Origin of the sequence: Dickeya sp. Secpp 1600 (genome assembly GCF_003049805.1) — a bacterium.
Lineage (GTDB): Bacteria > Pseudomonadota > Gammaproteobacteria > Enterobacterales > Enterobacteriaceae > Dickeya > Dickeya fangzhongdai.
This window is the reverse complement of record NZ_CP023484.1, coordinates 57672-173014: the sequence shown is the minus strand read 5'-3', so window position 1 is coordinate 173014 and position 115343 is coordinate 57672. Positions and strand designations below refer to the sequence as shown.

The window sequence follows — 115343 nt, the reverse complement described above, 5'->3', positions numbered from 1 at the left end:
CATCGCCAACCGCGTGGCGGTGATGTACCTCGGTCAGATCGTGGAAATCGGCCCACGCCAGTCGGTATTCAACAATCCGCAGCATCCGTATACCCGACGCCTGCTGGCTTCGGTGCCGATCGCCGACCCCGGCCGCCGCTATGCGCGCGAGCTGGACGACAGCGAAATTCCCTCGCCGCTGCGCAAGGCGAACGAGGTGGTGGAAAAAGCCCGTTACCGCGAAGTCGCCCCGCACCATTGGGTGAGCGAAGCCGGGCTCGGACCGTCCGCCAGTAGTAAATCGTAGTTAGTTATAAACCGTAGTTAGTTATAAACCGTAGTTAGTTATAAACCGTAGTTAGTTATAAACCGTAGTTAGTTGTAAATCGTAGTGCCGTCCAACACCAGGGACACCTCACGCCACCGTGAGCGATAACAAACCGTCATACACGAACGGTTGATTACATCATAAAAAACAAAAAGTTAATAAAAGCAGCAATCACAACCAGCAACACACACCATTTACAGGAGACACCATGAAACCGTTACTATCCACAGTAACTTCACGCCGTTCCGCTGTCGCTCTTGGGCTGTCATTGTGTCTGGCCGCTGCGGCTCAGGCACAGGATCTGCGCATTTCCATGTATGCCGATATTACCGGGCTGGACCCGCACGATACCTCGGACACCCTGAGCTACTCCATCCAGAGCGGGATCTTCGAGCGTCTGTTCCAGTTCGACAACCAAATGAAACTGGTACCGCGGCTGGCCACCGGTTACACCGGCAACGCCGACGCCACCGAATTCACCATCACCCTGCGCGAAGGCGTCACCTTCCAGGACGGCACGCCGTTCAACGCCGATGCGGTGAAAGCCAACCTCGACCGTCTGGCCGACCAGACCAAAGGGCTCAAGCGCAACAGCCTGTTCAACATGATCAAAAACGTGACGGTACTGTCGCCGACGCAGGTGAAAATCGAGCTGAACAAATCCTTCGGCGCCTTCGTCAACACGCTGGCCCACCCGTCGGCGGTGATGCACAGCCCGGCGGCGCTGAAACAGTATCCGGACGAAACCCAGCTGCGCGTGCATCCGGTCGGCACCGGCCCGTTCAAGTTCTCCGAATGGCAGCAGGGTAAAGACGTCAAGCTGGTGAAATACGACAACTACTGGCAGAAAGGCTGGCCGAAAGTCGACAGCGTGACCTTCTACCCGTCGCCGGAAGACGCCACCCGCGTCGCGGCGCTGAAATCCGGTCAGTCCGACGCCATCTACCCGCTGCCGTCCGACCTGGTAAGCACGGTGGAAGGCGACGCCAAGCTGGCTATCCAGCGTGACCCCAGCATCTATCTGTACTACATGGCGATCAACACCCAGCACGCGCCGCTGAACGACGTGCGTGTGCGTCAGGCGCTGAACTACGCCATCAACCGTACCATCTGGCTGAAAGTCGGCTTTGCCGGCATGGGCTTGCCCGCCGCCTCCGCCATGGCGCCGCGCGTACAGTTCTTCACCAGCCAGAGCGAACCGAACTACACCTACAGCCCGGCCAAGGCCAAAGAACTGCTGAAGGAAGCCGGCTACGAAAAAGGGCTGGAGCTGAAACTGTGGACCACCAACACCACCGCCGCGGTGCGTAGCGCCCAGTTCTTCAAACAGCAGCTGGAACAAGTCGGCATCAAGGCGACCGTCACCCCGATGGACTCCGGCGCGCGCAACGAAAAACTGTGGGGCGTGAAAGACCCGAAACAGGCCGAGTTTGACCTGTACTACGGCGGCTGGTCGCCGTCCACCGGCGATGCCGACTGGGCGCTGCGTCCGCTGTTCGCTACCGAGTCCTGGGTGCCGAAAGCCTACAACGTCTCTTACTACAGCAACCCGGACGTGGACAAAGCCATCATGGCCGGTCTGGCGACTCCGGATAACGACAAACGCGCCGCCGCTTACGCCGATGCTCAGAAGCTGATCTGGAAAGACGCGCCGGTGGTGTTCCTGGGCGTGCCGGACAACCTGGTGGGCAAAGTGAAAAATCTGTCCGGCGTTTACATGCTGGCTGACGGTTCGCTGATCTTCGATCAGGCTGAGTTCAAGTAATCGCACAGGGGATCGCCATGTTTGCTTATATCGTCCGACGTTTGCTGGAAATGATCCCGGTCTTGCTGGTGATCTCCCTGTTGGTGTTCGGTTTTATCAAGCTGTTACCGGGTGACCCGGCGCGGATCTACGCCGGTCCCGACGCCCCCATCGAGGCGGTGGAAGCCGCCCGTGAGCGTCTGGGGTTGAACGATCCGCTGCCGCAGCAGTACCTCAACTGGCTGGATGGGCTGGTGCACGGCGATCTCGGCATCACCTACCGCACCCAACAGCCGGTGCTGACGGTCATCCAGAAAAGTTTTATGCCGACGCTGTGGCTGGCGTTGGCCGGTTTCGCCTGGTCGGTGATCCTCGGACTGCTGATCGGCGTGTTTGCCGCGCTTAAACGCGGCAAATGGCAGGACTGGTCGCTGATGAGTCTGGCGGTGGGTGGTATTTCGATGCCGCCGTTCTGGCTCGGCCTGCTGCTGATCCAGTTCGTCGCCATGCCGTTCGGCGTGTTCTCGGTCAGCGGCTACAACAAACCGGCCGACATCATCCTGCCCGCGCTGACGCTGGGCGCCTCGGTGGCCGCCGTGATGGCGCGTTTTACCCGTTCCGCCTTCCTGGAAGTGATGCAGGAAGATTATGTACGCACCGCCCGCGCCAAAGGGCTGCGCCAGCGGCTGATCGTCTGGAAACACGTGATGCGCAACGCGCTGATTCCGGTTATCACCATGCTCGGGTTGCAGTTCGGTTTTCTGCTGGGCGGCTCCATCGTGGTGGAAAGCGTGTTCAACTGGCCGGGGCTCGGCTGGCTGCTGATCGAATCCATCAAGACGCAGGATCAGCCGGTGATTCAGGCGCTGGTGATGCTGTTCGTGTTTGAATTTATTCTGATTAATCTGCTGGTCGACCTGCTGTACGCGGTGGTGAACCCGGCCATTCGTCTGCGTTAGGAGCTGCGATGAACACTTCTCAAGAGCCGACCGTGGCGACCTCATCCGCCCTGAACGACAGCGCGATTCGTTCACCGTGGCGTGATTTTCTGCATGCGTTCATCCGCAACCCGATGGCGCTGGCTTCCGGCGGTTTTGTCCTGCTGCTGGTGCTGGTGGCGGTGTTCGCCCCCTGGCTGGCGCCCTGGAATCCGATGGATCCGGACTGGATGGCGCTCGGTGAGGCGCCGACCACCAGCCACTGGATGGGCACCGACGATCTGGGCCGCGACGTAATGAGCCGCATTATTTACGGCGCGCGCATCTCGCTCTACATCGGCATCGTCTCGGTTACGCTCGGCATGCTGGCGGGCATCGCCCTCGGTTTGCTGGCGGGCTATTATGGCCGCAGCATCGACATGCTGATCATGCGCGGTTGCGACGTACTGTTCGCCTTTCCCGGCATGCTGCTGGCGATCGCAGTGGTGGCGATCCTCGGCCCCGGCCTCAATAACGTGATTATCGCGGTGGCGGTGTTCAGCGTGCCGGTGTTCGCCCGTATCGTGCGCGCCTCCACGCTGTCGCTCAAACAGGCCGCCTATGTCGAAGCGGTACGCTGCGCCGGCGCGCCGGACCGGGTGATTCTGCTGCGTCATATTCTGCCCGGCACGCTGTCGAACGTGATTGTTTATTTCACCATGCGCATCGGCACCAGTATCCTGACCGCGGCCGGTCTGAGTTTCATCGGCCTGGGGCCAGAGCCGGACGTGCCCGAGTGGGGCAACATTCTGGCGATGAGCCGCAGCATGATGATGGCGGGACAATGGCACGTCAGCGTGTTCCCCGGTCTGGCTATCTTCTGCACCGTGCTGGCGTTCAACCTGCTGGGCGACGCGCTGCGCGATACGCTGGACCCGAAACTGAAAAGCTGAGCAAACACACCATGACATGTTACCAACAGGCACGACTGACGCCGCTGCTGCAACGCTGGCGCTCGGAACGACAGCTCGGCACGCCGCGTACGCCGCTCGGCCCGCACAATCGCCTGAGCGACGTGCCCGGCGTACGGGTCGGCCACCATACGCTGGCGCAGGGCGAGATTCAGACCGGCATCACCGCCATCGTGCCGCCCGGCGATAACCTGTTTACACAACCGTTGCCCTGCGGCGCCGCGGTGCTCAACGGCTTCGCCAAACCGGTGGGGCTGGTGCAGATTGAAGAGCTGGGACGATTGCAGACACCTATCCTGCTCAGCAACACCCTGTCTGTCGGCACGCTGTTTACCACGCTGGTGCGCGACGCCATTGGCCGCAACCCGGAACTGGGCCGTAACCTGCCGACCGTTAACCCGCTGGCGCTGGAGTGCAACGACGGCTGGCTCAACGATATTCAGGCGCTGGCGGTCAGCGAAGAGATGGCGCGCGCGGCGCTGGATAACGCCACGGCCGATTTCGCCCGCGGCAGCGTCGGCGCCGGGCGCGGCATGAGCTGCTTTGCGCTCAAAGGCGGCATCGGCACCGCCTCCCGGCTGATTCCGGAACTGAACGCCACCCTCGGTGTGCTGGTGCTGGCCAATTTCGGCACCCTCTCCGCCCTGACGCTGGACGGCGTACAGGTCGGCGAGGCGATCGCGCCGCTGCTGCCGGAACTGGCGCCCCAGCGCGACGCCGGTTCCATCATCATTATTATGGCCACCGACGCCGCGCTGGATGCCCGTCAGTTGACCCGCATCGCCCGTCGCGCCGGCGCCGGTCTTGGGCGGCTCGGCAGCTACTGGGGGCACGGCTCCGGCGATATCGCGGTGGCCTTTTCCACCCAGCCGACGCCCCAACCGCCGGAAGACGCACAGCTGGAAGCGCTGCTCAATGCGGCGGCCGACGCCACCGAACACGCGGTGCTGGATGCCCTGCTGCAGGCAGAGGCCGTCACCGGTTTTCGCGGCCACCATCGCCCGGCCCTGACGCAGGTGCTGGACCGTCTGGCACAGGATTTCCCCGCATAACCGCCTGATGAAACAGGCGCTAAGGACGCTGACATGAAAGTATTTATTTCTGCGGATATCGAAGGCATCGCGGGCGTGATGCGCCCGGAACAGTGCAGCCCCGGCACACCGGAATACCAGTTAGCCCGCGGGCTGATGGAGCAGGAGGTGAACGCCGCCATTGAAGGCGCCTTCGCCGGCGGCGCCAGCGAAGTGGTCGTCGCCGACAGCCACGCCGCCATGACCAACCTACGCGCCGAGAATATCGACCCGCGCGCCCGGCTGGTGCAGGGCAAACCGCGCGGTTTGTCGATGGTGGAAGGCTTACAACAGCAACAGTTCGATGGCCTGATGTTCATCGGCTACCACAGCGCCGCCGGAGAACACGGCGTGCTGGCGCACACCATCAACGGCCGGGCGTTTTATCGGGTGCGCATCAACGGCGAAGTGATGGGCGAAAGCGATATCTACGCCGCCGCCGGCGCGGAACTGAACACCCCGCTGTGGCTGGTGAGCGGCGACGATACGCTGCAAACATGGATCAATCGTTACTACCCGGCGGCGGACTACGCCTGCGTCAAGCGCGCCATTTCCCAGACCGCAGCGGAGTCGCTGAGTCCGGAAGCGGCGCGCAACGCCATCCGGCTGGCGGCGACCCAAGCGGTGCAAAAGGCGCATAAAGAGACAACCACCCGCCTGCAGCCGCCGTATGCACTGGAGCTGATGGTCGCCAAACCGGTGCTGGCGGACCTGTTCTGCCTGATTCCAGGCGTCGTCCGCAAAGACGCGATCACCGTCGGCTATCAATCCCCGACCATCGCGCCGATCGTCAGCCTGCTGGGAGCATTTTCCTATCTGGCGACCACGCAAAACTAAGCAATATTCAGACTGCTGACAAACCTCTAAGTATAGGAATGTGGGTTTTTCCGGCGTCAAAACTGTGCTGAGGCGAGCGACTTCGTCGGGTGAGCAGCAAGGAAGCTGCGAAAGCCCGTGCCGCGTCTGGAACGCGTCACGGGCGGCCCGAATAGCGAAGGCGAACGCCGAAGGTATCGCGCCAGCGGCACAGTTTAGCCACCAGCCAGTGGTCAAGGAGAGGCGGCGTTTGAGCCTCTCCTTGTCGGGCGTACGATGATTCCGCAAAGGAACCCGAGGTCATTACGCACGAAACGCTCCACGGTTCTGACATGGCTTCGCCTGTAATAAAACAACATGGCGGTTTGTTAACCGCCTCAGTCTTGTGAATAACGGAGAGACGATGAAACCGGTCATTGTGATTCATGGCGGCGCAGGCGCGTTAAGCCGCACGGCGATGGACAGCGAGAAAGAACAGCGCTATCGCGCCGCGTTGCAGGCGATTGTGAACCGTGGGCAGGAAATTCTGGCCGCCAACGGCAGCGCGTTGGATGCGGTCACCGAAGCGGTGCGTATGCTGGAAGAGTGCCCGCTGTTCAATGCGGGTAAAGGGGCGGTGTTTACCCACCTCGGCACCCACGAACTGGACGCCAGCATCATGGACGGCCGTTCGCTGGAAGCAGGCGCCATCGCCGGTGTTAACCATATCCGCAACCCGATTCTGGCGGCCCGCGCGGTGCTGGAGCGCAGTCCGCATGTGATGTTCACCGCCGACGGCGCCGAAGCCTTTGCCCGCGAGCAGGGGCTGGAAATGGTCGAACCGAGCTTTTTCTCCACCGACGAACGTTATCAGCAGTTGCTGAAAGCGCAGGCGGGCGACGGCAAGATCCTGCTGGATCACGACGGCGAACGTCAGGCGCAGGGCGCCGATCCGCTCGATCCGGATCGCAAATTCGGCACCGTTGGCGCGGTAGCGCTGGACGCAGCCGGTAACCTGGCGGCGGCGACCTCCACCGGCGGCATGACCAACAAACGCGCCGGGCGTGTCGGCGACTCGCCGATCGTCGGCGCAGGCTGTTACGCCAACAACCGCACCGTCGCCGTCTCCTGCACCGGCACTGGCGAAGTATTCATGCGCACCGTCGCCGCGTACGACGTCTCGGCGTTGATGGAATACGGCAACCTGCCGCTGTCGCAGGCCGCCGACAAAGTCGTTATGGAAAAAGTGCTGGCGCTGGGCGGCAGCGGCGGGCTGATCGCCGTCGACCATCAGGGCAACATCGCGCTGCCGTTCAACAGCGAAGGCATGTACCGCGGTTACGGTTACGTCGGCGAAGACGCGGTAGTGGGGATTTATCGGTAACAACAATCCCCGCCGTGTCGGCATGTTAGTCAGGCTATATCCCACACCATTTATTCACTGGCGGATATCTGCCAAAGTGGCGAATCTGGACCTTGTACCAGACTCGCCATTTTTATCCGTCAGTACCTCAGTTTTATTTCAGTCATCAGCCACTCACGTTTTGTAATAACGATAACCAACTGGGCAATGGATGATCGCGGATATCCAGCTCGCCACCAGTGGTTAAAGCCACAATAAGTAACATGTTATCACTATAATGATACAAATAATTATCATAAAATTTATTTTATATAACGTTAATTACGGGAAGTAAGGATAGGGCATGCCTCGTATTGTTTTTCATCATATTGATAAGTGTGCAGGCACATCGTTACTCAAGTATTTGCAAAACTTTTTTCCGTCCGATGAGTGTATTTATTTAGAAGAACACACCGATTGGATAAACGCCTGTGACATTGAGCTGGACCCGAACCGGTTGGCGCGCGCGCGTTTTATTCATGATCCGTTCGGCGGCAGGATTTGGCCGGATCACATATCGAATGCGGCAACGCTGTGCTTTTTACGAGACCCGCTGGACAGGCTGGTATCTAACTGGTGGATGGTGCATCGTTGGACTGACGAAGAAGCAGCGGCTTTCCCTGATGGTGAACTGATCCGTGATTTGGCCCGCAATAATCCGGCATTATTCTTTTCCTCCAACCATCCACAGTGCCAATACCTTAACTGGAACCGAATCAGTCGCCATCTGGCATGCGCGCCCCATGAGTACCGGGAAGTCTGGCGAGCGGGTTCTCTCGATAGTAAGGATTTTCGGGCGTTCGTCCGGCAGCGGGCAGAGAAAACGCTGCGCTCGCTTTCCTTTATTGGCTTCAAAGAGGACTTTGGGCGCTCGCTCTCCGCGCTGCAATTATGGCTGGCGCTCCCTCTCGATCGGCCGCAGCCGCTCAATATACACGCCAGTGACCAGCAAAAGCCGAACTTAAGCGAAGTGGCGATAGCAGCTGCCAATCGGATGATTGATATTGATCAGGAAATCGTTGCTATTGCCCGCGAACTTTACGACGAGCAAATGGCGCGTTTCCAGGCGACCTATGGCGTGGATTTTGCGAGCGCCGTTGAGGATAACTACCGCAAAGCCTTGATTCGCCCGGCTGGCTGGACTGTGGTGGACATGTCGCAACCATTGAATGGCACAGGGTGGCATTGCCGTGAGCAGAATGACCGCAAATTCAGCCGCTGGATTGGCCCGACGCCGGCTGCGACAATCGATATTCCATTCCGCAAGGACCGGGATATTCTGGTGCGATTTAGGGTCACGAACATACTGTCTACACGCCAGGTCGACGAACTTACATTGAAGGTCGATGACTATGCCGCGCCCCTGCATCTGTGGTCAGAAAGTACGTTCGTTGTGGTTTTTGATGCGCTTATACCGCAGCAAGAACTAAACCAAGCTAACGACATTCTGCGGCTGACGATTGACTGCGCCGAAACAATTACCATGGACACGTCAAACGATGGTCGTCAGCTCGGCCTTGAGATCTGTGAGATTGAAGTCGGTCCATCGGATGCCTTCATACTCCAGTCACCGGGTACGCCTGCTAACGCGCGCGGTCTGCGGGGAATATCAACCAGCAGAAACGATTGATGCAATAACGCCTTCACACCAACGTAAACCCCAACATCCATGCTGTCGGCCCTTCCACCCTATGGAAGGCCACAGCATGGCTGCCGCTTCAACAAGCGGATTGCCTGCCGTTATTTGACCCATTCTTTTTGAATAGCCTGAATATGCTAATTAAAAGCAGGCAATCAGTCGTTTGATTATCAAGTTAGAAACTGCCGATCGTTCGCCTCTCATTTTTTCGAGGCTAATATATGTAATGAGAATCAATATTTATTGTTGGCGGCGATTATTGTTAGTAGCTGTGACCATCGTTGTCACCTTAATTTCTGCGGGAACATATCGATTTATTGAGGTGCCGGGAAATATGCTCGGAAAAAAAATTACTCAGAACCGATACTTTAACTAGTTCGGGTTGCAGAAAAGGGAAAGCGACAGCCGGGTAAATCGGCCTGAAACAGATTTGAACGCGGCTTTTGCAATCAGCTGATATCGTTTTTGATGAAGTGATCATCATCATGGCGGAGGGGAGAGCTCTCCCCCTCCGCCATTGGGCATAGGTTAATCATCGTCTTTGCTGATTAGGGCTGGTCGAAGCAAAAAGACCAGATCACGGCTAAATAGTAATCAAAAAACCGCGTCACCCGCGCTGATACCGCACCACCCGGCTGCGATTAAGCAATAAAGTCAGATAGCCGTCTTGTACCAGCAGCGAGAAGCGTTTTTCCCACGGGCCGTCCTGTACCGTGGCGAGCGCGCGGCCGTTGCCGAGCGATTGCAGAGAGCCGGCGATCGCCGCCGGGCCGAGTCCCATCACGATACTATCGCCGTCAATCACCAGTTCGCTGCGCGTGTCCGGCCAGTACCAGCGGCCTTGCAGTTGCGCCACGCTGTTGTCGGCCTCCACCGGCAGAAAACGGCACGGAGCGTGACCGATTTCCCCTTCGATCGCCATGCCGTGCTGCCGCAGTTTCATCGGCAGATGGCTGGACAGCGACACCGTCACACCCGGCGTCTCACTGCGATACAGCGTTTCGATCGCGCCCAGCCAGCAGGCGCCCGGCCCTTTCACCTCCAGCCAGTGGCCGCCCTGCTCCGCCGCGTACAGCCCCGGCGTCAGGTCATGCCCGCGCGCCGGCAGCGGCTGGTCCAGCAAGGCGGACATCACCCGCAGCACGCTGTCGTAGGTGGCGACATCTTCCCGGTTGGCGACCAGCGCCACCCCGACCTGCAATACCGGGTCAAGCAGGAAGTAACTCTTATAACCCGCGTGAGAGCCGCCATGCCCCACCAGCAACGCATCGCCGATGCGGCTGTGCGCCACGCCCAGCCCGTAACCGGTGACGCGGCCGTCGCTCAGGCAACGCGGCTGAGACAGGCGCGCCAGCACGCCTTCGCCCGGCCCCTGATTCATCAGCAACGACTGCAGCCAGACCGTCAGATCGCGCACGCTGCCGGCAACGCAACCGGACGTGGACAGGTGCAGCCCGGCGCAGGACAACTGCCAGCCCTGCGGCGATGGCCAGTAGCCCGGCACCAGTCCGGGCACGATATCAAACCAGGTTTCCGGCGCGCTGAGCGCAATCCCCAGCGGCTGGTTAATGTGCTGGCGCAGCAGGTCGGCGAAATAGATGCCTTTGGCTTTCAGCGCTTCCTCCACCAGCCGGTAGCCGGTGTTGGTATAGGAGATCTCGCTGCCTGCCGGGTAATTCAGACAGCCATTGTCCGCCAGAAACGCCAGCAGACTGTCGGCCGAGGTGGCGTTGTACACCGACAACCCCAGCAGCGACAGGCTTTCACGCACATCCGGCAGGCCGGAGGTCATGTCCAGCGCCTGCCCGACCGTCACCTTGCCGTTCTCGCCGGTCAGTTGCGGCAGATGCCGGCTGAGCGGGTCGGTCAGCGCAAGCTGCGAGCTGGCGGCCCCTGTCACCAGCGAGGCGAACAGATGCTTGGTGACCGAGGCGAAACGTACCACGCTCTGGGTGGTGAACGGCGTTTGCTGCGCCAGATCCGCCAGCCCGCCGCAGCAGGCGGCGCGAATCTGCTCGCTGTCGAACAGCGTGATGGCGCCGCCCGGCTGGCCGGGCTGATTCCAGGACTGGGTGATTGCGCGCGCCTCATCGACGGCACGCTGCCAGTGTAATCTCATGCCGGTTCCTCCAGCGTCATGCTTAAATCATACAGCTCCGCCGTGTGCGGATGATGCAGGTTGCGCGAGCGCAAATGCTCCACGCTGAGCTGTTCCACCATCTCGCCATGCTGCATCACGCCGACGCGCTGACACAGATGGGACACCACCGCCAGATTATGGCTGACCATGATGTAGGTGAGCCTACGCTCCTGACGCAGGTCTGTCAGCAGATTGAGGATTTCCGCCTGCACCGACACATCCAGCGCCGAGGTCGGTTCATCCAGCAGCAGCACTTCCGGCTCGGCGATCAGCGCGCGGGCAATCGCCACCCGCTGTCGCTGGCCGCCGGAGAGCTGGTGGGGAAAGCGAAAGCGCGCCGCGGCGGGCAGGCCCACCTCTTCCAGCGCCCGGGTAATACGCTGCTCGGCGCGATCGAAGCGGTGCACCAGCAGCGGCTCATGCAAAATGCGATCGATGGTCTGGCGCGGATGCAACGATCCGTACGGATCCTGAAACACCATCTGCACCTGACGGAAAAAGCTGCGATCCCGCCGTGCCGACTGCGCCATGCCGCCAAACTCGATGCGCCCGCGCCACTGGGTATTTAACCCGGCCAGCGCGCGCAAAATGGTGGACTTGCCGGAGCCGCTTTCGCCGACCATACCGAAGCTGTCGCCGCTTTCCAGCGCGAAGGACACCCCTTTCACTACCTCGACGCCGCCGAAGGCGATGCGCAGGTTTTCTACTTTAATCATTCGTTACACCCATCATGCAGTTCTCCAGGCCGGGTCACGCTGCAACACCGGCAGTCGATCGCGCGGATGTTTCAGCGACGGCAGGCAGGCCAGCAGCCCTTGGGTATACGGATGCTGCGCCTGCAACAGTTCGCTGGCCTGCAGCATCTCGACGATCCGCCCGGCGTACATCACCGCCACCCGATCGCAGAAATGCGACACCAGCGGCAGGTCGTGACTGATCAGGATCAATCCCATGCCGCGCTGCGATACCAGATCGTCGATCAGACACAGGATCTCCGCCTGCACCGTGGCGTCAAGCGCCGAGGTCGGTTCATCGGCGATCAGCAGTTCCGGGTCGGGCGCCAGCATCATGGCGATCATCACCCTCTGCCCCATGCCGCCCGACACTTCGTGCGGGTAACACGTCGCCACCCGCTGCGGATCGCGAATGCGCACTTGATTCAGCAGGTCAATGGCGGCGTCCATCGCCGCGCGGCGGCTGCCGCCTTTGTGCTCACGCCAGGCTTCCGCCACCTGCTGGCCGATGGTCATCACCGGATTCAGCGAGTACTTCGGGTCTTGCAGGATAAAGCCGACCCGCTTGCCGCGAATCTGGCGTAACGTTTTCTCGCTGGCGCCGCGCAGGTCGATGCCGTCAAAACTCAGTTTGTCGGCCTGAATGCGGGCGCTGCCCGGCAGCAACTGCATCAGGCTACGGGCGGTCAGCGACTTGCCGGAGCCGCTTTCGCCGACGATGGCGAACTTCTCCTTGCCGACGCTGAAGCTGACGCCGCGCACCGCCTCAAAAGTTTCCGTCCGATTGGCGAACGCGATACGGAGGTTCTCAATTTCCACCAGCATTTAGCGCTCCTTCGGGTCCAGCAGATCGCGCAGGCCGTCGCCGAGAAAGTTGAAGGCCAGCGAGGTGAGGAAAATGGCGATACAGGGCACCAGCGGCACCCACCAGGCGTTGAACAGGAAACGGCGCGCGGTGGCGATCATGGTGCCCCATTCCGGCGACGGCGGCTGCGCGCCCATGCCGAGGAAACCCAGGCTGGCGGCGGTGATGATGATGGAGCTCATGTCCAGCGTCACCCGCACAATCAGGCTCGGCACGCACAGCGGCATGATGTGGCGCAGAATAATACGCAGCGGCGCGGCGCCGGTCAGGCGGCAGGCGGCGATAAAATCGGTGTGGCGAAACTGCAGCGTCTCCGCCCGCGCCAGCCGCGCATACGGCGGCCAGGCGGTGAGCGCAATCGCCAGAATGGCGCTTTCCACCCCCGGTTTCAGCGCCGCCACAAACGCCAGCGCCAGCACCAGCCGCGGAAACGCCAGAAAGATATCGGTCAGCCGCATCAGGATTTTATCAAGCAACCCACCGGCGTAACCGGCGATACAGCCGACCAGCAGACCGATCGGCGCGGTCAGCGCCACCACCGCAATCACCATGCCCAGCGTGGTGCGACCGCCATATAAAATACGGCTGAATACATCGCGCCCCAGTTCATCAGTACCCAGCCAATGCGCAGCGGACGGCGCCGCCAGCCGGTTGGACAAGTTCTGAAAACCGGGGTCGTACGGCGTCAGCCAGGGCGCGGCCAGCGACAACAGCATGACTGCGGCGATGATGATCAACCCCAGCATCGCCATCGGATTGGTGCGAAACCCCAGCCACAGGCGGTAACGCTGCCCCCACACCGCCTGACGGCGTGTGCTGGGCGTTTCGTCGAGCAACCAGGCTCGTGAGACAAGAAAACTCATGTTACGCGGGGATCCAAAAGTCGATAGAGAATGTCAGCCAGCAGGTTCAGCAGCACGTAGGTCGCGCCCACCAGCAATGTGGCGCCCACCACCGGGTTCATGTCCGCATTGAGCAGCGCGGTAGTGAGGTACTGGCCCAGTCCCGGCCAGGAGAATACGTTTTCCGTCACCACCGCGCCTTCCAGCAGCCCGGCGTAGGTCAGCGCCAGCACCGTCACCAGTTGCACCGCCACCGTGGGGAAAGCATGCCGCCAGACGACCCGACGGGACGACAGCCCTTTGGCGCGGGCGGTGATCACGAACTCGCCGCCGAGCGCATTGAGCATGAAAGTACGGGTCATGCGGGTGATGTAGGCCATACTGAAATACGCCAGAATCAGCACCGGCTGCACCATGTGCGCCAGCGCATCGCACAACGCGTCATAGTCGCCCGCCAGCAGCGAGTCCACCGTCAGCAGCCCGGTGACGTGCGGCACCATGTCCTGAAAGATGATGTCCTGCCGCCCCGGCCCCGGCGCAATGCCCAGCACCGCGTAGAAAATCAGCAGGCTCAGCAGCGCCAGCACAAACACCGGCAGCGAATGCCCGGCCAGACAGACGACGCGGATGGTTTGATCCACCCAGCGTCCTTGTCGCACCGCCGCCCACACCCCGAGCGGAATGCCGACCAACGCCGCGACGATGATCGCGGCGGTCGCCAGTTCCAGCGTGGCGGGGAAGTAGCGGGCGATATCGGTGGTCACCGGATTAGAGGTCAGCACCGAGCGACCCAGATCGCCGTGCAGCAGTTGGTTCAGGTAGTGGCCGTACTGCATCCACAGGGGCTGATCCAGCCCCATTTCCTGACGTACCCGCTCCACCACCGCCTGGGGCGCATTGTCCCCGACGGCGGCGAGCACCGGGTCGGTCGGCATGATACGACCGATGAAGAAGGTCAGCACCGATAACCCCAGCAGGGTCAGCAACAGGCTGCCGAGCGTACTGCAAAAACGGATCAGTATCTGCATCAGGCTTTCTTCACCTGCTGGTAAGGCACTTTGCTCAATACCGTCATGGTGACGCCGCTGAGGTTCTTACGGCAGGCCAGCGTTTTCTCATCCTGCATCATCAGCGTGAACGGGCTCAGTTCGCGGTGGTTGCGTTGCAGGGTTTCGTACAGCGCGATGCGTTTGGCCGGGTCCTGCTCATGCAGCGCCTGTTCGGTCAACTGGTTGAACTTTTCATCCGACCAGCCGCAACGCCAGGCCAGCGTGCGATTGCGGGCGCCGTCGCTGTTGTCGGTATTGACGCAGAAGGCTTCGGCGTTGGAGTTCGGGTCGAAATAGTCCGCTCCCCACACCGTCAGCGCCAGTTGCTGCTGGCGGGCGCGCATTTTAGTGAGTACCTGACGGTTTTCCGCCGCAATCAGCTTCACCTTGATGCCGATAGCGCCAAGCTGGGTCTGGATCGCCTGCGCAATATCCGGGTGCGGCTGGGCGGAGTAGTGATCCATCGTAATCTCAAAGCCGTCCGGATAACCGGCGTCTTTCAGCAACGCTTTGGCTTTGGCGACATCCAGATGGAACGGGGTGTCGTCCAGCGCCGCCGGAAAACCGCCCGGCAGGAAGCTCTGATGCACCTTGTGCGTCAGCGGCAGAATGTTTTTCTGGATGCTGTCGTAGTCCAGCGCCCACTTGATGGCCTGCCACACCTGCGGTTTTTTCAGGAATTCGTTGGCGGTGTTACAGGACAGCAGCATCACGCTGGCGATGCTCTGACGCACCAGATGGTAGTTACTGTCGTTCACCAGCGGGCGAATCTGCTCGGTGGTCAGGTTGCGGGCGATATCCACGTCCCCTTTCTGCAGCATCAGCAACTGGGCGGACGGGTCGACGATGTGCTTGAGCAGGACGCGCTTAAAGGCGTTGTCAGTCGGGAAGTGATCGTTCTTCTGCAGGATGATGCTTTCGCTGGCTTTCCAGCTCACCAGCGAGAACGGGCCGGAGCCGGCGCTGTTCTGTTTCAGCCACTGGTTGCCCAGATCGTTGTTCTGCTGATTAGCCAGCGCCGCCTTTTTCTGCACGATGCTGCCCACCGGCGCGGACAGGCAGTACAGCAGGAAGGTTTCCGCTGCCGGCTTATCCAGGCTTATCACCAGCGTTTTTTCATCCGGCGCGGTGATGTGCTGCTCCACGTTGTCTTTGGTAAAACCGAACTGGTTGATGATGAACGCCGGGCTCTTGTCCAACTTGACCGCGCGCTGCAACGAGAAGGCGGCATCGTCGGCGGTAACCGGCGAACCGTCGGCGAATTTGGCTTTCGGATTGAGGTGGAAGGTGAAGGTTTTGCTGTCGTTGCCAACCTCCCAACTGACGGCCAGATCGCCAATCACCTCTTGCGGGTTGGCCGGGTTTGGCATCACCAGACGCTGGTACAGGTTGCCGATGATTTCGGTCCCTACCGCCTCAAACCCTTCCTGCGGGTCGAGACTGGTCATGTTATCGAGCTGCATCGCCATCACCAGCATGGACGGCGGCGTATCGGCAAACGCGGTGTTCAGATTGAGCCAGGACAGGAAAGGCACGGTAGCGCAACCGGCAAGAAAACGTCTTCTGGTGACCATTAATCCCCCAAGTGTCTGATTTTAAAATAAAATAAAATATATTTTTTCTGTCTGCGGCTTGACAGATATCACAGGCGCTGGCTTAAATGGTGCTGCGGCGAACAAAATTTCTCCGCCTGAATGAACCGCACCAGCATGGTGCAGAGCAGGTTCCATTTCAGAAAATCATTTTTCTTTCAATCCAGTATCGGTACTTTCTTCCATGTCAGATTCGCCCATGTCAGACAAGCCGCTTGTACATAATCTCCCTGTCTTCGATGGCCACAACGACGTGCTGTCACGCCTGTGGCGACTTCATCGCGATAATCCGACCGATGCCTTTCTGAACGGGCCGTCGCAGGGTCATATTGACCTGCCCCGGATCCGGCAGGGCGGATTCGCCGGCGGCCTGTTCGCCACCTACGTTCCCTCGAACCAGAGTGAAGCAACATCCATACCAGATGGCAACGTTTTATTAACCACCCCGTCCATGGCGCAGGCGCGCGACGTCAGCTTCTGGATGCTCGCCACCCTGCTGCGCCTTGAAGCGGCATCCGCCGGGCAACTGCGGGTGTGCCGCAGTGCGGCCGATATCCGTCGCTGCATGGCGGACGGCGTAGTGGCGGCGGTGATGCACATCGAAGGCGCCGAGATGCTGGATGCCGACCTGGAGCTGCTGGATATTCTCTACGCCGCCGGGCTTCGCAGCCTGGGGCCGCTGTGGAGCCGGCCGAATATCTTCGGACAAGGCGTGCCGTTCCGTTTCCCTTCCTCGCCCGACACCGGCGATGGCCTGACCGACGCCGGGCTGCGGCTGGTGCGCGCCTGCAACGCCAAACGCATTCTGGTGGACCTCTCCCACATGGATGAAAAAGGCTTCTGGCAGACGGCGGCGGTTTCCGACGCGCCGCTGGTAGCCAGCCACTCCAACGCCCACGCGCTGTGCGCCCAGTCGCGCAACCTCACCGACCGCCAGCTGGCGGCTATCCGCGAGCGCGACGGCTTTGTCGGCGTCAATTTCGGTACCTCCTTCCTGCGTGCCGACGGCCAGAAAGACCCGTCCGCCACGGTGCAGGAGATCGTGCGTCATGTGGAGTATCTGCTGGAAAAACTGGGCGAAAATGGCGTCGGCTTCGGTTCCGATCTGGACGGCACCACCATCCCGGGCGACCTGAAGGATGTGGCGGGTTTCCCCATTTTGGTGCAGGCGCTGGCCGATCGCGGCTACTCACGCACTCTGTTGGAGAAAATCTGTTACGACAACTGGCTGCGGGTGCTGGAAGCCACCTGGGGCGAATAGCCGGCGGACGCGGCCTGCCGCCATCCGGCCGCGTTTTTCAATAACATGGCGTGAATCTTGCTTGTTTCTGTGTTGGATCGTGCTCCATCGGGCCGGTCGGGCACACATCACACAACAGGACTCAGGTTATGCGTTTACGCCACATCGAAGTCTTTCAGGCGATCGTTCAGGCCGGCACCATCAGCGGCGCGGCGCGGTTACTCAACGTTTCCCAGCCCAACGTCAGCCGGGTGCTGAATCACGCCGAACAGCAACTGGGTTTCGCGCTGTTCGAACGCCGTTCGCAGGGATTGGTGCCTACGGTGGAAGGGCAACGGCTGATGCCGGAAATCGAACAGCTTTACAGCCAATTACAGAGTATTTCCCGCCTGACCGAACAGATCCGCAAAGGCCAGCGCGAGGCGGTGCGGCTCGGTGCGGCGCACGCCTTTGGCCAGATGATTGTCGCCCCGGCGATGGTGGAGTTTCAGCAACAGGCGCCACTGGTGAATATGGAGCTGGTCACCGAGCATTTCAGCACCCTGTGTCAGAATATTCAGCAGCATCAGCTCGACCTGGCGCTGGTGTTCGGCCAACAGGTGCCGCCGGATTTGCTGGCCGAGCCGCTGTGCCAGTCGCGGATGGTGGCGATTCTGCCGAAAGACAGCCCGCAACAGGGGCCGGTGTCGCTGGAATGGCTGTGCCACAACAACCTGCTGATGATGCAGCAGCAGGACCCGCTGGGCCAGGTGGTGCACCGCGCGCTGCGCGATCGTCGCCTCAAACCGGCGGCTTCGCTGTACATCAAGACCTACTCGGTGATCGCCGATATGGTGCTGGCGGGCGGCGGCACCGGCATCGTCGACCTGTTCACCGCGCGCCGTTATGCCGATCAGCTCAAAATCGTGCCCATCAGCCAGCCGCTGCCGTTTGAGGTGATGCTGATCAGCCGCCGCGACATCCCGCAATCCCGCGAGATCTTGCAGCTCAAACAGGTGCTGAAAAGCAAGTGCCGCGAACTCGCCAGCCAGTGTCTGCCGCTGCTGGAAGCGGCATAACCGCCGCCGTACGCTTTCGGCCATCGCGTGGTTTGGCCGGAAGCCGTGATTTGTCAGTCCGTTACCGCTGTCGCTTTTGGCAAACCGCCCGTTATAATTACCCCATCACTTCTTAACAGGTATGCACCGATGATTCGTAGCATGACCGCTTACGCCCGGCGAGAAATCAAGGGTGACTGGGGTAGCGCCGCCTGGGAGCTTCGCTCCGTAAACCAGCGTTATCTGGAAACCTACATCCGTTTACCCGAGCAGTTCCGCAGCTTAGAGCCGGTAATCCGCGAACGCATCCGCAACCGCCTGACCCGCGGCAAAATCGAGTGCGGCTTGCGTTTTGAGCTGGACCCGCGCGCACAAGGGCAACTCATCCTCAACGAGCAACTGGCCAAACAGCTGGTGACGGCGGCGAACTGGGTAAAAATGCAGAGCGACGAAGGCGAGGTCAACCCGCTCGACATCCTGCGCTGGCCGGGGGTGATGTCGGCGCAGGAGCAGGATCTGGACGCCATCAGCGCCGAACTGATGCAGGCGCTGGAAGCCGCGCTGGACGACTTCATCCTCGCCCGCGAAAGCGAAGGCAACGCGCTCAAGGCGCTGATTGAACAGCGGCTGGTGGGCGTCAGCGCCGAAGTCGCCAAGGTTCGCGCCCACATGCCGAACATTCTGCAATGGCAGCGGGAAAAACTGCAAAGCAAGCTGGATGAAGCGCAGGTGCAACTCGACGGCAACCGGCTGGAGCAGGAGCTGGTGCTGCTGGCGCAGCGCATCGACGTAGCCGAAGAACTCGACCGGCTGGAAGCCCACGTGCGGGAAACCTACAAAATCCTCAACAAGCAGGAAGCCGTCGGCCGCCGTCTGGACTTTATGATGCAGGAATTCAACCGCGAATCGAACACGCTGGGTTCCAAATCCATCAACGCCGACGTCACCGCCTCCGCCATCGAACTGAAAGTGCTGATTGAGCAGATGCGGGAGCAGATTCAGAATATCGAGTGATTTCTGTACTGCGCTACCGACTATTACAACGCCCTGTTTTCAGGGCGTTTTTGCTGCCATCACATCTACCCATACCGACCAGGAATCCACCAACCCCACGGCAGAAAAGGTGCCTACCGTCAACCATTCAGGAGCCCCAGCCCATACCGCAATCATCTGGCATGATGTGCGGATAAAGCGTATGTTACCGTCTGCATTCAGGAAGAAACCGTTTACGATCAGGCCGATCGCACTGACGGTGCAAGGGAGAACAGGATGGACACGCGTTATCCGATACGGAAAGCGGATGGCAAGGATTACGACAGTCTGGATACGTTACTGAACGTCTTGCGGAATGAACCGGACGGCTGGTGGCTGGCGAGTAGTAACCGACAGTGGCATGGCGGCATCCATATCAGCCGTCGTAGCGCCCCGGAATCAGTGCTGACCTCAACGAACGCCGACAGAGCGGTTCCACTTCAGTGTATCGCCAGCGGGGAAGTGGCGGCATGGCGCATCAATAAAAACTACTGCACCGCGCCGTATGACAAATATCAGCTGCGCTATTCCAGCACGTTTCTGCTGGTGCGCTCGGAACATCAACCGAATCCGGACGACCAAAGCACCTGGCTGACGTTTTACACGCTGTATATGCACCTCGCCCCAGTTTCTGCTTACCCAACGCTGATGAATTGTTATCGTGTCAAACCCAATATAAATAACTTATCGACAAGCGAATACAACGGCCGGGAAATCAGCGGGCAAAAATTGCCGAAAGCGGGAAATATCACACTCAAAGAAAATGATTTACTGGTGGTTTCAAAACAGGAAACATTCAAAATAGGGCACGAAACTACTAACGGTGTTTTCGGGTTGGCCCAACTCCTGAAAGATGGGAGTGTGAGTGAAAAAAAATTCTGGGTTTCCCTGGAGGATCGATTTGTCGAGCCGGTTACCCCTCGCTATCACCGTATGCCGGAATGGATGACTAAAGCTGTTGAGCATGGGGAATATAATGCGGTGGTCATCCCCGGAGAGAAACTGACGATCAACGCCGGAGACGCGATCGGCTTTTTAGCAGAAGATAACTCCCCCGCCAAATCCGGTTCTGGTGGTGTGGATATAGACTTTTATTCGCACATTGAAGTCATCAGTGTCGATACCAATATGCCCGGTTTTCTCTCTAATCCCAAACAGATTAAAACCGGCCGAGCCTTTGTGAAGATAAAAGCAGGAAAGCCGTTATATCAGAAATCCGGTGAAGGTGACGAAACAACATTTACGCCAACAAATACGGTGACCAAAGGTACGGATGACGGAAGAATTCTGCCTCGTGATAAAGCCAGCCCGATAGATGCTCAGGGAACAACGTGGTTTCAAATTGCGCCGGATAACTGGGTGAAAGGCCAGGATGTGGACGTGTTGAGCCAACATGATTTATCTGAACTAGGCTTTATTACGCTGGAAGAAGCCTCGACGGAGGATTTCGGTTCTCTGCTAAAAGAGAATTTTCTCAAAGGCATTTTTGACTGGGTATCAAAATCCCTGCGGGGAGATACCGAGTTCGAAGGCCAACAGGGATCCGAGACGTATAAGAAGCTGGTGAAAGTCATAGACCAGAACAATGACGGGAATTTATCACAGTACGAACTGGCTGCGTTTGAAAAACGTATCTTCGAAAATTTACATTCCGGAGAAAATAACGTACCAGACCTGGTGCGTCGGCTGATAGTCAAACATGATAGCGAATGGTTTGGCGACAGCAAACATAAACACTGGCAATCTTTCCTTAACAACGACAGTTACCCTGAGATGATGCCGTATCTGAAAAAGTGGCGGGATGATATGGCGTGGATGAGTGAGGTTCCCGAGTTTAAATCGGGCAAACCTGTTTGGCATTTTCATCCTTTATTATTTCCATACTACTTAAATAAATCATCTGATTACGAAATAACAGTTGAGCTGATTGAATTTCTATTAGGTCACACCAGACCTTGGTTTACAGGAAAAAGTGGAAATAAAATCTTTGAAGCAAACTTTAAGATGAAATATTCAAACGTATATCATTATGACAAGCAAGCTTTCGTTAAGTCTCTTAATGCTATCATGAGCGAGTATGGAATTAACAAACCATATTACAAAGCTCATTTTTTATCACAATGTCTTCATGAGTCATCGCATCTTGACACAACACTAGAGTTTGGTTCTGGCAGAAATTACGATCCTGACAGGCACAAAGATGCTGTAAAATATGAGAATATAACTATCGGAGATGGTCCAAAATATAAAGGAAGAGGACTAATACAATTAACCTGGAAGAAAAACTATCGCCTTTTTTCAGAATACTCAGGGATTGATTTTATTTCCAATCCTGAATCAATAGCATCAGACATGGAAAATGCAATTAGGGCATCATGCTGGTTTTGGCGACACAATGGTGGCATCCACGTCAAATATGCTGCGATGGGTGATATAAATGTCCTTATAGACAATGAAAAAGATAATGTAAGACTAATAACACTCGCTGTTAATGGTGGTTACAATGGTCTTGATGAAAGAATAAGCCATTTCGAGAAGATTAAGAAAAAATGGGAGTTAGTGTAAATGAAATATTATCTCAACATTTTCGCATTAAGTTTTTTACTATTTTTTTCAAATTCAACACTTGCAGAAAATGAGCTATGCGATAATAGCTATTGTGAGGGTTTCCCGGTCCCTGACTCTATAAAAAAAATAGCAAAAGATGGCTATGAAAAAATAAAATCAGATATCATATTAGGAAAAAAATACCTAATGATAACGACGGGAAACGACATTAACAAATGTTCTACTCTCTTTCAGATAACAGCAACCGGAATAAAGGAAAAACCTGTTCTTCCAGAAAAGAATCCAATATGTAATTACTCTATCAATAAAAACAATGTGATTAGCTCATGGAAGGATGAAGGAAAATGGAATGAAGACATTTATCAGGTCTCAGATGAAAAATGGACGCTGATGTTTCGTGATGCATGCGTAGGCTGCGGCATAGTTAAACGCACCTATTTTAAAGAAGGTGTAGCTACCGAAACGGCACTCCTAAAAGATGAAAGTATCTATACGGAAAGAGCGCCAATTTTTGGCACCGTATCGGTAGAGAAAACCGTATTGTTAAACTCACCAATAATGACAGACCGGAAAAATTCATACCTGATTGCTGGCGATCATTTTAAGCTGCTAGATATGAGCGATAACGGCGAATTTTATAAAATAAGCTATCAAATGAAATCAGGTAAGAGCTTAACAGCATGGATTAACTCTGATGATTTCTCATTAGATGAGAAGTAACCTGATATTATCCATCGACTCAAGCCTGTCTACGATTAAATGTCACTATTTTCTATATAGATGACAATATGATAGTCCCTGATACCACCTGTATCAGGGATTTTATTTAATCAACTATCGACTCCATCGGGGTGGAGGGGTTATATTTTTCATGATATCCGAAAAAGAGATCAACGGATCGCGTCTTTTTACCGCCGCTTCCACACAATGTTGTACCGGAGATTGATAGGGCGTATCACCAATAATCACATTGCCGCTGCCTGAAACAATCAGACCGCCGCAGTCAATATCATCACCAATCCGCGCGGCGGATTTCCCATTAACCAATACCGTAGCGGATCCTGACGATATTTTTCTACCATGCACGCCATGAGGCGCCTGGGGACAAGGGCATCCGTGCATCTGAACCGTATCGCCAACCCGCGCCGCCGGCAGACCATTAATCAATACGTCGGAACTGCCTTCTATTATCGGAGTATCTGGAAAGCACTCATGTCCGCTTCCAATATCATTTAAGCGAGCCGCTCCTGGCATACCACTCTCCTTATTTCATTTGATTGAATAATATCCAATCTAAAATGCGGTCCAACACATCGGTTCGGTCATAGTATTCCCTTTGGCAGCACGAGCAAATATTTCCCGTCGGATTAACTGACTTTGTATAGTCCAGTGAATAAAGCAATGATATATTAGTCAGCGCATTATTTTTTCAAACGATAAATACTGCTGAAGCTGACATTTGCTCCACCACATTCGCCATTATCTTCAACGATCAAATTACCGTTAATTAGCTGCATCACACCGCTACATTCAAACTCTTCACGCGTATCCCCCCATTGAAGCGTATTACCGTTCGGTGTCGCCGAGGCAGAAATGCTACCGATATGAACAATCGATTCACCATAACCGGATACCCCACCATTCCAGGTGGCATTACCTTTTATATGAAGCGTGCTATTTTTCCCGCGGGTAATATTTATCTTACTGTAACCATCACTCCACGAACCGATCCAGGCATTGACTCCAACCGTTTCGATAGCCTGTTTTTCAAGATAAGTCGATTGCAACCAGCCGACAAACTCGGACTTCCGGCCAAAATACCACACACAAGACCAGCCGCTTTTTTCCTGCGCCACTATCACGCCGTCACCATTAATCAGATAGGCTTTCTGCTGGCAAAGCGCCTGATTCTCCGGGCATCCTTTGTCACTGTCATCATCGTAAAAATGCACTTTATCGCCATTAGGCGCGTTGATTCTGGCGACAGAATATTGGCCGGGATAACCGGGAAACGCGCCATTGCGGCACATCGTCATGTCATAATCACTTCTCGCAAAACATGAAAATGAGACACATGAAAACAAAATAATCGCCATTCCTTTCATTACCCGGTTCTCCTTGTTAAAAATATCACCAGTACAACACGAACTTATCGCTCTTTGAATCAATAATATCACAGGAGAAGCTTGTGCTGATTTATAACGTATTTGGCAGAATTATCGGCGTAAAACGACACCAACAACAGTGGCAGGTATTCCGCATCGATCTAAATGAACGAAAGCACTCTCCGCTTCACGGCGTTGTTATACCAGACGATGCGACGGAAGAGGAAATCCCTGTCTGGCTGGACGATATATTTCACGAAGCCGCCAGCGATAAATATCCCCAGGTATTCCGGATTGAATAGTATCCGTCAGTCATGCACACGGCATAAAAAAACCGGGCGCAAGGCCCGGTTAAAAGAGGTATCAAGACAGACACAAAGGGAGGGTTATCAATGATGTCAGGGATGGGAGAGGGGTACGCTCCCCTGCCTCATTGATTGATTTTATTTGAACAGAACAGCGTTGCCGTGCAGCGTGTCGTCACCCTGAACGGACGTGATCTGGAACGTTTTTGCACCGGCGGCATCCGCTTTGGCGGCCAGTTTAGCCTGCAGGCTATCAAGCGTGTTGGCACTGGCGGAGATGCTGCCGATTTCCTGACCCTGCGGGTACTGGATTTCCGTTGCAGCAAAAGCGCCGACAGACAGTGTGCTCAGTGCGATGGCGGTAAAGACAGTTTTCATATTCATGATTGCTTCCTTTTTTACGTTTTCGTTGTTGATGATGCTCGTAAATGACAAGTCAATTATCACTATAGTAACTATACCCCACTTCACAAAAAGTGCGATCCATATCACACTCTTATGTCATGAATATGAAAAAACAAGGCATTCAACGGATTACCAACTTTCACTATCACGAACTTTTTTAGGTGGGTCGGCAGGCGCATTCTGCGCGGTATCACGAAGAAGTCTGCGCAGGAAAACCATCCAGCAAAATCATCCAGCTTATGAAATACGCCGGGAAGTGAAGGAAATCAGCGGGATACGCATGAGCATGCAGGATGAGCCGGCGAAAAAAGTAAAACGCCACACGCGCCAGCCGTCAGACCAGACACGTGTGGCGAGGAGTTCAAACCCCGTCAGGCAACCGGCGCCGTCCTATCAGGGATGGCTCCACATGGACGGGTAACTTTCGCCATTGCCGTTCACGGCGACGACCCGGTAGTAGTAGCCGCCGGTCGGTGCTTTTGAGCTGTCGCTGTAGGCGTTGGCGGTAACGGTGGCGACCGTCTGGTAATCACCGTTTTCACTGGCGGCACGCAGTATTTTGTAGCGCTCGGCGCCGGATGCCGCCGTCCAGGATAGCCCGGTTACATCATTGCTGCGCTGCGCTTTCAGGTACAGCGGCGTGCCGGGTACCGGTTTGGCATCACGGGTTCCATCCAGATACAGCACCACGCTGGCACGCGGCCCCACGGTCACACCGCCCGATTGCGTTCGCTGTGACACCAGGTCTTCCGCCGCGTTGAAGCCAACCGGCGTTTTCAGCACGTAATTGTTGCTGACGCTGGCGTTAATCCCCATCAGATAGCGGCCGAAGCGTAAGGCGTAAAAATCGGCCTTACCCCGGAACGGATCGTCGCTGGACGCATCGGCCGGCACCGGCCCCAGCGGCAGCAGCTCTCCGGCATAGGCGTTGCCCGGCGGATTAGGCGGCGTGTAAGGAGTCTTCTCCGGCATATCGATCAGGTTGGGGCGAGCATACACCGCGGTGGATCGGAAGATCGGCGTGGTTTCCAGTATGCCGTATTGGTCATAGCCGGAAGTACTGAAGTGGAAACGCGCCAGACCGTTGATGCCCGTCCCCGCCTTGGCCTGCCAGTAAGCGCTCAGCCACAGGCGTTCGTCCCCTTTTTTGATCGCCGCGATGGCGTTCTCTTCATCCACCCAGGCAAAGTCAGGCTGTCCATCGGTCATCGGCAGGCGCACACCGTTGTCGCTCGCCGTTTTGACTGTCCGATAATCGGCGAACACGTCCAACGCCTCAAATGCGGACTCCGAACCGGCCAGGTTGGCGAAGAACTGATTGTCTTCCAGCATTTGTCTGGCGTAACCAATAAGCGCCGCGTCCTTGCTGGCGGCGGCGACACGTAACGCTTTGGCGCGTTCATTGGTATTCACCGCGTCGGCATAAGCGATGTAGCCGGCGAAGTTGCCGTCGCTTTCATGCGCACCGCGCCAGGCCAGCAGGCCAATCGCTTCCATCGAACGGTAGTTGGCGCCATTGCTGATTTCAATCGCCGGGCGGCGGAACGGCGCACGCGCTTTGGTCATTTTCACCATCTGCGTGCGGAAATCCTCATTACCGGTAACCCGGTAGAATTCGGCAAGGTATGACTGCACTTCGCCGTAACCTGCGCCAACATAGCCCCACTCACGGGTCTGGCCTTTATCGGTGACCTGATAATAGCTGCCGCCAAATGGTTTCCAACCGCCATCATCCGGCAGACCATTACCATTACTGTCCGCCTTATCATCGCCGCTCCAGGGTAAGAGTCCGACGGCTTCCTTAATATAGCGCTGCGCGGTTTCCTCCGGGAAAGCGCGCGAATCTTTCAACACCGACATACCTTTGTTGGCGAAATAGATACTGGTATTGGCAATCAGGTTCTGGTTGCTCAATCTAAGACGATTTTGCAATCGGCCGTATTCACGGCTGGCAAACAGCATATCGGCCCAGGCGGCGCGGCGCGTTTTCTTGCCGGCAGCGCCATAGCTGACAGAGGCATTGAGAATATCGCCAGTCAGCTGATCTCGCAGGTAATAGATCGCCTGTCCCTGCGAGCCAAAACTCCCGCCCCAGTTTTTCACTGTATTGTTGTCGTCATAGTACTGCGCGGCGTAAGCATCCAGCGCGGCGACAACCTGGCTCACTACCGCCGGGTTCTGATAACTGCTCAGTTCCGCAACGGAATAGGCGCGGGCAAGATAGCGCAAATCGCCGCCGGAGAGATTCGCCGTTGTCGGCGCCTTGCCAAGCAGGCTGGCGATTCGGTTATTGATGGCGACGCGGAACGAGCCATTCGCGCCCAGAATCTCATCGCCCGGAGCAGGACGGGTGGTGACCGCCGGCGCACTGCCCTGCCTTTCGCCCGAAACGTCGAGGAACGGATCGACATGGGTATAAGCCCGGTAAATTCCGCGACTCGGCACGTTCATCGCATATTGATACGGATTGCTGGCATCCGGACCGCCGCTGCCGAACGGATAGAGACGGCCGGTGGAAACGATTTTCAGGGTAACGGTGCTGCTGCCTTTGGTCATCGCATAAGGCAGCAAGGTGGTCGAATAGAAGAAACGCCCAGGCAACGGTTTACTCCAGTGGGTCACGCTGAGTGGCATATAGTCGCCCTCATGACGGTAGCCGACCTGATATTCCACACCATCTTTGACGATGTACAGATAAAGGCGGCCGGTATCATAGTTGCCGTCATCCTCTCCCCACAGTTTGACGGAAACGTAGTTACGGCGCAGCGGATCCACCCGCAGGGTAACCGTCAGACTACCGCCATAAACGCCTGCCGGGCTGAGCGGCAGTAATCTGCGGGCAGATTCGCCCAGCCCGCCGGAGAGTGTCTGGCTGTTGTTTTCTACCAGGCTATGACTTTTCTCCGACGCGCTGTCGCCAAACGAAACCTGATCAATCGTCCCCACTGCAATCGCCGCGGCCGATGACGAAGCGGCCCCTGAACCCGAACTTTCCGCGGCAACGGCCGCATGGCTTATCGTTGTGGCCGCCAGCGCCAGCGCAACCAGCCACGCCTGTCTGAACGTTGTGTTTTTCTGCATATGTCAGTCCCTTTTTTTCAGTTTGCTATCATCCGTGCAGCCATATCAGATGGCAGTGACGGAACCCACATCATTACCACGCTATTATTTCCATTAATTAATCACAACTTCTCGTCGCTATTGATACTTTTTCTGTATCGTCCTCTCGCCGATCGTCTAAATACCCCAAGCCGCCTTCCATTCAGATGGAAACAGCAGGCCGGAAAACCGGGATTACGGCACATCATTTCCCACGGCCGAACTCGCATCGGTATTGATGACAGCCCTGCCCGCCAATTAATCTTATCGCCGCTCTATGCCTGAAAAACACCGACCAGATGGCACGTGACCGTTAACCACATCGGACCACCGCTAAGTCCAGGCGACTTTATCACGGCAACAAGGAGGGAGATTGTCCGGCTGGCAGATGCCACAATGAGGATAGAAAAGGAAATAATATGTCAACTAATGAAAATAAACTTTCCTTAAATGGACGCAAATAATCACGCTGGAAAAGCAAGCGGTAAAAACGTTAACATATATCCCCACCAGGTGAGTTTTTGCGTAAAAAGACATAAAAGTGATGACAGGGGGAAATATGTTAGAAATATTTGATGTGAGTTTTAGCTTAATGTCAAATAACAAGCTGGACGAGGTGTTTACACTACGCAAAGAGACATTTAAGGACCGTCTGGACTGGACCGTCAACTGTATTAACGGGATGGAATTTGACGAGTACGATAATGAACACACGACCTACTTGTTAGGCGTCAAGGAAGGAAAAATCATTTGCAGTGTCAGATTTATAGAAATGAAATATCCCAACATGATTACTGGCACGTTTTTCTCTTATTTCGACGGTCTCAACATCCCCGAAGGAAATTACATTGAGTCCAGCCGGTTTTTCGTCGACCGTGACCGAGTGAGAAATTTGATTGGCACCCGTAACCCAGCTTGCCTGACGTTATTTCTTGCCATGATCAATTACGCCAGAAAATGCCATTATGACGGGATACTCACGATTGTCAGCCACCCGATGCTGACCTTGTTAAAACGTTCAGGCTGGCGCATTTCCATCATTCAGCAGGGGTTGTCGGAAAAGCAGGAGAAAATTTATCTGCTGCACCTGCCCACAGACGATGAGAGCCGATACGCGCTGATCGAACGCATTACACAGATAACAACGGCCGAATCCGAGCAGCTTAAGACCTTGCCTTTGCTGGTCCCACTGGCTTGATCAGATTCATTTCAACGCCGAGCCTGATCGCATGCTTGGCATTCAGCACACCCAGTTTTTTTACAACGTTGCCGATATGAAATTTTACTGTACTGGTGGTGATACCAAGAATAAGCGCAATCTCCTGATAGGTTTTCCCCATGCTTGCCCAGTAGAGAATTTCGTTTTCTCTTTGTGAGAAAAGATCGGCTTCCTGCGACTTGCTGTTGTTTCTGTTTCTGCTCATCTCTCGGTAAAGAGAGGTGAGTTTCTCATGAGCTGAAATCAACAGCATTTGCAATTTATCTTTATTGTTCTGAATAATTTCTTCCAGTTCTTCGCTGCGATGCTCTTCAATCATAAAAGACAAGGCGGCCAAATTGTTGCCCGGGTCGTGCAACACAAAGGTATAGCCATTAACAATGTCGTATTCTTTGGAGAGATTGAATATTCTGGAAAATTTCAACTTTGAACTGATGACCAGATCATCATCCCAGGAAAAAGGAGAAATCTTGTTGATGGCGGTCAGGATTACCGGGTCAATATGCTGATAATTGTTATTTCTGTAAATATCAACCCATTCCGTCGGATAGTTGGAGATGATCACAACATCCGTCGGTTTCTTCTTGTTCATGATCAAATAGGCGTACTTGGGGTCGCCATAGCTTTTTAACTTTCTGTTAAGATAGGTTTGTATTGTGCTATTGATGAAGTCAACGTTAGAGAATGATATAGACATCCAACTCTCCCAAAATCGCGTGCGACAGCCCAGCCTGACCATAACGGCACGAAAGTATAGTATCAACCTATACCTAAGTCTAACTATCTTTCCCGGTACAAAATCTTTAGAATTTTCAAAAAATAACATCAAGTACCAAAATAAAAACATCTGATCCGTTTTAAAGATCGGAAAGCCAAATTGGCGCACACCAGGGAAATATCTGTTAGTTTATTAATTCTCTACCCTAAATAATTCGAGTTGCAGGAAGGCGGCAACCGAGTAAATCCCCAGGAGCTTACATAAGTAAGTGACTGGGGTGAGCGACAAATTGGCGTAAGCCGATTTGAACGCTGCTGGCAGCGGCCCCGAAGGGGCGAGGCCCATGAAATGGGCCGAGTAACGCAGCCAACACACCTGCAACTTGAAGTATGACGGGTATATGCCCTAAATAATTCGGGCGGCAGAAAGGCGGCAACCCAGTGAATCACCGGAAACTGGCATGAGCCAGCGACGGGGATGAATGCAGGCGGTCACCTCTCTGTAATCCGGAGTATGGCAGGCAATAATGCTATATTGTTAGCCCTTCTCTCTCTTGTTATCCCACAAGGCTCGCAGGAGAGAGAAAGGTCATTTTCTCCCTCTCTATTATTTTCGCTCTGTATCCCGATATTGCCCAACTCTCCCTTCAGCCTGTCTGTGACGGAATGCCGACCGCATCCTGTTATATCCCGCACGCGCTCCCCGCAGAATATCGATGATGGAAACATTCGGACAAAAAACGCGATAACGTAGCTATCAGAATAAATTATGCCGATTTTACCGCCGATCTGACGACATTAATCCCTTCATATCAGCGAGCGTGCAATTTCAAACAAAACGCCTGAATAACGCTGGTTATACTCCCGTCAAAGAGACAGATAAGGGGAGTAGAATGGATTATCCGGTAATGACTCATCATGATGATGACACCTTGCATACCCTCCTGCGTGACAAACTCACCGCGATTGGCGTCGATAAAGGCCGTATTGCCGAGATCTTTCAGGGAGCCCCCCTGTTCGGCGAAGAAGGGCGTCTGGACTCCATCAACATCGTCACCCTGATTGCCGTACTCAGCGACCACTGCGAAGCGGCCTACAACCTGAGCGGCGATCTGTTCGACCTGACGAACGACCGCGTTTTTGATGCCTTCCAGAATCTGACCAGTCTGACGCGCTTCCTGCGCGAGCGGCTTCATCATGGCTGACCCCGCCCATCCCGTTGCCCGTTCCGAGGCTGACTCGCTGTTCGCCAACGGCTATATAGAAGAGGTGCCTGTCGCCGATATTGCCGACCGCATCGGTACGCCTTTCTATGTTTATAGCGCCCGTCAGTTGCGCGGCCAGTTCCAGCAACTCCGCCAGCAACTGCCAACCGGAACCGCGATTTACTATTCTCTGAAAGCCAATCCCAATCTTTCGGTGGTCAGCGTGCTGGCGGAACAAGGAGCGGGATGTGAGGTCTGCTCGCCTGCCGAGCTTAAAACCGCGCTGGCGGCGGGCGTCTCGCCGCAGCACATCCTGTATGTCGGGCCGGGCAAATCCCTGCCCGCGCTGAAATTCGCTATTGACTGCGGCATCCGGGCGATTGTGGTGGAATCGGTAGCGGAGCTGGATAACCTCAACCGGCTGGCCGCGCAGGCCAATACCGTGCAGACGGTGGCGCTGCGCATCAATCCGGATTTCAGCAGCGAACACGCCCGGCTGGTGATGAGCGGCAAACCCACCCAGTTCGGCATGACGCTGGATACCCTGCATACCGTGCTGACCAGCCTGCACCGTTGGCCCTCGGTTTCTCTGCGCGGTTTTCATGTTTATCTGGGCACCCGGATCCTCAACGCCCAGTCTATCGCCGACAACACTCGAAATATCCTGCAACTGGCGCTAAATCTGCGCGATACGCACCAGTTAACGCTGGATTTTGTCGATGTCGGCGGCGGTTTCGGCGTCCCCTATTTTGCGAAGGAAACGCCGTTGGATCTGCCGGCGTTAACCGAGGCCATCGCGTCAATCGTGGCGGACTTCCGCCGCCAGGCCGCCGCCACGCAGATCATCATCGAACTGGGGCGTTATCTGGTAGCGGAAGCCGGCCTGTTCGTCACCCGGGTCAACACCCTGAAAACCGCCGGCGGGAAAACGTTCGCTATCTGCGATGGCGGCGCTAATTGCCACAGTGCGGCGGCCGGCCTGAACAGCATGCTGCGCAAAAACTTTCCGTTGTTGCGGCTGGGCGATAATCTGGAGCGGCCGTTGCAGCCGTATCAGGTCAGCGGGCCGCTTTGCACGCCCACCGATCTGCTGGGCGACAATGTGCTGCTGCCGACGCTGGCGGTCGACGATCTGATCGGCATCACCCACTCCGGCGCTTACGGGCTGACCGCGTCGCCGGGCTCGTTCCTTAGCTTCGGTTACCCGGCGGAAGTGATGGTGGACGGTCGCCGCCTGACCCTGATTCGCCAGCCGGAAACCACCGAGCAGTTGCTGGCCCGGCAACAGCCGGTCGAGATCTGGCGCGGGGATACGCCATGACGTTGTGTATCCAGCCGGATGACCTGGTATGGCGCGCTTTTGCGCCCGAGAACGAGGCCGCGTTACTGGCCCCGCATCCCAGTCAGGCATTGATGGCGGATTATCTGCGTGCTTTTTTCCGTTCCCACGACGAACCGCAGGAGCCGGACGACGCCCTGCTGACCCGTTGGCTCAACAGCCGTCATACTTTTACCGCGATGATGCAGGCGCTGCTGCCCGAGTTGCAGGCGCGTCATGCGCTGCAACGGCTTGATCTGGTGATGTTCGCCCACTGGACGCCGGACAGCGATCTCGGCTGCGCGGTATCCAACGCGTTGATCCACGCCTGCGACGCCCGGCAGGCGTTCGGGCTGTCGGTGTCGGATCGCGGGCTGGCGGCGCCGTTGTTCGCGCTAAGCGCCATCGACGACTATCTGACCAGTGATGAAAACCGGCGCGAGGCGTTGCTGATGATCGCCGATCAGGATCTGGCGCCTTATCCCAGCGAGCGGCTGGCGCAGTTGCGTCCCCAAAAGAACTGTTGTCTGATACGGATAGAAAAACGTCCGCCCCATCAGGCCAGCGGGCTGATATTTGAAGGGTATTATCGCCAGCCTTACGCCGAAAACGGCGACCCGATCGACACCATGCGGCAATTGCTTTCGCGCCTGCCCGCGGCAGACATGCTGACGCTGCTGGGCAACCCATCGCTGGCGGCGGCGTTGCAGGGCGCATTCCCCGAACACCAGACTGCGGCCGTGGCGGAATCGTTACTGTGCGCTGCTCCGTTCGTCTACCTGAAACACCATGCGCAGCCGGGCCGGCGTTATCTGCTGGCGGTGCCGGAATCGCGTCACCTTACCGCCAGTGTGTTGCGCTACCAACCTTGCCACGACGGGCCGTTCACCCGCCCTTCCCGTACCTGATAAGGATGCTCCATGACCAATATTACCCACCTGACCACCTGGCTTGACCGGGCAGCCAAAGAAGCCGCCAACAAAACCGCGGTCATCGACACCGACCGCGAGGTCAGCTGGTTTATGCTGCGCCTGCAGGCCCGGCAATTGGCGGACCACCTGCGTGAAAACGGAGTGGAAAAAGGCGACCGGGTGATCGTCTGCATGCCGAATTCACTGACGTTCGTACTCTATTTCTGGGCGTTGCAGTATCTGGGGGCGATCTTTATTCCGCTGAATCCGGACACCAAAGCCGGCAAACTGAGCTGGCTGGTGGACAACGCCGGTTGCCGGTTGCTGATTGCCGATCGCGCCCTGAAAGAGGAAATCGGCATCGCTCAGGCCAGCGAGCATTGGCAGCAATACAATCGCCACACCCGCGTCTGCTTCAGCAACGATATAGCGGCTGTGCTGGCGGAAGAACCGTACCGCATCTCCGTTGAACGCGACCGGCAGGTGGCGGGCATCGATCTCGATCTGGCCTGCATCATCTACACATCCGGCTCTACCGGCCATCCTAAAGGGGTGATGCTTAGCCGGCGCAATATGATTACCGCCGCCGGCTCGGTGGCCAGCTACCTGCAACTGCGCGGTGACGACCGCATCATGTCGATGATCCCGATGAGCTTCGATTACGGCCTGTATCAGGTGATCATGTCGGCGCTGGCGCAGTGTACGCTGATCGTGGAGCCGGATTTCCGGCGTCCGCTGCTGTCGTTGCAGCGCATGGTCACCCTGCGCGCCACCGTATTGCCGATCGTGCCGACCATGCTGCGGCTGATCGCGCCGCTGGCGTCCCGCTATAACTTCGGTTCCATCCGCACCGTGACCAACACCGCCGCCGCGCTGCATGCCGGTGATATCGATCAGTTGCATACCATCTTTCCGCAGGCGCGCATCTACTCGATGTACGGGCTGACCGAGTGCCACCGCTGCACCTACCTGCCGCCGGAATACCTCGCCACCCATCCGCAGAGCGTCGGCATCGCTATTCCCAACACCGAACTATGGGTGGTGGACGACAACGGCCAGCGCCATACCCGCAACGCCACCGGCGAACTGGTGATCCGCGGCGCGACCGTCATGTGCGGCTACTGGCGCAATGAAGAGAAGAGCGCCGAAAAGCTGCGCCCCGGCCTGCTGCCGGGCGAGCGGGTGCTGTACACCGGCGATATCTGCCGGCTGGATGAGCAGGGGCTGCTCTATTTTGTCGGCCGCCGGGACGAAATGCTGAAAAGCTGCGGCGAAAAAGTGTCGCCGAAAGAGGTGGAAGCGGTGCTCAACCGCCATCCGCAGGTGGTACAGGCGGTGGTGCTCGGCGTGCCGCACCCGATTTACGGCGACGAAATCATCGCCTGCGTGGTGACCCGCGGCGACCTCAATGAAAAGGCGCTGTCGCGCTGGAGCAAAACCCAGATGGAGTCGCACATGGTGCCGCGCCGCTTCCGGCTGATGTCGCAGTTGCCCCTAAACCATAACGGCAAAATCAACCGTTCGCTGCTGCAGGAACAACTGACGGCGGACGCAACGGCTCAGGTTTGCCCGCAACCCGGCCTGATGGAGTAACGCCGATGTCATTCAATACGGATTACGCGCCCCAAACCGGCCACAGCCCGGATTTTTACTATCAGAAAATCGTCACGGCGATCGGCATAGTGCTGGAAACCGACGACCTGTCGGAACTGCATCCGCACACCGATCTGGAACGGGATTTAGGCTTCGAAAGCGGCATCTTCATCGAACTGATGATGTATCTGGAAGAGATGATCGAAGGCTTGTCCATCGACCCGGTGACGCTGGACAGCCAGCAGATCAGCACCATCGACTCGCTCGGCCGTTTCATTCACTCACAGTTGGAGCACGGCGTCCCTTGTGCATGATCGCGTCGTGGCAGTACCTGACTACCGTGTTCGCCCGCTTTGACGGCGTACACACTCCTGCCTGCCATCACACCGAAGGCGACCTGACCTATCACCAGCTTTATCAGGGCGCACTGGCGCTGGCGGAGCGGTTGCAGGCGTTGCATGAAGCCGGCGGGCATCGCCAGCGCGCGCCGGTGCTGCTGTACGGCCACAAACACCCAGCCTGCCTGATCGCCTGGTGGGCCTGCCTGCTGGCCGGTCATCCGGTAGTTCCGGTGGAAACCGACAACACCGACGAGCGCCTGCGCTTTATCGCCGGCAGCATTCAGGCCGAACTGTTGCTCAACGCCACCGGGCAGGCGGCGCCAGATATCGGCATTCCCGCGCTGGCGGTTTCAACGGCAGTATGCGATATGCCCGCCGCCCGGCTGGCCGAGCACTGCCGCCAGATGGGGCTGGCGTTTGGTCGGGACGCGATTGGCGGCATTGCCTACATCATGTTTTCTTCCGGCACCACCGGCGCCCCTAAAGGCATCCGGGTGAGCTACGCCAATCTGGCGCATTTCGTTCGCTGGGCGGCGGATGCGTTTCCCGCTCCCGGCCCGATCAGCGGCAACATTCGCTACTGCTTCGACGTGTCCCAATATGAGCTGTGGCTGGCGTGGCATTATCGTCAGCCGCTTTCGGTGCTGGATTACCGCGACTTCATCAATACCCGCAAGATGATCGCCCGCCATGCCGACGCCGGGGTACAAACCTGGGTCAGCACCCCGTCGCTGACCCGTAATTATCTGAGAGACCGGGAGTTTCGTCAGGATAACCTGCCGCGGCTGAATACCTTTATCTTTTGCGGCGAGGTGCTGACGAAAGAGATCGTCAGCGCCCTGTGGCGGGCGTTTCCCGGTTGTCGCATCGTCAATACCTACGGCCCGACGGAGTGCACGGTCGCCGTCACCGCCTGCGACATTACCCCCGGCATGCTGGATGACGACGCGCCGCTGCCGCTGGGCTATGTACGCCCCGGCGTCGAACTGCGCATCAACGCCCCGGCGAACAGCGAACGCGGGGAAATCGTCATCGCCGGCCCGGCGGTCGGCGAAGGCTACCTGAACGCGCCGCCCGTCCAGCAGGCACGTTTCGTCATCGAACCCGACGGTACCCGCAGTTACCGCACCGGCGACATCGGTTCGCTGCGAAATAACCTGCTCTACTTTCACGGTCGGGAAGACAGCGAACTGAAAATTCAGGGTTACCGCATCGTCCTCAGCGACATCGAAAACGCGCTGCGGGAACACCCGCAGGTACAGGACGCGATCGTCACGCCCTGGCTGTTGCACGACACGCCCCAGGGACTGCAGGCGTTTATCCTGTCCGGCCAGACGGATATTTTCCCGGCGCTGGCGGCTTATCTGCGCCGCTATTTTCCGCTCTATATGGTGCCCAAATTCTGGTATCCGGTGGATGACGCCACGCTCAATCACAACAGCAAGCTGGATCGCCAGCGCGTCGCCCGGCAGGCGCTCGACAAAGGCAAACGCTATGTTTTCGTCAGTTCTTAATCCGATTCAGACACAGATGCGGGAAAACCCGCAGCATCTCGCTATCGTCAACGACAGCGGCAGCTATACCTTTGCGCAACTGGGACGTCGGGTGGAAGGCATTCGTCAGGCGCTACGCCGACACACGCCGCGCTGCGTGATGATTTACGGCCACAAGCAGTTGGACGCCGCCGCCGCCATGCTGGCCTGCGCGTTTGAAGCCATTCCCTTCACCTTTGCCGATATCGCCAACCCGGCCGCCCGTATCGAACGTATCGCTGCGATGGTTCAGGTAGATCTGGTACTGCTGGCGTGCGAACCGCGAACCTCATTTCCCTTATTGTCAGCGCCGACCATCATCACGACCAGCCTGGCGGACGGTAGCCCGCTACTCCCGGCGGTTATACCGACATCAGAACAACTCTTTTATATCCTAACCACCTCCGGCAGCACCGGCGAACCGAAGGGGGTGAAAATCAGTTATGGCAACTACGGCGCGCTGGCGCGCTGGGCGCTGCCGCTGCTGCACGAATCAGGCCGCGGCGTACACGTTAATCACGCCTGCCTGTCGTTCGATCTGGGCATTATGGATATTTTCCTGACGCTGGCGGCAGGCAAAACGCTGGCGATGCTGGACCACATCAACAATATTCGCCCGCGCAAAAACCTGTCGTTACTGACGCAGCCAGCGCTGCGGATCGACAGCTGGTTTTCCACACCGGGTTTTCTTGACCTGATGTGCTCGGATGCCTGGTTCTGCCAGCAAACCCTGCCCGACCTGAAATGCATCGCCATCGGCGGAGAGGCGCTGTTGCCGTCTCTGGTACAGACGCTTCACCAGCGTTTCCCACAGGCAACCCTGCTGCATTGCTATGGCCCGACCGAAGCGGCCTGCATGACGCATGCAGCGCGCATGACGCCGGACAATCTGCCTGCCGTGCCGCCCCTGCCGCTCGGCCCGGCCTGCGGCGACAACGGCGCGATAATTGTGGATGAACGCGGCGAACCGCTGCCCGCCGGAACGTCGGGCGAAATCGTGCTTTTCGGGTCGCAAATCAGCCCCGGCTACCTGCCGGAACCCGACCCGCGCAATAGTCTGTTTAGCCTGCGGCAGAGCCAGCGTTGCTATCACACCGGCGATCTCGGCTACCTCGACGCGCAAGGCAACCTGTTTGTGAAAGGCCGCAACGACGGGCAGATCAAATGGCAGGGAAACCGGATAGAAATCGGCGAAATTGAAACCGTGACCAACCAGCTGGCCGGCGTACAGCAAGTCGCCGTCATTGCCGAGAAACAGGATAACCGGGTGAAGGAGCTGATGCTGTTCGTACATCTGTCGCCCGACACCAACGAGCGGCGCGACAGCCTGCGACGCGAGCTGGCGCAGCGGCTGCCCGCTTACATGGTGCCGCGCATCATCCGGTTCACCGGTCCGTTTCCACTGACGCTGCACGGCAAAACCGATCGCCAGGCGCTGATGCGGCAATTCGAAACCGACGCGGAAACCCTGCCGAAGTAACACGTCGCCAAAATAGCGGTACGACCTGCAAGCAGGCATAAAAAAAAACCTCTGTCGCCGGTAGTCTGGTACAAACGGTATTGACGGGGGAAAAGTCATGAAATTCAGCCATCTTGGATACATCGTCAGAAATAGTGATACCACTATTGCGGCAATGGCGACTTTTTTCCCGCATATCACCGTGCACCGCAAAAAAGTCAGCGCGCAGCAGATTTACGTCACCTTCATGAATACCACCCGCCACGATATGCAGATTGAACTGGTGGAACCGCTGCCGGAAAACCGACTGCTGAGCGGCATGCTGGACAAGGAAAACAAAGCGTGCCTGCCCTACCACATCTGCTTTGAAGTGGATGATTTCGATAAAAAATATCAGCAGTTGCGCGACGATGGCTGGCTGGCGCTGACGCGCCCGTTTCATGCCTATCCGCAGGGGCCGCTGGCCAGCCACCTGTATAAACCGGAGGCTGGCATCATGGAGATCATGTCCGGCAGTACCAATCTGATCGCACAAGGAGAAACCGCGTGAATGATTACGCCCTTTTCCTTGAGCCGCTAAAACGCCTGATTGAAGACACCCTACCCGAGGGGCGTCATCTTGGCGGGCAAATAGATATCGCCCCGGAGAAAGCGCGCCTTACCGCGCAGTATTCGCTGGCGCCGATGCTCAATACGCTGGGCGTGCCGGCCGACTACCGGCCAGCCTGCTGGCTGGAAGATGATGGCGTCGCCCTGCGAACGCTGCCGTTGCCGCTACGGTGCGAAGCCTATGAATCGTTTGGCTACATCGACCCCAACCTGCTGTTCGCCGCGCCGGGGCCCGGTATGGCGGCGCTGGTGGTGGAAAACATGGGCAGCCAGGAACAGCAGGATGCGTTCTTCTCCCAGTTTAGCCGCGAGTTGACCTGGAGCTGCTTTGCCATGACCGAGCCGGAAGTGGGCAGCGATGCGCAGCAAATCCAGACCAGCGCCATCAAGGTAGACGGCGGCTGGCTGATCAACGGCGAGAAGTATCTGATCGGCAATGGCGTCATTGCCGACACCGGAGTGCTGTTTGCCCGCACCGCATCCGGTCCGCTCGGCATCAATGTTTTCACCTTTGCGCCGCGCCATCAGGATGGCGTGTTCGCCGAACGTATCCCGATCAACGGCGTACCGGGCTGCAACGTGTCGCATCTGACCTTCCGGGATCTGTTCGTACCGGACAACGCGTTGCTGGGGCAACACCTAAGACCGACCGAGCGTTTTGCCCGCTCCGCGATGGTAACCTTCGACTCGCTGCGTCCTTGCGTCGGCGCGATTGCGCTCGGCGTCGCCCGCTCCACGCTCGACCTCGCCCTGCAGCAACGCTGGGCCACGCCCCGCTCCGCCTGGTTGCTGAAAGCCCGGCGGCAGTTGCAGGCGGCTATGTCGCAGGCACGAATGGTCTGCAAACGTTTCGAACTGGGGGAAACCTGCGGGCGCGACGCCGGGCTGGCGAAAATCACCGCCACCCGGGTGGCCGAGCAGGTGGTCATGGCGGTCATTCATCATGCGCCGCCCGCCGCGCTGGGCGAATATCCGCGTCTGGCGAAAGCCTGGCGTGACGTGAAAGCCTTCGAGTACACCGAAGGCACCACCTTTATCCACCTGATTAACCACGGTTATCGGGGGGCATAGCATGGCATACCCGGCGTTGGTCCCCGTTAGCCGTTCGATAGTACAGGAGACCGGTAGTCTGGCGGTGGAAACCCGCGCCACCCCGTTGACGGCGGAGCAGCATGCCCTGCTGTCTCCCTGGTTTGCCCTCAATCATGCCGACCCCGCTATTCCCTGGTTTCTGCATGAGCCCGTCCACAGCGACGAATTCGGCCTGCATGCCGCCAACGTCATCGCGCTCTGCCGTCATTTTTGCGCCAGCCATGCCAACAGCGTCCTGCTGTACGAGTATTACGGCGCGCCGCTCCAGTTCCGTACCCCGCTGCTGCAAAGCCTGCTCTATGCCGCGCCGGGTTTTCATCACAGTCTGGGGATCAAGGCGCAAGGGCGGATACAGGCCGAGCGTGATTTGGCCGGTACGCTGCTGGACCACGACGGCGCCGTGCTTTATCTGAGCGATCCGCTGCGCCGCATCAGCCCGTGCGCCGACGCCGAGCCGGTCGTCTACCGTTACTGCCGGCTTTACCCGCGCTAGCCCCGTCGCGCCGCTACCATGACACGCTCCATATCATGACACCGGACACGCTGTTCGCCCTTTTTCCCCCCGCTAACCGCCAGGAGTGCGCTTGTGCTAGGACACCTTGAGGCGATAGAAGTCGCGTTTCCGCCCGAAATACAATCACTGGACGAGGTCGCGCAGGAAGTCGGCCTGACCCGGCTTGATGTCCGCATGTTTGACCGTTTTTACGGGTTACGCCGTTTTCACGGCGGCCCCGGCACGCTGGACGAACTGCTGACGCCGGTGATCGACCAGATGCAGCACAGCCGACCGCAGGCTTTCGCCGCCATCAGCCATGTCGTGCACTGCCATACCGTACCTTGCGTGCGGGTGTTTGAAACCGTGAGCCAGACGCCGTCCTGGCTGGATCGCTTTTCACCCCAGACCGAATTCGCCAGCCTGACCATGGGCCACTGCGCCACCCCGCTCACCGCGGCGGAATGGCTGCTGAAACAACTTTCGCCCGGCGGCTTCGGCCTGATACTGATCGGCGAGAAAGCCTTTCACCCCAGAGTCAGGCTGATCAAAGACACCACCCTGATGGGCGAAGCCGCCTGCGCGGTGCTGTTGAGCCGCCAGGGCGACGGCCCGGCGATCCTGAGCCGTTATACCGGTCAGGACGGACGCTTCAGTATTCAGAAAGGCGCTGACGAGCACGAGACCTCCGACTTTGGGCAGCATTATATTGATTTTACCTGCCAACACCTGCAGGCAGCGCTGGACAAAGCCGGCGTAACCATTGATTGTATTGACTGGATCGCACCTCATAACGTCAATCTCTCGTCGTGGCATCGTCTGGCGCAGTTGATGAATTTTCCACGGGAGAAAATCTTTCTGGAAAACATCCCGCGCTATGGTCACTGCTTTGGCGCCGACCCGTTTATCAACCTGCGCCAGTTGCAGCAACAGCAGCTGCTGTGCAAAGGCGATACCGTGCTGCTGGTCAGCGTGGGGCTGGGCGCGACCTACTCATCGTTACTGATCAAGATTTAACCAAAACGCAATATCGGGCAATACACCACTGCTATTCCCGATAAGGTACATAATTATCGTGCGAATGGTATTTTTTGCGACTCGACTAACAGGACAGAACATGAAGGCTCTTACGTTCAGTAATGTATTAAAAGAATTGGATGCACTGGGCGAAAAATTACGGCAGGCGGCCAGTCAGGTAGAATCCGATCGTAGCCGGGCGTTATCCTGTCTTGAGGATGAGTTGCTTTATACCATCGCCTACATTGGCATTCCGCCCGAATTCATTCCGTTCCGGGGCTGGGACTATCAGGCCTGCCACTATAGCGATCACATCGACATGCTGGAGTACCTTAGCCGCTTTGACGCCAGCGGCCTGATGATGTTGCCCGGCGCTTCGCTGTCGGCGCGAGCGGTCACGGTGCTGGGCACGCCGGAACAACAGGCGTTCTTCTTCTCCCGCTTTAACCAACCGCCTTGCTGGGCGTTTTTTGCCGTCACCGAGCCTGAAGTCGGCTCCGATACGCAATCGATCACTTCCTCGCTGACGCCGACCGATAACGGCTACTTACTTAACGCCCGCAAGAAATTCATCGGCGGCGCTCAACTGGCGTCCGTCGGGCTGGTTTTCGCCCGCGAAGGCAACCTCCAGCGGCTGGTGATGGTGGAACCGGAACAGGCCACCGCCCATATGACGATCACGCCGCTTGAGCAGTTCGGGCTACAGGGTTCTAACCTGACGGAAATCGAGATCAACGGGCTACCGATCACGCCGGATCGCATTCTGGGTTATGACCGCAAAGGACTGAATCAGGGGCTGACCGCGCTGGGAGAAGTGTTTGAACGCCACCGCCCGATGGTCAGCGCAATGGCGCTCGGCACCGCCTACGGGCTACTGCGCGTGCTGGACGACACCACGCTGAACGCTGAACAGCAACGCTGGCGCGCCCAGCAGTGGCGCACTTACCATCTGCTGCGACAGCAGTTGTCGGAAATCGCCGGGCGCTACCAGTCCGGTCAGCCGCAATACCACGCCACCAGCCAGTTGAAACGGCGCTGTACCCTGTTCGTGGAAACGGTGGCGCACCGTATGCCGCATCTGCTGGGCGAGCAGGCGTGGCTGGAAGACGCGCCGTTACGCCGCCGCTGTCGCGACGCGCTGGCGTTCGAATACATGGAAGGCACCGCCAATATCCATCTGATGAACAGTTTCCGTTGCTACACTGCCAGGGGAGGCGTCTGTGCCCACGTATCTTGACCCACGGTCGATACTGCACCGCCGCTTTACGTCGCCCGCCAGCATGCCGCGGCAGGCGATCAGCCCGGCGCAGGAGTATTACTGGCACAGCTACGCCACCCGGTTCTTCGACAGCAACGGTCTTGACTGGCATGAGAGGATGGCCAACCTGCAATGCGGCAGCCGGACCAGCGACCTGACATCGTTCATCAACATGATCGGTCAGTTGCTGCCCGTTTATCGGGCCAGAAACGATCTGTCGCATATCGACAGCGTGCTGATGGCGCACTGGACGCCGGACTTACATCTTGGCAGTTCGGTGATCAACTATGTGATCGAATCGCTCAGGCTGCCGGCCTGTCTGGCGCTGACCATCAGCGATCGCGGGCCGGACGCGGCGCTATTCGCGCTCTCCAGCATCGCCAATTGCCAGCAGGAAGACGACCATGATTCGCTGTTGCTGATCGCCGACCAGAGCAGCCTGCCGTATCACTCTTCCCTGCTTGAATCACTCGCCCCGGAAAACAACGCCTGCCTGTTTTCCGTCAGTTGCCATGAGCAGCCGCTGCGCTATCAGGGTTTCTATCGCCATCCTCAACCCGCGGCCGACACTCTGGCGCAAACCGTAGCCCAGTTATGCCAACGCTTTACGCTGCGGCAAGACCGCTTATGCGTGGTGGCGGAGCCGCTGCTGTTGGCGGCGCTGCCGCCGGCGCTGACCGGCATCGCCACCAATCCGCATCTGGTGTGCGCCGCGCCGTTTGTGGCGCTGGCGGAAAATTACCAGCCAGGCTGCGACTATCTGCTGCTGGTTCATTATCAGGACAAGCTCAGCGCCGTCGCATTGCAGGGAATGGAGTAATTGCAAGGGGTTAAGTAATTGCTAAGGGGTTAAGTAATTGCAGGGAGTAGAGTAACAGTGCGTCTGACCCGTTTTGTGACCTGGGTGCCGGAGCAGAGACTGAACGCCAGCGAGATTATTCGCGCCGCAGGCGCCAGCGCCTCGGAAGCGCGGGTTTTCTCGCAACTGTTCGGCTTTCGGCAGGTAGCGGCGCTGGGTAGCGACGTGTCGCTGGCCTCGGTGTTCCACCGGCTGCTCAGTGAGCTGCAGCGCCAGTCGCCGCACCCCGATCGCCCGGCTGATGTGCTGATCTACGCCCACGGCATGCCGGTGCAGGCGGCAGAGCGACAACCCTGGCTGGCTCAACTTGGCCGTGAGCATCCGTTTATTCGCGATAGCGCCCCCTGCTACGAACTCGACCAGCAAAACTGCGCCACGCTATTTTGGGCGCTGGCGCTGGCCCAACGGCTGCTGTCGCAACAACGAGCCAAGCGGGTGGCGATCATTGCCGGCGATACCTTCGCAGCCTACCCGGTGCAGGAACGTTATGTGCCGGGGTGCTCGCTTGCCGGCGATGCCTTCGCGGCGCTGTTGCTGGAAGCGGAACCGGACGGATTGCAACTGGAGTCAGTCTTCATGACGCAACGCGCCGAGTTCCATGAGGGGTTGTACGGCAGCGCCGAGGCGCTGAAGGCTTTCTATCTGGCCCATGACTACATGGTCAACACCGCCCTGCAAGGCGCAGTTTCCCGGCAAAGCGACGCAGAACGACGCCAGTTGTACCTGCTGCCGCACAACGTCAATCGGTTAAGCTGGCTCAATTATTCCCGTCGTCATCAACATCCGCTGGAAAACATTGCGCTCGGTCTGATGCCGGATATCGGACACTGCTACACCGTCGATCCGCTGCTGTTGCTACCGGCCGCGTTGCCTGCCATTCAGTCCGGCAAGCCCCACGTCATGCTGTCCGTCGGGCTGGGCGCCTGGATCGGCAGTTGCCGAATCCGATACGCTGACGCGCCGATCTGACGCTGTGCGGCCTTGCCGCACTATTTAGCCGCATTTATCAGAATAGTTCTCAATTTCAGACAAAAATGGATAATTCCGCTATGCATAATAGTCATCAGGGAAAGCTTTCGCTGGCTTGCCGGCGATAAGAGACAAGGATGTAACTGAACCGCCCCGACTGAACAACGGATGAATGATCAGACGGGTATCGGCCAGACAAGGATAAGCTGGCCGCGGGTTCCCTCCTGATACAGGACGTCAGGCTGGCATAGCAGGGATAGCAACGGAAAAGGGGGAGAGGAATGAAGGCATTGCTTTGTTCCGCGCTGGCGCTGCTGCCATTGATGGCGGCCTGTTCTCCGGCGAATCAGCAAAACGTGGAAGTGCCCTCCTTTACGACATTGGATGTCAGCCGTGGCCTGAGCGTCACGTTGGTTTGCGGTAATGGATACCGCGTGGAGGCCAGCGCCAGACAGGATGTTCTGGAGAAGCTGGTCATCCGCCCTCAGGGACAGAGCCTGGTAATCGAAAACCACTCCAGCGATGACAATATCCTGCGCGATCACAGCGTTGCGATCACCGTCACCATCAGTGCGCCGATTAATACGATCAAGGCGCAGTCAGGCGTCAAAATGACCGTTCCCGCCTGCGCGGTCTCACCCGACACATTCACAGTCGACGGCAGTATGGGCGCGGAGATCAATGTCGCGGGCAACACGCGTCAACTCGACCTGTCGCTGGCGATGGGGTCCTCTTTCAATACCCATGAACCAGCTTTTTCGGCGCAAGAGGCCGTTGTGAATATCGCCATGGGCGTAGACGCGCGGTTATGCCATGTGCGGCAACTGAGTGGAACCGTCACCACCGGCGCCAGAGTTCGGGTAGCGCCGGATACGCTGGTTCATACCAGCAACGGCGTAGCCAGCCTGATAGACCATCACGGCTGCTGAAGCGATGCGCTGTTTCCCGGCGCCTCGCCCTGCAGTATCAGCAAGCGCCACGCATCCGGCACGATCGATTTCGCGGGGAACAGGCAGTAGCTGAGCGCTACGGACGGCGCCCCCGCAATCCACGCCTCATCCAGCCAGCAATCGCTAATCTGCCCGTCATCCGCCACCCGGAGAGCGCCCTGACTGTCGGCCAGACAGCTGAACGACGCCAGCGATTTGTGCAGCCCTAATCCCAACGCTTTGATATAGGCTTCCTTGCGGCTCCACAAACAGGTGAACGCCGGCAGGAATTGCGCGTCATCCAACGAGTCCAGCCAGCGGATTTCATCAGGGTGAAAGAAACGTCTGGCTATCGACCGCTTACGGCTCGCATGACCCTGACAGCTTTCCACATCCACGCCCACCGGGCTGTGGCGCGCAAAAGCGAAGGCAAAGGCGCTATGGGTATGAGACAGGTTGAACTGAATAGTCGGGTGCTGCGGTAAAAACGGTTTGCCATGCGGGGTGCGCTCAAAGCGTAATGCAGTAGCCTCCTGCTGACACAGCGGCGCCAGCAAATTACGCAACATTCCTTCCGCCAGCTGGCGGGACGCCAGCGCCGTATCCGGCGGTACGCCGCAGGCCTGACGGGCCTGAGCGACGACTACCGGACTCGCCAATTGCGCACGCGGCACCACAATGCAGTGGGGATACGGCCATGCTCTCGCCGTCAGGTCATCCCAGCGGCAGGAAGATATTGACGACACAGCCTTCTGCATCCTTACGGTTCTCCAGCGTCAGGTGCCCGTCATGGCCTTCGACAATCTGCCGGCACAGAATCAGCCCGATGCCGCTGCCATGCGTTTTGGTGGTATAAAACGGCACGAACAGGTTTTCGATATTCGCCACCCCTTTGCCTTGATCGATAATCTCGATATGCAGTTGCCGGGCAATCACTTTCCAGCGCAGCACGATTTCACCCTGCCCGGGCGCCATTGCTTCATCGGCGTTTTTCAGCAGGTTGATGAACATCTGCTGCATTTGATTGGCATCGACCATCGCCTGCTGCGGCGCGTCCCCGGAAAGAACCAGTTTGCGCTGTGGGAACAGCATCGCCATTTGCATCATCAGCCCGGCGATATCGCATGGCTGTTTGTTGGCCGGCGGCAGACGGTTCAACTGACGATAACTGCCGACAAAGGTGATCAATTCGCGGGCGCGATTGTTGATGATTTCCATGCCGTTGACCAAATCCGGCGCCGCCTGATGCTGATTATCCTTACGGAACACCTGCAACAGCGTCTGGCTGATGGAGGCAATCGGCGTCAACGAGTTGTTGATCTCATGGCTGATCACCCGCAGCAGGTTCTGCCAGGTTTTCTGCTCTTCGTTACGCAACAGCTTGCTCACGTCGCTAATGAATAACAGATGGTTTTGCCGGCCGTCTTCGATAAAGGAATCGTGACGAATCTGGAACATTCCCCGTGTACCGGGGAAACGCCAGTCGACCGGCTCGGCATCGGACGGCTGCTGCAACAGCCCTTCCAATCCGAACTCCGCCGCCGGTTGTCCCACCAGCAGTGATAACGGTTTGTTGACCAGCGCCGCCGCCGCGTCGTTGCACCAGATGATGCGCCGCTCCGCATCCAGCGCGAACACGCTGATATTGATATTGGAGATCACCTTGTGCAGCACATAGTAGGTTTCTTTTTGCTGCTGACGGCTGCGCGCCATCGTGCCGGAAAGCTGGTTAATCTGACGGATCAGGTTATCAAAGGCGCCTTTGTCCTTGGTCACGCCGCGCAGGCTGAAGTTTTCCTGCTCCAGCGCTTCCAGCAGGTTGGACACGACGTGGATCTTGCCGTTCAGTCGCTCGGAGAAAGTAAAGCTGCTGTAGACCAGACACAGAAAAATGATGAAGACCGTCAGTATTTTCAGGTACACCGACTGGTCGGGAAACAGCCATAGCAGGAAATACCCCAGCAAGCCGGCAATCGCTGCGACATTGAATGACAACAGGTGAGGAGGCTCAAAGGAGGAGTCGAGTTTACTCATGGTTAATCTTGTATTTTTCCAGTCGTCGGTAAAACGCACTGCGGCTCAGGCCCAGCGAACGGGCAGCCTTGATGGCGTTGCCCTCAAACTTCGCCATACGCTGACACAGCAGGCGTTCTTCAATATCGGCCAGCGTCGCCTCGGAGGCCACTTCCGGCTCGGCTTTCGCCACTTTCTGCGGCGCGCCAGGCAGTGACGGAAAGATATCGTCACTGTTCAGCCGGGATGCTCCGCACAGCAACACCGCCCGCTCCAGCAAATGACTCAGTTCGCGGATATTACCCGGCCAGTGGTAACCCGACAGCGCCGCCTGCCCGGACTGGCTGAGTCCCGGCGCCGGCTTGTTGTATTTTCTGGCGTAGCGGTCAATGAAATTCAACGCCAGCGGCATGATATCCTGCTGCCGTTCCACCAGTGACGGTACGCGTAACTCAATGGTGTTGAGACGATAATAGAGATCCTGACGAAACGTCCCTTCCGCCACCCTGACATCCAGTTCAGCGTTGGTGGCGGCGATAATACGGCAATTGGTTTTCAGCGTACGGGACGAGCCAACCCGCTCAAAACAACGCTCTTCCAGAATACGCAGCAGCTTGCTTTGCTGGGTCATCGGCAGATTGCCGATCTCATCCAGAAATAGCGTCCCTTTATCCGCCAGTTCGAAACGCCCGACGCGGCTTTCCCGGGCGTCGGTAAATGCGCCCTTCACATGGCCGAACATCTCGCTTTCAAACAGGTTTTCGTTGATGCAACCCATGTTTACCGACACCATGTTCTCGTCACGGCGCGGAGAAAGCTGATGAATGACCCGGGCCAGCAGGCTTTTACCGGTACCATTCTCACCCAGAATCAGGATGTTGGTCTCGGTTGCGGCCACCTGCTCCACGACCCGCATTAACTGTTTCATCGGCGCGGATTCCACCACCCACTCGCCATTGAAATTGTCTTCCAGTTCCAGCTTCAGCAGTTTGTTTTCTTCTTTCAACCGCTTGCCGGAACGCTGGCTGAGGCTAAAGGAGATCTGCTGGCGAATCACATTCAGCAACCGCTCGTTGTCCCAGGGTTTCTGAATAAAATCCACCGCGCCCGCCTGCATGGCGCTCACCGCGATATCGACGCTGCCCCAACCGGTCATCGCCACCACCGGCAGGTATTCGTCGTAACGCTTTATCTCTTCCAGCAACACCAGCCCTTCCTGCCCGGACGTGGTATCCCGCTGATAGTTCATATCCATCAGGATCAAATCGAAATCATGCTGGGACAACTGAACGGGCACCTGCTCAACGGCGGAAGCGAGAGTGACCTGATAGCCTTCCATGGACAGTAACATCTGCAGGCTGGCCAGAATATGCGCGTCATCATCAACAATCAGGATATGTTGCTTATCCGCCATATGGGTCCTTATCACGCTGGTTCATACTGAAATTTCACACTGACAGGCGCCGCCGCAGGAAAACTCCCGCCGCGACGCCCCTTACAGCATAATCGATCCGTGGTAACTATTAACGGCTCTGTTGCGGGAAACTGGAGCGCCAACCGGTATCCTGACATGAGCGCCAGCACTGGCGCCACTGGCAGCATACCGCCCGCTCCCGTTTATTCATAACGTATCGCATCACCCGGTTTCATCATGATGACGCGCCGGGATGGGATCCAGGTAGCGAGTGTGACGATGATAACGATAAATAAGGCCACACCGCCAAACAGCAGCATGAAACCGCCACCGCCGTCACCATATACCCGGTTAATCTTGGGCGCGGCGAAAATCGCCAACGGCAACCCGAGGGCCAGACCGGCTAACAACTGCCGCAATCCGGAGAACATGAGCATACTCAGCAATCGGGTGGGCGTCGCGCCCAGCGCCTGCCGAATACCGATTTCCTGGGTACGCTGGTTAATCGCGTGCTGCGTCACACCATAAATACCGCTGGCAGCCAGCACCATGGCGGCGGCGCCAAACAGCAAAAACAAATTGGTGACAAACTGCACGCCGACCGTATTACGAGCCAGTTGTTCGCTCAACGTCTGCGGTTGGGTGCTTTCTATCGCCGACCCTAACTCATTGAGCATATTAAACAACGGTTTTGAAAACCGTTGCGGCTGCGGCGCCTTGAGCATAATAGTCAGCGACGGATTGACCTGCCGGAGCTGCATCAGGGAACGGTACACCGTTGGGCGCGTTTTGAACTCGCTGAACGGCCGCCCGTGAATGATATGCGAAACGACGCCTACCACGGTAAACCAGCGGTAGTCATTGCCGTCCCGAAAACGCAGCCGCTTGCCAATCACCGTTTTTTCATGCGGCCAGTATTTCTTGATAAACGAATCGCTCACCACGGCAACCGGCAGCGTGGTATCGGTGTCGCCGTCGGCGAATTCCCGCCCATTCAACAGCTTCACGCCCATCGCCGTCAGACTGCCTGGCATCACGCGCACATCGTTCACCAGCGAATAGGACAAGGCGTCTTGCCCATCCTGTTCCATATTTTCCGTTACCACCTGATGAGGAAAGGTGAACTGGCCCGGCGCGCTGGAGGTAAGCCCGCTGGCTTGCACGCCGGGGATAGTGCCCACCTGCTCAAGCAGTTTGAGATACAGCTTCCGGCGGCTGCCGTCATCGGGGTAACTATCCTGATCGACATTGATTTTCGCTACCAGAAAATGATCGATAGGCACGCCGTAATCGGCCTTGGTGGCGCGCATTACCAGAAATAACAACAATACGCTGATACACAATATCGAACAGGACAGCGCCACCTCAATCACCACCAGCGTCCGGCTGAAGCGACCAGTTTTACGCCCCTGATCGCTGTTAACGCCGTCACGCAGCGCGTAGGCAAATTTGCCGTTGGCGATTTTCCACGCCGGCAGCGCGCTGGTGATCAGCGACGTGGCGAGAATCAGGACGACAGCATCCAGAATTACGCTGCCATCCAGCGACAAATGCCACCAGACCGGCACCTTGTTCGGTACGAATTTAGGGAAGATATAGTTGGTGATATCCAGCCCCCACGACGCCAGCAGTACACCGATAACGCCGGCGATGGTGCTGATGATCAGGCTTTCCCACAGCATCTGCATCACCAACCGTGATGTCGGGGAACCCAACGCCATACGAATCGCTATTTCCCGGGTACGCTGATTGGAACGCGCCAACAGCAGGTTGCCCACATTAAAACAGGCAAGCAGCAGGATAAACCCCACTGCGGACAGCATGACAAAGAAGGTCTGAGCGGTTTCCTCTCCGGTAAAATTCTCCTGGAAGGACAGCACATTCGCCGAAATACCTTTATTAACCTTAGGGTACTGACGCGCCACCTCCTGCATCAGGCCATCGAGTTCGCGGCTGGCGGCAGCGGTATTCCCCCCTTTCGGCAACCGCCCGAACACAAACACTTCCGGGGCCAGCTCCCGGTCAGGAAAGAGTTTGGGGTCAAGGCGCGAAGGGAGCCACAGGTCATGGTAGAAAGGGAAGGCAAATCCCTTAGGCATCACGCCGACCACCCGGGTGTTGCTGCCGTTCACCTTGACGGTTTGATTAAGGATATCGCTGCGGCCATTAAAATAACTTTGCCACAACAGGTAGCTGATTACCGCTACCGGTTCGGCGCCAGGCTGCATGTCCTGCTGATTGAAAGCTCGACCGAGAAAAGGAGAGACACCGGTATAACCAAACATGTCCGGCGTGTTGTACACCGCGATATACCGGACCGATTTCTCCTCATCCTTCAGGTCGGCGTATTCCGCATAAAAATAGCTGATATCTGTCAGTTTCGTCGCTTTTTGCCGGATGAGTTCGTAATCCAGAAAATTCAGCCCTGAATCATTCAGGCCTTCGCCGTCCACATTCGGCGTCACCATCACCATGCCTTCCCCCTTCGGATACGGCAGGGTTTTGTACATGATGGTGTTGATGACGGAATACATATACAGCGCCAGCCCCAACCCGCAGGCCATCACGGTAATGGTCAGCACGCTGAATCCGGGGCTTTTGAGCAGCAGACGCAGGGCGTAACGGATATCGAACCATAAATTCATCGTGTTATACCGCCTGACGCAATTGTCCGTTTTCGCCATCGGCCACCACCTGCCCGTCAGACAGCACAATGGTGCGCTGGGCGCGCATGGCGGAACGCGGGTCATGGGTAACGATACAGATGGTCGCGCCGTCCTGATGCAGTTCATCCAGAATATTCATTACCGCTTCGGCATTGGCGGAATCCAGGTTTCCGGTCGGTTCGTCCGCCAACAGCAACGACGGCTTGCCGACAATGGCTCGCGCCACCGCTACCCGCTGTTGCTGACCGCCGGAAAGCTGTGACGGGTAATGGCGCACCCGGTGCGACATGTTGACTTTTTCCAACGCCTGGATGACCCGCGCTTTCTGCTCCGATCGCGACAGGTCATTACGGTAAGTGAGCGGCAACGCAACGTTTTCCGCGATAGTCAGGTCGCTTATCAGATTAAACGACTGAAAGATAAAGCCGATTTCCCGGTTACGCAGTCGAGCCATTTCCCGGCGGCCGATGCGTTCAACATCCGTGCCGTTCAACCGATAGCGCCCTTCCGTTGGCGTATCCAGCAACCCCATGATGGACAGCAGCGTCGATTTCCCACAACCGGACGGCCCCGCGATAGAGACGTATTCTCCCGAGTGAATAGAAAGGTTTATCTTGCTAAGGGCATGCGTTTCAATTTCATCGGTAAGGAAGATTTTATGCACATTATCAAGTTGAACCAGCACCGTCATGGGAAATCCTCAGTGTATAAATAGAGTCAGCCTTCCTGAGGCCGAGGGTATCTTACAGGCAGCAGGCCACTCACTTTTATCTCTGGTTTTAAAAATGTGTCCAAAATACCTCCACCTGTCCATGACGACGCCTCTTTCCTTCTGCTGACCAGCTCTCCATGCCGTTTCCCGTTCATCTGCGTCATACCGCACGCGCACGGTCTTCGTAAACGCCGGTGCTGCGCCTTTTTCTAACAGCACAAATCATACCAATTACATCCTGATCACGGCCGGCACCCGCTCGCCGTGCAGCCGGCGGGCCTCCGGCAACCGATGCGTACGTCGGCTTCCTATCGGCACGGCGTGTCGTACCCCCGGCCCGTGGCAGGGTAGCGCATCAGGATTGTCATTTGCGAGACGAAAAATCCCATGTTCGGCACAGCCCGATCCCATAAATGGGACGAGTTACAGGTAGATGTAAGTATTTCCCTTGAAAAACAACCCTTCACAACATGGCACACAATTTGCGTTAGACAGATCGCACATCTGACCAAAGGACAATAATTAACCACTGACTTCGCCGCTGTAAGGATTTTTGGATTTAGCTGGACCAGACACGGGGAATCTATTTTTTGGGATGACACCATGAGCTTACAGAACACCTACGCCCATACGTTGGATAATGATATTTTCAACAACAACCTGATTCAGGATATGTACCGCCGTCACCCTAATTTGAGAAAAACGCTCGCAGCCAATAATAAAGCCACCAGCCTGGCGGGAATTATTGACTATATCATCGACAATATCGGTAACAATATTACGCTGGAAGATCTTGAAGACGTCAGTGGTAAATCAAAATTTGATATTTGCCGTCTTTTCAATCAGGTCTATAACATTACGCCGATGCGCTGGATTTGGCGTGTACGCCTGACGCTGGCAAAAGAGATCATTCATATTTCGCCCAACTGGTCGCTCACCGATATTTGCTATGCCTGCGGTTTTTCCTCGCTGCCGCACTTTTCCCGTTGTTTTACCAAGACCTACAACATTCCGCCGCTGAAGTATCGCAAAGCGGTTTCGCAGGAACGGGAAAACGAACAGCCGCGCACCCTGCAAAACATGAGCTTCGATATTATTTTCGGCAAACAGCGTCATCTGTTCTCGCGTCACGTGCTGCTGGATAATATCCAGAACCTCTGTAATTAAACCCCCGATAGAGCCCGCCGTCACCGATGGCGGGCTCGGCTGATGCGCCAACTCTCTGCAATATCATGCCCGCTTTGACGCCACCGACATCGGACCGTACCGCGACGGCTCCGCGCCATCAGCCATTATCGAATGCTGAATGAGTGGTGGAATCTGTCTTTCAGTTCCCGCTCCGGCGTCAGATAAAAACGACAGAATGCGTTGATGTACCTGGGGGCTGCGTAAAATCCCCAGATGGCCCAGCCCGCGGGTATAGAACACGTCGCTGCGGGCAAACGCCCGGTGGATCTCGTCCGCCACCTCCGGACGGACGCGCACATCCTGCCAGTCATGGCAAATCAGCGCCGGGCAGTCGAGCGTGCGGTAGAGCGCCTCGCCGACCTGATCGGGATGAAAACCAAAGCGCTGCGCATAAATCGCTTTCATGGGCGCCGCCAGCGACGCCGACACCGAAGCGCCCGCCAGAAACCGGTCGATCATCTTGCCGAAATTGTCCGGGCTAGCCAGCAACACCAGCCGCTCCGCCGCCAGTCCCTGCGCCAGCGCCAGGCTACACACCAGACCGCCGCTGGAATGCCCGACCACCGCACAGAACGGTCCGTAGCGCTGCCCCAGCCGGATAATCAGACTGGCCAGTTCATAGTTGGACACCCGTTTTCCCTCAGACAGCCCGTGCGCCAGCAGATCCGGCATCACCACGCCGTATCCCTGCGCTTTTAGCGCCTCGCACAACGGCCGGAACATGATGCCGCGGCCCTCCCAGCCATGTACCAGCAAGACGGTTTTTGCCGGCGTATCCGCAGGCGGCGGCACCCAGCGAAACACATACACGTTCTGGTGTTGAAAACAGACCGTCTCCTGCCGAAAGCCGGCCAGATATTCGTGGTCCATCTGCTTGTAAGAGATGTAACGCGTGGTTTCAAACAGATGCAGCAGATAGCGCGCCGCCAGATGCAGCGAACAGCGCTCCAGCAACCACAAATCCGCCAGACGCAACGCGCGGCACAGCCGGATGTAATGCGTTTCCGGCTTAATCCGCACTTTAAGCAGCAGCGACGGGCGACGCCCGAGCTTCACCAGCACACGGTAGTAGTTGTACTGGACGAGCGTCGCCAGCCACATCAAGGGGTAGCACAGGCTATACAGCAGCATCCCGTTCTCCCAACGCGCTGGCCAGCAACCGGTACTCACGCAGGAACACCGCGGCGTACAGCAGGCTGAACGCCACCATCAGGCCGGCAATCGCCTGCACGTCGTTAAGGTAGCGATGCGCGGTCAGCGCGACCGCCACCATCAGCAGTTCCAGCATCAGCGTAAAAATCAGCACCCGCTTTCCCCGCTCCATCTGTTCCAGCAGCGTTTGCAGCGCCGCCACCAGCGAGGTGAGGAAGAATGTCGGCAGCAACAGCAACAGTAACGTCTGGCTGGATTGCCGGATCGCCTCGTCATTGGAGAACCCGGCCAGAATACCGTCGCGCACCCAGCATACGCCGGCAGTCAACGCCAGATAGGCCAGCACGATAAGCCAGACGCCATTGTTCAGCAGGCTCGCCAGCAGCGGCGCGGCATGGGTTTTGAGGCGCTGGTTCAGCAAAATGGCGATGGCGGAGCCGGTCGCCACCGCCGGAATGATGAAGAACGCCCGCAGCTTTATCACGATCAGGAACGCAGGCAAGAATCCCGCGCCCAGCGCGGCCACCAGCGGAAAAATCACCATCGAACTGAGGAACACCACCAGCATGGAAAAGCCTACCGGCAACCCGGCGTTGGTCAGCAAGGCCAGCAGGCGAGGCGCGAACGCCTGCGGCCGCTCATCCGGCACCGGTGTGGCGACCCGGCGCAGCGCCCGCGCCGCCAACGGCAGCAGCACTAGCGCCGGAACGCTGTTTGCCAGCAGCACGGCATCAAAACCAAGCCGGTAGACGTGAAAACCCAGGTAACAGCCCGCGGCGTTCAGCAGCACATAGCCGCACATCAACGTCATGGCCGGCACGGTTCGCCCCTGTCCGCGCAGCGCCGCGTTGCACATTTCCAGCGCCAGAAACGGCGTCATCGACAACAGATACCCCGGCGCGGCGCTCTGCATCCACGCCAGATCAGGGCTGTTCATCCAGCCGGACAGCGGCGATGCCAGCACCCGGCACAGCAACGCCGCCAGCGCCGTCGTCAACACGCCGGCGCCGGCGAGCCACAGCGTACTGTGCCAGATGCGCTGTCGCGGCCAGTCATGGCGGGAGCGGGCGCTGAACACCTGATTCGTGATCGCCAGACATTCCAGAATGGCGATAAACAGGAAGTTGAACGGCTGCAAAAAGGAGAGCGTCAGCAGCGTCTGGCTTTCGGTACCGTTGCCCAGAATCGCAATCTGCATATTCTGAGACAGCGACACCACTACTGCGGTCACCATCATCGGCCAGGCCAATGCCATGATCTGCCGCATATCCCCACTCGCAGCCGGGGCAGCTCTGGACATCACACGCGAGATCAGGCTCATCGTCCTATCCTTTTCCGTATTCAGGCCGCCGCCAGACAGCTCGCCTTGCCATAGACGCTGTAAAGCATCATGGAGAAATAGGACAGGCTATGGGTGTTGCCCAGCAGGAAACCGTGTCCGCCCATCATCTTTTCCGCTTCATTGTTAAGCTGGGTGATCTGGTAGTGATCATCCTCCAGGCCGGCCAGGTCGCCCTCCTGCAAACGCTGATACTGTTGCTCCAGCAACAGCGCCGCCTTACCGGCCACGTCGGCGAAACTGGCTTTGATCAACTGATGGCGGGTGGTTTTGGTGCCAAAGCTGTTGCGGCTGGACAGATGCTGCCAGCTTATGGTCTGCATGCGGGCCAGCACCCCCAGACGAGCGGCGCACACCAGTATCGGGAAACTGGCCGGCAGCGTCAGGGTATCCGTACCGCGCACCGCATCCAGACCGAGGTGATTCAACACCCGGTCAAACAAGCGCTGCGGCTGGTCGGCGTCAGGCAGGCTGCTGATTTCCTGAATCTGATACCCAATCGGGTGAACGTACTGCGCCGCTCCCGACGACGGTTGCAGCAGACAGGCCAGCGCATCGGACAACGGCTGCTCCCGAAAAACGTCCCAGACCTGCTTGACGCGTTCAACTGACATGCCGTACCTCCTGCAATACATTGGCGTTCAGCCAGCTAATCAGACTGCCCACGGTGGTGAAGGCATCCATGTTGATTTGGTCAGGATCGAACAGTAGCCCGTCGATGTTATCTTCAAGCGTCAGCAAAAATTGCACAAACATCACCGAGTCCAGGTCGAGGTCATGATCAAAATCCGTTTTTTCATTGATCTTGATGTCGTCATTCTCCATGACTTCGCGTAACGCCTGTTGAATAGTGATTAATAACGCAGACATGTCTGTCTCCTGTTTAGATATCAATTTGCTGTATCAGCGCGCAGGAAAGCGTGACCCCCATTCCCATCGAAAAACAAAAATAGTTTTTCGCGCGACCGGTTGTAGTTTTCATTAGTGAAGAAAAATTAAATAAAACGTCTGAACAATACAGATGCCCGTAGTCAGAAACCTGCCGGCTGAATAAGCGATCGCCCATATTCAGACGTTGCGCCACCTGACGTAATAACGGGAAATTAAGATTGCAGGGAACAAAATAGTCCATCTCATCCATGCCGATACCGCTGTCCCTGACGGCATCGACAATAAAACGGCACAATTCATCCAGCAGACAACCATTCAATTCGGCTTTTTCCTGCCGGGTCATATTGCTCGGATTGTTATAAAAGCGGCTCAAATGTCTGACCGCCGTAAACGTCACCTGCCACGAACTGTTCGCCGCATTGAAGAGCGCCGCCACCGGCAGTTCTCCCTGTACGCCGACCGTGAAGCGGTTGATTTCAGGGTGAAACGCCTTCTCCCCCGTCAGCAACAGCACCGGCGTATTCCGACGCACCGCGCTGTGCCGCACCAGATGCAACGCCGACAGCGCACTGGCGCAGTGATTCAGACCCAGCGTCGTGACGTCCCAGTGCCCCAACCGCTGGCGCTGCAGGATGTCACCCAGCCAGGGGCGGTCAAAAAAGGTGTTATGCGTCTGCGTTTTGGCATAGATCAGCAGCCCTTCCTGCGAAGGCAGCGTCGGCCAGCTCTCAATCAGCCCCGCCACCACCGATTCCAGCATCGCCTGATGGCTGTCGGGGCGCATCGGCACCGTCTTTAGCTGATACAGCTTTTCCATCATGCGGCGCTGCCCTTCACGCAGCTGATGCGAATCCCCCAATTCTCCCAGGGGAAAACGCCGGATGCGTTCCGGCACTTCATGATGAATGTCATTCAGGCAAAACATGCCGGTTTCCGATGAAGTTCGCACGGCTACCGTCCCCATGTCGCACAAACGCTCATGACGCTAATGCTCATGACGCTAATAGTGAAGCTATGTCGCAGCGACACCGTTCATGACCCATGATCGAACACAGTCAATCTACAGACACTTTGCCAACAAACGAGTTTTGTTTTTATCCGCAATTGCCGCCGCCTTGTTTTCAGCACGCTTTTATCTCGAAAGTGGGATTAATGCGCTAAAAAATGGGATTGTGCCGGCAAAACAGCGGAAAAATCGGTTTGATAATGGGACAACAAAGAAAAGCGCGCGGGAGACTCCCCGCGCGCGTTATGCCGACCGTCTTACCCCACCAGGCTGGAAGGCGACTGTTGGTACTGAATGACGCTCGTCAGTTCGGCGATCCCCGGCGCTTTCAGCATGCTGTAGTGGTCCGCCATCAGTTCCAGCACCGTGGGCGGCAAAGCGGAGAACCCGCCGTGATTCTCGATGAACGAGTAATCGTCGCCCTGCGCCTTGATGATGGTTACCGGCGCGCTCAGTTGCCGTTGCTGTAGCTCGCTGAAGGTGTAGGAGAACTCGAAGGTCTGCGCCACAATGCGGGTGATCCGCCGTACCAGCCCATCATCCAGCGCCGGGTTGAGCTCGGTGATAAAGGCCACAAAACTCTCCTCGTCTCGCACCGTTTCCAGACAGCGCGCCAGCGCCGGGTCGGTAATACTGCCGATAAATACCGAGAACAGGATGGTCAGATAACCGGGATTATCAAAATCCGCCGTACGGCTCATGGCGGCCACTCGCTCATCGCGCAGCTTCGGCGAACCGGGCGCCAGCAGATACAGGTTGTCCACCACCTCGCCCGCCTGCTCCAGTTGCCAGGCGGTTTCGAACGCGACGCGCGCGCCGAAAGAGTAGCCCCACAGCGTATAAGGCCCGTGCGGCTGGTGCTGGCGAATCAGTTCAATGTCTCTGGCCGCCATCTCGCCGATGGTGGCATAAGGCGTCTCGCCCGGATTGATGCCATGCGCCTGAATGCCAAAGAACGGTCGCTCCGCGCCCAGTTGACGCGCCAGCAGCCGCAGGTTCATGCAGTAACCGCCCAGCCCCGGCCAGCAGTAAATTGGCGCCTGACGCCCTTTGGGCTGCAACTGTACCAGACGGGATACCGGCTCCTGACGCGCGCGACTCAGCCACACCGCCAGTTTCTCAACGGTGGGCGCCTGAAACAGCACCTGCAGCGGCAGGCTGGCGTTCAGCGTCGCGTTCAACTCATTGATCAGGCTGACGGCGATCAGCGAATTACCGCCCGACTCGAAGAAATTGTCGTCCACCGACACCTCCTCGCGTTTCAGTTTCGCCTGCCAGACCGCCATAATCTGCTGCTCCAGCGGGTTACGGGGCGCGACGATCGTCTTGTGCTTCAGCTCGACATTAATATTCGCCAGCGCTTTCATGTCGATTTTGCCGTTTGCCGTTAGCGGCATTTCATTGAGAATCAGTACCTTGTTCGGCATCATGTAATCCGGCATGAACGTCGCCAGATCGTCACGAATCATCTCCGCCGGCCCTTTCATGTGTACGGCGTCTTCCCGCATGCCCTCGCTGTATTTCTGCTCGTCGCTGATGCGCCCGCCAATAAAGAAATAATACGGTCCGGTGCGATGACCGAGAATGTGCCAGAAGCGACGGGCGGCGGGCAGATCGTTGCCGGTTTCCGAGCTGTAGCCGGAAGACATCAGCCCGAAATTCAGCGGGTTCATCTGCAGGCGTTGCAGTTTACGTCCCACATTCACGTAGCCGGCCCAGCCTTCGGTCCGGCTGGCGATACTGATGCCAAACGACGAGCGCTCATACACCGCCTGATTGATGGCGATAACATGTTTCTTATCAATAACGTCATTGGCAATGTGCTGCAGATCGCCGTGAACGTAGCGATAAGTCCCCACCGGCAGATCGGCGATGTTCGCGCCGGCGGTCTGCACGTAAATATCCAAATCGTCATCCGCCGGCAGACGCGGCCCGCACAGCACATCACAGGCTCCCAGATAGTCATCGTCCGGATTCATAGCCAGCGGCGCCGGGTCCAGCGCCGCCGCGTCGCACAGCGTCACGCCCAAACCGTAATCCGGCAGGATGTTATCCAGCATGCCGATGATGTGCCCCATCTCCATTTGCAGCACTTCCCGAATGTTATTTTTGTAGATGGGTTCGATGGCGCTCTTCTTGCCGACAAAGTGCAACCGCAGGCTGCCCGGCGTCACCGAAACCTGCTCGCTGACCCGAATCAACTGGTGATGCACCGGCTGGTAGTAATAATGTCCGGCGGCCAGCCCGGCCACGTCGTTCAGTTCCAGAAAAACCTGCGTGGCGTACAACGCGCCCGGCGAAGCGTAGGTATATTTGGGCAGCAGCCGTTCCGCGCTGGCGAACTGACCCAGATAACGCAGCCAGTGCCCCAGTTCGTCCAGCGTCAGGGCATCCGGCTGGCGGGAAATGGCCGTCAACAGCGGTTCGTGCAGCAACGAGAGAATGTCGTTACGGCTGACGGCGCCGCCGTCGTAAAACCGATAGGTTTTGCGGGCGAACGCGGTGAGGCGCTGTTTCTCATCCGGCTGTTTGCCTGGCAAATCGAGGGTATACGGCTGGCTGGCGGCCGGAAATTCCCGGCATCCTTTATTGGCCAGCTGCATCATGACCTGCGCCTTATCGGCTTTGGACTGATGATGCGAACCGTGATTGCCCTGATCCATCAGCGCCGCTTCGCGGGCATTCAGTTCAATAAACGAAATCAGGTTCTGATAGCCGGTGAACGGGTCGTTCCTGACGATCACCGCCGCCGCTTTCACCCAGTCATGGGTTTCGATCGCCGAGCGGATCTCATCCAGCTCGACGCGATAACCGCGCAGCTTGACCTGATTGTCGGCACGGCCGGCGTACTGGACCGTGCCATCGTGATTCCAGCTGGCGATATCGCCGGTCCGGTATAAGCGCTGTCCGGAGCCGGCCGGCGCAAACGGATCGGTAATGAAACGCTCGGCGGTCAGGTCATCACGATTCAGATAGCCTCTCGCCACCCCGTCGCCGCCGATGTACAGCTCCCCGGTCTGCCCGACGGCCACCGGCGTCAGGCAGTTATCCAGAATGTAATAACGGGTATTCGCCACCGGCGCGCCGATGGACAGCGTATCCGGCCCCTGCTGCACGCTGGCGGGATCAACCCGGAAAGCGGAACTGTTGATGGTGCATTCGGTCGGGCCGTACAAATTAACGAGTTCGCAATCAGGCAACGTCTCCAGACACGCCTGCGCCAGGTGCTTTTGCAGCGCTTCACCGCCGCTGAAAATCCGCCTCAGCGCCGGGCAGTCAGTCAGGCGTTCGGTATCCAGCAGCGCCTGCAGCAACGTCGGCACGCACTGCAACGTCGTCACCTGATACTCCTCCAGCATATCCACCAACTGCTCCGGGTTACGATATACGCCCGGCTCGCCCATCACCACCCGGCAACCGCAGGCTGGCGACAGAATTTCCCACTGCGCCGCATCAAAGCTCATCGGCGTTTTCTGCAGAATCACCGTCTCTTCATTCAGCCCGAAGGTTTGTGCCAGCCAGTTCATCTGATTCAGCACGCTATGATGTTCAATCATCACGCCTTTCGGCTTGCCGGTGCTGCCGGAGGTATAAATCACGTAGGCCAGATGATGCGGTGCGATATCGTTCGCCGGCGCGTCGGGCAGAGGGTGCGTGTGCTGATGCAGAAACGCATCGACATCGTCCGGCGTCACCACCTGAATTCCCGGCGGCGCCAGCGCCAGCAGCCGCTCACGCAAATGCGGCTGGGTAACGATGATACGGGTTTGGCTGTTCTCCAGCATATAAGCCAGCCGATCTTCCGGGTATTCCGGCGACAACGGCAGATAAGCATTGCCGGACAGCAGGATCCCCCAGGCGCCGGTCATTAGTTCCAGCGATGGCTCGACAAACAACCCTACGCAGCGCTCGCGTTCCGTCTCCAGCGCATTCAGGTAGTGCGCCAGCGCGCCCGCCTGCCGGTAGAGTTGCCGGTAACTCAGCGACCGATCGCGGAACACCACCGCGGTCTGTTCCGGATGGCGTTGCGCCCGGTTTTTCAGCCGTGCGGCGACCGTCGTTTCTCCGTCCCACGCCCGTTCGGTCTGGTTAAAAACGTGCAGCACGCGTTGGCGTTCGGCGTCGTCAATCAACCCGATATCACGCAGCGTTTCCACACCGGTTTTCGCCGCGAACGTCGTTATCTGATGCCATACCTCAGGCAGTTTTTGCATCTGCGTCGCGTTGAAACGAGCCGGGTTAAACCGCAACGTCAGCACTAACGCCTCTTCATGGCTGGCGACATGGCATGTCAGCGCCCGAACCGGCTCGTTCTCCACTGGCGGCTGCCAGGATATTTCCAGGTCAAAAATATCGTGGAGCGCATGTTGCGTGCCCAGCTTCAGCACGCTGACGCCCACATCATTTTTCTGACGAATAGCGTCCGGCGTCATCCAGGTTATTATTTTGCGGGTAAAACCGGCAATCGGCGTGGCGCTATTAAGCCGAACATTCAGCGGGAGAATATGTTGACGAATATGTTCTTCATCTTTCCAAAAGGCTATTTCCTGTGGATGCAAATGAAAACCGACGATCATTTCTTCATTCTGGGTAATACGCGATACCGCCAGCGTCAGAGCAGAAAAAAGATAACGAGCCAGGGAGATATCGTCATGATCAGGTAATAATCCTTTATTCAAAACTAATACCGGGTAATTGAATGCGTAATTCGAGATGTTATCCATTACAATCCTCGTGCATGAATCAATAAAAATAAATCGAACGGTTTTATTTCAGGATTAATCGCCGTACATAGGATTTGACCCCAGACTCCAGTCTTCAGGTCAAATCCATTTTCCGGGCAATAAAATGACTAAGAAAACTCAGGTATACTCGTCATACTTCAAGTTGCTGGTGCGTTGGCTGTCCTCGTTCACCCCAGTCACTTACTTGAGTAAGCTCCTGGGGATTCACTCGGTTGCCGTCTTCCTGCAACTCGAATTATTTAGGGTATAGAATCAACAATAAGATATCGGGGAAGAAGACAGTTTTAATAACGCGTGGGCAGCCCCGACTACCTCGCTAAATGTATCAACAATTACCTGCGGTTCCGCCGCCTTAAGCTGGTCGGTGTTATGAATCCCCCAGGTGACGCCAATGGCGGCTATACCGGCCTGTTTCGCCATCAGCAAATCATGAGTGGTGTCGCCCACCATCGCAGTGGTCGCCGCATCAGCGCCCAAACGGGACATCGCCAGCAGCCCCATTTCGGGGTGCGGTTTGGGGTGTGCCACCATGTCCGCCCCCAGCACCAGATCGAAGTACGACCACAATCCGGCCGCCTCCAGCAGCGCCTTCGCACTGGCGAATACCTTGCTGGTGGCGACCGCCAGCGTATACCCTTGCCCCTTAAGCAACGCCAGCCCCTCCACCACGCCGGGAAAAACCAGCCCCGGCGCCAGCGGCAGCACCTGCTCACGGAAAACGGCCTGATACAGCCTGACAGCAGCGGTTACCCTTTCGTCCTCGACCGGCAGCGCCAGAAGCTGACCAAAAGCTTTTTCCAGCGGCAGGCCGATAGTGGCGCGAATGGCGCGACGGTCCTCAACCGGCATCCCCAGATCGCGCAATGCCGTGACAAATGCACTAACAATGCCGCTCGGCGTGTCGACCAGCGTGCCGTCCAGATCAAAAATCACAAGTGGCTTCATGAGACATATCCTTATGCCTGGTTTTGCTGCCGTAGGTAGTCGGTATGGGCGCGGGCCAGTTTGCCAGCCAGCGCGGCGGTACTGATCAGCACCGACATATTGGCCTTGACCGTCCGCCCTTGCGTGGCTTTGGCGACGGCGCGCATCAGATACGGCGTGGCGCCCGGCCCGCGAATACCTTCACGCTCCGCCTGAACGGCGGCTTCACGGATAATCGACTCCACTTCATCGGTGTCGATGGCGTCCTCTTCGTGAATCGGATGGGTAATCAGCACCGAGCTCTGGTTACCCAGCTTCCAGTGCATCTCGATGGAACGGGCAATAACCGTGGCGTCGTCCAGCCGATGGGGGCTGTGAAAACCACTGGAACGGCAGTAAAAAGCGGGAAAATCGTCAGATTGATAGGAAATGATGGGTACGCACTGGGTTTCCAGATATTCAAGCGTCAAACCAAGGTCGAGAATACTCTTGGCGCCGGCACACACCACCGCGACCCGGGAGCGGGTGAACTGGATCAGGTCGGCGGAAATATCCATCGACCGCTCGGCGCCGCGGTGCACGCCGCCGATGCCCGCCGATGCAAAGAAAGGAATACCGGCCAGGTCCGCCGCCACCAGCGACGAAGCCACGGTGGTCGCGCCCATGCCGCCTTGCGCCAGAATCACCGGAATATCGCGGCTGCTGGCTTTCGGAATGCCCTTGGTCGAGCCAAACCGTTCAATATCGGCATCCGACATACCAATCAGAAATCGGCCGTTTTCGATGCCGATCGTCGCAGGAATCGCCCCTTCGGCACGCACAGCGGCCTCAATCTTTCTGGCCGTAGCCACATTCTCAGGATAAGGCAGGCCGTGGGCGATCACGGTCGACTCCAGCGCCACCACCGGCTTACCGGTATGCAGCGCCTCCTTTACCTCATCGCTAAACCGCAGTAACTCATGCGAAAAATCCGTTTTAGACATAATATTCTCTCATCCTGGGCGATTATGTCAGGTTATCCCCGTCATACTTCAAGTTGCAGGCGCATTACGTTGCTCAACGCACGAGCATGTGGTCCTGCAACTCAAATTTATTGGGGGTATATTATCGATAATAATACATCCTGAATTATTATCGATTCGTACTAATCGCCAGCGTAATATTTTCACCGACTGGCGTATAACATCTTCATTAAATTAAAAAACGTTTTTCCTGTCTGCAAGATATTAACTATTGATCTGATAACCTAAATTTATTAGGCAATATGTATATTACTTTAATATTTCATGTTCAAGATTATTTTGTGATATGTAACACAAAAATATTATTTATTTGACAGCACAGTCAGATTGCTCCAACTGCTTCACTTTTTTTCTTCTGCTAAATAACGAAACATCCTGAACAATAATAATCGCCGAGAAAATGAATACCACTCCGACCAATTGTGCTCCGGAAAGTCCTTGTTGAAGAAATAAAAAGCCCAGTAACAGCGCGACCAACGGGCTGAGAAAACCCAGCATCGACATCATCACCGGCGAATTAGCTTCAATACCGGAGAACCACATGAAATACGCCAGTAAAGAGCCGGGAATCGCCAGGTAAAAATAACCGGCAAGGTTGGTCAGGGTCACCACATCCGGCAACGGCTCTGTCAGCATCTGCACCGGCAGAATCACCAGCCCGCCGCAAAACAGCTGCCAGCCGGTAAACGTCAGCATCGTCATTCCGGCCGGGCGCCCCCACTTTTTAGTCAGCACCAGACCGGACGCCATACTCACCGTCGCCAACGCCGACGCTACCAGCCCGGCGGGGTTCAGCGGCGCTTTCGGCAGCGAAATCAGCAACGCAATACCGATGCCGCCGGCCACGGCCGCCACCATCTGCTTTTTCAGCACCGGCTGCGTCAGCAACAGGAAAGACAACAGGATGACGATCAGCGGCTGAAGCGACCCCACCAGCGCCACCACGCCGCCAGGCAGGCGATAAGCAGCAAAAAACAGCATCACAAAGAACACGCCGATATTGAGTGCGCCCAGTACAAACAAGCGCCACAACCAGCCGACCGGCGGTAGAGTTTTACCGAGAATGAGAATAATACCAGCCGGCAACGCCCGGATCAGGGCAGCCAACAGCGGTTTGTCGGCAGGCAGAAATTGGGTGGTGACAAAGTAGGTGGTTCCCCAGACACAGGGGGCGTAAAAAGCGAAATCTTTTAATTTCACGAAATGAACCTTCCTCAAACTGTTCCTGTCAAAAAGCGGAGGTCTATTTACGATCTCCGCTCAGCCTGAGGCGTACCGCCTCCCTGGCCGTACAGAAGGCGCACATCCATGTGCAGTTCTCCTGACTTACTCACTTTCGATCTTCCCGTATCTTGACGCATCACATCCTGTGACACCGATAAACAACACCGTATATTACGATCTCGTAATATACGCATACGTAATTAGTATGTCAATAACATCTGACATTGAATATTTCTTTCCAGAATATTACAGTAGGGTTGATCGCGTAATGGTATTGACCTACGCCTTAATAAAAAGGAATGGTTTTTTATATTAATCAAGGATATCTAGTTAATGGCACGCTACCTGGAAGTATCAGATATTGTTCAACAATGGCGCAACGAGCGCCCCGACCTCGATGTCGAGCCCATGCTGGTGATTGGCACCCTATCCCGTGTCAGTCTGCTGATTGACCGCGCCCTGGACAAAGTATTCAGCAAGTACAAACTGAGCGCCCGCGAGTTCGACATCCTGGCGACCCTGCGCAGACGAGGCGCGCCTTATGCCATCAGCCCGTCTCAGATCGTCAACGCGCTGATGATCAACAACAGCACCCTGACCAGTCGGCTGGACAGGCTGGAGCAGGCCGGCTGGCTGCGCCGGATGCCGATTGAAGGCGACCGCCGTTCAGTCAACATCCAATTGACCGACGAGGGTTTCGCTCTGATCAATCGGGTAGTGGAAGAGCATGTGGAAAATGAACGCGACATTCTCTCCCCGTTCAGTGAAGAAGAAAAAACGCAGTTGCGCGCCCTGCTGGGGCGGGTTGAAAAACACCTGGTAAACAACCGTTAATGATCGGGTGACATCGCGGTCTGGCGGCTAGCGGCAACAGACGGCAGGCACGAAAAAGGGGCATCCAGACGGATGCCCCTTTTGCCGTTACATTCAGGCCGCGATTATTTCGCGGACTTGTCCTGCAGCAACGGATTGGCGACCTGCGGCAGACCCGCATTGCCGGAGGAAATCAGGCCGCTTTCCACGTAGTTGAACAGCTTCTCGCGAGTGTCGGTGATGTCCAGATTACGCATCGTCAGCTGACCGATACGGTCATCCGGCGAGAACACGGATTCGCCTTTTTCCATCGTCAGGCGTTCCGGTTTGTAGGTCAGGTTGTCCGACACGGTATTCAGGATCGAATAGTCGTTGCCGCGACGCAGTTCAAGCGTCACTTCGCCGGTGATTTCGCTGGCGACCCAACGCTGCAGCGCGTCACGCAGCATCAGCGCCTGCGGGTCAAACCAACGGCCCTGATACAGCAGGCGGCCCAGTTGGCGGCCATGAGCGTGGTACTGCTCGATGGTGTCTTCGTTATGGATGCCGGTCACCAGACGTTCGTAGGCGATGTGCAACAGCGCCATCCCCGGTGCTTCATAGATGCCGCGGCTTTTCGCTTCGATGATACGGTTTTCGATCTGGTCGCTCATGCCGAGGCCGTGACGACCCCCGATGCGATTGGCTTCCAGCAACAGTTCCACGTCATCGGAGAACGTCTGGCCGTTCAGCGCCACCGGATGGCCGCGCTCGAAACGCACGGTCACTTCTTCCGCCGGAATGCGCACGTTTTCGTCCCAGAACTTCACGCCCATGATCGGATTAACGATTTTCACGCTGGAGTTCAGGAATTCCAGATCCTTCGCTTCGTGGGTCGCACCCAGCATGTTGGAGTCGGTGGAGTAGGCTTTTTCCGCCGACATTTTGTAGTCGAAGCCCGACTTCGTCATAAACTCGGACATCTCCTGACGGCCGCCCAGTTCGTCGATGAAATCGGTGTCCAGCCAGGGTTTGTAGATTTTCAGTTCGGCATTGGTCAGCAGACCGTAACGGTAGAAACGCTCGATGTCGTTGCCTTTGTAGGTGCTGCCGTCGCCCCAGATATTAACGCCGTCTTCTTTCATCGCCGCCACCAGCATGGTGCCGGTCACCGCACGGCCCAGCGGCGTGGTGTTGAAGTAAGTCATACCGCCGGTGGTGTTGTGGAACGCGCCGCACTGAATCGCCGCGATGCCTTCCGCCACCAGCTGCTTACGGCAATCGATCAGACGAGCATTCTCGGCGCCATACTCTTTGGCGCGACGCGGAATGGCGTCGTAGTCCTCTTCATCCGGCTGACCCAGGTTCGCGGTATAGGCATAAGGCACCGCGCCTTTCTGACGCATCCACAACAAGGCGGCGCTGGTGTCCAGACCACCGGAGAAAGCAATCCCAATCCGCTGGCCCACCGGAAGATGTTTCAAAATCGTCGTCATAACTATTAATCCCTGCTTGATTTCGATGGCGTTAAGCTTAGCAGCCCTGCCGCCGGGTTACGCAATGTCTGGTCATGCATTGAGACGCGCACGACACGGCGCCATCAGAATCGACTGCGATGAACAACCGCGCATCAATGCATATTTATGCAAAATTTATGATTGATAATTTAAACATCTTTTCCGGCGGACCGGAAGAGAGGAGGCGGATTTTCAGGAAAAAAATTCGCTACGGCGGCTCTGCTCTCAAAGAAAAGCCAAAAAGCCGCCGTTTTTCACACTGCCGGCATGGCGACGTTACGGAGAACGATGCGGCTATAGCGGCAAACGCGCCCAGCCATGAAGCAGCATATACACACCCACTACCGCGATCAGCAAGCTGGAAAAATAGGGCGCCCGGCGCGCCAGCGTGGCGAATCCCGGCCAGCGGCGGCTGGCCTGCTGTACGCTCAGCGCCGCGCCGACCCCGACAGCCACCAGCGTCAACGCCAGCCCGATGCTGAAACACACCACCAACGCCGCCCCCAGCGTAAAAGCCTTCACCTGAATACACAACAGTAGCACCGTGATGGCGGCCGGGCAGGGAATCAGCCCGCCGGTCAGGCCAAACAGCAAAATCTGCCCGTTGGTGGCTTCCCGATTGGCGAAACGCAGGCGTATCTCGTTGGCATGCGCCCGCTCATGTGCGTCCTGATACTCACCATGAGCCTGCCCGTGGTCATGTGGATGTTCGGCATGCTGGTGAGCGTGATTACGCTCATGGTGATGATGGTCATCATGGTCATGGTCGTGATGATGGTCATGATGGTCGTGGTCGTGATGATGCTCATGACTATGCCGATGTTGCACCCATGCCCGCTCGTCGCGCCAGGTGCGCCAGAACATCCAGGTGGCGGTCCCCAGAATGATGATGCCGGAAATAAACTGCAGCCAGGGCTCGGTGGATTCGGCGGTAAATTGCTGGCTCAGGTACATGCCGCCCAGCGCAATCAGCCAAACCACGGCGGTATGGGACAACGTAGCGGCCACCCCCAGCATCACCGCCTGCTTCACCGTTCCGCGAATCGCCACGATAAACGCCGCCATCATGGTCTTGGAATGCCCCGGCTCCAGGCCGTGTAACGCGCCCAACAACACCGCGCTGGGAATAAACAGCCAGGCGTTAGCCACGCCCTGCTGCAAAAGTAAGGAAAAATCCGTCATAGTTAGCGTCCGAATCAGGTGGTCGGCAGGCCAGCCTGGAAGTGAAATGATGAAAATATACTATACCCCAGTATAGGGTCAAACAAGACGGGAGTCGCCATGCCGCATACCATTCACGAAAAAAAGAAACTACTGACGCGCGTCAGACGCATCAAAGGTCAGACGGACGCGCTGGAAAAAGCGCTGGACGGCGGGGGACGTTCATGTCTGGAAATCCTGCAACAGATCGCCGCCATTCGGGGAGCGGTGAACGGATTGATGGGCGAGGTGCTGGAAGGCCACATCCGTGACCATCTGATGAATGAAGAAGCGGACCCGGCGGAACGCGCCGGCGATCTGGAAGCGATCGTGACGGTAATTCGTTCGTATATGAAGTAGCTTGTATGGCGTAGTTTGCATGACGTAGTGGGTTGAAAAACCGACCCTACGCAGCTGGTCGCCAGCGTCTGCCCTACCGGGCGGCGACCACGGCATGAAGGAAGGGAGTATAGCGCTGTTTATCGCCAGCGCGGACGAGCAAACATCGATTACGCGACCTACCACTCAATATTAAAACGACGTTTCATTTGAAACGAGTTTCTTTGCTATCCTCGGCGGCACAGATGTTCCTCCCTTTGATGATTGCTGGAGATACCATGGCCAAGAACGTCGCCATTCTTTTGGCTCCCGGATTTGAAGAAGCGGAAGCGATTATGGTGATCGATGTGCTGCATCGCACGAAACTGGACGTCACCCTGCTTTCCTGTCACGACCGGCTGGAGCTACACAGTTACCACAATATCCGCATGTTTGCGGATGCCCTGCTGGAAAGAAATATGGACCGGCTGTTTGATGCCGTGGTGATTCCGGGAGGTCCGCAGGGTACGGTGAATCTGGCCGCCAATCCGATGGTGACGGAATTTATCCGCCGCCACGACGAAGCCGGCAAGCTGATTTGCCCGCTGTGCTCGGCGGCCGCCAGAGTGCTGGGCGGCAACCAGTTGCTGAAGGGCCGTCGCTATGTCTGCTCCGGCGACCTGTGGAAAGACGTGACCGACGGCGTGTATGTCGACCAGAAAGTGGTGGAAGACGGCAACCTGATCAGCGGCAAAGGTCTGGGCGTGGCGTTTGATTTCGCGTTCACCCTTGCCAGCCGACTGAGCGAAGATCGCGACGATGTGAACTTCCAGGTCGAGCATATCTATTACGACTACTGGCGCGTGCCCGTCTGAATGGACGCTCTGTGACGGCGCGGGCGCGCCGTCACTCCTGTCGTGCTCAGATTACCCCCGGATTACATCCCGTCATTCATTGTCATATCGGCTGTCGCCGTAGCCGCCTTCGCCATAGCGTTCGCGGTATTCGCGCGGCGTCAGGTCGTAATCCTTACGGAACACGGAATAAAAATACGGCAACGAGGGATAACCACACATAGACGAAATCTCGTTGATCGACAGCGACGTAGACACCAGCAGATTTCTCGCCCGCTCCAGTTTTTCGGTGTGGATCATACCGTGAATGGTCTGCCCGGTTTCATCCTTGAAGCGTTTTTCAAGGTTGGAACGCGACAGCCCGACCGCGTCTAGCACCTGCTCCACTTTGATGCCTTTACAGGCGTGATGACGGATAAAATGCATCGCCTGAATCACCGCCGGGTCATGCACCGAACGGTAATCGGTCGAGCTGCGTTCCACCACCCGCAGCGGCGGCACCAGAATGCGCTGCAACGGCAGCGCATAGGGCGTCAGCAACAACTGATGCAACAGTTTGGCGGCCCGATACCCCATCTGCCGCGTCCCCTGCGCCACTGAAGATAGGGCTACGCGCGACAGGTAGCGGGTCAGTTCTTCATTATCGATGCCAATCACGCACAGCTTTTCCGGCACCGCGATGTTCAGATGCTCGCACACCTGCAACAGATGGCGGGCGCGGGCATCCGTCACCGCAATGATGCCGGTTTGAGGCGGTAGAGTCTGAATCCAGTCCGCCAGCCGGTTTTGAGCGTACTGCCAGTTGCCCGGCGATGTCGCCATGCCCTGATACACCACGCCCTGATACTGCTCCGCCGCCACCAACTGCCGAAAAGCGTGTTCCCGTTCCTGCGCCCACCCTTTCCCCACCGATGCCGGCAGGCCGTAAAACGCGAACCGGTTCAACCCCTTATTCTTCAGATGCAAAAACGCGCTCTCCACCAGCGCGTGGTTATCGGTGGCGATATAGTGCACCGGCGGATAGTCCTGCGGATGGTGATAAGAACCACCCACGCCCACCAGCGGCACCCGCACCCCGGACAGCAATGCGATAATCGCCGGATCGTCGAAATCCGCGATCACGCCATCCCCCAGCCAGTCGCGGATATTTTCGATGCGACAGCGAAAATCCTCCTCGATGAAGATATCCCAGTCGCACTGAGACGCCTGCAGATACTCACCTACGCCTTCAACCACCTGCCGGTCGTATACTTTGTTGGCATTGAACAGCAACGTAATACGGTAGCGTTTCTCAAACATGGCGATACGTTCTCTTCGGACAGTACGATGGTGGGCGTCGTCCCTTCTCCGGGCGAAATCCGGCGATCCGGCGCAAAAAGCGCGCCTTCCGCCTAAATAGCACGGTCGACCGTTAGCCCAAAAATAATTTCCTTACTTTGCGAACTGTCTCGCTCATTTTGCCGCAGATATACCGCCATCCCGGCCATCACAGTGATCAGGCCTTATGCTTGGTGGCGGTATCCATCCACACCGCCAGCAGCAGGATGCCGCCCTTGACGATGTACTGCCAGAAGGTGGGTACATCGAGCATGCTCATGCCGTTATCCAGCGACGCCATAATGAACGCCCCCATCACGGCGCCCGCCACGCTACCTACCCCGCCCGCCAGGCTGGTGCCGCCGATGACGCAGGCGGCGATGGCGTCCAGCTCCGCGATATTCCCGGCTGACGGCGACCCGGCGCCCAGCCGGGAACTGAGCACCAGACCCGCCACCGCCACCATCAGGCCGTTGATGGCGAACACCGCCAGCTTGGTGCGCTCGACATTCACCCCCGACAGGCGGGCCGCGTCGATATTGCCGCCCACGGCGTAAATACGCCGCCCGAAGGCGGTGCGTACCGCCATGAACATGCCGCCCAGCATGATGAGCGTCAGCAGCAGTACCGGCGTCGGCACCCCGCGATAATCATTGAGCAGATAGATGGCGCCCAGCACCAGCACCGCCATCAGCGCCTGGCGAGCGACATCGCCGGACGCGGCGGCCACCGGCAGCCCCAGTCGCTGACGACGCAGCCGCTGACGCCAGCGCCATACCACAAACACCATCAGCCCGATAACGCCGAACAAAAATCCCACGCCTTCCGGCAGATAACTCTGGCCAATCTGCGACATCGCCGGGCTGGTTGGCGATACCGTCGTCCCGTTGGTGATGCCGATCAGCACGCCGCGAAACGCCAGCATGCCCGCCAACGTCACAATGAACGACGGCACGCGCCGGTATGCCACCCACCAGCCGTTCCAGGCGCCGAGCAACAGCCCCAATAGCAGGGTCGCCGCCACCGTCAGGGGCAACGGCCAGCCATACCAGACATCCAGAATCGCCGCCACGCCGCCCAGCAGCCCCATCATGGAACCGACCGACAGGTCGATTTCGGCGGAAATAATCACAAACACCATGCCCACCGCCAGAATGCCGGTGATGGCGGTCTGGCGCAGCAGGTTGGAAATGTTGCGCGCGCTGAGGTACGCGCCGTCGGTCATGAAGGTGAAAAACAGCATGATGGCGACAATCGCCGCGATCATCACCAGCACCTGCAGATTGAAAGGACGGCGGCGAGACGCGTCGCCGGGAGACGCCGCCGACGCGGGCGTACGGTCAGACAGCCAGGTTTTCAGCATGATGCTCACTCCTTAATGCGGCTTCCATCACCTGCTCCTGCGTCAGGCCCCGATTAGGCAAATCCGCCTTAAGCCGCCCCTGATGCATCACCAGCACCCGGTCGCTCAGGCCCAGCACCTCGGGCAGTTCGGAGGAAATCACGATGACGGCGATTTGTTGCTTCACCAACTGATTGATCAGTTTATAGATTTCATATTTTGCGCCGATGTCGATCCCCCGGGTCGGTTCATCCAGAATCAGGATTTTCGGGCGCAACAGCAGGCACTTCGCCAGGATGGCCTTTTGCTGGTTGCCGCCGCTGAGGCGGGCGATCGCCAGCTCAGGCGATGCGGTTTTCACTTTCAGATGGGTGATCGACTCCCGCAAACTATGCTGCTCCTCGGCATCCCGCAGCACCGACAGCGCGCCGGTGAACTGGTCGAGCGCCGCCAGCGTAATATTCTGCGCCACGCTCATCACCGGAATGATGCCGTCCTTCTTGCGATCTTCCGGCACCATAGCGATCCCCAGCGCCATCGCCTGCCGACAATGCCGGATAGCGACCGGTTTGCCTTCCACCCGGATATCGCCCTGCCATCGCCCTGGATACGCGCCGAACAGGCACTGGACCGTTTCGGTGCGCCCGGCGCCGACCAGCCCGGCGATCCCCAGCACTTCGCCGCGGCGCAGGCTGAACGACACGTCGTCCACCCGGCGAATATGGCGGTTCACCGGATGCCAGGCGGTCAGGTGTTCTACCCGCAGCACCTCTTCGCCGATATCATGCGGTTGGTTCGGGTACAGCTCCGTCAGCTCACGCCCCACCATCATGGCGATGATCTGATCTTCGCTGAGCGAGTCCGCCGGGCAGGTGCCAATGTGTTTGCCGTCGCGGATCACGCAGATCACGTCGGAAATCGCCTTGACCTCGTTGAGCTTGTGGGAGATGTAGATGCAGGCGATGCCGTGGTGACGCAGGTCGCGCACGATATCCAGCAACACGCCGGTTTCCCGCTCGGTCAGCGACGCGGTGGGTTCATCGAGAATCAGCAGCCTAACCTGCTTGTTCAACGCTTTGGCGATCTCCACCAGTTGCTGTTGACCCAACCCCAGTTCGCCAACACGGGTATTCGGATCGATGTCCAGCCGCACCTGCGCCAGCATCGTCTGACAGCGCAGGTACATGGCGTCGTAATCCATCACGCCAAAGCGCGTCCGCTCATTGCCGAGAAAGATGTTTTCCAGCACCGTCATCGCTTTGACCAGCGCCAGCTCCTGATGAATGATGGCGATCCCTTTCTGCTCGGTGTCGCGGATATGCCCGGCCCGCAGCTCATCGCCGGCGAACCGGATGCTGCCCTCATAGCTGCCGTACGGATACACCGCGCACAGCACCTTCATCAGCGTCGACTTGCCGGAACCGTTCTCGCCGCACAGCGACAACACCTGCCCCGCCTCCAGCTGCAGGCTGACATTGTCCACCGCTTTCACCGCCCCGAAGGCCTTGGTGATGTTTTTCATTTCCAACAGACACGGCATAACCCCTCCGCCTGGCCGATGCCGCACATCCAGCGACGCCGCAAAGCGGCTCGCCGGACGGCGGGCGAACTGGTTAATAGATGTCCGCTTTCTTATGGAATCCGTCGGCGACGACGGTGCTGTCGATATTCGTCTTGTCGACCGGGATCGGCGTCAGCAGGAAGGCAGGCACATCCTTCTTGCCGTTATTGAGCGTGGCGTTGGACTCCGGCTTTTTCCCCTGCCCCAGCGACACCGCGATATTGGCCGCATCCTGCGCCAGTTTGCTGATGGGTTTGTACACGGTCATGGTCTGGGTGCCGGCTACGATCCGCTTGATGGCCGCCAGGTCGGCGTCCTGACCGGAGATCGCCACCTTGCCGGCCAGCCCCTGGGCGGAGAGCGCCTGAATCGCGCCGCCCGCGGTCGCGTCGTTCGAGGCCACCACCGCATCAATCTTGTTGTTGTTGGCGGTCAGCGCGTTTTCCATGATTTTCAGCGCATTTTCCGGCAGCCAGGCATCCACCCACTGGTCGCCCGCCACCTTGATCTTGCCGCTATCAATTAACGGTTTTAATACTTTCATCTGGCCCTGGCGGAACAGCTTGGCGTTATTATCAACCGGCGATCCGCCCATCAGAAAATAACTGCCCTGCGGCACCTTATTGATCAAATATTGTGCCTGAAGTTCTCCGACTTTTTCATTATCAAACGAAATGTAAAAATCGATATCCGCGTTATTAATCATACGGTCATAAGCCAATACTTTTATTCCCTCGCGTTTGGCTTCGGCAATCACGTTACTTAAAACCTGACCGTTATAAGGGATAATCACCAGCACATCGACGCCGCGGTTAATCATATTTTCTATCTGGGATATCTGGGTTTCTTCATTGCCGTTGGCGGACTGCACAAACACTTTCGCCCCTTTTTCTTCGGCGTTCTTCACAAAAATATCCCGATCCTTCTGCCAGCGTTCGAGACGCAGGTCGTCGATAGCCATGCCGATTTTAACCTCTTTGGCAAACCCCGGCTGACTCAGCATGGCAAGTGCGGCACAGGCTGACAGTAATACGTGTTTCATTTTCATCGTAGAGTACCTTTGTTATACCCGTCATACTTCAAGTTGCAGGTGCGTTGGCTTTCCTCGCTCACCCCAGTCACTTACTTAAGTAAGCTCCCGGGGATTCGCTGCGTCGCCGCCTTCCTGCAACTCGAATTATTTTGGATATACAGGAAGGCAGGATAAAAACGTCACTTCACTTACGGCTACGTTGCATGAAATTGTTGACAAGAAAAGTCAGGGTCAGCAATTGCTGATTTTTATCTCCGAATTACGTTTTTTGGTTTAATTGTTATTTTTTGATAGCGGTCATATTTTCATCTTGTTAATCCATTTCATAACACCAACGAGTGCGAGCGGTTTTGCAGATTATTCCGGTTATTTTTTGCGATCGAGCGCACATTTAATAATTATCTGAATTTCACTGTGAAATAACGTAATTGAGGAAACCGGCAGGCAAACGGAATATTGAGAAAAGGCTGAAAACAGCCATTCCGGTGGTTTGCAAGGAGATAACAATGCACGCTTATTTTGATCAGATAGAAAAAGTCCGCTTTGAAGGTCAGGGCAGCCGCAATCCGTTTGCCTTCCGCCATTACAACCCTGACGAGGTCATCCTCGGCAAGCGCATGGCCGACCATTTGCGTTTCGCGGTCTGTTACTGGCACACCTTCTGCTGGAACGGTTCCGACATGTTCGGCGCCGGCGCCTTCGCCCGGCCCTGGCAGCAGTCCGGCGACGCGCTGGCGCTGGCGAAACGCAAAGCCGATATCGCCTTTGAGTTCCTGCACAAACTGGGCGCGCCCTATTACTGTTTCCACGATGTCGACGTCGCGCCGGAAGGCGGTTCGTTACAGGAATACCAGAACAACTTCGCCGCCATGACCGAGATTCTGGCGGCCAAACAGCAGGAAACCGGCGTGAAGCTGCTGTGGGGCACCGCCAACTGTTTCACGAATCCGCGTTACGCCGCCGGTGCCGCCACCAACCCCGACCCGGAAGTGTTCGCCTGGGCCGCCACGCAGGTGTTCAGCGCCATGAACGCCACCAAAACGCTGGGCGGCGAGAACTATGTCCTGTGGGGCGGCCGCGAAGGCTACGAGACCCTGCTCAATACCGACCTGCGTCAGGAGCGCGAACAGATTGGGCGCTTTATGCAGATGGTGGTGGAGCACAAGCACAAGATCGGTTTCAACGGCACGCTGCTGATCGAACCCAAACCGCAGGAGCCGACCAAACACCAGTACGACTACGATGTCGCCACCGTCTACGGCTTCCTCAAACAGTTCGGGCTGGAGAAAGAAATCAAGGTCAATATCGAGGCCAACCACGCCACGCTGGCGGGACATACCTTCCATCACGAGATCGCCACCGCGATTGCGCTCGGCATCTTCGGTTCGGTGGACACCAATCGCGGCGACCCGCAGCTCGGCTGGGACACCGACCAGTTCCCCAACAGCGTGGAGGAAAACGCGCTGGTACTCTATGAAATCCTGAAAGCAGGCGGATTCACCACCGGCGGCCTCAATTTCGACGCCAAGGTCCGCCGCCAGAGCACCGATCGCTACGATCTGTTCCACGCCCATATCGGCGCGATGGACACGATGGCGCTGTCGCTCAAGGTGGCCGTCCGCATGCTGGAAGACGGCGAGCTGAACCAGCACGTCGCCAACCGCTACGCCGGCTGGAACGGCGAACTGGGGCAGCAGATCCTGCAGGGCAACGCGTCGCTGGAGATGCTGGCGGGTTATGCCGCCCGCAATCAGCTTGACCCGCAACACCACAGCGGGCAGCAGGAACGACTGGAAAATCTGGTTAATCGCTACCTGTTCGGTTGAATAGGTGTAGGCTGGCGCAACCCCAACAACGCGGAAAACGGGTTTTTGGCGTCTGCGCCAGCAGTACAAATATTAAGGGTACAGCCTGATAACGGCACACGAAGTCACAGCGAGGCGTTATGTACATCGGCATCGATCTTGGCACATCGGGCGTGAAAGCCATCTTATTACGGGAAAACGGCGACGTGGCGGCCAGCCACAGTGTGCCGCTGAATGTCTCACGCCCACATCCGCTGTGGTCGGAACAGGATCCGCAAGCGTGGTGGCAGGCAACCGACGCCGCCCTGACCGGGTTGGCCGCGCAACAGGCGTTGCAGGGTGTGCGGGCCATCGGGCTGACCGGCCAGATGCACGGCGCGACGCTGCTGGATGCGAAGCAGCGGGTGTTGCGCCCGGCTATCCTGTGGAACGACGGACGCAGCGCCGCACAATGCCGGCAACTGGAGCAACAGGTGCCGGACGCCCGCCGCATCACCGGCAACCTGATGATGCCCGGCTTTACCGCGCCGAAACTGAAGTGGGTACAGCAGCACGAGCCGGATATTTTTCGGCAAATCGACAAGGTGCTGTTGCCAAAAGATTACCTGCGCTGGCGCCTGACCGGGGATTTCGCCAGCGACATGTCCGATGCGGCGGGCACGTTGTGGATGGATGTCGCCCGACGGGACTGGAATGACGCCCTGCTCACCGCCTGCGGACTACACCGCGATCAGATGCCTGCATTGTTCGAAGGCAACCAGATTACCGGACAGCTGCGCGCCGACATCGCCGCCCGCTGGGGCATACCGCCGGTGCCGGTGGTCGCAGGCGGCGGCGACAATGCCGCCGGCGCCATCGGCGTCGGGCTGTATCAGGCCGGCCAGGCCATGCTGTCGCTCGGCACGTCCGGGGTTTACTTCGCGGTCAGCAACGGCTTTCTCAGCAATCCCCAACGTGCCGTTCACAGCTTTTGCCATGCGTTGCCCAACAGCTGGCATCTGATGTCCGTCATGCTGAGCGCCGCGTCCTGTCTCGACTGGGCCGCACGGCTCACGCACGCCGACAGCGTGGCGGCGCTGCTCGCCGAAGCCGAACAGGCAAGCGAGGATGAAACCGCCACGCCGGTGTGGTTCCTGCCCTACCTGTCCGGCGAACGCACGCCGCACAACAACCCGCAAGCTAAGGGCGCCTTCTGGGGGCTGACCCACTCGCACGGCCGTGCGGCGCTGGCGCGCGCGGTGTTGGAAGGCGTGGGATTTGCGCTGGCGGACGGCATGGACGCGCTGCATGCAACCGGGCTGGAACCCCGGCAGGTAACGCTGATCGGCGGCGGCGCCCGCAGCGCTTACTGGCGACAGATGCTGGCGGATATCAGCGGCAAGACGCTGGAGTACCGCACCGGCGGCGATGTCGGCCCGGCGCTGGGCGCAGCGCGGCTGGCGCAAATTGCGCTGAATCCGACGACGCCGCTGGCGCAGTTGCTGCCCGCTTTGCCGCTGGAACAAACGCACCAGCCGGACCCGACGCGCCACGCGCAGTACGCGCAACAGCGCACGGTATTCCGCCAGCTCTACCAGCAACTCAGCCCGCTGATGATCTGATGCGAGCCGCCCAGCCGATGGCAAAACTCACCGTATTAATAAACTTACCGTATTAGCAAAAAGGAAAGGGCCGCAAAAGCGGCCCTCTTCTGACTAGCGGCTGGCTTAGAACAAACCGAGTGGTTTCTCGGAGTAACTGACCAGCAGGCATTTGGTCTGCTGATAGTGCTCCAGCATCATCTTGTGGGTTTCTCGCCCAATACCGGACTGTTTATAACCGCCGAACGCCGCATGCGCCGGGTAAGCATGGTAACAGTTGGTCCAGACGCGGCCGGCCTGGATGCCGCGGCCCATGCGGTAGGCGATGTTGGCGTTGCGGCTCCATACCCCGGCGCCCAAACCGTAAGGGGTGTCGTTGGCAATCGCCAGCGCTTCCTCCGGCGTTTTGAAGGTAGTCACCGCCAGCACCGGCCCGAAGATCTCCTCCTGGAACACTCGCATGCTGTTCTGGCCGAACAGAATGGTCGGCTCCAGATAGTAACCTTGCGCCAGTTCCCCCGGCAGCACTTTGCGGTGCCCGCCGGTCAGCACCTGCGCCCCTTCTTTCTTGCCGATATCGATGTAATTGAGGATGGTATCCAGTTGCCCCGCCGACACCTGCGCACCCATCATGGTTTGACTGTCGAGCGGATTGCCGACCCGGATGGATTCCACCCGTTTGATGGCGCGCTCCATGAACCGTTCGTAAATCGATTCCTGAATCAACGCCCGGCTCGGGCAGGTACACACCTCGCCCTGATTGAACGCAAACAGCGCAAACCCTTCCAGCACCTTGTCAAAGAAGCTGTCTTCCTGATCCATCACGTCGGCAAAGAAGATATTCGGCGATTTACCGCCCAGTTCCAGCGTTACCGGGATGACGTTCTGCGCCGCATAACCCATGATCTGCTGGCCGACTTCGGTCGAGCCGGTAAAGGCCACCTTGGCGATACGCGGCGACGTCGCCAGGTACTCGCCGATCTGCCCGCCGGCGCCGTTAACCACGTTCAGCACGCCCGGCGGCAGCACATCCTGAATCAGCTCCATCAGCAACAGCACCGACAGCGGCGTCAGCTTGGCGGGTTTCAGTACGATGCAGTTACCGGCCGCCAGCGCCGGCGCCAGTTTCCAGCACGCCATCAGCAGCGGGAAGTTCCACGGAATAATCTGCCCGACTACGCCCAGCGGTTCGTGGAAATGGTAGGCGACGGTATCGTGGTCGATCTCGCTGATCGACCCTTCCTGCGCGCGAATACAGGCGGCAAAGTAACGGAAGTGATCGATACCCAGCGGCACATCGGCATTGCGCGTTTCCCGGATCGGTTTCCCGTTGTCCCAGGTTTCCGCGCTGGCCAGCAGATCCAGATTAGCCTCCATGCGATCGGCGATGCGATTAAGGATCTGCGCCCGTTCGCGGGTGGATAACGCCCCCCATTCGGCGCTGGCCTTGTGAGCCGCGTCCAGCGCATGTTCGACGTCGCGGTTGTTTGAACTGGCGACTTCACACAGCGGCTGGCCGGTCACCGGCGTCAGGTTGACGTAGTATTGATTGCTGGATGGCGGCACCCACGCGCCGCCGATAAAGTTGTCGTAGCGCTTTTTCAGCGTGAGGGCGGGTCCGTATTCACCGGGCAACACCCGGTTTCCTGCGGTATCGATGGCCATGTCTGTCTCCTTTGGTGATACAGGGTGTCATCGCAGGCGGATACCCGGCGTCATGCCAGCCCCCCCCTGCGCCGCGGCAGCCAGAGCCTGCCAGAGCGAAACCGGCAGGCATGAAAAGCTCCGTCTGGCTGATAAGTCCTCACAGAAAGTAATGATTAAATCGTATACAGTGTTACCAGATTGTAAAAGGTCTACCGCAGGGAAAAACGCCACTCTTCGACGCAGCGCACAGTTTGTTATTCCCACATTCAGGCCATACTTTTTTATCCGTAGAGTGTGGATGGAAACTGACGGGATAAAAATTCGCATCCCTGCCACGGCGGTGAAATAATGTCAAAATAGACACACGTAACAGCGGGCACAACACCGTGAACAATGATGATTCTCAGGGCGTCGCAGAGAGATTGATAGCTGGCGCCTGCCAGCGCACCGTCTGGCATCAGGGTGAACTGGATTCGCCGCGGCAGGACTGGTTGGCGGAAGAAGTGCCGGTGGCGCTGGTCTATAACGGTATTTCGCACGTCGTGATGATGGCGTCGCCAAAAGATCTGGAGCCGTTTGCGCTCGGCTTTTCCCTGTCGGAAGGCATCATCCAGTCGCCGCAGGACATCTACGGCATGGATGTCGTGCCGGTGTGCAACGGCATTGAAGTACAGATCGAGCTGTCCAGCCGCCGTTTCGCCGGGTTGAAAGCGCGCCGGCGGGCGATGGATGGGCGAACCGGCTGCGGGGTCTGCGGGGTGGAGCAGTTGGAAGAAATCGGCAAACCGGTGTCGCCGCTGCCGTTCACCCAGCACTTCTCGCTGTCCCGTCTGGAGCAGGCGTTGCAGGCGCTGAAAAGCGTGCAACAGGCGGGCGCGCTGACCGGTTCGACGCACGCCGCGGCCTGGTTGTCGCCGGAAGGGGAACTGTTGGGCGGCTGTGAGGACGTCGGCCGCCATGTAGCGCTGGACAAACTGCTGGGAACGCGCGCGCGCCGGCCCTGGCAACAGGGAGCGGCGCTGGTATCCAGCCGCGCCAGCTATGAAATGGTGCAAAAATCCGCCATGTGCGGGGTGGAAATTCTGTTTGCGGTTTCAGCCGCTACGTCGCTGGCGGTAGAGGTGGCCGAGCGGTGCAATCTGACGCTGGTCGGCTTCTGTCGCCCCGGACGCGCCACCATCTATACCCATCCGCAGCGCTTGCAGGCCTGATGGTCAGACCGGGCAGAGCTTAGATCGATTTGTTGTTAGTCGGAGCGATTACGGCATAAACGCTTGTAATCGCGGAATAAAGCGCGCAGATAAACCGGCCGGTGCCACGAATAGTCGTTTTCAAGATCATTTAATTAACTATAATGAACCTAATGCTTACGCGGTGCTAACAAGCAATAGCGCCGCCCAATAACTAAATTGCGCACGACAACAATGGAGATGCTAAACATGAGTTATTCACTGCCATCCCTGCCTTATGCTTATGACGCACTGGAGCCGCACTTCGACAAGCAGACGATGGAAATCCATCACTCCAAACACCATCAGGCTTACGTCAATAACGCTAACGCAGCGCTGGAATCCCTGCCAGAGTTCGCCAGCCTGTCCGCCGAAGAGCTGATCACCAAACTGGATCAACTGCCGGCCGACAAAAAAGGCCCTCTGCGTAACAACGCCGGCGGTCACGCCAACCACAGCCTGTTCTGGAAAGGCCTGAAACTGGGCACCACGCTGACAGGCGAACTGAAAGCCGCCATTGAGCGCGATTTCGGCAGCGTTGACGCGTTCAAAGAAAAATTCGAGCAGGCGGCAGCAACCCGTTTCGGTTCCGGCTGGGCGTGGCTGGTGCTGAAAGATGACGGCAAACTGGCTGTCGTTTCCACCGCCAACCAGGACAGCCCGCTGATGGGCGAAGCGATTTCCGGCGCATCCGGCTATCCGCTCATCGCACTGGACGTGTGGGAGCACGCTTATTACCTGAAATACCAGAACCGCCGTCCGGACTACATTAAAGCGTTCTGGAGCGTCGTAAACTGGGACGAAGCGGCTAAACGTCTCGCTGAAGCCAAAAAATAAGTAAAAGGTAAAAATTAATTTCTAAATCAGAAATTAACGCGACCAAACCCGGAATAACATTTGTTATGCCGGGTTTTTTTTATTTTATTTTCAGGATTATCGCCGCGAAAAGCAGTATAAAGTTTCACTATGGCGCGCCGATAGATTCTGCAGTTTTTGTTATAGACTACACACAGCCGCCAACATGGCAATCTCACATTCACGAATAAATCGGTTATTCACCACATTACTTCATCACTCAGCCTATTAATGATGGAAGAAAAAAAATGGCTATAAAATTCGAAAATATCAAAGTCGGCAGGAAGTTAGGATTAGGGTTTTCCTTAATTCTGTTGCTGACCGTCATTATTGCTGCAGTAAGCGTACACTACATCGAAATACTGAAAGGGCGTTTTGAAAAAGTTATCTTCAGCAATCAAATCAGCGATGAGGTTAATGAAGCCCGTTATTATCGAGTTTTGTATAGCACAAGTTATAACCCGGATAGCATCCAGCAAAACACCAAACATATTGATAACATTGTTAATTTAATCTCTTCAATCCAGGATAAATCCTGGCGCGGCGATTACGACGACAAACTGAGCAATATCGCCAGGCTCATCAGCCAATATAAAGAAAGACAAAAAAACTATACCGACGCCATCGCCAAAAAAGATGACGTCAGAAAAAGCTGGAACCTGTCCGATTCGGAAAAACCGCTCAAGCAGATCGAGCAACAGGTTGCCGGCAATCTGCCGCTTCAGTTGCAGTTAAGCACGCTGCACCAGAAGCTGGTGACGGTCCGCTATCTGGTGCGCGGCCTGTTGCTATCGCTGAACAGTGATGCGGAAAAACCGCTGGTTACCTCGCTGGATGACGCGCAGGCGACGCTGAATCAGTTTATTCAGGCGCTGACGCCGGAACAGCAAGCCATCATGGCGCCGGTGGTTTCTACGCTTTCGACCTACAAAACGCAGGTACTGGCTTACCTTCCGGCTTATCAGACGGAGATGAATCAGGCCAAACAGTTGGGTGAAACCGCCAATCAACTGCTCGACAATGTCGACAAGATGGTCACCGAGGAAACCGCCGCCACCCAGAGCGATATCACCAGCGCCGAATGGCAGATTGCCATCACCGCGCTGATTACGCTGGTGCTGGGCGCGCTGATTGCCTGGTATATTTCCCGCCAGATTACCCAGCCGCTGAACAACACCGTAGCTATCGCCGAAAGCATCGCCATCGGCGATCTGACCATCGCCATTGAAACCACACGCCGTGACGAACTGGGCATGTTGTTTGGCGCTATGGCGAAAATGAAGGCCAATCTGCACAACATGATCGATGACATCCGTATGGGCGTCAGCCAGATCACCACCGCCGCCAGCGAAATCGTCACCGGTAACAATGACCTGGCCGCCCGTACCGAATCCCAGGCTGCGTCGGTGGAACAAACCGCCGCCAGCATGGAACAACTGACCTCCACCGTGAAACAGAACGCCGCTAACGCGCATCAGGCCAACAAGCTGGTGCTGGATGCGACGCACACGGCACAGGAAGGCGGCAAACTGGTGGAAGACGTGGTGCAAACCATGTCCGACATCGAGGGCAGTTCCAAACGGATTGCGGAAATCACCTCGGTGATCAACGGCATCGCCTTCCAGACCAATATTCTGGCGCTCAACGCCGCGGTGGAAGCCGCCCGCGCCGGTGAACAAGGCCGCGGTTTTGCCGTAGTGGCCAATGAAGTACGCAACCTGGCGCAACGCAGCTCGCAGGCGGCCAAAGAGATTGAAGGTTTGATCTCCACCTCGGTCGATCAGGTATCGAAAGGCGCCCATCTGGTGCACTCAGCCGGTAAAACCATGCAGGAAATTGTGACGGCGGTGACGCATGTGCACGACATCATGGGGGAAATTACGGTCGCGTCCGATGAACAAAGCCGCGGTATCGCCCAGGTGAATCAGGCGATCGTCGAGATGGACAGCACCACCCAGCAGAACGCCGCGCTGGTGCAGCAATCCTCCGCGGCCGCCAGCTCGCTGGAAGAACAGGCGGTCATGCTCTCCAACACCGTGTCGGCTTTCCGCCTCTCCTCCACGCAGGAACTGGCGCCCGCCAGCCACGGTTTGCCGTTTGCCGGTCATCAACAGCAGCTGTCTTATAAGCGGTAACGGCAGGCAGCAGCCGGACGGCGCATCGCATCCCCTTCGGCGAAGGGGATAAGCGAAAGCGAGAATGCAAAAAGGGCAACCCAAACGGGCTGCCCTTTGTTATCTGATTATCTGATATCCCTGAATCAGAACGCCTTTTTCAGGCTAATGCCGGCGATAAGTTCGGTCAGCGACAGCACCAGCGTGGAACGCACCATCTGCTGATAACGCTGCTGTTGCATGGCCGCCAGCAACGCGTCGTCGGGATCGACGCTCGGCGGCAGCATCGGCGACGGCGGCAGGCTGCTCACACAATGCAGCTCGCTGATCGGCCCGAGAATTTCATCATCGGTAAACCGGTACCCATGCTCATCGTGGGTCAGCTCCTCGCCCAGCGCCATCAGCAGCTCGGTATCTTCGTATTCTTTACGGCTGATCATCCCCAGACCGTAAATCAGCTTCAACCGCACTGACAGCTCGCCCAGCGGCCCGCTGCCGGATAACAGGGGTTCGACGGCGTACTTCACGGCATAATCGTCTTTGCGAAACGCCTGCAGCATCAGCAGGCTGACGGCTTCCGCCAATAATTCGACGGCCATCAGCATAAAGCTTCTGACCGTTTTCGATGCATTCAGGGATTCCAGTACCCGGTTTTCAAATGCCTGCGTATCGTCCATCGTCGCTTCTCGTACGTTAATTCCGCGCACAGTATTGCCCCTGCGCGTTGGAGCGGCTGACTCCACGGGGGCATGGCTTTTCATCTTCAACGCCCCCGTCCTATCCAACGCACTCGATTGAAAAGCAGGGACACAGCCTGATCTGTGCCGAGACGCGCCGATTACTGCATGGCGTTATACACACTCACCGCTTTTCCGACAACCTCGCTGTCAGCGTCCAGACCGGAAATCTGCGCCAGCGCAACCTTCGGCCCTTGCGAGGCGATCAACGCCGCCAGTTCCTGCGCCTGCGGGTCCTGCTCGCTGCGATAATGCATCGCGGCGGCAATACCCTGGATCAGGTTATCATGCGGCAGGCTGTATTCCAGCGTGCCCAGCAACGGTTTGATCAGGCGATCGCCAGCGCTGAGTTTACGCAGCGGCTGACGGCCGACGCGCTCCACCTCATCGTGCAGCCACGGGTTTTCAAAACGGGTAAGAATTTTGCGGATGTAAGCCTGATGCTTGTCGGCATCAAAACCGTAGCGACGAATCAGCACCGCGCCGCTCTCTTCCATCGCCCCCTGCACCACGCGGCGGATCGCCGGGTCCAGAATGGCGTCGCGGATGGTGCTGTGCCCGGCGCGCTGGCCGAGGTAAGCGGTGATGGCATGACCGGTGTTCAGGGTGAACAGCTTGCGCTCAACGAACGCCATCAGATTATCGGTCAGTTCCATACCGGCGATCGCCGGCGGCTCGCCGTTGAACTGGGTTTTATCCACAATCCATTCGCTGAAGGTTTCCACCGTCACCGCCAGCGGATCGGACTCGCCGGCTTCAGCCGGCGGCACAATACGGTCCACCGCCGAGTCCACGAAACCGACATGCTGCGCGACCCACGCCTGCGTATTTTCCGGCAATTGCGCCAGCACATGCTGTTTGAGCTGGCTGGTGCCGCGCACCATGTTTTCGCAGGCGATAATATTCAGCGGCGAGGTGTTGCCGTTGGCATGGCGTTTCACCAGCCCCTGAGCAATAGCGCCGGCGATCTTCGCCAGAATCTGCGGCCCCACGGCCGTTGTCACCAGGTCCACCCCGGCAATCAGCTCAACCGCCTGCGGGCTGCCGCTGTGTACGGCGCTGACCTGACTGACCGTCTCTACCTGCTGCTGTTCACCGACGATCCGAACCGGATAGCTACCGCGTTGATTGATGGCATCCAGCAACGGCTGGTTCACATCGGCAAACGTCAGGGAAATGCCCGCGTCCGCCAGCAGCTTGCCGATAAACCCACGGCCGATATTGCCGGCCCCAAAATGTAATGCTTTCATCATGCGTAACCTTACTACTGAGATTTAACAATCTGGGAAAATTTAACAATCCGAGAAAGAAAGCGCCGCCCGAAGGCGGCACTTTTTTATCTGTCAGGCAGGCGACTTGCCGGAAAGCAGGTCGAGGACATCCTGCAAATTCCCCGTCTGAGCCAGCCGTTCTATTATCGACTCATCATCCAGCGCGCTGGTGAGATTGGTGATGACCTGCACGTGTTCGTTGTTGCGGGCCGCGATACCGATGACCAGACGAGCCACGTCGTCCTCATCATCGCCGAAGCGCACCCCTTGCGGATACTGGCAGAACACCACGCCGGTTTTCAGCACCCGGTCCTTGGCTTCAATCGTCCCGTGCGGCACGGCGATCGACTCGCCCAGGTAGGTGGAGGTCAGTTTCTCACGCTCCAGCATCGCGTCGACATACGCCGGCTCGACATAACCGCCTTTTACCAGTTGTTCACCGGCAAAACGAATGGCCTGTTCTTTGTCGGCGGCCTGCAGGTTCAGGAAGACGTTTTTCTCCGTCAGCTGGAACAACGTCTGCGGTGCGGCGGCCGGCTCGGCAACCGCAGCGGCTGCAGCGGGTTTGGCCTCGCCGGGTTGAGCAGCCTGCAGGCGGGCAACCAGATCGTTATACAGATTGCTATCGAGGAAGTTGGTCAGCGAAATGTGCTGAGCCTGCGGCGCATGGCGCATGGCGCGCTCGGTCAGATCACGATGGGTGATCACCAGATCCACGTCTTCCGGCAGGTTGTTGATGGCGCTGTTGGTCACCGAAATGCCCCGCAGACCGGCATCCTGTACCTTCTTGCGCAGCACCCCTGCTCCCATGGCGCTGGAGCCCATGCCGGCGTCGCAAGCGACGATGATTTTACGCACGGTGCCAAGGTCGCCGCTCACGCCGCCGACAGCCTGACCTTTGGACGCGGATTTCATTTCCTGCATACGGCGGGTCGCCAGTTCCAGTTCGTCGTCATCCTTCACTTTGCTGCTTTTCAGCAGGATGGCCGACACCACAAAGGAGACCGCGAAAGCGGCGGCGATCGCGACGATATTGGCGAAGTAGGCGCCTTTCGGCGTCATGGCCAGCACCGCCAGAATGGAACCCGGCGAGGCCGGAGACACCAGACCGCCGTTCAGCAGGCCCAGCGTGAACACGCCGGTCATGCCGCCAAGAATAACGGCGATAATCAGACGCGGATTCATCAGCACATACGGGAAGTAGATTTCATGAATCCCGCCCAGGAAGTGGATGATGGCCGCGCCCGGCGCAGACTGTTTGGCGTTGCCGCGGCCGAACAGCATGTAAGCCATCAGCACGCCCATACCCGGACCCGGGTTGGCTTCGATCAGGAAGAAGATGGATTTCCCGGCTTCCGTCGCCTGCTGGATGCCCAGCGGCGAGAAGATGCCGTGGTTGATGGCGTTATTCAGGAACAGGATCTTCGCCGGTTCAACGAAAATCGACGCCAGCGGCAACAGGTTGTTCTGCACCATCAGGTGTACGCCGGCGGCCAGAATGCGCGACAGCGCCTCGACCAGCGGACCAATCGCCAGGAAGGACAGAATAGCCAGCAACATGCCGATGATACCGGCGGAGAAGTTGTTGACCAGCATCTCAAAGCCGCTTTTGATTTTGCCGTCAACCGCGCGGTCAAAGTGTTTGATCGCCCAGCCACCCAACGGGCCGGCAATCATGGCGCCGAGGAACATCGGGATATCGGAGCCGACCACCACGCCCATAGTGGTGATGGCGCCGACCACGCCGCCGCGCTCTCCACCTACCAGACGTCCGCCGGTAAAACCGATCAGTAACGGCAACAGATAGGTGATCATCGGGCCGACCAGCTTGGCCAACGTCGCGTTGGGGATCCATCCGGTAGGAATAAACAGTGCTGTGATAATCCCCCAGGCAATAAAGGCGCCGATATTCGGCATCACCATATTGCTCAGGAAACGGCCAAAATTCTGCACCTTGACCTTGGTATCTGGTGAGAGCATAGAGATACACCCCTTTGAAACGCGCGGCGGAAAGCGTTCGCGCGGTAATTATTGATTGTTAGACAGCGTGATGACTTCCGTCGGAATCATGAGGTCGTGTACCGCAATGTGTGCATACCGCTATTGTCGTCATTGTCGACTCTGTCGTATCGCGATCACGGCATCGTGTGACGACGAAAAATCTCAATAGCGTGCGCCACCGGCGTGGCCCCCCAAAACCCGTTATCAAGCGGACTCTAGCACGTGGTTTTCAGACCGCAACTCGCGGGAAAATCGTGACAAAAATCACAAAAACCACCCACAAGCCCACCACAAATAAGTGACACAATTCACAAAAAAATAATAAAACCGGATAAATGGTCAGAAAAAAACCAATCAGGTCACAAAAAATAGTGATCAAGATCACTATCTTACGAATTGGGTTTATATGAAATATGTGAGATAAATCACAATATATTTCCAGCACGAACCGGCCTTCGCAAGAAAACCAGCCCGTGCCGGGGTCACCTTAGTGAGGCAGGAAATTCTGGGATTTGAGCGTCGTGAACAGTTTCTGCTGCTGATTGGCGATATCGGTCATCATGCTGTTGTACTGATCCACCTGCTGCTGGGTGTGGAACTGGACGCCGTTGTTGCCAAACACTACCTGATTGCCTTGCGTCTGCAGATAATCGCCCACCTGCACCACGCTCTGTGCAAACGACGTGCTGGCCGGCACCACCGTCACCATCGCATTGGCCGGCAGGGAAACGGCGCGGTTATAGACTTTATCGTATACCGTCTGCAATTCTTCCGGCTGCTTGAGCGCACGGCGGGCGTTATCCGCCTGGGTTTTGGCGTTCTGCACCTGCGGGCTCAGCATATTGAGGCCGCCCAGCGCCTGACGCAGGTTATCGCGCTGAGTAACGTAATCCTGCGGCACGCGAATGCGGGACACTACGTCCAGCATCGGCGTCAGGCTGCCTGCCAGCGCCTGATCCAGTTGCTGATTGAAAGCGGTCATCACAGCGTAATCCTGGGTAAAACGCCCGAAGCTCTGTTTCTGCTGTTCGGACAACGCCGGCAACTGGCGCCCTTCCTGCTGTGAAATCCCCTGCAGGAAGGTGATGAACGCCTGACGCGCATCCTTATCCTTGTCGCCGCAGGCCGACAGTTGCAATGCCACAACCAACATAACCACTGGCAGCAGCCAGCGCGAACGGTAATCCGCCAACATCATTACTACTCCTGTTTATTTTCACCACCGTGACCCGGCGGTCTCTATCGCCCGGCGAGCCATGTCGCCATAAGCGTAACCGAACCTGCCGCCGCGTGGGACATGCCACGCCTTTTTTTTTCTCCCAACGGCCTGTTCAACAATCAAGGACCGCTATTCTACGCCGGATCGACGCCATGCCACCCGCAGAATCGTCTGTTCTGCTGCCGCTATTCTGTTACCACAACGTGCATACGGCTTCGCGCAGGTTGCACACCATCTTGCACACAACATGTCATCTTGCACACAAGTAGTGCATCCCGGTAATGCACGGCAGGTAATCGCCGACCAACCGACAGGCTGGAGGATGCCATAGCACATCACAGTTAATAATTTGAAAGATAAATAAAAAATCAAGAAAACGCCTGCGGCGGATTCGTATCGACACGCAACATGGCAAGTATTTTGCTTTGTCTGACTGGCAGCAGGAGCGATAGCGGGCAACCGGTGTCGCCAGACAATTTGGAAATGGGTGACTAGGGTTCCGGCTTTACTGCGCAGGTCCGAGAGTCACCGACCGCCCTCTGGCGGTTACACGGCGGGATAAAAGCCCGGGAGGATACAGCGAGATACATGCTCGCCGCCCTCCTGCTTTGCTAATGATTGCGCCCAACGTCAGAGGATATACGCCATGAAAACGATTCAACGATTACTGCTTGTTTGCGCACTGGCGCTGTGCAGCGCCGGCGCGCTGGCCGCCAACAAACCCGCCTTCAAACTCTGCTGGTCCATTTACGCCGGCTGGATGCCGTGGGACTACGCCCAGCAGCAAGGCATCATCAAGAAATGGGCCGACAAATACGGCATCGATATCCAGTTTGTTCAGGTCAACGACTACATCGAATCCGTTAACCAGTACACCGCAGGCGGCTTTGACGGCTGCGCCATGACCAACATGGACGCGCTGACCATTCCGGCGGCCGGCGGCGTGGACAGCACCGCGCTTATCGTCGGCGACTACTCAAACGGCAACGACGGCATTCTGATCAAAGGCACTAACAGCCTGGCCGCGCTCAAAGGCAAGCCGATCAATCTGGTCCAGCTGTCCGTGTCTCACTACCTGCTGGCGCGGGCGCTGGAAAAGAACGGCATGAGCGAGAAGGACATCAAGGTGGTGAATACCGCCGATGCCGATCTGGTCGCCGCCTTCGGTACGTCGGAGGTGCAGGCCATCGTCACCTGGAACCCGTTGCTGGCGGAAGCCAAAAAACAGCCGGGCAGCCAGTTGGCGTTTTCTTCCGCGCAAATCCCCGGCGAAATTCTCGATCTGCTGGTGGTCAATACCGCCACGCTGAAGCAACACCCCGAGCTGGGCAAAGCCCTGACCGGCGCCTGGTATGAAACCCTGCAAGCGATGTCCGGCGACAGCAGCGCCGCCCGCCAAGCCCGCACCTTCATGGGGCAGGCCGCCGGCACCGACCTGGCCGGATTTGACGAGCAACTGGCCGCCACCCACCTGTTCGCCACCCCGAAACAGGCGCTGGAGTTCGTCCAGAACGCCCAGTTGAAAACCACCATGCAGTCGGTCGCGGAATTCTCCTTCCGTCACGGCCTGCTGGGCGACGGCGCGCCGGGCGCAGACGTGGTGGGGGTATCCACCCCTGTGGGTCTGTGGGGCAACACCGGTAACGTCAAACTGCGTTTCAGCGACGAGTTTCTGAAACTGGCGGCCGACAACAAGCTGTAATACGGGAGAACGCCGGATGCGCAAATTGATCAACTACCAGCCGCTGCCGCTGACACGCGGGATGATGGGGTTTCTGCCGCTACTGGCGCTGCTGCTTGTCTACCTGATGGCGTCCGACGCCCGACTGGCGGCGAACGCCGCCGACAAGCTGTTGCCGGGGCTGGGCGCGATGGCGGATGCCATGCATCGCATGGCGTTCGAGCCCAACGAACGCACCGGCGAATACCTGCTGTGGGTCGACACCGCCGCCAGCCTGCTTCGGCTGTTGATCGGCGTAGGGTTAAGCGCGCTGCTGGCGCTGGTGTTCGGCCTGCTGTGCGGCGCGCTGCCGGCGGTGCGCGCCACGCTGTCGCCGCTGATCACCCTGTTTGCGCTGATCCCGCCGCTGGCGGTGCTGCCTGTCCTGTTCATCTGCTTCGGACTGGGCGAGGTATCCAAAGTGGTGCTGATCATGGTGGGCATCACGCCGTTCATCATTCGCGACCTGCAACTCTACATCCAGAGCCTGCCGCAGGAGCAACTGGTCAAAGCGCAAACCCTCGGCGGCCACAGCGGCCAAATCCTGTGGCGGGTGATTCTGCCGCAATTGATGCCGCGGTTGCTGGATGCGGTGCGCCTGTCCCTCAGTTCCGCCTGGCTGTTCCTGATCGCCGCCGAAGCTATCGCCGCCACCGAGGGGCTGGGCTACCGCATCTTCCTGATGCGCCGCTATCTGGCGATGGACGTCATTCTGCCTTACGTCGCCTGGATCACGGCGCTGGCGTTCCTGCTCGATGTGCTGCTGCGGGTCATCAGCCGTCGCGGCTGGCCCTGGTATTACTCGAAATGAGCGTCAACCGGAATGCAGGAGAACCTATGTCGTTGTTAAAACTTAAAAACATCAGGAAAGAGTACGACGGTCAGGTGGTGCTGGAACGGCTCAACGTCTCGGTCGAGGAAGGCGAATTCGTCTCCATCGTCGGTGCGTCCGGTTGCGGCAAGACCACGTTTCTCAAGATGCTGCTCGGCACTGAAAGCCCCAGCAGCGGCCAGTTGCTGCTCGACGGCGCGCCCATGCCGCAGGAGCCGGACGAACACCGCGGCGTGGTGTTCCAGCGCTACTCGGTTTTCCCTCACCTCAGCGTGGCGGAGAACGTCATGCTCGGTGCGGAATTCGCCGAAGCCCGCTGGCTGGGCCGGGTATGGGGCCGGCGGCGTCGCGCCCTGCACGCCGGCGCAATGGAGATGTTGCGTCAGGTAGGTCTGGAACAATCCGCTCACAAGTATCCGCATCAGCTGTCCGGCGGCATGCAGCAGCGGCTGGCGCTGGCGCAGGCGTTGATCAAACGCCCGCGCATTCTGCTGCTGGATGAGCCGTTCGGCGCGCTGGACCCCGGCATCCGCGCCGAGATGCACCAGTTGATCAGCCAGTTGTGGCGGGAAAATTGCCTGACCATTTTCATGATCACCCATGACCTTAAAGAAGGTTTTTCACTCGGGTCGCGCCTGTGGGTGTTCGACAAGCTGCGCCAGGACCCGCAAGCGCCAGACGCTTTTGGCGCCAGCATCACCTACGACCTTCCGCTGGAGCGCTCGCCTGCCGGCGTGCGAGCTTCGGTGGGAGAACTGATTGACGGGCGGCGGCATGTCGCCTGATGGGAGGAGTCACACAATGAACGATCATTATCAGACCGAACTGCCCGCCGGGTCGCACTGGTCGCTGGTCATGCGCCGTGGTACCGCGCTGTGCCTGACCGACGTCGAAGGCGGCGCCAACGTGGGCATGCTGTTCTACAACCCGGAAAATCCGCTGGAGCGTTACAACGCGCCGGACACGCTCAAATGCCAGCATACGTTTCGCCTGACCGCCGGCCACTGCCTGTACTCGGATATGGGCCGTATTTTCTGCGGCATCGAAGCCGACAGTTTCGGCTGGCATGAAACCGTGTGCGGTAGCGCCAACGCGCAGCAGGTGGCGCGTCAGTTCGGCGAACTGAACTACCAGCAGGCCCGTAACAGCCGCCATCAGAACGGCTACGACAGCTTCCTGGTGGAACTGGCTAAATACGGTCTTGGCAAGCGCGACATGGCCGCCTGCGTTAACTTTTTCGCCCGCGTGAGCAGCGACGACGACGGCAACCTGACGCTGGAACAGCAGGGACAGCCCGGCGCCAGCGTCACTCTGCGTTTCGCCATGGATACGCTGGTTATCCTGCATACCTGCCCGCATCCGCTCAGCGCCGCCGCTGACTACCCACGACATCCGATCCTGCTGACGCTGGACCACCAGCGTGCGCCGTTGCCGGACATCTGTCTGGCACGACCGGAGAACCGGCGCGGACTGCGCAACAACACGCTTTACTATCTGGCCGAACAACCCCAAGGAGTCTGATCATGATCCAGACCAGCCAACGCGACCCCGCCACGGCGGTTTATCGCGCCACCCTTCCCGCCGGCGACTACTGGCTGCACCGCATTGAAGCCGGTCAGACGCTGCGTATTACCGATCTCGAAGGCAATCAGGCCGCCGATACCCTGTTCTACAACGCCGACGACACCGCCGAGCGCTACAGCGTGACCGATACCCTGCGCGGTCAGCGCAACGTCTTTCTCACCACCGGCAGCATACTGCGTTCCAACGAAGACCGTCCGATGCTGGAAATCGTGGCGGACACCTGCGGCCGCCACGACACCCTCGGCGGCGCCTGCGCCACCGAGAGCAACACGGTGCGCTACGATCTGGAAAAACGCCACATGCACGCCTGCCGCGACAGTTGGATGCTGGCGGTGGCGCAACACCCGGAATACCACCTGACCAAACGCGACATCACCCACAACATCAATTTTTTCATGAACGTGCCGGTGACGCGGGAAGGCGGATTGACCTTCGCCGACGGCATCTCCGCACCGGGGAAATACGTGGAAATGGTGGCGAAAATGAACGTATTGGTGCTGATCTCCAATTGTCCGCAGTTGAACAACCCTTGTAACGGCTATAACCCCACCCCGATCGATATCGCCGTCTGGTAAACGCGGCGGCAACGACACGCATCGGGAACAGCGACGCGCGGGACGACCCGCAACACGCGTCCGAGACTTCGCAGGACGACCTGCCCGTAAGAGACTCAGTCATGTTTGAGCGAGTACTGATTGCCAACCGTGGCGCTATTGCGGTGCGTATCATCCGCACCCTGAAAACAATGGGCGTGAAGGCCATCGTCGTTTACGCCGAAGCGGATCGTCATTCGCTCCACGTACGTCAGGCGGACGAAGCCTGGTCGCTGGGCGACGGCCCGGTGCGCGATACCTACCTGAATCAGGACAAATTACTGCACATCGCAGCGAAAAGCGGCGCACAGGCGATTCACCCCGGCTACGGCTTCCTGAGCGAGAACGCCGGTTTCGTCACCCGCTGCGAGCAGGCGGGCCTGGTATTTCTCGGCCCGACCGTGGCGCAGATGACCGCCTTCGGCCTCAAGCATCAGGCGCGCGCGCTGGCGCAGCAGAATGACGTACCGCTGCTGCCCGGCAGCGGCCTGCTCACCTCGCTGGACAGCGCCTGCGAACAGGCGCGCCGCATTGGTTATCCGGTGATGTTAAAGAGCACCGCGGGCGGCGGCGGCATCGGCATGCAGCGCTGCAATGACCAGGACCAGTTGGTCGATGCCTTTACCCGCGTGAAACGACTGGCGGGCAACAATTTCGCCGACGACGGCGTATTTCTGGAAAAATTCATCGCCCAGGCCCGACACATCGAAGTGCAGGTATTCGGCGACGGTCAGGGCAACGTTATCGCCCTTGGCGAGCGCGACTGCTCCGCCCAGCGCCGCAACCAGAAAGTGATTGAGGAGACCCCGGCCCCCAACCTTGGCGACGACGTACGCGCCGAACTACAGGCCACCGCCATCCGGCTGTGTCAGGCGGTGAACTACCGCAGCGCAGGCACGGTAGAGTATGTGTACGACGAAAGCAGCAAGCAGTTCTGGTTCCTGGAGGTCAACACTCGCCTGCAGGTAGAACACGGCGTGACCGAGATGGTGTACGGCGTCGACATCGTGCAATGGATGGTGACGCTGGGCGCCGGTTGCCTGCCGCCGCTCCACACACTTGCCGCCACGCCGCGCGGCCACGCCATTCAGGTACGGCTGTACGCCGAAGACCCGGCCAAACAGTTCCAGCCTTGCGCCGGGTTGCTGAGCAACGTCAGTTTCCCGGACTCGCTGCCCGGCCTCACCCTGCGTATCGACCACTGGCTGGACAGCGGCAGCGAGGTGTCGCCGTTTTATGACCCGATGCTGGCGAAAGTCCTCGTTCACGGCGTCAGCCGGGACGCCGCGCTCGACGGTATGGCGCAGGCGCTGAGCGCCACGTCGCTGTACGGCATCGAAACCAATCTCGACTGGCTGCGCTACCTGCTGACCCTGCCCGCCGTCAGGCGCGGAGAAATCATCACCGCGACGCTGGGCGGCGTCGTCTGGCAGCCCGCTACGCTGGATGTCCTCGGCGGCGGCACGCTTACCACCGTGCAGGATGCGCCCGGCCGTACCGGTTACTGGCATGTCGGCGTCCCGCCCTCCGGACCGTTCGACACTCGCTCCTTCCGACTCGGCAATCAGTTGCTGGGCAACGCGCCGGACGCCGCCGGGCTGGAGATCACCCTGCGTGGCCCGACGCTGCGCTTCAACCGCGACTGCGCTTTCGTCATCACCGGCGCCGCCATCGACGCCCGGTTGGATGATGCTCCGCTCGCCGGCTGGCGGACTCATCACGCCCGCGCCAGGCAAACGCTGACGCTTGGCGATATTCAGGGCGCGGGCTGCCGCAGCTACCTGTTGCTGGCCGGCGGTCTGGCCTGCCCGACGTATCTGGGCAGCCGCAGCACCTTCACGCTCGGCAAATTCGGCGGTCATGCCGGGCGTGCATTGCGCGCCGGCGACGTACTGCATCTGGCCGCGCCTCAGTCTCCCGCCATCGATGTCGCCCTGCCTGCGCCCGACTGGCACTCTCACTGGCAATTGCGGGTGGTGTACGGGCCGCACGGCGCGCCGGACTACTTTACCCCAGAGGACATCGAGGCCTTTTTCGCCGCCGACTGGCAGGTGCATTACAACTCCAGCCGTACCGGCATCCGGCTAATTGGCCCTAAACCTCAGTGGGCGCGAACCGACGGCGGCGAAGCCGGCATGCACCCATCCAATATCCACGACAACGCCTACGCCTTCGGCACGGTGGATTTTACCGGCGATATGCCGGTCATCCTGGGGCCGGACGGCCCATCGCTGGGCGGGTTCGTCTGCCCGGCCACGGTGATCCACGCCGATTTATGGAAACTCGGCCAGTTAAAAGCCGGCGACAGCATTCGTTTCATGCCGGTGAGTCTGGAGCAGGCGGACGAACTGGCGCGCGAAGCGGAATCCGCCATCGCCGCCGGTCGCCCGGTGGCAGAACCCACCCTCGCCGCCTGTTGCCCCTCGCCCGTGCTGTATCACCGATCGGCGCAAGGCGATCGACCATCGGTGAACTGTCTGGCGGCAGGCGACCGTTTCCTGCTGCTGGAGTATGGCGAGCACCGGCTGGATATCGCCCTGCGTTTTCGCGTGCACGCGCTGATGCAGTGGCTGGAACAGCATCCGTTGCCGGGCATACAGGAGCTGACGCCGGGTATCCGCTCGCTGCAAATCCATTTCGATAGCCTGCAATGCCCGCGCAGCGCGCTGCTGGCGCATCTGCAGCAAGCAGACGACGCACTCGGCGACCTGCAGCATGCCGCCGTTCCTTCCCGCACCGTGTGGCTGCCGCTCAGCTGGGACGACGACGCCTGCCGCGAGGCCATCACCCGCTATACCCAGTCGGTCAGACCCGGCGCCCCCTGGTGCCCCAGCAACATCGAATTCATCCGTCGCATCAACGGGCTGGAATCGGTGGATCAGGTCAAAGACATCGTCTTCAGCGCCCGTTATCTGGTGATGGGGCTGGGAGACGTCTACCTCGGCGCACCGGTCGCCACCCCGCTCGACCCGCGTCACCGGCTGGTGACCACCAAATACAACCCGGCCCGCACCTGGACGGCGGAAAACTCGGTCGGCATCGGCGGCGCCTATCTGTGTGTATACGGTATGGAAGGCCCCGGCGGCTATCAGTTCATCGGCCGCACGTTGCAGATGTGGAATCGTGATCGACAAACAGACGTTTTCCGTCAACCCTGGTTGCTGCGGTTCTTCGATCAGATTCGCTTTTATCCGGTTACCGCGCAGGAGCTGCTGGCGATCCGCGAGCGCTTCCCGTGGGGAGATTATCCGTTGCGTACCGAAGAAGGGGAGTTTCATCTCGCCGACTATCAGCGGAATCTGGTGGAGCAGCAATCGGCGATCGACGCTTTCCAGCAGCAACGCCAGCGAGCCTTTGACGAGGAACTGGCGCGCTGGCGCGCCGACGGTCAGTTCACTTTCGACAGCAGCTTGCAGGAGACTACCGCTGATGACGATACCGTTCCGGCCCACGGCTACGGCGTGGAAAGCCAGGTGGCGGGCAGCGTCTGGCAGTGGCTGGTTGCTCCCGGCGATACCGTCAGCGCCGGTCAACTGGTGGGGATTCTGGAGTCGATGAAAATGGAAATCCCCATCACCGCGCCGGTCGCGGGCATTATTCACACACTGCACCGTCAACCCGGCCATCAGGTGCAGGCGGGACAGTTGCTGATGGTGATCGAACCCGCTGACGCCTGATATTGTTATTCCGCCGTCTTATCCGGCTGACATGCGTCAGCCGGTTGTTTTTATGTGAAATGACGGTAACGATACCGGTACCGGATTCAGGCAGATAACGGCATAAGAATATGAAAGTCAGAGCAATTTTGTGGTGGATACTGGTTATCGTCACCCCAACGGCATGGGCCGATTACCGTGCGTGCAATATCATCAACGGGCAAATCGCCGCCTGCGGCTCGTGGTTTCAGGGCTCGGCCCCGGTTTTGCAACACGGCGAGTATCGGGAATGCACTATCGCCAACGGCAGAGTGACATTTTGCGGCAAATGGTATCAGGGGAGCGCAGCCGTGCTGAAAGAGGGGGCTTACCGCGAATGCAGCATCGCCAACGGCAGGGTGACGTTTTGCGGGAAGTGGTATCAGGGAAAAGCGGTGGTGGATAATTAGTGGGTTACGGCTGACGGCTGTGGGCGTAGCGGGCGGTGGAGTTCAGCCTCCACTGTCAGCGGTTGCCGTCCACGTAGCTCAACAGGTTGTTATGCCGGTAGGCTGCATTGCAATTACCGAGCAGGACATCCGCTAATTGTGATACCGGCAAGCGCCGAGTGACACGCGGTTTGATAAACAAGCGGTGGCGCAGTGGTTAACGGGGTTTCCAGGTGGGCTGGATTTGGCCGGAGTCACCCATCTATAAGTCGCTGCGACTGAGTGGCAGATAAAATAAAGCCGGAAGGATCATTAAGATCGCTTCCGGTTTTATTCCCTAGTATTTCTCAAAAATAATATTATCAGGAGGAAAGTTATTAGGTAATGAGTCTGGTTTTATTTTTCTTAATAAAACACCAGATAATAAAGACGTTATATTTTCATCAAAATATTCTATATCAGGTGATCTAGATGCAACTATTGCAGTTCCCCATGCATCACTGTTGTTTAGATCGCAAACAACCCAAAATATATAATCACCATTATCCGTTACACCTATTGGTAAAAGCCCATTTTTTTCTGGATAAAGATTATATTTAAAATAGTCTGGATCTTCATTGTTAAGATAATTAAAGTCTTCAATAATTAATTTCTTTTGTTCAAAGAAATTAAGATCATAGTTTTGAGTAAATGGACTAAATATCGCAATGAAATTAGCAATTCGTCCCGTACCATAGTTACTGATAAACTCAACATAGTCATTAGGAAATGTAATGCCTTCATCTATAGAAGGCCAAGTATCACCGCTCCCAGACTCATTGGGAAAATCAGGTGGAACTAAAATGCTATTTAATTTAGGCATGGTCATGATTTACATTCCAGGAGGATTAAGAAGAGTGACGCTTTCAAAGAATCCGCCACTACCTTGAGCGTTCATTGTTATACCTGCCGGTATTCTAGAAGGACCTTTATAGATAGGCGTTACCGATACATCAACTATTTCCCCTCGTTCTAACGCTTTTCTTATACGTCCTTCGATACTGCTCATATCCGGGGTATTCACTGGACGATGTTGAATAGTAACCAAATTACGCACATCATCGCCCGAACCGCCCAATTGTCGCCCTAACAAATGTCCACGAGCACGATTAGAACCTGCTCCTGTAATAAATCCAGGTGGTTGGATGGCAGGATTAGCGTGCGTACCTGTATTTATATAGCTTGAATCTAAGCGAGCTTTCACACCAGTTGGGCGACCTAGGTGATCCAATTCACCGTATCGTATATTACATCCAGCTAACCCGAGCGGATCGATCCAACTTACTGGGTTTTTGACATACGCATACAGGTTTTCACCGCCCGCTATCCCTATCGGGTCTGGCGAGACATAACACCCGCCGGCCGGGTCGTAGTACCGAAAGCGGTTATAGCACAGCCCGCTTTCGCTGTCACGGAGCTGCCCGGCGAAGGCCAGGCCGGGGTCCGGACTTTCCGATTTTTCTGCCTGACGCTGGCCCCACAGGGTGGCTTTCGGTGCCTGCCAGCGCAAGGTACCGTCATGTGCGAACAACGCCTGTGGCGCACCGTTCTGGCTGCTGGTCACAAAATCCGTTTCCCAGTCGCCACCGGTGTGCTGGCGCTGCTGTACCACCAGCTCCCAGCCGTTGTAGACACAGTGACGACGGGCCACCAGTTGGCCGTGGCGGTAGTGCCGCACTTCGGCTATCTGGTCACCGTCCCACTGGTAGCGAATTTCTTCGGCTTTCTGGTCGCAGCGTTTGCCCACCCGGCGGCCAAACGGGTCGTAACGGTACAGCCAGCGTTCCCCTGTCGGCGTGTCCACCACCCGCAGCTGGTTGCGACTGTCCCAGCGGTACTGCCACACCTGCGGGCGGTAGCCGGGCTGCAGCACCTGTTTTTTCACCAGTCGACCCGCCTTGTCGTACTGGTAGTGGGTGTCATCGTGCTGAACCAGTCTGCCAGACTGCCACTCGGTAAGCCGTCCGGCCTCCTGTGGCAGGCCGCTGCGGGTGTACTGGTAGCGGGCGGTGATGTCCACGGTTTTGCCCGCGCCACCGCTCAGCACTGCCTGCACCCGGCCGGTGGCATCCAGCCGGTAGCCTTCAGCCTCGCGGTTGTGGCGTACCCCGGTCAGGTTGCCCGCGCCGTCGTAGCGGTATTCCCGCGTCTGTGCCGCCAGCAGGCGACCGTCCTGCTGCGCGCCGCTTTGCTCTCGCGTCAGCCAGCCCATCACGTCGTATTCCCGCCGCTGCACAAAGCCGCTGCCGCCGGTGCGGAGCGACTCCCGGCCCGCAGCATCCTGGGTCAGCGTCAGCTCGGCACCGTCCGGCAACTGCACCTGCCGCAGTTCGCCGGTGCGGGTGTAATGGAACAGGCTGGTGAGCGGGGCGAAGGTGCCGGTGGTGTCATCGGCGTCGCCGTCCCAGGTCAGGGTGCGGGTGACGGTGCGGGCCGCGTCATCGTACTGGCGGGTGAGCAGCGTGCCGTTGTGCCATTCGCGCACCACCCGGTCGCGCAGGTCGTAGTCCAGCTGGACGTGGCTCACCGACGAGGTGATTTCCGTCAGGCGGCCCACCGCATCGTACCGGTAGTGCAGGGTGTCGTCCGGCGCGGTTTCACGCAACAGCAGTCCGCGGGCGTTGTAGAGGAAGTGGCGGGTGTTGCCTTCGCCATTGCGCACGCTGACGCACAGGCCGTCCTCGTCGTAGCTGTAGTGGGTCTCGGTGCCGGTCATGTCGCGCTCGCGGATGACCCGCCCGTCGGCATCCAGCCACCACTGCCAGCGGCTGCCGTCCGGGGCAATAACCGTTGTCAGTTGCTGGCTCTCTTTATCGTACGCGTAGTGCCAGGTGCGGCCTTCGGCGTCGGTGCGTGCGGTCAGCAGGTCGAACGGGCCAAAGGTCTGACGCCACAGCGCGCCGTTGCCGTCCACGTAGCTCAGCAGGTTGTTGTGGCGGTCGTACTGGCGCTGCTCTTCCTTGTCATCCGGGCGTATCAGCTGCTCCGGCAGCGTCCAGCTGGCCCGGCGGTAACCGAGCCGGAAACGGGCACCGTCCGCCCGTTGCCACTGCACCACCCGGTCCTGCCCGTCGTAGCGTAACTGCCGGGTGCGGCTCTCGGCGTCGGTGGCACTCAGCAGCCGCTGACGGTGGTCGTACTGCAACCGCGCCTGCACCTCGCCGGCCCGGTCGCTCACCTGGGTCAACAGGCCGTAGCGGTTCCAGGTGAATCGCACTTCGCTGGCATCCGGCCCGGTGAGCCGCTCCGGGTTGCCTTCGGCGTCATACGCCCAGCCCCACTCGCGTCCCAGCGGGTCGGTGACGCCGCACAGCCGCAGCGCGTCGTCATAGTCGTACTGCCACTGGTGGCCGCTGGCGTCGGTAAAGGTGCTGACCCGCCCGGTATCGTCCAGATAGCCGAATTCGACCACCCGCCCGGCGGGCGAGATTTCCCGCAGCAGGTTGCCAACCTCGTCGTAGTCGTAGCGGGTGACGTGACCGAGCGGGGATGTTTCCCAGCTCATCAGGTGCAGCTCGTTAAAGCCGAATTCGCTGCGCTGGCCGAGGCCATCGGTCATCACCACCCGGTCGGGGTGGTAGTCGAAGCGGGCGGTCAGAAAACCGTCGGCGCAGGTGGTGTAGACGCAGCGCCCCTGTGCGTCGTATTCGTAGCGCGCCCAGGTCTGGTCGTGGTCGTGCCAGCGGGTCAGCCGATGGACGGTGTCGTACTCGTAGTACAGGTGATAGGCCTGGGTGGCGTTGGCCTCAATCAGCCGGCCCTGTTCGTCCTGACGGTATTCGGCCAGCAACGTTTTCTGGCTGCCGTCGGTGCGCTGAATCTGGTGCAGGAATTCACCCTGCCATACCAGCAGCAGGGTAACGCCGTCGCTGTGGCGCAACTGGCGCAGGTAGCCTTTCGGGTCGCGCACCAGCTCGATGCGGTTGTCGTGGGTATCGCGCAGGGCGGACAGCAGCCGGCGCTCGCCCTGTACCACGCTAAAATCGCGCCAGGTCTGCTGGTCGCGGTGCCACAGGCTGAAACCGTCGCCCCGGCGGTGCAGGGTAAACTCCGGGTAGTGCGGGCAGTACACCGCCTGCACGTCCTGATGGAAGGTGAAATCGATGTCGTAACCCTGCGCCAGCGTGATGACCACGTGGGTGTTGAGGCCGTCGCGCGTTACCGTCGCCACCTCGCTCCCGCTGTCATGCCAGCCGCGGCCCAGCAGCCCGACATGCACGGAGGCAGAGCGGTAGGTGCGTTCGAACACCAGCGGCAGCGTCTGACCCAGTTCGATATCGGTACGGGATTCAATCACCTCGCCGCTGGCGATGTAGACCGGGTCTTTGAGGAAGCCGCGCACCGCTTCCGTGACACGCGACAGCCCCTTGTTGCTGCGAAACCCCTCACTGGCACATTTAACGGCGCTTTTCAGTCCTTCCAGCGTTTTCAGCGCCCCGACACGCATCCCCCGCAGCACCGCCATCGGCCCGCGGGTGAACAACTTGCCCAGCCCTCTGAACATGCCGCGGCTGGGCGGCACCAGAAACTCCACCGCAATCAGCAGCGCTCGTTGCAGGGCGGTAAACTCTTCGGCTATCTCCAGATAGGTGCCCTGACCCGAGCCGAAGAATACCGTCGAGGCGCCTTCCTTGAGGGTGGCGCCGCACACCGTCTTGTCGTCAATGCGGGCGGCCGGCGCGTCGTTCACAAATACCGACTCGCTGCCCTGGGCTATCAACTGCGGACCACTGTGCCGGGTGCAGGCGACGGCATCCTGGGTGGCGCGGGCCACCGGCTGCTTTTCGACAAATACGTTGCCCGAGCCGGACGCCACCGGCCCGAACGACGGCGAGCCGCTGTCCACCATCGCCGAGACCTTGCTGGACACCGAGTCTATCAGCCCGCCCAGCAAACTGACCGCACCAAACCCGGCGGCCAGTTTCACCACCCCCACCACCAGCGCCGCGCCCATACCGCCGGTGCCGATGACGGCGACCGCCACCGCCGCCGCCGCTGCCGCTGCCACGGCAAACACGGCCGCCGCCACCAGCGCCCCGGCAATCGCCCCGAAGATGGCGCCTTTAAAACTCTTGTGCTTGATGGTCTTGCCCGGCGAGGTCGGCGGCTTGCCCTGACAGGGCTGTGGCCGGTCGGCGGGCGGGTTGGGTCGATTACCGGCGTGCATGGCCCCCACCCGGGCCACCCGGCTCAGAATATCGTTCAGCATCGTGACTCCCTTCAGGACGCGGCGGTAAACGTCTCAATCACCGCCAGCAGGGCGGTTTTCTGTTCATCCTTCAGTTCGCCGGCGGCGGTAAGGGTAAAGGTCAGCAACAGCTCGCCGCGTACCTGCATCACCACCACCTGATGCATGGGGCCTTCCGGCGAGCGCCAGCTGTACTCCAGCCCGCGTGCAGGTTGACCATCCAGCGTCAGTTCCCAGGCGGCACGCTCCTGATAGCCCTTCAGGTGGGCGGAAAACTGTGACAGCGTCTGTTCATAGACGGTGTCCGGCGACAGGCCGAACTCAATCGGCGTGCGGTTGACCACCAGATTGGCGGTATCGCCCGGCAGCACAAACACGTGCAACGACTCGTCGCGCCAGCCCGTCGGAATAGCCAGGGTGCCTTCGTTCATCTGATACATACGTTGCGTTTCCCTTAGTTCAAATCGATACGGGTGCCGTTCAGCACCAGTCCTTTACCGGTAATGGCAATGTTGCCGTCCTTATCAATGGCGATGTAGCCGCCGGCGGTGGCAATCAGGATGTCGCCGCTCTGGGACTGGATGGCGATATTGTTTTTCACCTGCAGCGACTCGTTGTCGTTGACGGTGGTGTTGCGGTTTTGGGTGACGGCGACGGTCTGCTCGCCCTGAATCTCGGTGACCTGATTTTCCTTCACCGACACCGTCTGGTTGTGCTGCACCACCACCGTCTGGTCGCCGCCCACGTTCTCGGTATGATTGGCATTCACCGCCGTGCTGCGGTTGTTCAGCACCACGGTGTTCATGTCCTTCTGGGCGTGGATAAACACCTCTTCCTGCCCGGCCTGGTCTTCAAAGCGCAGCTCGTTGAACCCGGCTCCTTTATGGGTACTGGTGCGCAGCGAGGTGCGGGTCTTGTTCGCCGGCAGCGGATACGGCGACGGGTTGGTGGCGTGAAAGGTGCGCCCGGTGACGATGGGCTGGTCCGGGTCGCCTTCCAGAAAGCTCACCACCACTTCATGACCGATGCGCGGAATGGCAATCAGCCCGTACTGGCCGCCGGCCCAGCCCTGGCTCACCCGCACCCAGCACGAACTCTGGTCGTCGCTGGCGCCGTAGCGGTCCCACGGGAACTGCAGCTTTATCCGGCCAAATTCGTCGCAGTAAATTTCTTCGCCCGCCGGGCCGACCACGGTGGCAATCTGCGGGCCGTCCACCATCGGCTTGTACGGCAACGCCGCCCGCCAGGTGGTGGTGGCTTTTACCACCTCGAAACTGTTGCTGAGCGTGGTCGGCTCGCCACCACTTTCTTCCTCCAGCGCCTGCGGCTGCTGGCCGCTGTGGGTCACCGCCACCACCTGCCAGGCGAGATTGAACGCCGGATTCGGGTGTTCGGTGAGGGTAAAGGTGCTGCCCGGCATCAGTTCGGCGGCGTTGGATTCGCCGCTGCCGGTCATGGCGCCGGCGCGCAGCGCGTCCAGCCGGTAGCCGGTAAACGCCTTGCCGCTCGGGTCCTGTTTGAAGCGGCCGGGGTAGTCGAAGTGCTGGTAGGATTCACGCTGATGGCCCAGCTCGCTGCTCATCCTGTTGTGCAGCAGCCCGTAGGCCGGGGTTTTGAAGCTGTAGTCCTTCAGCGCCACCTCGGCGGTGCTCACCGCTTCGGCATAACGGAAACGCCGCACATACGCCCCTTCGCTCAGCCCCTGCGTCGCCAGGTTGAAGAACAGCTCGGGGCCTTTGGACAGCGCGCCGGCGTCGTCGGCGAACACCACCCGGTGCTTGCCGGCGTCGAACTCGTGGAAGTAGAACAGCCCTTCTTCCGCCGCCAGTCGGTTGATGAACGCCAGATCGCTTTCGCGGTATTGCACGCAGTACTCGCGCACCGCGTGCTCATGACGCAGGGCGAAGGCGTAATCGGTAATCCCGGCTTCTTCCAGCAGGGTACTGATAATCGCGTCCGGCTTCTGGGTCTGGAAGATACGGGCGTTGGTGCGCAGACCGAGCCGCCACAGCGCCGGGCGCACGTCCGCCTGATAACGGGTGCGACGAAAGCCGGTGTCGCCCTGGGCAAAGCGGCTGACGATACCGCTGACCCGGCGCTGCAGTTCGCCGTCGTACCACACCATCAATTCGCACGGCTGGTCCAGCACCGCGCCGAAGTCGATGCCGGGCTGGCTGCTGGCCAGATTCAGCGACAGGGCGAACGGCTGGTTCAGCGCCTCGTCGAGTTCAAAATCCACCACCGCGAAGGTACTCTCCGGCAGCGCGCCGATTTTTACGGTGAACTGAAGTCCTGTACTGTTGGCCACCTTGCTTCCTCCTTACGTCCCCGACCTGCGTCCGCACTCAGCGATGGCTGCCGCCACGGCTCAGTACAGACTGAAAACAGCACAACCCGGACCGCAGTCCGGGTTAAGGCGGCATTACGCTTCGATCGGCGCACGCCAGTCATCAGAGCCGGAGGTCCCGGCAACGGTGTGCTCCCAGTCCACCTTGCGGTAGGCCAGCGACACTTCGATAAGCTGGGTGTAATCCTGCTTGGACGGGTCCTGGCAGTGCGGCATCTGGTTGTTGATGTCGACGATGGTGGCGTCGGTCAGGGTGGTAGTGAAGAAATGCTCCTGCTTGCCTTCCACGGACGTGCGGAACCACTTCAGGGTCACGGTCGGCAGCATTTCGCCGGAGGCCAGCGCGTTATACAGCAGCGGTACGGCTTTGTTCAGCGCGACGGTGAACTTGAACGGTTTGTGCACGCGCTGGCCTGAAGGCTGGCCGGACTGCGGGTCGGTCGGTACGGTAACGACGTGGTTGAATTCCTGTACCAGCATCTCGTCTTCGTGGCCCTGCACGTAGATGTTGCCGACGGAGTCGGAGGTGAAGGCACCGGCGGTGATATTGCCCTGGGTTTTGCCTTCGATGCTGATATAACATGGAGTTGGCATAGTCTTGCTCCTCGCTGTTGAACATGTGTTTGACTTCACGGTTCATAAAGCAATGACTATGCCACTTTTTATTTCATTGTTTTAAAAGGGAAAAATTATATCGCCATTTTCCCTAAGTCAAATTTGAGCAAAAAATTGCGCAGACCTCCCGAAAAAACGGCATCCATTGCGCAAACAGGGGTTTATGCTGATAACTGAGCAAGAAGTTGCGCAGATTGCGCGATTGTTCTGAAACCGCTTTCCTGCTGATAAATAAATCGACATAAAGCGTGATTAAAATCACATTTTGATTTTAGGGTGCTTCGACAAGCAAACCCCAAGCGCATCGCATGGTATACCGCTCGCTTATCCATCATACGGTCATCTCTGCCCGGTCAGCCCATTACCTCACACAACCGCGTTGTATACGGTCGATTTCCTCTACCTATTTGGTATAACATCAATAAAAAGTTGTCACACCGCTTCACCGATAAGCAGATGTGCCGTCACTGATGCAGAGGATGTAACGTGGCCTTCTCCGATCCTAACGATATTTCACAACCCCTACCCCGTAAGGCGCCCATCTCCGGCATGGCGCTGCTGGTCGCTAGCGCTTTTTTTATGGAATTCCTCGACGGGACGGTCATCGCCACCGCCTTACCGGAGATGGCGAAAGCGTTTGGCGTTCCGGCGATCGATCTCAACATCGGGATTAGTGCCTATCTGCTGACGCTGGCGGTTCTGATCCCGGCCAGCGGCTGGATTGCCGAGCGCTTCGGCGCCAGAAACGTCTTTAGCCTGGCGCTGCTGATTTTTAGCGTATCGTCGCTGTTCTGCGGACTGACGCAGACGGTCACGCAGTTCGTTTTGATGCGTATTGTGCAAGGCATCGGCGGCGCCATGATGGTGCCGGTAGGCCGGCTGGCGGTTCTGCGCAATACGCCTAAAGATCAATTGATCAAAGCCATCGCCACCCTGACCTGGCCTGCGCTGGTGGCACCGATTCTGGGGCCGCCGCTGGGGGGCTTCATTACCACCTATGCCAGCTGGCACTGGATCTTCTTCCTCAACGTCCCATTGGGCATAATCGCGATCGCGCTGTCGTTCCGGCTGATGCCCAATCAAACGCCTGATAAGAAACAACCTTTTGATCTGATGGGTTTTCTCTCGATGGGCGCCGCCATGCTGTGTCTGGTCGCCGGTCTGGAAATGTTCAGCCAGCAGAATCTGGATTCAACCCACGCGCTGATCCTGATGGCAGCGGGCCTGCTGGCGCTGTGGTGGGCGGTACGGCATCTGCGGCGGGCTGCCGCCCCGCTGATCCGGTTGACGTCACTGAATGTGCCGACCTTTCGCATCACCATGCGCGGCGGGTTTATCCTACGCGCCACCATCAGCTCCGCGCCGTTCATGCTGCCGCTGATGTTTCAGGTGGGATTCGGGCTGGACGCCTTTCACGCCGGGACGCTGGTGCTGGCCGTCTTTGCCGGCAATCTGGCGATGAAACCGGCCACCACGCCCCTGATGCGCCGTTTCGGCTTCAAAAAACTGCTGATGGTCAACGGCATACTGTGCGTATTGTCGTTGCTACTTTGTGCCGCACTGACCCCCACCACACCGCAGATTCTCACGTTATTGTTGCTGTTCTGGGGCGGACTCAGCCGTTCGATGCAATTTACCGGCATCAGTTCGCTGGCGTTCGCGGATGTTCCGGCGCAGGAAATGAGTTCGGCCAACACGCTGTTCAGCACCTCACTTCAGTTGGCGAACGGTCTGGGCGTTACGCTGGGCGCGCTCAGTATTCGCGCCGGCGGCTGGATTACCGATGCTATCGGCCTACCGCCGGCGGCAGGCATCGACTTCCGGTTAGGGTTCGTGATCATCGCGCTGATCACCGCGCTGGCGCTGTGGGATATCGCCCGTCTGGCGCCCAACGCCGGCAGTAACGTATCCCGGAAAGCGAAGTAATCAACAGCCGGTCGGCCCTCCCGTAAAGGCGGAACACCGCCTAAATACCGCATAGCTGGTACGCAATAACCAATCGTGTCTGTGGATTTTTCGTGACATTTAGTGCTATATTCACAGTAAATTAGAAATTTCGTATTAATCTGATGCAGGGCAGTGAATGCCTTACCCGCTGTGTCTGATGAATAATAAAAACGATCACGAGGTTGACAGCGTTATGCGGTTATTATTTATTTGCCCGAATTGGGCTGATTTGGCTACACCCATTGTGACGGAGATGAAGCGGCAGGGCCACGATGTTATCCATATTGATCATTGCGACTTATCAACGTTTAGCTATTTTGATTCGCGCCACAGAATCATCACGAAATTCTATAAAGCGATAACAGGAAAGAACTACAAACGCCTTGTTCTTGATAATCAGATCAAACTTGGCCTGCACAATTTTTTTATCGGCCGGGAACCGTTTGACGCCATTATCATGACGGAGCCCAAGCTGTTCAATCAACAGCATCTGGAATTACTGCGCCGGCATGGGAGAAAGCTCGTCGCCACATTGTGGGACAGTCTAAAAAAAGCCCCTAATAATGCCTTGTATCTCAACCAATTCGATCATGTACTAAGTTTTGACAGTGAGGACTGCGACCAATTTAACTTTGCCAAAATCACCAATTACATTGATCCTGCCTGGAAAAGTACTATTCCTTACCAGGCGTGTGAGTATGATGTTTTTTCCATTATGAGTTTCACTCCGGAAAGATACAGGCAAGTAATCAGTTTTCTTGATAGAAACCCTGATCTAAAATCCAATATTATTTTTTATGTCGGTAAGTCTGGAAAACAAAAAAATATAAAAGATAAAAGAATAAAAATATCGGAAAAATTGCTACTGGGTGATGCACTGGCGCACGAAATCGATAATACAAAGGTTATTCTGGATATTGTACAAGGCCAACAGACTGGATTGTCATTCCGCGCCTATGAATCAATGGCTTATCAGAGAAAACTGATTACCAGCAATCCCTATATAACCAATTATGACTTTTATAACGCGCAAAACGTGTGTGTTCTGAATCAGGATGGATCAATTCAGCCTGATTTCATCCACACCCCTTACCAACCCGTGCCGGAAAACATCTATCACCAGTACACACTCTGTGCATGGGTACAGAAAGTCATTCGGGAAATATCAAACAACACCTGCCATGCGTAGGTCTAACCGCAATACAGCCAACTGACCTCTTGACTAGTCCTGATATAGGTTGACAGTTGTTTGCCCGCAAAACGCCTGATGAATTTCATCAGGCGTTTTGTATTTCAGGGCCAGATGTGGCCGTTCATGGTTATAAATTGCTACAGACTCTTTCACCATTTTCCTTGCCTGTGCCAGATCGGCCGGACGTGAGAGTAAAAATTCACTCTTCAGGATCCCGTTTATTCGTTCCGCCAGTGCATTCTGGTAGCAGTCGTAACCATCTGTCATCGAACAGGTTATTCCGTATTCTTTATGCACTGACTGATAAAGTGCTGAACAGTATTGTATCCCCCTGTCTGAGTGATGTATCAGAGGGCCTTCTGTTTGCCTTTGCCGCAGTGCCTGTTTGAACGCTTTTACTACATTTTCAGTGTGCAGGTTTTCATCCACATGATAACCCATGATTTTTCTTGAGCAGGCATCAGTGACCAGACTCAGATAAACCGTGCCGTTGCGTATCGGCAGGTAAGTAATATCTGCCACCCATACCTGTTCCGGCTCAAGAGCGGTAACCTGTCCAGGACCCGGTTTCAGCAGGTTCGGGTGCCGGTAAAAACGATGGTGGCTGTTGGTGGTTTTGTGGTATCCCCGTTTTACGGGCACCAGAAGCCGGTGCTCACCCAGCAGGCTGAACAGGCTATCCCGACCGATATTCAGTGTCTTGTCCGGGTGACTGTTCAATAGATGGTGCAGTTTACGTGTGCCGATCCTCGGCTGGCGGCACCGGATCCGGGCAATAACATCAAGGACCTTACTATGGTGTGCATGTCGTTGATTGCAGCGGGCATTGTACTGATACCATGCCTGTCTGCTGTGACCCAGAAATTGGCAGGCGCGCGTAACGGTTATTTTTGAGGTCTGACCTTGAGCAAGGACTTGCCGGGCCGCTTTTTTACGACACTCACCCCGTAATCATTTTTCAGGACATTGATAACCGACTCAAAAAACTCAGCCTTCTGGTTCGCCAGCTCAAGCTGTTCTTCAAGCTCTTTGATTCTTTGCTCGGGGGTGAGTGGGGTATTTGTCTGAGCCACAAGCAATTTCCTCTTCACCAAATTCGGAAGTCCGGGGCTCCAGTCAAGCCGGCCGTATTTACGCAGCCAGACAAGGACAGTGGAGCGCCCCTGAATACCGTATCGTTGCTGAGCCTGTTTGTAGGTCATTTCGCCTTTTTCGACTTGCTCAACGACGGCTATTTTAAAGGATAGAGGATAATCACGTTGGGTACGTTTGAACTCAGTCATCATCACGTTCTCCAGATTTAAGTCAGGAACGTGTCAACGCTATTCAGGACGGATCATCTATGATAAAAAAGCCTCCGGGAAGGAGGCTTTTGAATGTAAACAAACTATCCGTGCGCTGAGTTACTGCAGCACGGAGATATCCGCGACTTTCAGGAACAGGTTGCGCAGTTCGTTGAGCAGCGTCAGGCGATTGATACGCACCTGCTGGTCCTCGGCGTTCACCATCACCTTATCGAAGAAGTTGTCCACCGGCTCGCGCAGCTGCGCCAGCTCGCCCAGCGCTTCCTGATAGCGGCCTTCGGCAAACCACGGCGCCAGCTTGCTGGTCAGCGCGGTGACATAGGTCGCCAGCTGGATTTCTTCGTTCTCTTTCAGCAACGCCGCCTGCACGCTGTCGTTCAGCGTTTCGGTGGATTTAGCCAGAATGTTGGACACGCGCTTGTTGGCGGCGGCCAGCGCTTCGGCTTGCTCCAGCGTGCGGAAATGGCTCACCGCTTTCACACGGGCGTCGAAATCCGCCGGGCGAGTCGGACGACGCGCCAGCACCGCCTGAATGGTGTCCACGCTGTGACCTTCTTCCTGATACCAGGCGCGGAAGCGACCCAGCATGAATTCGATCACATCATCCACCACGTTGGCGTTAGTCAGCTTGTTACCGTACAGGCGCACCGCTTCTTCGGTCAGGGTTTGCAGATCCAGCGGCAGACGTTTTTCCACGATGATGCGCAGCGCGCCCAGCGCGGCGCGGCGCAGTGCGAACGGGTCTTTGTCGCCTTTCGGATGCTGACCGATGCCGAAGATCCCCGCCAGGGTATCCATCTTGTCGGCGATCGCCAACGCGCAGGCTACCGGCGAAGACGGCAGCTCGTCACCGGCAAAGCGCGGCTGATACTGTTCGTTCAGCGCCACCGCCACGTCTTCGGCTTCGCCGTCGTGACGGGCGTAGTGCATCCCCATCACGCCCTGAGTATCGGTGAATTCGAACACCATGTTGGTCATCAGGTCGCACTTGGACAGCAGGCCCGCGCGCTCGGCATGATTCACATCAGCGCCGATCTGGCCGGCTACCCAGCCCGCCAGCGCCGCGATGCGGTCGGTCTTGTCGCGCAGCGTGCCCAACTGCTGCTGGAACAGCACGGTTTCCAGACGCGGCAGATGATCTTCAAGGCGTTTTTTACGGTCGGTATTGAAGAAGAACTCGGCGTCGGCCAGACGCGGACGCACCACCTTCTCGTTACCGGCGATGATCTGCTGCGGGTCTTTGGACTCGATGTTGGCGACAAAGATGAAGTTCGGCAGCAGATTGCCGCTGTTGTCGTAAACCGGGAAGTATTTCTGGTCGCCTTTCATGGTGTACACCAGCGCTTCCGCCGGCACCGCCAGGAATTTCTCTTCGAACTTCGCGGTCAGCACCACCGGCCATTCCACCAGCGAGGTGACTTCTTCCAGCAGGCTGTCGCTCAGATCGGCGTTACCGCCAATTTTGCGGGCGGCCGCTTCGGCATCCGCTTTGATTTTGGCTTTACGCGCCTCGTAGTCGGCAAGCACCTTGCCGCGCTCCAGCAGAATCTGCGGATACTGGTCGGCGTTATCGATGGTGAATTCCGGCTCGCCCATAAAGCGATGGCCGCGGATGGTGCGGGCGGAGTCGATGCCCAGCACGGTGCCGGGGACCAATTCGTCGCCCAGCAGCAGGGTTACGGTGTGCACCGGACGCACAAACTGGGTTTCTTTGTCGCCCCAGTGCATCAATTTCGGGATCGGCAGCTTCGCCAGCGCGGTGCTGACCATGCCCGGCAGCAGCGTCTGCGCCGCTTCGCCTTTCACCTGAGCGCGGAACAGCAGCCATTCGCCCTTGTCGGTGGTCAGGCGTTCGGCCTGCTCGACGGTGATGCCGCAGCCGCGCGCCCAGCCTTCGGCCGCTTTGGTCGGTTTGCCTTCGGCGTCAAACGCCTGCGCAATGGCCGGCCCGCGTTTTTCCACTTCACGATCCGGCTGAGACGCGCTCAGACCGGCTACTTTCAGCGCCAGACGGCGCGGCGCTGCAAACCAGTTGACCGACTGATAACCCAGCCCGGCCGTATCCAGTTCAGCGGTAAAATTAGCGGCAAAAGATTCCGCCAGATTGCGCAAAGCCTTCGGCGGCAGCTCTTCCGTGCCGATTTCCACCAGAAACGTCTTGTCTGTCATCGCTGCCTCTCAGCTCTCTTTTCGATTGCACATCGGGAAGCCCAACGCCTCGCGGGAGGCGTAGTAGGCTTCCGCCACCGCTTTGGTCAGGGTACGGATCCGCAGGATGTAGCGCTGACGTTCGGTCACGGAAATGGCTTTGCGCGCGTCCAGCAGGTTGAAGCTGTGGGCGGCTTTCAGAATGCGCTCGTAGGCAGGCAGCGGCAGCGGTTTTTCCAGCGCCAGCAGGTGCTGGGCTTCTTTTTCGTACTGCTCGAAGCAGGTAAACAGGAAATCCACGTCGGCGTATTCGAAGTTATAGGTGGACTGCTCCACTTCGTTCTGATGAAACACGTCGCCGTAGGTGGTTTTACCCAGCGGGCCGTTGCTCCACACCAGATCGTAGACGCTGTCTACGCCCTGAATGTACATCGCCAGACGTTCCAGACCGTAGGTGATCTCGCCGGTCACCGGCTTGCACTCCAGACCGCCCACCTGCTGGAAATAGGTAAACTGGGTCACTTCCATCCCGTTGAGCCACACTTCCCAGCCCAGGCCCCAGGCGCCCAGCGTCGGGTTTTCCCAGTTGTCTTCCACGAAACGAATGTCGTGAATGGTCGGGTCCATACCCAGCTCTTTCAGCGAGCCGAGGTACAGCTCCTGAATGTTGTCCGGCGACGGCTTAATGATCACCTGAAACTGGTAGTAGTGTTGCAGACGGTTGGGGTTCTCACCGTAGCGGCCGTCGGTAGGACGGCGGGACGGCTGCACATAGGCGGCGGCGATCGGCTCCGGGCCGAGCGCGCGCAGGCAGGTCATAGGGTGAGAGGTGCCGGCGCCGACTTCCATGTCCAGCGGTTGGACGATGGTGCAGCCTTGACGCGCCCAGTAATCCTGTAACGTCAGGATCAGGCCCTGAAAGGTCTTGGTATCAAACTTTTGCATGTTGGATTCGCACGCGATACAAGTGGTTTTTACAATGAAGGCGCCAGTATACCCTCTGAGTGCAAGATATACAGCCAGAATGCGGCAACAACTTGGGCCGCATTGCTCTGTAGCCGGCTTTTCCTTCCGGTTCCCGCGGCAATCAGCCCGCGAACACGGTCTGCAGCATTTTCAGGCTCAGCAGCAGCAATAACCCGGCGAACGCCTTTTTCAACGTGGCGACCGGCAGCCGGTGCGCCAGACGCGCGCCCACCGGCGCGGTGAAGAAACTGACCGCGGAGATCAGCACCACCGCCGGCAACGAGACATAACCCACGCTGAACGCGGGCAAGCCGGTAGCCGACCAGCCGTTGATCACGTATCCCAGCGCGCCGGACAAGGCAATCGGCAGGCCAACCGCCGCCGATGTGCCGATAGCCTGCTGGATGCGCACGTTGCACCAGGTCAGAAACGGCACGGTGAGCGACCCGCCGCCGATGGCGACCAGCGCGGAAATACCGCCGATGGTCAGCCCGGCCAGCGACATACCCGGCACGCCCGGCAACTGCCGGTGAGGTTTCGGCTTGATGTTCAGCACCATCTGCAACGAGACATAAGCCATGAAGCAGGAAAAGAAAATCGCCAGCGCGCGGGTCGGCAACAGCGCCGCCAGCCAGGTGGCGGCGAAGGTCCCCACCAGAATCGCCGGCGTGATGCGCCACACCACCGGCCACAGCACCGCCTGATGTTGATGATGAG

92 protein-coding genes, 1 pseudogene and 1 riboswitch (2 of these 94 cut by a window edge) are annotated in these 115343 nt (G+C 57.8%); of the genes and pseudogenes, 48 read left to right on the top strand and 45 right to left on the bottom strand.

Annotation, left to right across the window (positions count from 1 at the left end):
* The 8 genes from CPA59_RS00735 to CPA59_RS00700 all read left to right on the top strand — a co-directional run.
* On the top strand, positions 1 to 286 hold the final stretch of the coding sequence (locus tag CPA59_RS00735; protein WP_100848676.1) for an ABC transporter ATP-binding protein. The gene continues 1610 nt to the left of window position 1, outside the view; only the last 286 of its 1896 coding nucleotides appear in the window; its start codon lies off the left edge, out of view; its stop codon occupies positions 284 to 286.
* Positions 287 to 515: 229 nt separating this feature from the next.
* On the top strand, positions 516 to 2072 hold the full coding sequence (locus CPA59_RS00730) for a glutathione ABC transporter substrate-binding protein (RefSeq protein ID WP_049855317.1): 1557 nt from the start codon (positions 516 to 518) through the stop codon (positions 2070 to 2072).
* Positions 2073 to 2089: 17 nt separating this feature from the next.
* Positions 2090 to 3010 carry an ABC transporter permease gene (locus CPA59_RS00725; RefSeq protein WP_038920574.1) on the top strand — a complete coding sequence of 307 codons (921 nt, stop codon included), beginning with the start codon at positions 2090 to 2092 and terminating at the stop codon, positions 3008 to 3010.
* A gap of 8 nt (positions 3011 to 3018) precedes the next feature.
* Complete coding sequence (locus tag CPA59_RS00720; RefSeq protein WP_038920575.1) at positions 3019 to 3921, top strand: ABC transporter permease subunit; 903 nt, start codon at positions 3019 to 3021, stop codon at positions 3919 to 3921.
* Positions 3922 to 3932: 11 nt separating this feature from the next.
* Positions 3933 to 4991 (top strand): P1 family peptidase, encoded by a 1059-nt coding sequence (locus tag CPA59_RS00715; protein ID WP_038920576.1) that lies wholly within the window; start codon positions 3933 to 3935, stop codon positions 4989 to 4991.
* A gap of 33 nt (positions 4992 to 5024) precedes the next feature.
* The gene (locus CPA59_RS00710; protein ID WP_038920577.1) at positions 5025 to 5846 is read left to right on the top strand and encodes a M55 family metallopeptidase; all 822 of its coding nucleotides are present in this window, start codon (positions 5025 to 5027) and stop codon (positions 5844 to 5846) included.
* A gap of 382 nt (positions 5847 to 6228) precedes the next feature.
* On the top strand, positions 6229 to 7188 hold the full coding sequence (locus CPA59_RS00705) for an isoaspartyl peptidase/L-asparaginase family protein (RefSeq protein ID WP_107758515.1): 960 nt from the start codon (positions 6229 to 6231) through the stop codon (positions 7186 to 7188).
* A 322-nt stretch (positions 7189 to 7510) separates the two neighbouring features.
* Positions 7511 to 8836, top strand: a complete 1326-nt coding sequence (locus tag CPA59_RS00700) for a sulfotransferase family 2 domain-containing protein (RefSeq protein ID WP_107758514.1) — start codon at positions 7511 to 7513, stop codon at positions 8834 to 8836.
* 616 nt (positions 8837 to 9452) lie between these two features.
* On the opposite strand, the gene CPA59_RS00695 is transcribed toward CPA59_RS00700, so the two are convergent.
* The 6 genes from CPA59_RS00695 to CPA59_RS00670 are packed head-to-tail and all read right to left on the bottom strand — an operon-like array spanning position 9453 to position 16049.
* On the bottom strand, positions 9453 to 10964 hold the full coding sequence (locus tag CPA59_RS00695; RefSeq protein ID WP_107758513.1) for a serine hydrolase: 1512 nt from the start codon (positions 10962 to 10964) through the stop codon (positions 9453 to 9455).
* A complete protein-coding gene (locus tag CPA59_RS00690) occupies positions 10961 to 11701 on the bottom strand; it encodes an ABC transporter ATP-binding protein (protein WP_038920581.1) in 741 nt (246 codons plus the stop codon). The genes CPA59_RS00695 and CPA59_RS00690 overlap by 4 nt, the downstream gene beginning before the upstream one ends.
* Before the next feature lie 12 nt (positions 11702 to 11713).
* Entirely contained in the window at positions 11714 to 12544 is an 831-nt protein-coding gene (locus CPA59_RS00685) for an ABC transporter ATP-binding protein (protein ID WP_049855312.1), read from the bottom strand.
* Positions 12545 to 13447 (bottom strand): ABC transporter permease, encoded by a 903-nt coding sequence (locus tag CPA59_RS00680; protein WP_038663569.1) that lies wholly within the window; start codon positions 13445 to 13447, stop codon positions 12545 to 12547.
* The gene (locus CPA59_RS00675) at positions 13444 to 14454 is read right to left on the bottom strand and encodes an ABC transporter permease (RefSeq protein WP_107758512.1); all 1011 of its coding nucleotides are present in this window, start codon (positions 14452 to 14454) and stop codon (positions 13444 to 13446) included. The genes CPA59_RS00680 and CPA59_RS00675 overlap by 4 nt, the downstream gene beginning before the upstream one ends.
* Positions 14454 to 16049, bottom strand: a complete 1596-nt coding sequence (locus CPA59_RS00670) for an ABC transporter substrate-binding protein (protein WP_049855311.1) — start codon at positions 16047 to 16049, stop codon at positions 14454 to 14456. The genes CPA59_RS00675 and CPA59_RS00670 overlap by 1 nt, the downstream gene beginning before the upstream one ends.
* 202 nt (positions 16050 to 16251) lie before the next feature.
* Between CPA59_RS00670 and CPA59_RS00665 the strand changes: the two genes are divergently transcribed.
* The 5 genes from CPA59_RS00665 to CPA59_RS00645 all read left to right on the top strand — a co-directional run bounded on the left by CPA59_RS00665 (position 16252) and on the right by CPA59_RS00645 (position 22664).
* Positions 16252 to 17328 carry a dipeptidase gene (locus tag CPA59_RS00665; protein WP_107758511.1) on the top strand — a complete coding sequence of 359 codons (1077 nt, stop codon included), beginning with the start codon at positions 16252 to 16254 and terminating at the stop codon, positions 17326 to 17328.
* A gap of 128 nt (positions 17329 to 17456) precedes the next feature.
* The gene (locus CPA59_RS00660) at positions 17457 to 18365 is read left to right on the top strand and encodes a LysR family transcriptional regulator (protein ID WP_038920586.1); all 909 of its coding nucleotides are present in this window, start codon (positions 17457 to 17459) and stop codon (positions 18363 to 18365) included.
* A 129-nt stretch (positions 18366 to 18494) separates the two neighbouring features.
* On the top strand, positions 18495 to 19358 hold the full coding sequence (locus CPA59_RS00655) for a YicC/YloC family endoribonuclease (protein WP_038920587.1): 864 nt from the start codon (positions 18495 to 18497) through the stop codon (positions 19356 to 19358).
* Between the two features lie 255 nt (positions 19359 to 19613).
* On the top strand, positions 19614 to 21941 hold the full coding sequence (locus CPA59_RS00650; protein ID WP_107758510.1) for a glycoside hydrolase family 19 protein: 2328 nt from the start codon (positions 19614 to 19616) through the stop codon (positions 21939 to 21941).
* Entirely contained in the window at positions 21942 to 22664 is a 723-nt protein-coding gene (locus CPA59_RS00645; RefSeq protein ID WP_107758509.1) for a hypothetical protein, read from the top strand.
* Between the two features lie 150 nt (positions 22665 to 22814).
* On the opposite strand, the pseudogene CPA59_RS00640 reads toward CPA59_RS00645, so the two are convergent.
* Both CPA59_RS00640 and CPA59_RS00635 read right to left on the bottom strand, forming a co-directional pair.
* Positions 22815 to 23198: pseudogene (locus CPA59_RS00640) on the bottom strand (type VI secretion system PAAR protein); the annotation flags it as partial.
* Between the two features lie 167 nt (positions 23199 to 23365).
* Positions 23366 to 24049, bottom strand: a complete 684-nt coding sequence (locus CPA59_RS00635) for a hypothetical protein (RefSeq protein WP_107758508.1) — start codon at positions 24047 to 24049, stop codon at positions 23366 to 23368.
* 83 nt (positions 24050 to 24132) lie between these two features.
* On the opposite strand from CPA59_RS00635, the gene CPA59_RS00630 reads away from it, so the two are divergent.
* The gene (locus CPA59_RS00630) at positions 24133 to 24351 is read left to right on the top strand and encodes a hypothetical protein (RefSeq protein WP_038920592.1); all 219 of its coding nucleotides are present in this window, start codon (positions 24133 to 24135) and stop codon (positions 24349 to 24351) included.
* Positions 24352 to 24492: 141 nt separating this feature from the next.
* Here the strand turns inward: CPA59_RS00630 and CPA59_RS00625 are convergent, their stop codons facing one another.
* Positions 24493 to 24738, bottom strand: a complete 246-nt coding sequence (locus CPA59_RS00625) for a YdgH/BhsA/McbA-like domain containing protein (RefSeq protein ID WP_049842698.1) — start codon at positions 24736 to 24738, stop codon at positions 24493 to 24495.
* Positions 24739 to 25152: 414 nt separating this feature from the next.
* Positions 25153 to 27840 carry a fibronectin type III domain-containing protein gene (locus CPA59_RS00620; protein ID WP_255412259.1) on the bottom strand — a complete coding sequence of 896 codons (2688 nt, stop codon included), beginning with the start codon at positions 27838 to 27840 and terminating at the stop codon, positions 25153 to 25155.
* Positions 27841 to 28417: 577 nt separating this feature from the next.
* On the opposite strand from CPA59_RS00620, the gene CPA59_RS00615 reads away from it, so the two are divergent.
* Positions 28418 to 29056, top strand: a complete 639-nt coding sequence (locus CPA59_RS00615) for an acyl-homoserine-lactone synthase (protein ID WP_038663597.1) — start codon at positions 28418 to 28420, stop codon at positions 29054 to 29056.
* Here the strand turns inward: CPA59_RS00615 and CPA59_RS00610 are convergent.
* A complete protein-coding gene (locus tag CPA59_RS00610; RefSeq protein WP_038921165.1) occupies positions 29022 to 29774 on the bottom strand; it encodes a LuxR family transcriptional regulator in 753 nt (250 codons plus the stop codon). The genes CPA59_RS00615 and CPA59_RS00610 overlap by 35 nt on opposite strands.
* A gap of 913 nt (positions 29775 to 30687) precedes the next feature.
* On the opposite strand from CPA59_RS00610, the gene CPA59_RS00600 reads away from it, so the two are divergent.
* From CPA59_RS00600 to CPA59_RS00530, 15 genes are all read left to right on the top strand, one after another.
* Complete coding sequence (locus CPA59_RS00600; RefSeq protein WP_038920593.1) at positions 30688 to 30999, top strand: hypothetical protein; 312 nt, start codon at positions 30688 to 30690, stop codon at positions 30997 to 30999.
* Positions 30992 to 32320 (top strand): diaminopimelate decarboxylase, encoded by a 1329-nt coding sequence (lysA, locus tag CPA59_RS00595; protein WP_038920594.1) that lies wholly within the window; start codon positions 30992 to 30994, stop codon positions 32318 to 32320. The genes CPA59_RS00600 and lysA overlap by 8 nt, the downstream gene beginning before the upstream one ends.
* Positions 32317 to 33225 carry a hypothetical protein gene (locus CPA59_RS00590; RefSeq protein WP_107758506.1) on the top strand — a complete coding sequence of 303 codons (909 nt, stop codon included), beginning with the start codon at positions 32317 to 32319 and terminating at the stop codon, positions 33223 to 33225. Before lysA ends, CPA59_RS00590 begins: the two co-directional genes overlap by 4 nt.
* Positions 33226 to 33237: 12 nt before the next feature.
* Positions 33238 to 34821: a class I adenylate-forming enzyme family protein gene (locus CPA59_RS00585; protein WP_107758505.1), complete on the top strand. Its 1584-nt coding sequence runs from the start codon at positions 33238 to 33240 to the stop codon at positions 34819 to 34821.
* 5 nt (positions 34822 to 34826) lie between these two features.
* Positions 34827 to 35135, top strand: a complete 309-nt coding sequence (locus CPA59_RS00580) for an acyl carrier protein (RefSeq protein WP_100848661.1) — start codon at positions 34827 to 34829, stop codon at positions 35133 to 35135.
* The gene (locus CPA59_RS00575) at positions 35132 to 36676 is read left to right on the top strand and encodes an AMP-binding protein (RefSeq protein ID WP_107758504.1); all 1545 of its coding nucleotides are present in this window, start codon (positions 35132 to 35134) and stop codon (positions 36674 to 36676) included. The genes CPA59_RS00580 and CPA59_RS00575 overlap by 4 nt, the downstream gene beginning before the upstream one ends.
* Positions 36657 to 38174, top strand: a complete 1518-nt coding sequence (locus CPA59_RS00570) for an AMP-binding protein (RefSeq protein ID WP_107758503.1) — start codon at positions 36657 to 36659, stop codon at positions 38172 to 38174. The genes CPA59_RS00575 and CPA59_RS00570 overlap by 20 nt, the downstream gene beginning before the upstream one ends.
* 97 nt (positions 38175 to 38271) lie before the next feature.
* A complete protein-coding gene (locus CPA59_RS00565; protein WP_038920600.1) occupies positions 38272 to 38703 on the top strand; it encodes a VOC family protein in 432 nt (143 codons plus the stop codon).
* On the top strand, positions 38700 to 39833 hold the full coding sequence (locus tag CPA59_RS00560; protein ID WP_049855300.1) for an acyl-CoA dehydrogenase family protein: 1134 nt from the start codon (positions 38700 to 38702) through the stop codon (positions 39831 to 39833). Before CPA59_RS00565 ends, CPA59_RS00560 begins: the two co-directional genes overlap by 4 nt.
* Position 39834: 1 nt before the next feature.
* Entirely contained in the window at positions 39835 to 40347 is a 513-nt protein-coding gene (locus CPA59_RS00555; RefSeq protein WP_038920602.1) for a hypothetical protein, read from the top strand.
* Between the two features lie 93 nt (positions 40348 to 40440).
* Positions 40441 to 41364, top strand: a complete 924-nt coding sequence (locus CPA59_RS00550) for a 3-oxoacyl-[acyl-carrier-protein] synthase III C-terminal domain-containing protein (RefSeq protein ID WP_107758502.1) — start codon at positions 40441 to 40443, stop codon at positions 41362 to 41364.
* Positions 41365 to 41464: 100 nt separating this feature from the next.
* Positions 41465 to 42601, top strand: a complete 1137-nt coding sequence (locus CPA59_RS00545) for an acyl-CoA dehydrogenase family protein (RefSeq protein WP_038920604.1) — start codon at positions 41465 to 41467, stop codon at positions 42599 to 42601.
* The gene (locus CPA59_RS00540; RefSeq protein ID WP_255412258.1) at positions 42585 to 43442 is read left to right on the top strand and encodes a hypothetical protein; all 858 of its coding nucleotides are present in this window, start codon (positions 42585 to 42587) and stop codon (positions 43440 to 43442) included. Before CPA59_RS00545 ends, CPA59_RS00540 begins: the two co-directional genes overlap by 17 nt.
* Before the next feature lie 57 nt (positions 43443 to 43499).
* On the top strand, positions 43500 to 44450 hold the full coding sequence (locus tag CPA59_RS00535; protein WP_107758500.1) for a 3-oxoacyl-ACP synthase: 951 nt from the start codon (positions 43500 to 43502) through the stop codon (positions 44448 to 44450).
* A gap of 281 nt (positions 44451 to 44731) precedes the next feature.
* Positions 44732 to 45379 carry a GIN domain-containing protein gene (locus CPA59_RS00530; RefSeq protein ID WP_049855295.1) on the top strand — a complete coding sequence of 216 codons (648 nt, stop codon included), beginning with the start codon at positions 44732 to 44734 and terminating at the stop codon, positions 45377 to 45379.
* Here the strand turns inward: CPA59_RS00530 and CPA59_RS00525 are convergent.
* The 5 genes from CPA59_RS00525 to CPA59_RS00505 all read right to left on the bottom strand — a co-directional run bounded on the left by CPA59_RS00525 (position 45367) and on the right by CPA59_RS00505 (position 52163).
* Complete coding sequence (locus tag CPA59_RS00525; RefSeq protein WP_236883925.1) at positions 45367 to 46125, bottom strand: 4'-phosphopantetheinyl transferase superfamily protein; 759 nt, start codon at positions 46123 to 46125, stop codon at positions 45367 to 45369. The genes CPA59_RS00530 and CPA59_RS00525 overlap by 13 nt on opposite strands.
* The gene (gene vfmI, locus CPA59_RS00520) at positions 46094 to 47413 is read right to left on the bottom strand and encodes a two-component system sensor histidine kinase VfmI (protein ID WP_023638054.1); all 1320 of its coding nucleotides are present in this window, start codon (positions 47411 to 47413) and stop codon (positions 46094 to 46096) included. The genes CPA59_RS00525 and vfmI overlap by 32 nt, the downstream gene beginning before the upstream one ends.
* The gene (gene vfmH, locus CPA59_RS00515; RefSeq protein WP_038920611.1) at positions 47406 to 48806 is read right to left on the bottom strand and encodes a two-component system response regulator VfmH; all 1401 of its coding nucleotides are present in this window, start codon (positions 48804 to 48806) and stop codon (positions 47406 to 47408) included. Before vfmH ends, vfmI begins: the two co-directional genes overlap by 8 nt.
* A 203-nt stretch (positions 48807 to 49009) precedes the next feature.
* On the bottom strand, positions 49010 to 51451 hold the full coding sequence (locus CPA59_RS00510) for an ADOP family duplicated permease (RefSeq protein ID WP_107758499.1): 2442 nt from the start codon (positions 51449 to 51451) through the stop codon (positions 49010 to 49012).
* Positions 51452 to 51455: 4 nt separating this feature from the next.
* A complete protein-coding gene (locus CPA59_RS00505) occupies positions 51456 to 52163 on the bottom strand; it encodes an ABC transporter ATP-binding protein (RefSeq protein ID WP_038663661.1) in 708 nt (235 codons plus the stop codon).
* A gap of 624 nt (positions 52164 to 52787) precedes the next feature.
* Between CPA59_RS00505 and vfmE the strand changes: the two genes are divergently transcribed.
* Positions 52788 to 53351 (top strand): AraC family transcriptional regulator VfmE, encoded by a 564-nt coding sequence (vfmE, locus tag CPA59_RS00500; RefSeq protein WP_038663664.1) that lies wholly within the window; start codon positions 52788 to 52790, stop codon positions 53349 to 53351.
* Positions 53352 to 53414: 63 nt separating this feature from the next.
* On the opposite strand, the gene CPA59_RS00495 is transcribed toward vfmE, so the two are convergent.
* The 9 genes from CPA59_RS00495 to CPA59_RS00455 form a co-directional block, all read right to left on the bottom strand.
* Positions 53415 to 54503: an alpha/beta fold hydrolase gene (locus tag CPA59_RS00495; protein ID WP_107758498.1), complete on the bottom strand. Its 1089-nt coding sequence runs from the start codon at positions 54501 to 54503 to the stop codon at positions 53415 to 53417.
* Positions 54490 to 55845 (bottom strand): MATE family efflux transporter, encoded by a 1356-nt coding sequence (locus CPA59_RS00490; RefSeq protein ID WP_038920614.1) that lies wholly within the window; start codon positions 55843 to 55845, stop codon positions 54490 to 54492. The genes CPA59_RS00495 and CPA59_RS00490 overlap by 14 nt, the downstream gene beginning before the upstream one ends.
* A 20-nt stretch (positions 55846 to 55865) precedes the next feature.
* Complete coding sequence (locus tag CPA59_RS00485) at positions 55866 to 56477, bottom strand: VfmB protein (protein WP_107758497.1); 612 nt, start codon at positions 56475 to 56477, stop codon at positions 55866 to 55868.
* Positions 56467 to 56733, bottom strand: a complete 267-nt coding sequence (locus CPA59_RS00480) for an acyl carrier protein (protein ID WP_174213724.1) — start codon at positions 56731 to 56733, stop codon at positions 56467 to 56469. The genes CPA59_RS00485 and CPA59_RS00480 overlap by 11 nt, the downstream gene beginning before the upstream one ends.
* A 13-nt stretch (positions 56734 to 56746) precedes the next feature.
* The gene (locus CPA59_RS00475; protein WP_255412257.1) at positions 56747 to 57703 is read right to left on the bottom strand and encodes a 3-oxoacyl-[acyl-carrier-protein] synthase III C-terminal domain-containing protein; all 957 of its coding nucleotides are present in this window, start codon (positions 57701 to 57703) and stop codon (positions 56747 to 56749) included.
* Positions 57704 to 58017: 314 nt separating this feature from the next.
* Entirely contained in the window at positions 58018 to 62484 is a 4467-nt protein-coding gene (locus tag CPA59_RS00470; RefSeq protein WP_107758496.1) for an amino acid adenylation domain-containing protein, read from the bottom strand.
* Between the two features lie 273 nt (positions 62485 to 62757).
* Positions 62758 to 63450: an HAD family hydrolase gene (locus CPA59_RS00465; protein WP_038920620.1), complete on the bottom strand. Its 693-nt coding sequence runs from the start codon at positions 63448 to 63450 to the stop codon at positions 62758 to 62760.
* 11 nt (positions 63451 to 63461) lie between these two features.
* The gene (locus CPA59_RS00460) at positions 63462 to 64412 is read right to left on the bottom strand and encodes a pseudouridine-5'-phosphate glycosidase (RefSeq protein WP_100848652.1); all 951 of its coding nucleotides are present in this window, start codon (positions 64410 to 64412) and stop codon (positions 63462 to 63464) included.
* A 345-nt stretch (positions 64413 to 64757) separates the two neighbouring features.
* Positions 64758 to 65651, bottom strand: coding sequence for a carboxylate/amino acid/amine transporter (locus CPA59_RS00455; protein WP_049855288.1), 894 nt, complete (start codon positions 65649 to 65651; stop codon positions 64758 to 64760).
* A gap of 357 nt (positions 65652 to 66008) precedes the next feature.
* On the opposite strand from CPA59_RS00455, the gene CPA59_RS00450 reads away from it, so the two are divergent.
* On the top strand, positions 66009 to 66509 hold the full coding sequence (locus CPA59_RS00450; protein ID WP_038663695.1) for a MarR family winged helix-turn-helix transcriptional regulator: 501 nt from the start codon (positions 66009 to 66011) through the stop codon (positions 66507 to 66509).
* Positions 66510 to 66613: 104 nt separating this feature from the next.
* Here CPA59_RS00450 and argG read toward each other — a convergent pair whose 3' ends face one another.
* A complete protein-coding gene (gene argG / locus CPA59_RS00445; protein ID WP_100848650.1) occupies positions 66614 to 67963 on the bottom strand; it encodes an argininosuccinate synthase in 1350 nt (449 codons plus the stop codon).
* Positions 67964 to 68278: 315 nt separating this feature from the next.
* On the bottom strand, positions 68279 to 69166 hold the full coding sequence (locus tag CPA59_RS00440) for a nickel/cobalt efflux protein RcnA (RefSeq protein ID WP_107758495.1): 888 nt from the start codon (positions 69164 to 69166) through the stop codon (positions 68279 to 68281).
* 99 nt (positions 69167 to 69265) lie between these two features.
* Here CPA59_RS00440 and CPA59_RS00435 point away from each other — a divergent pair, with 99 nt between their 5' ends.
* Entirely contained in the window at positions 69266 to 69544 is a 279-nt protein-coding gene (locus CPA59_RS00435) for a metal/formaldehyde-sensitive transcriptional repressor (protein ID WP_038920625.1), read from the top strand.
* A gap of 257 nt (positions 69545 to 69801) precedes the next feature.
* The gene (locus CPA59_RS00430) at positions 69802 to 70377 is read left to right on the top strand and encodes a DJ-1/PfpI family protein (RefSeq protein WP_107758494.1); all 576 of its coding nucleotides are present in this window, start codon (positions 69802 to 69804) and stop codon (positions 70375 to 70377) included.
* 72 nt (positions 70378 to 70449) lie between these two features.
* Here the strand turns inward: CPA59_RS00430 and xylR are convergent, their stop codons facing one another.
* The 4 genes from xylR to xylF all read right to left on the bottom strand — a co-directional run bounded on the left by xylR (position 70450) and on the right by xylF (position 75624).
* A complete protein-coding gene (gene xylR, locus CPA59_RS00425) occupies positions 70450 to 71655 on the bottom strand; it encodes a D-xylose utilization transcriptional activator XylR (RefSeq protein ID WP_038920626.1) in 1206 nt (401 codons plus the stop codon).
* 196 nt (positions 71656 to 71851) lie between these two features.
* Positions 71852 to 73036: a xylose ABC transporter permease XylH gene (xylH, locus tag CPA59_RS00420; protein WP_107758493.1), complete on the bottom strand. Its 1185-nt coding sequence runs from the start codon at positions 73034 to 73036 to the stop codon at positions 71852 to 71854.
* Positions 73014 to 74555 carry a xylose ABC transporter ATP-binding protein gene (locus CPA59_RS00415; protein WP_038920628.1) on the bottom strand — a complete coding sequence of 514 codons (1542 nt, stop codon included), beginning with the start codon at positions 74553 to 74555 and terminating at the stop codon, positions 73014 to 73016. The genes xylH and CPA59_RS00415 overlap by 23 nt, the downstream gene beginning before the upstream one ends.
* 73 nt (positions 74556 to 74628) lie before the next feature.
* Complete coding sequence (xylF, locus tag CPA59_RS00410; protein WP_038920629.1) at positions 74629 to 75624, bottom strand: D-xylose ABC transporter substrate-binding protein; 996 nt, start codon at positions 75622 to 75624, stop codon at positions 74629 to 74631.
* Positions 75625 to 76115: 491 nt separating this feature from the next.
* Here xylF and xylA point away from each other — a divergent pair, with 491 nt between their 5' ends.
* Positions 76116 to 77435 (top strand): xylose isomerase, encoded by a 1320-nt coding sequence (gene xylA, locus CPA59_RS00405; protein WP_038920630.1) that lies wholly within the window; start codon positions 76116 to 76118, stop codon positions 77433 to 77435.
* Between the two features lie 119 nt (positions 77436 to 77554).
* On the top strand, positions 77555 to 79015 hold the full coding sequence (gene xylB / locus CPA59_RS00400; RefSeq protein WP_107758492.1) for a xylulokinase: 1461 nt from the start codon (positions 77555 to 77557) through the stop codon (positions 79013 to 79015).
* Positions 79016 to 79120: 105 nt separating this feature from the next.
* Here the strand turns inward: xylB and CPA59_RS00395 are convergent, their stop codons facing one another.
* Complete coding sequence (locus CPA59_RS00395) at positions 79121 to 80659, bottom strand: aldehyde dehydrogenase family protein (RefSeq protein ID WP_049855282.1); 1539 nt, start codon at positions 80657 to 80659, stop codon at positions 79121 to 79123.
* Positions 80660 to 81027: 368 nt separating this feature from the next.
* Here CPA59_RS00395 and fdhD point away from each other — a divergent pair, with 368 nt between their 5' ends.
* The 3 genes from fdhD to CPA59_RS00380 all read left to right on the top strand — a co-directional run bounded on the left by fdhD (position 81028) and on the right by CPA59_RS00380 (position 84860).
* Entirely contained in the window at positions 81028 to 81852 is an 825-nt protein-coding gene (gene fdhD, locus CPA59_RS00390; protein ID WP_100848646.1) for a formate dehydrogenase accessory sulfurtransferase FdhD, read from the top strand.
* A 228-nt stretch (positions 81853 to 82080) separates the two neighbouring features.
* Complete coding sequence (gene sodA / locus CPA59_RS00385) at positions 82081 to 82707, top strand: superoxide dismutase [Mn] (protein WP_038920635.1); 627 nt, start codon at positions 82081 to 82083, stop codon at positions 82705 to 82707.
* A 266-nt stretch (positions 82708 to 82973) separates the two neighbouring features.
* On the top strand, positions 82974 to 84860 hold the full coding sequence (locus tag CPA59_RS00380; protein WP_038920636.1) for a methyl-accepting chemotaxis protein: 1887 nt from the start codon (positions 82974 to 82976) through the stop codon (positions 84858 to 84860).
* 125 nt (positions 84861 to 84985) lie between these two features.
* Here CPA59_RS00380 and CPA59_RS00375 read toward each other — a convergent pair whose 3' ends face one another.
* The 4 genes from CPA59_RS00375 to CPA59_RS00360 form a co-directional block, all read right to left on the bottom strand.
* Positions 84986 to 85600 (bottom strand): MltR family transcriptional regulator, encoded by a 615-nt coding sequence (locus CPA59_RS00375; protein WP_202438406.1) that lies wholly within the window; start codon positions 85598 to 85600, stop codon positions 84986 to 84988.
* Between the two features lie 77 nt (positions 85601 to 85677).
* The gene (locus CPA59_RS00370; protein ID WP_038921167.1) at positions 85678 to 86826 is read right to left on the bottom strand and encodes a mannitol-1-phosphate 5-dehydrogenase; all 1149 of its coding nucleotides are present in this window, start codon (positions 86824 to 86826) and stop codon (positions 85678 to 85680) included.
* Positions 86827 to 86919: 93 nt separating this feature from the next.
* A complete protein-coding gene (locus CPA59_RS00365) occupies positions 86920 to 88827 on the bottom strand; it encodes a PTS mannitol transporter subunit IICBA (protein WP_107758491.1) in 1908 nt (635 codons plus the stop codon).
* A gap of 508 nt (positions 88828 to 89335) precedes the next feature.
* Positions 89336 to 90046 carry a DUF3053 domain-containing protein gene (locus CPA59_RS00360; RefSeq protein ID WP_107758490.1) on the bottom strand — a complete coding sequence of 237 codons (711 nt, stop codon included), beginning with the start codon at positions 90044 to 90046 and terminating at the stop codon, positions 89336 to 89338.
* A 501-nt stretch (positions 90047 to 90547) separates the two neighbouring features.
* Positions 90548 to 90642: riboswitch (guanidine-I (ykkC/yxkD leader) on the top strand.
* Between the two features lie 71 nt (positions 90643 to 90713).
* Here CPA59_RS00360 and CPA59_RS00355 point away from each other — a divergent pair.
* From CPA59_RS00355 to CPA59_RS00325, 7 genes are all read left to right on the top strand, one after another.
* The gene (locus CPA59_RS00355) at positions 90714 to 91769 is read left to right on the top strand and encodes a putative urea ABC transporter substrate-binding protein (protein WP_107758489.1); all 1056 of its coding nucleotides are present in this window, start codon (positions 90714 to 90716) and stop codon (positions 91767 to 91769) included.
* 16 nt (positions 91770 to 91785) lie between these two features.
* The gene (locus tag CPA59_RS00350) at positions 91786 to 92598 is read left to right on the top strand and encodes an ABC transporter permease (RefSeq protein ID WP_107758488.1); all 813 of its coding nucleotides are present in this window, start codon (positions 91786 to 91788) and stop codon (positions 92596 to 92598) included.
* A 26-nt stretch (positions 92599 to 92624) separates the two neighbouring features.
* Positions 92625 to 93404, top strand: a complete 780-nt coding sequence (locus tag CPA59_RS00345) for an ABC transporter ATP-binding protein (protein WP_038663755.1) — start codon at positions 92625 to 92627, stop codon at positions 93402 to 93404.
* Positions 93405 to 93420: 16 nt separating this feature from the next.
* On the top strand, positions 93421 to 94140 hold the full coding sequence (locus tag CPA59_RS00340; RefSeq protein WP_038920643.1) for an urea amidolyase associated protein UAAP1: 720 nt from the start codon (positions 93421 to 93423) through the stop codon (positions 94138 to 94140).
* Between the two features lie 2 nt (positions 94141 to 94142).
* Positions 94143 to 94778 (top strand): urea amidolyase associated protein UAAP2, encoded by a 636-nt coding sequence (locus CPA59_RS00335; RefSeq protein WP_049855278.1) that lies wholly within the window; start codon positions 94143 to 94145, stop codon positions 94776 to 94778.
* 101 nt (positions 94779 to 94879) lie between these two features.
* Positions 94880 to 98473 carry an urea carboxylase gene (uca, locus tag CPA59_RS00330; protein WP_107758487.1) on the top strand — a complete coding sequence of 1198 codons (3594 nt, stop codon included), beginning with the start codon at positions 94880 to 94882 and terminating at the stop codon, positions 98471 to 98473.
* 110 nt (positions 98474 to 98583) lie between these two features.
* Complete coding sequence (locus tag CPA59_RS00325) at positions 98584 to 98901, top strand: hypothetical protein (protein ID WP_049855276.1); 318 nt, start codon at positions 98584 to 98586, stop codon at positions 98899 to 98901.
* Between the two features lie 316 nt (positions 98902 to 99217).
* On the opposite strand, the gene CPA59_RS00320 is transcribed toward CPA59_RS00325, so the two are convergent.
* From CPA59_RS00320 to CPA59_RS00300, 5 genes are all read right to left on the bottom strand, one after another.
* Entirely contained in the window at positions 99218 to 99748 is a 531-nt protein-coding gene (locus CPA59_RS00320) for an SMI1/KNR4 family protein (RefSeq protein WP_071605244.1), read from the bottom strand.
* Between the two features lie 3 nt (positions 99749 to 99751).
* Entirely contained in the window at positions 99752 to 104128 is a 4377-nt protein-coding gene (locus CPA59_RS00315; protein WP_107758486.1) for a DNA/RNA non-specific endonuclease, read from the bottom strand.
* Between the two features lie 11 nt (positions 104129 to 104139).
* On the bottom strand, positions 104140 to 104547 hold the full coding sequence (locus tag CPA59_RS00310) for a DUF1795 domain-containing protein (RefSeq protein ID WP_038920648.1): 408 nt from the start codon (positions 104545 to 104547) through the stop codon (positions 104140 to 104142).
* Between the two features lie 14 nt (positions 104548 to 104561).
* Positions 104562 to 106415, bottom strand: a complete 1854-nt coding sequence (gene tssI / locus CPA59_RS00305) for a type VI secretion system tip protein VgrG (protein WP_107758485.1) — start codon at positions 106413 to 106415, stop codon at positions 104562 to 104564.
* Between the two features lie 114 nt (positions 106416 to 106529).
* Positions 106530 to 107048 (bottom strand): Hcp family type VI secretion system effector, encoded by a 519-nt coding sequence (locus CPA59_RS00300; protein WP_022633128.1) that lies wholly within the window; start codon positions 107046 to 107048, stop codon positions 106530 to 106532.
* A gap of 570 nt (positions 107049 to 107618) precedes the next feature.
* Between CPA59_RS00300 and CPA59_RS00295 the strand changes: the two genes are divergently transcribed.
* Both CPA59_RS00295 and CPA59_RS00290 read left to right on the top strand, forming a co-directional pair.
* Positions 107619 to 108995 carry an MFS transporter gene (locus CPA59_RS00295; RefSeq protein ID WP_107758484.1) on the top strand — a complete coding sequence of 459 codons (1377 nt, stop codon included), beginning with the start codon at positions 107619 to 107621 and terminating at the stop codon, positions 108993 to 108995.
* 157 nt (positions 108996 to 109152) lie between these two features.
* Complete coding sequence (locus tag CPA59_RS00290) at positions 109153 to 110205, top strand: hypothetical protein (protein ID WP_255412256.1); 1053 nt, start codon at positions 109153 to 109155, stop codon at positions 110203 to 110205.
* Positions 110206 to 110238: 33 nt separating this feature from the next.
* On the opposite strand, the gene CPA59_RS00285 is transcribed toward CPA59_RS00290, so the two are convergent.
* The 4 genes from CPA59_RS00285 to CPA59_RS00270 form a co-directional block, all read right to left on the bottom strand.
* Positions 110239 to 111494, bottom strand: a protein-coding gene (locus tag CPA59_RS00285; protein WP_107758483.1) for an IS3 family transposase whose coding sequence is annotated in 2 segments (ribosomal slippage) — positions 110239 to 111143 and positions 111143 to 111494 — 1257 coding nt in all. Because the reading frame shifts where the segments join, the coding sequence is not laid out codon by codon here.
* A 117-nt stretch (positions 111495 to 111611) separates the two neighbouring features.
* The gene (gene glyS, locus CPA59_RS00280; RefSeq protein ID WP_107758482.1) at positions 111612 to 113681 is read right to left on the bottom strand and encodes a glycine--tRNA ligase subunit beta; all 2070 of its coding nucleotides are present in this window, start codon (positions 113679 to 113681) and stop codon (positions 111612 to 111614) included.
* Positions 113682 to 113690: 9 nt separating this feature from the next.
* The gene (gene glyQ / locus CPA59_RS00275; RefSeq protein ID WP_038663786.1) at positions 113691 to 114605 is read right to left on the bottom strand and encodes a glycine--tRNA ligase subunit alpha; all 915 of its coding nucleotides are present in this window, start codon (positions 114603 to 114605) and stop codon (positions 113691 to 113693) included.
* A gap of 142 nt (positions 114606 to 114747) precedes the next feature.
* Positions 114748 to 115343 carry the 3' portion of a sulfite exporter TauE/SafE family protein gene (locus CPA59_RS00270; protein WP_049855498.1) on the bottom strand. 211 nt of this gene lie beyond the right edge of the window, so the window shows 596 of its 807 coding nt (coding positions 212–807); its start codon lies off the right edge, out of view; the stop codon is at positions 114748 to 114750.

What these genes read in the sequence shown, in the direction of transcription:
- CPA59_RS00730 (WP_049855317.1), top strand. Translation starts at nt 516, where the DNA reads ATGAAACCGTTACTATCCACAGTAACTTCACGCCGTTCCGCTGTCGCT.
- CPA59_RS00725 (WP_038920574.1), top strand. Translation starts at nt 2,090, where the DNA reads ATGTTTGCTTATATCGTCCGACGTTTGCTGGAAATGATCCCGGTCTTG.
- CPA59_RS00720 (WP_038920575.1), top strand. Translation starts at nt 3,019, where the DNA reads ATGAACACTTCTCAAGAGCCGACCGTGGCGACCTCATCCGCCCTGAAC.
- CPA59_RS00715 (WP_038920576.1), top strand. Translation starts at nt 3,933, where the DNA reads ATGACATGTTACCAACAGGCACGACTGACGCCGCTGCTGCAACGCTGG.
- CPA59_RS00710 (WP_038920577.1), top strand. Translation starts at nt 5,025, where the DNA reads ATGAAAGTATTTATTTCTGCGGATATCGAAGGCATCGCGGGCGTGATG.
- CPA59_RS00705 (WP_107758515.1), top strand. Translation starts at nt 6,229, where the DNA reads ATGAAACCGGTCATTGTGATTCATGGCGGCGCAGGCGCGTTAAGCCGC.
- CPA59_RS00700 (WP_107758514.1), top strand. Translation starts at nt 7,511, where the DNA reads ATGCCTCGTATTGTTTTTCATCATATTGATAAGTGTGCAGGCACATCG.
- CPA59_RS00695 (WP_107758513.1), bottom strand. Translation starts at nt 10,964, where the DNA reads ATGAGATTACACTGGCAGCGTGCCGTCGATGAGGCGCGCGCAATCACC.
- CPA59_RS00690 (WP_038920581.1), bottom strand. Translation starts at nt 11,701, where the DNA reads ATGATTAAAGTAGAAAACCTGCGCATCGCCTTCGGCGGCGTCGAGGTA.
- CPA59_RS00685 (WP_049855312.1), bottom strand. Translation starts at nt 12,544, where the DNA reads ATGCTGGTGGAAATTGAGAACCTCCGTATCGCGTTCGCCAATCGGACG.
- CPA59_RS00680 (WP_038663569.1), bottom strand. Translation starts at nt 13,447, where the DNA reads ATGAGTTTTCTTGTCTCACGAGCCTGGTTGCTCGACGAAACGCCCAGC.
- CPA59_RS00675 (WP_107758512.1), bottom strand. Translation starts at nt 14,454, where the DNA reads ATGCAGATACTGATCCGTTTTTGCAGTACGCTCGGCAGCCTGTTGCTG.
- CPA59_RS00670 (WP_049855311.1), bottom strand. Translation starts at nt 16,049, where the DNA reads ATGGTCACCAGAAGACGTTTTCTTGCCGGTTGCGCTACCGTGCCTTTC.
- CPA59_RS00665 (WP_107758511.1), top strand. Translation starts at nt 16,252, where the DNA reads ATGTCAGATTCGCCCATGTCAGACAAGCCGCTTGTACATAATCTCCCT.
- CPA59_RS00660 (WP_038920586.1), top strand. Translation starts at nt 17,457, where the DNA reads ATGCGTTTACGCCACATCGAAGTCTTTCAGGCGATCGTTCAGGCCGGC.
- CPA59_RS00655 (WP_038920587.1), top strand. Translation starts at nt 18,495, where the DNA reads ATGATTCGTAGCATGACCGCTTACGCCCGGCGAGAAATCAAGGGTGAC.
- CPA59_RS00650 (WP_107758510.1), top strand. Translation starts at nt 19,614, where the DNA reads ATGGACACGCGTTATCCGATACGGAAAGCGGATGGCAAGGATTACGAC.
- CPA59_RS00645 (WP_107758509.1), top strand. Translation starts at nt 21,942, where the DNA reads ATGAAATATTATCTCAACATTTTCGCATTAAGTTTTTTACTATTTTTT.
- CPA59_RS00635 (WP_107758508.1), bottom strand. Translation starts at nt 24,049, where the DNA reads ATGAAAGGAATGGCGATTATTTTGTTTTCATGTGTCTCATTTTCATGT.
- CPA59_RS00625 (WP_049842698.1), bottom strand. Translation starts at nt 24,738, where the DNA reads ATGAATATGAAAACTGTCTTTACCGCCATCGCACTGAGCACACTGTCT.
- CPA59_RS00620 (WP_255412259.1), bottom strand. Translation starts at nt 27,840, where the DNA reads ATGCAGAAAAACACAACGTTCAGACAGGCGTGGCTGGTTGCGCTGGCG.
- CPA59_RS00615 (WP_038663597.1), top strand. Translation starts at nt 28,418, where the DNA reads ATGTTAGAAATATTTGATGTGAGTTTTAGCTTAATGTCAAATAACAAG.
- CPA59_RS00610 (WP_038921165.1), bottom strand. Translation starts at nt 29,774, where the DNA reads ATGTCTATATCATTCTCTAACGTTGACTTCATCAATAGCACAATACAA.
- CPA59_RS00600 (WP_038920593.1), top strand. Translation starts at nt 30,688, where the DNA reads ATGGATTATCCGGTAATGACTCATCATGATGATGACACCTTGCATACC.
- lysA (WP_038920594.1), top strand. Translation starts at nt 30,992, where the DNA reads ATGGCTGACCCCGCCCATCCCGTTGCCCGTTCCGAGGCTGACTCGCTG.
- CPA59_RS00590 (WP_107758506.1), top strand. Translation starts at nt 32,317, where the DNA reads ATGACGTTGTGTATCCAGCCGGATGACCTGGTATGGCGCGCTTTTGCG.
- CPA59_RS00585 (WP_107758505.1), top strand. Translation starts at nt 33,238, where the DNA reads ATGACCAATATTACCCACCTGACCACCTGGCTTGACCGGGCAGCCAAA.
- CPA59_RS00580 (WP_100848661.1), top strand. Translation starts at nt 34,827, where the DNA reads ATGTCATTCAATACGGATTACGCGCCCCAAACCGGCCACAGCCCGGAT.
- CPA59_RS00575 (WP_107758504.1), top strand. Translation starts at nt 35,132, where the DNA reads ATGATCGCGTCGTGGCAGTACCTGACTACCGTGTTCGCCCGCTTTGAC.
- CPA59_RS00570 (WP_107758503.1), top strand. Translation starts at nt 36,657, where the DNA reads ATGTTTTCGTCAGTTCTTAATCCGATTCAGACACAGATGCGGGAAAAC.
- CPA59_RS00565 (WP_038920600.1), top strand. Translation starts at nt 38,272, where the DNA reads ATGAAATTCAGCCATCTTGGATACATCGTCAGAAATAGTGATACCACT.
- CPA59_RS00555 (WP_038920602.1), top strand. Translation starts at nt 39,835, where the DNA reads ATGGCATACCCGGCGTTGGTCCCCGTTAGCCGTTCGATAGTACAGGAG.
- CPA59_RS00545 (WP_038920604.1), top strand. Translation starts at nt 41,465, where the DNA reads ATGAAGGCTCTTACGTTCAGTAATGTATTAAAAGAATTGGATGCACTG.
- CPA59_RS00530 (WP_049855295.1), top strand. Translation starts at nt 44,732, where the DNA reads ATGAAGGCATTGCTTTGTTCCGCGCTGGCGCTGCTGCCATTGATGGCG.
- vfmI (WP_023638054.1), bottom strand. Translation starts at nt 47,413, where the DNA reads ATGAGTAAACTCGACTCCTCCTTTGAGCCTCCTCACCTGTTGTCATTC.
- vfmH (WP_038920611.1), bottom strand. Translation starts at nt 48,806, where the DNA reads ATGGCGGATAAGCAACATATCCTGATTGTTGATGATGACGCGCATATT.
- CPA59_RS00510 (WP_107758499.1), bottom strand. Translation starts at nt 51,451, where the DNA reads ATGAATTTATGGTTCGATATCCGTTACGCCCTGCGTCTGCTGCTCAAA.
- CPA59_RS00505 (WP_038663661.1), bottom strand. Translation starts at nt 52,163, where the DNA reads ATGACGGTGCTGGTTCAACTTGATAATGTGCATAAAATCTTCCTTACC.
- vfmE (WP_038663664.1), top strand. Translation starts at nt 52,788, where the DNA reads ATGAGCTTACAGAACACCTACGCCCATACGTTGGATAATGATATTTTC.
- CPA59_RS00495 (WP_107758498.1), bottom strand. Translation starts at nt 54,503, where the DNA reads ATGCTGCTGTATAGCCTGTGCTACCCCTTGATGTGGCTGGCGACGCTC.
- CPA59_RS00490 (WP_038920614.1), bottom strand. Translation starts at nt 55,845, where the DNA reads ATGAGCCTGATCTCGCGTGTGATGTCCAGAGCTGCCCCGGCTGCGAGT.
- CPA59_RS00485 (WP_107758497.1), bottom strand. Translation starts at nt 56,477, where the DNA reads ATGTCAGTTGAACGCGTCAAGCAGGTCTGGGACGTTTTTCGGGAGCAG.
- CPA59_RS00480 (WP_174213724.1), bottom strand. Translation starts at nt 56,733, where the DNA reads ATGTCTGCGTTATTAATCACTATTCAACAGGCGTTACGCGAAGTCATG.
- CPA59_RS00470 (WP_107758496.1), bottom strand. Translation starts at nt 62,484, where the DNA reads ATGGATAACATCTCGAATTACGCATTCAATTACCCGGTATTAGTTTTG.
- CPA59_RS00465 (WP_038920620.1), bottom strand. Translation starts at nt 63,450, where the DNA reads ATGAAGCCACTTGTGATTTTTGATCTGGACGGCACGCTGGTCGACACG.
- CPA59_RS00460 (WP_100848652.1), bottom strand. Translation starts at nt 64,412, where the DNA reads ATGTCTAAAACGGATTTTTCGCATGAGTTACTGCGGTTTAGCGATGAG.
- CPA59_RS00450 (WP_038663695.1), top strand. Translation starts at nt 66,009, where the DNA reads ATGGCACGCTACCTGGAAGTATCAGATATTGTTCAACAATGGCGCAAC.
- argG (WP_100848650.1), bottom strand. Translation starts at nt 67,963, where the DNA reads ATGACGACGATTTTGAAACATCTTCCGGTGGGCCAGCGGATTGGGATT.
- CPA59_RS00440 (WP_107758495.1), bottom strand. Translation starts at nt 69,166, where the DNA reads ATGACGGATTTTTCCTTACTTTTGCAGCAGGGCGTGGCTAACGCCTGG.
- CPA59_RS00435 (WP_038920625.1), top strand. Translation starts at nt 69,266, where the DNA reads ATGCCGCATACCATTCACGAAAAAAAGAAACTACTGACGCGCGTCAGA.
- CPA59_RS00430 (WP_107758494.1), top strand. Translation starts at nt 69,802, where the DNA reads ATGGCCAAGAACGTCGCCATTCTTTTGGCTCCCGGATTTGAAGAAGCG.
- xylR (WP_038920626.1), bottom strand. Translation starts at nt 71,655, where the DNA reads ATGTTTGAGAAACGCTACCGTATTACGTTGCTGTTCAATGCCAACAAA.
- xylH (WP_107758493.1), bottom strand. Translation starts at nt 73,036, where the DNA reads ATGCTGAAAACCTGGCTGTCTGACCGTACGCCCGCGTCGGCGGCGTCT.
- CPA59_RS00415 (WP_038920628.1), bottom strand. Translation starts at nt 74,555, where the DNA reads ATGCCGTGTCTGTTGGAAATGAAAAACATCACCAAGGCCTTCGGGGCG.
- xylF (WP_038920629.1), bottom strand. Translation starts at nt 75,624, where the DNA reads ATGAAAATGAAACACGTATTACTGTCAGCCTGTGCCGCACTTGCCATG.
- xylA (WP_038920630.1), top strand. Translation starts at nt 76,116, where the DNA reads ATGCACGCTTATTTTGATCAGATAGAAAAAGTCCGCTTTGAAGGTCAG.
- xylB (WP_107758492.1), top strand. Translation starts at nt 77,555, where the DNA reads ATGTACATCGGCATCGATCTTGGCACATCGGGCGTGAAAGCCATCTTA.
- CPA59_RS00395 (WP_049855282.1), bottom strand. Translation starts at nt 80,659, where the DNA reads ATGGCCATCGATACCGCAGGAAACCGGGTGTTGCCCGGTGAATACGGA.
- sodA (WP_038920635.1), top strand. Translation starts at nt 82,081, where the DNA reads ATGAGTTATTCACTGCCATCCCTGCCTTATGCTTATGACGCACTGGAG.
- CPA59_RS00380 (WP_038920636.1), top strand. Translation starts at nt 82,974, where the DNA reads ATGGCTATAAAATTCGAAAATATCAAAGTCGGCAGGAAGTTAGGATTA.
- CPA59_RS00375 (WP_202438406.1), bottom strand. Translation starts at nt 85,600, where the DNA reads ATGAAAAGCCATGCCCCCGTGGAGTCAGCCGCTCCAACGCGCAGGGGC.
- CPA59_RS00370 (WP_038921167.1), bottom strand. Translation starts at nt 86,826, where the DNA reads ATGAAAGCATTACATTTTGGGGCCGGCAATATCGGCCGTGGGTTTATC.
- CPA59_RS00365 (WP_107758491.1), bottom strand. Translation starts at nt 88,827, where the DNA reads ATGCTCTCACCAGATACCAAGGTCAAGGTGCAGAATTTTGGCCGTTTC.
- CPA59_RS00360 (WP_107758490.1), bottom strand. Translation starts at nt 90,046, where the DNA reads ATGATGTTGGCGGATTACCGTTCGCGCTGGCTGCTGCCAGTGGTTATG.
- CPA59_RS00355 (WP_107758489.1), top strand. Translation starts at nt 90,714, where the DNA reads ATGAAAACGATTCAACGATTACTGCTTGTTTGCGCACTGGCGCTGTGC.
- CPA59_RS00350 (WP_107758488.1), top strand. Translation starts at nt 91,786, where the DNA reads ATGCGCAAATTGATCAACTACCAGCCGCTGCCGCTGACACGCGGGATG.
- CPA59_RS00345 (WP_038663755.1), top strand. Translation starts at nt 92,625, where the DNA reads ATGTCGTTGTTAAAACTTAAAAACATCAGGAAAGAGTACGACGGTCAG.
- CPA59_RS00340 (WP_038920643.1), top strand. Translation starts at nt 93,421, where the DNA reads ATGAACGATCATTATCAGACCGAACTGCCCGCCGGGTCGCACTGGTCG.
- CPA59_RS00335 (WP_049855278.1), top strand. Translation starts at nt 94,143, where the DNA reads ATGATCCAGACCAGCCAACGCGACCCCGCCACGGCGGTTTATCGCGCC.
- uca (WP_107758487.1), top strand. Translation starts at nt 94,880, where the DNA reads ATGTTTGAGCGAGTACTGATTGCCAACCGTGGCGCTATTGCGGTGCGT.
- CPA59_RS00325 (WP_049855276.1), top strand. Translation starts at nt 98,584, where the DNA reads ATGAAAGTCAGAGCAATTTTGTGGTGGATACTGGTTATCGTCACCCCA.
- CPA59_RS00320 (WP_071605244.1), bottom strand. Translation starts at nt 99,748, where the DNA reads ATGACCATGCCTAAATTAAATAGCATTTTAGTTCCACCTGATTTTCCC.
- CPA59_RS00315 (WP_107758486.1), bottom strand. Translation starts at nt 104,128, where the DNA reads ATGCTGAACGATATTCTGAGCCGGGTGGCCCGGGTGGGGGCCATGCAC.
- CPA59_RS00310 (WP_038920648.1), bottom strand. Translation starts at nt 104,547, where the DNA reads ATGTATCAGATGAACGAAGGCACCCTGGCTATTCCGACGGGCTGGCGC.
- CPA59_RS00300 (WP_022633128.1), bottom strand. Translation starts at nt 107,048, where the DNA reads ATGCCAACTCCATGTTATATCAGCATCGAAGGCAAAACCCAGGGCAAT.
- CPA59_RS00295 (WP_107758484.1), top strand. Translation starts at nt 107,619, where the DNA reads ATGGCGCTGCTGGTCGCTAGCGCTTTTTTTATGGAATTCCTCGACGGG.
- CPA59_RS00290 (WP_255412256.1), top strand. Translation starts at nt 109,153, where the DNA reads ATGCCTTACCCGCTGTGTCTGATGAATAATAAAAACGATCACGAGGTT.
- glyS (WP_107758482.1), bottom strand. Translation starts at nt 113,681, where the DNA reads ATGACAGACAAGACGTTTCTGGTGGAAATCGGCACGGAAGAGCTGCCG.
- glyQ (WP_038663786.1), bottom strand. Translation starts at nt 114,605, where the DNA reads ATGCAAAAGTTTGATACCAAGACCTTTCAGGGCCTGATCCTGACGTTA.